At 30.9% G+C, this 102,837-nt stretch carries 98 protein-coding genes, 6 tRNA genes and 9 riboswitches (1 of these 113 cut by a window edge); of the genes, 20 read left to right on the forward strand and 84 right to left on the reverse strand.

Annotation, left to right across the window (positions count from 1 at the left end):
- From ACJDT4_RS08175 to ACJDT4_RS08190, 4 genes are all read right to left on the reverse strand, one after another.
- Positions 1 to 769: the 5' portion of a prephenate dehydrogenase gene (locus ACJDT4_RS08175; RefSeq protein WP_406787070.1), read on the reverse strand. 95 nt of this gene lie to the left of the window's left edge; the window shows 769 of its 864 coding nt (coding positions 1-769); it begins with the start codon at positions 767 to 769; its stop codon lies beyond the left edge, outside the window.
- A gap of 25 nt (positions 770 to 794) precedes the next feature.
- Positions 795 to 1,808 (reverse strand): 3-deoxy-7-phosphoheptulonate synthase, encoded by a 1,014-nt coding sequence (gene aroF / locus ACJDT4_RS08180; RefSeq protein WP_406787071.1) that lies wholly within the window; start codon positions 1,806 to 1,808, stop codon positions 795 to 797.
- A 398-nt stretch (positions 1,809 to 2,206) separates the two neighbouring features.
- Positions 2,207 to 3,001 (reverse strand): response regulator, encoded by a 795-nt coding sequence (locus tag ACJDT4_RS08185; protein WP_406787072.1) that lies wholly within the window; start codon positions 2,999 to 3,001, stop codon positions 2,207 to 2,209.
- A gap of 167 nt (positions 3,002 to 3,168) precedes the next feature.
- On the reverse strand, positions 3,169 to 3,894 hold the full coding sequence (locus ACJDT4_RS08190) for an ATP-binding protein (RefSeq protein WP_406787073.1): 726 nt from the start codon (positions 3,892 to 3,894) through the stop codon (positions 3,169 to 3,171).
- 115 nt (positions 3,895 to 4,009) lie between these two features.
- On the opposite strand from ACJDT4_RS08190, the gene ACJDT4_RS08195 reads away from it, so the two are divergent.
- Positions 4,010 to 4,693 carry a Crp/Fnr family transcriptional regulator gene (locus tag ACJDT4_RS08195; protein WP_406787074.1) on the forward strand — a complete coding sequence of 228 codons (684 nt, stop codon included), beginning with the start codon at positions 4,010 to 4,012 and terminating at the stop codon, positions 4,691 to 4,693.
- A gap of 9 nt (positions 4,694 to 4,702) precedes the next feature.
- Here the strand turns inward: ACJDT4_RS08195 and ACJDT4_RS08200 are convergent, their stop codons facing one another.
- The 3 genes from ACJDT4_RS08200 to trhA form a co-directional block, all read right to left on the reverse strand.
- Entirely contained in the window at positions 4,703 to 6,085 is a 1,383-nt protein-coding gene (locus ACJDT4_RS08200; RefSeq protein WP_406787075.1) for an MATE family efflux transporter, read from the reverse strand.
- Between the two features lie 48 nt (positions 6,086 to 6,133).
- Positions 6,134 to 6,571 (reverse strand): MarR family winged helix-turn-helix transcriptional regulator, encoded by a 438-nt coding sequence (locus tag ACJDT4_RS08205; protein ID WP_406787076.1) that lies wholly within the window; start codon positions 6,569 to 6,571, stop codon positions 6,134 to 6,136.
- A gap of 622 nt (positions 6,572 to 7,193) precedes the next feature.
- On the reverse strand, positions 7,194 to 7,835 hold the full coding sequence (gene trhA, locus ACJDT4_RS08210) for a PAQR family membrane homeostasis protein TrhA (RefSeq protein ID WP_406787077.1): 642 nt from the start codon (positions 7,833 to 7,835) through the stop codon (positions 7,194 to 7,196).
- Positions 7,836 to 8,060: 225 nt separating this feature from the next.
- Between trhA and ACJDT4_RS08215 the strand changes: the two genes are divergently transcribed.
- The 3 genes from ACJDT4_RS08215 to ACJDT4_RS08225 all read left to right on the forward strand — a co-directional run bounded on the left by ACJDT4_RS08215 (position 8,061) and on the right by ACJDT4_RS08225 (position 10,602).
- The gene (locus ACJDT4_RS08215; RefSeq protein WP_406787078.1) at positions 8,061 to 8,636 is read left to right on the forward strand and encodes a DUF1836 domain-containing protein; all 576 of its coding nucleotides are present in this window, start codon (positions 8,061 to 8,063) and stop codon (positions 8,634 to 8,636) included.
- A 69-nt stretch (positions 8,637 to 8,705) separates the two neighbouring features.
- A riboswitch (SAM riboswitch) is annotated at positions 8,706 to 8,812 on the forward strand.
- Positions 8,813 to 8,902: 90 nt separating this feature from the next.
- Positions 8,903 to 9,367: a YbaK/EbsC family protein gene (locus ACJDT4_RS08220; RefSeq protein WP_406787079.1), complete on the forward strand. Its 465-nt coding sequence runs from the start codon at positions 8,903 to 8,905 to the stop codon at positions 9,365 to 9,367.
- A gap of 32 nt (positions 9,368 to 9,399) precedes the next feature.
- Positions 9,400 to 10,602 carry a M20 family metallopeptidase gene (locus ACJDT4_RS08225; protein ID WP_406787080.1) on the forward strand — a complete coding sequence of 401 codons (1,203 nt, stop codon included), beginning with the start codon at positions 9,400 to 9,402 and terminating at the stop codon, positions 10,600 to 10,602.
- Positions 10,603 to 10,905: 303 nt separating this feature from the next.
- Here the strand turns inward: ACJDT4_RS08225 and ACJDT4_RS08230 are convergent, their stop codons facing one another.
- Complete coding sequence (locus ACJDT4_RS08230) at positions 10,906 to 11,277, reverse strand: HIT family protein (RefSeq protein ID WP_406787081.1); 372 nt, start codon at positions 11,275 to 11,277, stop codon at positions 10,906 to 10,908.
- Between the two features lie 19 nt (positions 11,278 to 11,296).
- Positions 11,297 to 11,800 carry a GAF domain-containing protein gene (locus tag ACJDT4_RS08235; protein ID WP_406787082.1) on the reverse strand — a complete coding sequence of 168 codons (504 nt, stop codon included), beginning with the start codon at positions 11,798 to 11,800 and terminating at the stop codon, positions 11,297 to 11,299.
- A gap of 229 nt (positions 11,801 to 12,029) precedes the next feature.
- Between ACJDT4_RS08235 and ACJDT4_RS08240 the strand changes: the two genes are divergently transcribed.
- Positions 12,030 to 13,232, forward strand: coding sequence for a GGDEF domain-containing protein (locus ACJDT4_RS08240; protein WP_406787083.1), 1,203 nt, complete (start codon positions 12,030 to 12,032; stop codon positions 13,230 to 13,232).
- A 273-nt stretch (positions 13,233 to 13,505) separates the two neighbouring features.
- On the opposite strand, the gene ACJDT4_RS08245 is transcribed toward ACJDT4_RS08240, so the two are convergent.
- The 3 genes from ACJDT4_RS08245 to ACJDT4_RS08255 all read right to left on the reverse strand — a co-directional run bounded on the left by ACJDT4_RS08245 (position 13,506) and on the right by ACJDT4_RS08255 (position 15,680).
- Positions 13,506 to 14,684, reverse strand: coding sequence for a class I SAM-dependent methyltransferase (locus ACJDT4_RS08245; protein WP_406787084.1), 1,179 nt, complete (start codon positions 14,682 to 14,684; stop codon positions 13,506 to 13,508).
- A 23-nt stretch (positions 14,685 to 14,707) separates the two neighbouring features.
- The gene (locus ACJDT4_RS08250; RefSeq protein WP_406787085.1) at positions 14,708 to 15,154 is read right to left on the reverse strand and encodes a MarR family transcriptional regulator; all 447 of its coding nucleotides are present in this window, start codon (positions 15,152 to 15,154) and stop codon (positions 14,708 to 14,710) included.
- 94 nt (positions 15,155 to 15,248) lie between these two features.
- Positions 15,249 to 15,680, reverse strand: coding sequence for a PLC family EF-hand domain-containing protein (locus ACJDT4_RS08255; RefSeq protein WP_406787086.1), 432 nt, complete (start codon positions 15,678 to 15,680; stop codon positions 15,249 to 15,251).
- Positions 15,681 to 15,798: 118 nt separating this feature from the next.
- On the opposite strand from ACJDT4_RS08255, the gene ACJDT4_RS08260 reads away from it, so the two are divergent.
- Both ACJDT4_RS08260 and ACJDT4_RS08265 read left to right on the forward strand, forming a co-directional pair.
- Positions 15,799 to 15,999 carry a hypothetical protein gene (locus ACJDT4_RS08260; protein ID WP_406787087.1) on the forward strand — a complete coding sequence of 67 codons (201 nt, stop codon included), beginning with the start codon at positions 15,799 to 15,801 and terminating at the stop codon, positions 15,997 to 15,999.
- Positions 16,000 to 16,023: 24 nt separating this feature from the next.
- Positions 16,024 to 16,323, forward strand: a complete 300-nt coding sequence (locus ACJDT4_RS08265; RefSeq protein ID WP_406787088.1) for a spore coat protein — start codon at positions 16,024 to 16,026, stop codon at positions 16,321 to 16,323.
- A 123-nt stretch (positions 16,324 to 16,446) separates the two neighbouring features.
- Here the strand turns inward: ACJDT4_RS08265 and ACJDT4_RS08270 are convergent, their stop codons facing one another.
- The 17 genes from ACJDT4_RS08270 to nifH form a co-directional block, all read right to left on the reverse strand.
- Positions 16,447 to 16,944, reverse strand: a complete 498-nt coding sequence (locus ACJDT4_RS08270) for a TspO/MBR family protein (RefSeq protein ID WP_406787089.1) — start codon at positions 16,942 to 16,944, stop codon at positions 16,447 to 16,449.
- Between the two features lie 133 nt (positions 16,945 to 17,077).
- Positions 17,078 to 17,818 carry an ABC transporter ATP-binding protein gene (locus tag ACJDT4_RS08275; protein WP_406787090.1) on the reverse strand — a complete coding sequence of 247 codons (741 nt, stop codon included), beginning with the start codon at positions 17,816 to 17,818 and terminating at the stop codon, positions 17,078 to 17,080.
- Positions 17,787 to 18,797, reverse strand: a complete 1,011-nt coding sequence (locus ACJDT4_RS08280; protein WP_406787091.1) for an ABC transporter substrate-binding protein — start codon at positions 18,795 to 18,797, stop codon at positions 17,787 to 17,789. The genes ACJDT4_RS08275 and ACJDT4_RS08280 overlap by 32 nt, the downstream gene beginning before the upstream one ends.
- Before the next feature lie 104 nt (positions 18,798 to 18,901).
- The gene (locus tag ACJDT4_RS08285; protein WP_406787092.1) at positions 18,902 to 19,645 is read right to left on the reverse strand and encodes an ABC transporter permease; all 744 of its coding nucleotides are present in this window, start codon (positions 19,643 to 19,645) and stop codon (positions 18,902 to 18,904) included.
- Entirely contained in the window at positions 19,626 to 19,916 is a 291-nt protein-coding gene (locus ACJDT4_RS08290; protein ID WP_406787093.1) for a thiamine-binding protein, read from the reverse strand. Before ACJDT4_RS08290 ends, ACJDT4_RS08285 begins: the two co-directional genes overlap by 20 nt.
- Positions 19,913 to 20,671, reverse strand: a complete 759-nt coding sequence (locus ACJDT4_RS08295; protein WP_406787094.1) for a TatD family hydrolase — start codon at positions 20,669 to 20,671, stop codon at positions 19,913 to 19,915. Before ACJDT4_RS08295 ends, ACJDT4_RS08290 begins: the two co-directional genes overlap by 4 nt.
- Before the next feature lie 66 nt (positions 20,672 to 20,737).
- Positions 20,738 to 20,843: riboswitch (TPP riboswitch) on the reverse strand.
- Positions 20,844 to 20,930: 87 nt separating this feature from the next.
- Entirely contained in the window at positions 20,931 to 21,731 is an 801-nt protein-coding gene (locus tag ACJDT4_RS08300) for a beta/alpha barrel domain-containing protein (protein WP_406787095.1), read from the reverse strand.
- On the reverse strand, positions 21,721 to 22,797 hold the full coding sequence (locus tag ACJDT4_RS08305) for a homocitrate synthase/isopropylmalate synthase family protein (RefSeq protein WP_406787096.1): 1,077 nt from the start codon (positions 22,795 to 22,797) through the stop codon (positions 21,721 to 21,723). Before ACJDT4_RS08305 ends, ACJDT4_RS08300 begins: the two co-directional genes overlap by 11 nt.
- Positions 22,797 to 23,654, reverse strand: a complete 858-nt coding sequence (locus ACJDT4_RS08310) for an ABC transporter permease (RefSeq protein WP_406787097.1) — start codon at positions 23,652 to 23,654, stop codon at positions 22,797 to 22,799. The genes ACJDT4_RS08305 and ACJDT4_RS08310 overlap by 1 nt, the downstream gene beginning before the upstream one ends.
- A gap of 23 nt (positions 23,655 to 23,677) precedes the next feature.
- Positions 23,678 to 24,514, reverse strand: coding sequence for a molybdate ABC transporter substrate-binding protein (gene modA / locus ACJDT4_RS08315; protein ID WP_406787098.1), 837 nt, complete (start codon positions 24,512 to 24,514; stop codon positions 23,678 to 23,680).
- Complete coding sequence (gene nifB / locus ACJDT4_RS08320) at positions 24,507 to 27,170, reverse strand: nitrogenase cofactor biosynthesis protein NifB (RefSeq protein WP_406787099.1); 2,664 nt, start codon at positions 27,168 to 27,170, stop codon at positions 24,507 to 24,509. The genes modA and nifB overlap by 8 nt, the downstream gene beginning before the upstream one ends.
- Before the next feature lie 20 nt (positions 27,171 to 27,190).
- Positions 27,191 to 28,525 (reverse strand): nitrogenase iron-molybdenum cofactor biosynthesis protein NifE, encoded by a 1,335-nt coding sequence (gene nifE / locus ACJDT4_RS08325; RefSeq protein ID WP_406787100.1) that lies wholly within the window; start codon positions 28,523 to 28,525, stop codon positions 27,191 to 27,193.
- Positions 28,526 to 28,609: 84 nt separating this feature from the next.
- Positions 28,610 to 29,977: a nitrogenase molybdenum-iron protein subunit beta gene (gene nifK, locus ACJDT4_RS08330; RefSeq protein WP_406787101.1), complete on the reverse strand. Its 1,368-nt coding sequence runs from the start codon at positions 29,975 to 29,977 to the stop codon at positions 28,610 to 28,612.
- Positions 29,977 to 31,587: a nitrogenase molybdenum-iron protein alpha chain gene (gene nifD / locus ACJDT4_RS08335; protein WP_406787102.1), complete on the reverse strand. Its 1,611-nt coding sequence runs from the start codon at positions 31,585 to 31,587 to the stop codon at positions 29,977 to 29,979. Before nifD ends, nifK begins: the two co-directional genes overlap by 1 nt.
- A 26-nt stretch (positions 31,588 to 31,613) precedes the next feature.
- Entirely contained in the window at positions 31,614 to 32,000 is a 387-nt protein-coding gene (locus ACJDT4_RS08340; protein WP_406787103.1) for a P-II family nitrogen regulator, read from the reverse strand.
- A 14-nt stretch (positions 32,001 to 32,014) separates the two neighbouring features.
- Positions 32,015 to 32,341, reverse strand: a complete 327-nt coding sequence (locus tag ACJDT4_RS08345) for a P-II family nitrogen regulator (protein WP_406787104.1) — start codon at positions 32,339 to 32,341, stop codon at positions 32,015 to 32,017.
- 136 nt (positions 32,342 to 32,477) lie between these two features.
- Complete coding sequence (gene nifH / locus ACJDT4_RS08350) at positions 32,478 to 33,296, reverse strand: nitrogenase iron protein (protein ID WP_406787105.1); 819 nt, start codon at positions 33,294 to 33,296, stop codon at positions 32,478 to 32,480.
- A 536-nt stretch (positions 33,297 to 33,832) separates the two neighbouring features.
- On the opposite strand from nifH, the gene ACJDT4_RS08355 reads away from it, so the two are divergent.
- A complete protein-coding gene (locus ACJDT4_RS08355) occupies positions 33,833 to 34,789 on the forward strand; it encodes a substrate-binding domain-containing protein (protein WP_406787106.1) in 957 nt (318 codons plus the stop codon).
- A gap of 116 nt (positions 34,790 to 34,905) precedes the next feature.
- On the opposite strand, the gene ACJDT4_RS08360 is transcribed toward ACJDT4_RS08355, so the two are convergent.
- The 14 genes from ACJDT4_RS08360 to ACJDT4_RS08425 all read right to left on the reverse strand — a co-directional run bounded on the left by ACJDT4_RS08360 (position 34,906) and on the right by ACJDT4_RS08425 (position 49,779).
- A complete protein-coding gene (locus tag ACJDT4_RS08360; RefSeq protein ID WP_406787107.1) occupies positions 34,906 to 35,805 on the reverse strand; it encodes a radical SAM protein in 900 nt (299 codons plus the stop codon).
- A gap of 104 nt (positions 35,806 to 35,909) precedes the next feature.
- A complete protein-coding gene (locus tag ACJDT4_RS08365) occupies positions 35,910 to 36,578 on the reverse strand; it encodes a methionine ABC transporter permease (protein ID WP_406787108.1) in 669 nt (222 codons plus the stop codon).
- Entirely contained in the window at positions 36,575 to 37,351 is a 777-nt protein-coding gene (locus tag ACJDT4_RS08370) for a methionine ABC transporter ATP-binding protein (protein ID WP_406787109.1), read from the reverse strand. The genes ACJDT4_RS08365 and ACJDT4_RS08370 overlap by 4 nt, the downstream gene beginning before the upstream one ends.
- Positions 37,352 to 37,410: 59 nt before the next feature.
- Positions 37,411 to 38,229 carry a MetQ/NlpA family ABC transporter substrate-binding protein gene (locus ACJDT4_RS08375; protein WP_406787110.1) on the reverse strand — a complete coding sequence of 273 codons (819 nt, stop codon included), beginning with the start codon at positions 38,227 to 38,229 and terminating at the stop codon, positions 37,411 to 37,413.
- A gap of 36 nt (positions 38,230 to 38,265) precedes the next feature.
- Positions 38,266 to 38,430, reverse strand: coding sequence for a YezD family protein (locus ACJDT4_RS08380; RefSeq protein WP_406787111.1), 165 nt, complete (start codon positions 38,428 to 38,430; stop codon positions 38,266 to 38,268).
- A gap of 413 nt (positions 38,431 to 38,843) precedes the next feature.
- Positions 38,844 to 38,953: riboswitch (SAM riboswitch) on the reverse strand.
- 130 nt (positions 38,954 to 39,083) lie between these two features.
- Positions 39,084 to 39,425 carry a NifB/NifX family molybdenum-iron cluster-binding protein gene (locus tag ACJDT4_RS08385; protein WP_406787112.1) on the reverse strand — a complete coding sequence of 114 codons (342 nt, stop codon included), beginning with the start codon at positions 39,423 to 39,425 and terminating at the stop codon, positions 39,084 to 39,086.
- Positions 39,426 to 39,463: 38 nt separating this feature from the next.
- A complete protein-coding gene (locus ACJDT4_RS08390; RefSeq protein WP_406787113.1) occupies positions 39,464 to 40,768 on the reverse strand; it encodes an O-acetylhomoserine aminocarboxypropyltransferase/cysteine synthase family protein in 1,305 nt (434 codons plus the stop codon).
- A gap of 331 nt (positions 40,769 to 41,099) precedes the next feature.
- Positions 41,100 to 42,416, reverse strand: coding sequence for a nitrogenase component 1 (locus ACJDT4_RS08395; RefSeq protein WP_406787114.1), 1,317 nt, complete (start codon positions 42,414 to 42,416; stop codon positions 41,100 to 41,102).
- Complete coding sequence (locus ACJDT4_RS08400) at positions 42,400 to 43,881, reverse strand: nitrogenase component 1 (protein ID WP_406787115.1); 1,482 nt, start codon at positions 43,879 to 43,881, stop codon at positions 42,400 to 42,402. The genes ACJDT4_RS08395 and ACJDT4_RS08400 overlap by 17 nt, the downstream gene beginning before the upstream one ends.
- Before the next feature lie 257 nt (positions 43,882 to 44,138).
- A riboswitch (SAM riboswitch) is annotated at positions 44,139 to 44,248 on the reverse strand.
- 96 nt (positions 44,249 to 44,344) lie between these two features.
- Complete coding sequence (locus ACJDT4_RS08405; RefSeq protein ID WP_406787116.1) at positions 44,345 to 45,325, reverse strand: ABC transporter ATP-binding protein; 981 nt, start codon at positions 45,323 to 45,325, stop codon at positions 44,345 to 44,347.
- Positions 45,325 to 46,311 (reverse strand): ABC transporter ATP-binding protein, encoded by a 987-nt coding sequence (locus ACJDT4_RS08410; protein WP_406787117.1) that lies wholly within the window; start codon positions 46,309 to 46,311, stop codon positions 45,325 to 45,327. The genes ACJDT4_RS08405 and ACJDT4_RS08410 overlap by 1 nt, the downstream gene beginning before the upstream one ends.
- A 4-nt stretch (positions 46,312 to 46,315) precedes the next feature.
- A complete protein-coding gene (locus tag ACJDT4_RS08415; RefSeq protein WP_406787118.1) occupies positions 46,316 to 47,167 on the reverse strand; it encodes an ABC transporter permease in 852 nt (283 codons plus the stop codon).
- Between the two features lie 5 nt (positions 47,168 to 47,172).
- On the reverse strand, positions 47,173 to 48,123 hold the full coding sequence (locus ACJDT4_RS08420; protein ID WP_406787119.1) for an ABC transporter permease: 951 nt from the start codon (positions 48,121 to 48,123) through the stop codon (positions 47,173 to 47,175).
- Positions 48,124 to 48,213: 90 nt separating this feature from the next.
- A complete protein-coding gene (locus ACJDT4_RS08425; RefSeq protein ID WP_406787120.1) occupies positions 48,214 to 49,779 on the reverse strand; it encodes an ABC transporter substrate-binding protein in 1,566 nt (521 codons plus the stop codon).
- Positions 49,780 to 49,917: 138 nt separating this feature from the next.
- A riboswitch (SAM riboswitch) is annotated at positions 49,918 to 50,023 on the reverse strand.
- A 179-nt stretch (positions 50,024 to 50,202) separates the two neighbouring features.
- Positions 50,203 to 50,304, forward strand: a riboswitch (SAM riboswitch).
- 89 nt (positions 50,305 to 50,393) lie between these two features.
- On the opposite strand from ACJDT4_RS08425, the gene ACJDT4_RS08430 reads away from it, so the two are divergent.
- A complete protein-coding gene (locus ACJDT4_RS08430; RefSeq protein WP_406787121.1) occupies positions 50,394 to 51,545 on the forward strand; it encodes a trans-sulfuration enzyme family protein in 1,152 nt (383 codons plus the stop codon).
- 193 nt (positions 51,546 to 51,738) lie between these two features.
- On the opposite strand, the gene ACJDT4_RS08435 is transcribed toward ACJDT4_RS08430, so the two are convergent.
- The 3 genes from ACJDT4_RS08435 to ACJDT4_RS08445 form a co-directional block, all read right to left on the reverse strand.
- Positions 51,739 to 53,022 carry an O-acetylhomoserine aminocarboxypropyltransferase/cysteine synthase family protein gene (locus ACJDT4_RS08435; protein ID WP_406787122.1) on the reverse strand — a complete coding sequence of 428 codons (1,284 nt, stop codon included), beginning with the start codon at positions 53,020 to 53,022 and terminating at the stop codon, positions 51,739 to 51,741.
- Positions 53,023 to 53,196: 174 nt separating this feature from the next.
- Positions 53,197 to 53,305, reverse strand: a riboswitch (SAM riboswitch).
- 123 nt (positions 53,306 to 53,428) lie between these two features.
- Positions 53,429 to 54,277 (reverse strand): YwqG family protein, encoded by an 849-nt coding sequence (locus tag ACJDT4_RS08440; RefSeq protein WP_406787123.1) that lies wholly within the window; start codon positions 54,275 to 54,277, stop codon positions 53,429 to 53,431.
- A 14-nt stretch (positions 54,278 to 54,291) separates the two neighbouring features.
- Positions 54,292 to 55,182, reverse strand: coding sequence for a D-alanine--D-alanine ligase (locus tag ACJDT4_RS08445; RefSeq protein ID WP_406787124.1), 891 nt, complete (start codon positions 55,180 to 55,182; stop codon positions 54,292 to 54,294).
- Between the two features lie 384 nt (positions 55,183 to 55,566).
- Between ACJDT4_RS08445 and ACJDT4_RS08450 the strand changes: the two genes are divergently transcribed.
- Positions 55,567 to 55,641 (forward strand) — tRNA-Trp (locus tag ACJDT4_RS08450).
- A 123-nt stretch (positions 55,642 to 55,764) separates the two neighbouring features.
- Here ACJDT4_RS08450 and ACJDT4_RS08455 read toward each other — a convergent pair.
- The 3 genes from ACJDT4_RS08455 to ACJDT4_RS08465 form a co-directional block, all read right to left on the reverse strand.
- A complete protein-coding gene (locus tag ACJDT4_RS08455) occupies positions 55,765 to 57,006 on the reverse strand; it encodes a hypothetical protein (RefSeq protein ID WP_406787125.1) in 1,242 nt (413 codons plus the stop codon).
- A gap of 76 nt (positions 57,007 to 57,082) precedes the next feature.
- Positions 57,083 to 58,561: a sensor histidine kinase gene (locus ACJDT4_RS08460; protein WP_406787126.1), complete on the reverse strand. Its 1,479-nt coding sequence runs from the start codon at positions 58,559 to 58,561 to the stop codon at positions 57,083 to 57,085.
- The gene (locus tag ACJDT4_RS08465; RefSeq protein ID WP_406787127.1) at positions 58,539 to 59,243 is read right to left on the reverse strand and encodes a response regulator transcription factor; all 705 of its coding nucleotides are present in this window, start codon (positions 59,241 to 59,243) and stop codon (positions 58,539 to 58,541) included. Before ACJDT4_RS08465 ends, ACJDT4_RS08460 begins: the two co-directional genes overlap by 23 nt.
- 238 nt (positions 59,244 to 59,481) lie before the next feature.
- Between ACJDT4_RS08465 and ACJDT4_RS08470 the strand changes: the two genes are divergently transcribed.
- A tRNA-Trp gene (locus ACJDT4_RS08470) sits at positions 59,482 to 59,557 on the forward strand.
- Positions 59,558 to 59,652: 95 nt separating this feature from the next.
- On the opposite strand, the gene ACJDT4_RS08475 is transcribed toward ACJDT4_RS08470, so the two are convergent.
- Together ACJDT4_RS08475 and ACJDT4_RS08480 are read right to left on the reverse strand one after the other, a co-directional pair.
- Positions 59,653 to 60,141 (reverse strand): DUF6803 family protein, encoded by a 489-nt coding sequence (locus tag ACJDT4_RS08475; protein WP_406787128.1) that lies wholly within the window; start codon positions 60,139 to 60,141, stop codon positions 59,653 to 59,655.
- A gap of 226 nt (positions 60,142 to 60,367) precedes the next feature.
- Positions 60,368 to 61,285, reverse strand: coding sequence for a metal ABC transporter substrate-binding protein (locus ACJDT4_RS08480; RefSeq protein WP_406787129.1), 918 nt, complete (start codon positions 61,283 to 61,285; stop codon positions 60,368 to 60,370).
- 260 nt (positions 61,286 to 61,545) lie between these two features.
- Between ACJDT4_RS08480 and ACJDT4_RS08485 the strand changes: the two genes are divergently transcribed.
- The 4 genes from ACJDT4_RS08485 to rimI all read left to right on the forward strand — a co-directional run bounded on the left by ACJDT4_RS08485 (position 61,546) and on the right by rimI (position 64,462).
- On the forward strand, positions 61,546 to 62,787 hold the full coding sequence (locus ACJDT4_RS08485) for an HD-GYP domain-containing protein (protein WP_406787130.1): 1,242 nt from the start codon (positions 61,546 to 61,548) through the stop codon (positions 62,785 to 62,787).
- A gap of 67 nt (positions 62,788 to 62,854) precedes the next feature.
- On the forward strand, positions 62,855 to 63,313 hold the full coding sequence (tsaE, locus tag ACJDT4_RS08490; protein ID WP_406787131.1) for a tRNA (adenosine(37)-N6)-threonylcarbamoyltransferase complex ATPase subunit type 1 TsaE: 459 nt from the start codon (positions 62,855 to 62,857) through the stop codon (positions 63,311 to 63,313).
- The gene (gene tsaB / locus ACJDT4_RS08495; protein WP_406787132.1) at positions 63,310 to 64,023 is read left to right on the forward strand and encodes a tRNA (adenosine(37)-N6)-threonylcarbamoyltransferase complex dimerization subunit type 1 TsaB; all 714 of its coding nucleotides are present in this window, start codon (positions 63,310 to 63,312) and stop codon (positions 64,021 to 64,023) included. The genes tsaE and tsaB overlap by 4 nt, the downstream gene beginning before the upstream one ends.
- The gene (gene rimI / locus ACJDT4_RS08500) at positions 64,016 to 64,462 is read left to right on the forward strand and encodes a ribosomal protein S18-alanine N-acetyltransferase (protein ID WP_406787133.1); all 447 of its coding nucleotides are present in this window, start codon (positions 64,016 to 64,018) and stop codon (positions 64,460 to 64,462) included. The genes tsaB and rimI overlap by 8 nt, the downstream gene beginning before the upstream one ends.
- 140 nt (positions 64,463 to 64,602) lie before the next feature.
- On the opposite strand, the gene ACJDT4_RS08505 is transcribed toward rimI, so the two are convergent.
- On the reverse strand, positions 64,603 to 65,229 hold the full coding sequence (locus ACJDT4_RS08505) for an ECF transporter S component (RefSeq protein ID WP_406787134.1): 627 nt from the start codon (positions 65,227 to 65,229) through the stop codon (positions 64,603 to 64,605).
- A gap of 88 nt (positions 65,230 to 65,317) precedes the next feature.
- A riboswitch (FMN riboswitch) is annotated at positions 65,318 to 65,434 on the reverse strand.
- 47 nt (positions 65,435 to 65,481) lie between these two features.
- The gene (locus ACJDT4_RS08510; protein WP_406787135.1) at positions 65,482 to 67,638 is read right to left on the reverse strand and encodes a Tex family protein; all 2,157 of its coding nucleotides are present in this window, start codon (positions 67,636 to 67,638) and stop codon (positions 65,482 to 65,484) included.
- A gap of 140 nt (positions 67,639 to 67,778) precedes the next feature.
- On the opposite strand from ACJDT4_RS08510, the gene ACJDT4_RS08515 reads away from it, so the two are divergent.
- On the forward strand, positions 67,779 to 69,137 hold the full coding sequence (locus ACJDT4_RS08515; RefSeq protein ID WP_406787136.1) for a M28 family metallopeptidase: 1,359 nt from the start codon (positions 67,779 to 67,781) through the stop codon (positions 69,135 to 69,137).
- Between the two features lie 69 nt (positions 69,138 to 69,206).
- Here the strand turns inward: ACJDT4_RS08515 and prfB are convergent.
- The 11 genes from prfB to ACJDT4_RS08570 all read right to left on the reverse strand — a co-directional run bounded on the left by prfB (position 69,207) and on the right by ACJDT4_RS08570 (position 80,422).
- Positions 69,207 to 70,317 (reverse strand): peptide chain release factor 2 gene (prfB, locus tag ACJDT4_RS08520; protein ID WP_406787137.1). Its coding sequence is split into 2 segments (ribosomal slippage): positions 69,207 to 70,238 and positions 70,240 to 70,317, totalling 1,110 coding nucleotides; the frame shifts between segments, so codons are not numbered across the junction.
- A 142-nt stretch (positions 70,318 to 70,459) separates the two neighbouring features.
- Complete coding sequence (gene secA / locus ACJDT4_RS08525) at positions 70,460 to 72,970, reverse strand: preprotein translocase subunit SecA (protein ID WP_406787138.1); 2,511 nt, start codon at positions 72,968 to 72,970, stop codon at positions 70,460 to 70,462.
- Between the two features lie 322 nt (positions 72,971 to 73,292).
- Positions 73,293 to 73,823, reverse strand: coding sequence for a ribosome hibernation-promoting factor, HPF/YfiA family (gene hpf, locus ACJDT4_RS08530; RefSeq protein WP_406787139.1), 531 nt, complete (start codon positions 73,821 to 73,823; stop codon positions 73,293 to 73,295).
- 675 nt (positions 73,824 to 74,498) lie between these two features.
- Positions 74,499 to 75,098, reverse strand: a complete 600-nt coding sequence (locus ACJDT4_RS08535; RefSeq protein ID WP_406787140.1) for a ComF family protein — start codon at positions 75,096 to 75,098, stop codon at positions 74,499 to 74,501.
- A 53-nt stretch (positions 75,099 to 75,151) separates the two neighbouring features.
- Positions 75,152 to 76,147 carry a hypothetical protein gene (locus tag ACJDT4_RS08540; protein ID WP_406787141.1) on the reverse strand — a complete coding sequence of 332 codons (996 nt, stop codon included), beginning with the start codon at positions 76,145 to 76,147 and terminating at the stop codon, positions 75,152 to 75,154.
- 24 nt (positions 76,148 to 76,171) lie between these two features.
- On the reverse strand, positions 76,172 to 78,388 hold the full coding sequence (recD2, locus tag ACJDT4_RS08545; protein ID WP_406787142.1) for an SF1B family DNA helicase RecD2: 2,217 nt from the start codon (positions 78,386 to 78,388) through the stop codon (positions 76,172 to 76,174).
- Positions 78,389 to 78,668: 280 nt separating this feature from the next.
- Complete coding sequence (metK, locus tag ACJDT4_RS08550) at positions 78,669 to 79,844, reverse strand: methionine adenosyltransferase (RefSeq protein ID WP_406787143.1); 1,176 nt, start codon at positions 79,842 to 79,844, stop codon at positions 78,669 to 78,671.
- Between the two features lie 66 nt (positions 79,845 to 79,910).
- Positions 79,911 to 80,010, reverse strand: a riboswitch (SAM riboswitch).
- A gap of 65 nt (positions 80,011 to 80,075) precedes the next feature.
- Positions 80,076 to 80,160: transfer RNA gene (locus ACJDT4_RS08555), tRNA-Tyr, on the reverse strand.
- A gap of 5 nt (positions 80,161 to 80,165) precedes the next feature.
- Positions 80,166 to 80,241, reverse strand: a tRNA-Thr gene (locus tag ACJDT4_RS08560).
- 15 nt (positions 80,242 to 80,256) lie between these two features.
- Positions 80,257 to 80,332, reverse strand: a tRNA-Val gene (locus tag ACJDT4_RS08565).
- Positions 80,333 to 80,337: 5 nt separating this feature from the next.
- Positions 80,338 to 80,422 (reverse strand) — tRNA-Tyr (locus ACJDT4_RS08570).
- Positions 80,423 to 80,725: 303 nt separating this feature from the next.
- On the opposite strand from ACJDT4_RS08570, the gene yyaC reads away from it, so the two are divergent.
- Complete coding sequence (yyaC, locus tag ACJDT4_RS08575; RefSeq protein ID WP_406787144.1) at positions 80,726 to 81,283, forward strand: spore protease YyaC; 558 nt, start codon at positions 80,726 to 80,728, stop codon at positions 81,281 to 81,283.
- Positions 81,284 to 81,458: 175 nt separating this feature from the next.
- On the opposite strand, the gene mreB is transcribed toward yyaC, so the two are convergent.
- From mreB to ACJDT4_RS08655, 16 genes are all read right to left on the reverse strand, one after another.
- Complete coding sequence (mreB, locus tag ACJDT4_RS08580; RefSeq protein ID WP_406787145.1) at positions 81,459 to 82,487, reverse strand: rod shape-determining protein; 1,029 nt, start codon at positions 82,485 to 82,487, stop codon at positions 81,459 to 81,461.
- Positions 82,488 to 82,586: 99 nt separating this feature from the next.
- Positions 82,587 to 82,841, reverse strand: coding sequence for a sporulation transcriptional regulator SpoIIID (spoIIID, locus tag ACJDT4_RS08585; RefSeq protein ID WP_053242276.1), 255 nt, complete (start codon positions 82,839 to 82,841; stop codon positions 82,587 to 82,589).
- A gap of 99 nt (positions 82,842 to 82,940) precedes the next feature.
- Entirely contained in the window at positions 82,941 to 83,711 is a 771-nt protein-coding gene (locus tag ACJDT4_RS08590; RefSeq protein ID WP_406787146.1) for a peptidoglycan DD-metalloendopeptidase family protein, read from the reverse strand.
- Between the two features lie 304 nt (positions 83,712 to 84,015).
- Positions 84,016 to 85,038: a stage II sporulation protein D gene (spoIID, locus tag ACJDT4_RS08595; RefSeq protein WP_406787147.1), complete on the reverse strand. Its 1,023-nt coding sequence runs from the start codon at positions 85,036 to 85,038 to the stop codon at positions 84,016 to 84,018.
- 369 nt (positions 85,039 to 85,407) lie between these two features.
- Positions 85,408 to 86,661 carry a UDP-N-acetylglucosamine 1-carboxyvinyltransferase gene (murA, locus tag ACJDT4_RS08600; RefSeq protein WP_406787148.1) on the reverse strand — a complete coding sequence of 418 codons (1,254 nt, stop codon included), beginning with the start codon at positions 86,659 to 86,661 and terminating at the stop codon, positions 85,408 to 85,410.
- A 108-nt stretch (positions 86,662 to 86,769) separates the two neighbouring features.
- On the reverse strand, positions 86,770 to 87,450 hold the full coding sequence (locus tag ACJDT4_RS08605) for a hypothetical protein (protein WP_406787149.1): 681 nt from the start codon (positions 87,448 to 87,450) through the stop codon (positions 86,770 to 86,772).
- A 251-nt stretch (positions 87,451 to 87,701) separates the two neighbouring features.
- Positions 87,702 to 88,109 (reverse strand): F0F1 ATP synthase subunit epsilon, encoded by a 408-nt coding sequence (locus tag ACJDT4_RS08610; protein WP_406787150.1) that lies wholly within the window; start codon positions 88,107 to 88,109, stop codon positions 87,702 to 87,704.
- A gap of 16 nt (positions 88,110 to 88,125) precedes the next feature.
- Positions 88,126 to 89,523, reverse strand: coding sequence for a F0F1 ATP synthase subunit beta (gene atpD / locus ACJDT4_RS08615; protein WP_406787151.1), 1,398 nt, complete (start codon positions 89,521 to 89,523; stop codon positions 88,126 to 88,128).
- Positions 89,524 to 89,535: 12 nt separating this feature from the next.
- Positions 89,536 to 90,387: an ATP synthase F1 subunit gamma gene (gene atpG / locus ACJDT4_RS08620; protein ID WP_406787152.1), complete on the reverse strand. Its 852-nt coding sequence runs from the start codon at positions 90,385 to 90,387 to the stop codon at positions 89,536 to 89,538.
- A gap of 26 nt (positions 90,388 to 90,413) precedes the next feature.
- Positions 90,414 to 91,928 carry a F0F1 ATP synthase subunit alpha gene (gene atpA, locus ACJDT4_RS08625; protein WP_406787153.1) on the reverse strand — a complete coding sequence of 505 codons (1,515 nt, stop codon included), beginning with the start codon at positions 91,926 to 91,928 and terminating at the stop codon, positions 90,414 to 90,416.
- Positions 91,929 to 91,938: 10 nt separating this feature from the next.
- Positions 91,939 to 92,478, reverse strand: a complete 540-nt coding sequence (locus ACJDT4_RS08630; protein ID WP_406787154.1) for a F0F1 ATP synthase subunit delta — start codon at positions 92,476 to 92,478, stop codon at positions 91,939 to 91,941.
- 2 nt (positions 92,479 to 92,480) lie between these two features.
- On the reverse strand, positions 92,481 to 92,960 hold the full coding sequence (locus ACJDT4_RS08635; protein ID WP_406787155.1) for a F0F1 ATP synthase subunit B: 480 nt from the start codon (positions 92,958 to 92,960) through the stop codon (positions 92,481 to 92,483).
- Between the two features lie 48 nt (positions 92,961 to 93,008).
- Positions 93,009 to 93,245, reverse strand: a complete 237-nt coding sequence (gene atpE, locus ACJDT4_RS08640; RefSeq protein WP_406787156.1) for an ATP synthase F0 subunit C — start codon at positions 93,243 to 93,245, stop codon at positions 93,009 to 93,011.
- A gap of 18 nt (positions 93,246 to 93,263) precedes the next feature.
- A complete protein-coding gene (locus ACJDT4_RS08645) occupies positions 93,264 to 93,917 on the reverse strand; it encodes a F0F1 ATP synthase subunit A (protein ID WP_406787157.1) in 654 nt (217 codons plus the stop codon).
- Positions 93,918 to 93,932: 15 nt separating this feature from the next.
- Positions 93,933 to 94,298, reverse strand: coding sequence for an ATP synthase subunit I (locus ACJDT4_RS08650; RefSeq protein ID WP_406787158.1), 366 nt, complete (start codon positions 94,296 to 94,298; stop codon positions 93,933 to 93,935).
- Positions 94,299 to 94,615: 317 nt separating this feature from the next.
- A complete protein-coding gene (locus ACJDT4_RS08655) occupies positions 94,616 to 95,584 on the reverse strand; it encodes a DMT family transporter (protein WP_406787159.1) in 969 nt (322 codons plus the stop codon).
- A 233-nt stretch (positions 95,585 to 95,817) separates the two neighbouring features.
- On the opposite strand from ACJDT4_RS08655, the gene ACJDT4_RS08660 reads away from it, so the two are divergent.
- Positions 95,818 to 96,708, forward strand: coding sequence for a LysR family transcriptional regulator (locus tag ACJDT4_RS08660; protein WP_406787160.1), 891 nt, complete (start codon positions 95,818 to 95,820; stop codon positions 96,706 to 96,708).
- A gap of 24 nt (positions 96,709 to 96,732) precedes the next feature.
- Here the strand turns inward: ACJDT4_RS08660 and ACJDT4_RS08665 are convergent, their stop codons facing one another.
- The 4 genes from ACJDT4_RS08665 to ACJDT4_RS08680 form a co-directional block, all read right to left on the reverse strand.
- The gene (locus ACJDT4_RS08665) at positions 96,733 to 97,911 is read right to left on the reverse strand and encodes an acetyl-CoA C-acetyltransferase (protein WP_406787161.1); all 1,179 of its coding nucleotides are present in this window, start codon (positions 97,909 to 97,911) and stop codon (positions 96,733 to 96,735) included.
- A gap of 120 nt (positions 97,912 to 98,031) precedes the next feature.
- A complete protein-coding gene (gene wecB / locus ACJDT4_RS08670; protein ID WP_406787162.1) occupies positions 98,032 to 99,183 on the reverse strand; it encodes a non-hydrolyzing UDP-N-acetylglucosamine 2-epimerase in 1,152 nt (383 codons plus the stop codon).
- 80 nt (positions 99,184 to 99,263) lie between these two features.
- Positions 99,264 to 100,301, reverse strand: coding sequence for a glycosyltransferase family 4 protein (locus ACJDT4_RS08675; protein ID WP_406787163.1), 1,038 nt, complete (start codon positions 100,299 to 100,301; stop codon positions 99,264 to 99,266).
- A 68-nt stretch (positions 100,302 to 100,369) separates the two neighbouring features.
- On the reverse strand, positions 100,370 to 100,858 hold the full coding sequence (locus tag ACJDT4_RS08680; RefSeq protein WP_406787164.1) for a deoxycytidylate deaminase: 489 nt from the start codon (positions 100,856 to 100,858) through the stop codon (positions 100,370 to 100,372).
- Positions 100,859 to 101,110: 252 nt separating this feature from the next.
- Between ACJDT4_RS08680 and ACJDT4_RS08685 the strand changes: the two genes are divergently transcribed.
- On the forward strand, positions 101,111 to 101,776 hold the full coding sequence (locus ACJDT4_RS08685; protein WP_406787165.1) for a metal ABC transporter ATP-binding protein: 666 nt from the start codon (positions 101,111 to 101,113) through the stop codon (positions 101,774 to 101,776).
- On the forward strand, positions 101,769 to 102,569 hold the full coding sequence (locus ACJDT4_RS08690) for a metal ABC transporter permease (RefSeq protein WP_406787166.1): 801 nt from the start codon (positions 101,769 to 101,771) through the stop codon (positions 102,567 to 102,569). Before ACJDT4_RS08685 ends, ACJDT4_RS08690 begins: the two co-directional genes overlap by 8 nt.
- The last annotated feature ends 268 nt before the right edge of the window (positions 102,570 to 102,837 follow it).

Here is a 102,837-nt window from a genome sequence, read left to right on the forward strand (position 1 = left end):
TACTTTCCTGAAAATCACAAATAGCCTTTAACAAAAATTTTTTGTTGCTCATAAAAAGCTCGCACCAAAGCTCTGGATTTATTTTAGCAACTCTTGATTCATCTTTAAAACTTCCTCCGATGAAATTTTTTATACTTTTATCTACTCCTTTTGAATTCATAAGTGATAAAGCTATTGCATGAGGGAGCTGGCTTGTCACAGCAATTAATTCATCGTGTTTTTCCGGTGTTACAATAGAAATATTTTTAAAGCCAATTTTTCTTATCAAATCCTCCATATAATCTACTGTATGTTTTTTATTTTTTTTAGTTGGTGTTAAAACATAGTTCGCTCCATTAAATATATCTTTAGAAGCATATTCTAATCCACTGGACTCCTTACCTGCCATTGGATGTCCTCCTATAAATTCTGCATTGTGCTCACCTAAAATTTCTTGAATAACATCTATATTGTTCCCTTTTATTCCAAGAACATCTGTAATTATAGCCCCTTTTTTAAAATTTTTCACATTGTTTTTTATTATCTTCACCGCAGCTTGTGGATACACTGCAATAATAACAAGATCCGATTTTTTAATGGGGATATGTGCTGAAAAATCACCATATCCCTCATCTATTATTTTCATATTAGCAGCTTTTTTTAAGGTGTTTTCATTTGTGTCCACGCCCCATATGTGTCCACTATTAATTTCTTTAAATGCCATAGCGTAAGATCCGCCTATAAGTCCCAAACCAATAATGGTTATATCAATATCAAGAATTTTCTGCATTTAATTCACCTTCAACCCCATATTATTAAATTTCTCTATCTTCAACCGCAGCAATAGCTTTAAGTTTTGTCATAAGTGCATCAAACTTCTTAGGCTTTATTGATTGTTGTCCATCGCATAAAGCATGTTCTGGATCATTGTGCACTTCTATTATAAGTCCATCAGCTCCTGCTGCTATTGCTGCCTTTGACATTGGCTCAACCATCCACCACAATCCAGCTGCGTGACTTGGATCAATTATTATTGGCAAATGACTTAATTTTTTTATAGCTGGTATTATACTTAAATCGAGTGTATTTCTAGTATAAGTTTCAAAGGTTCTTATACCTCTTTCACACAAAATTACATTTTCATTTCCACCAGCCATTATATACTCTGCTGACATTAAAAATTCCTCTACTGTAGCACTTAACCCTCTTTTTAAAAGTATTGGTTTTCTTGTTTTTCCAAGTTGCTTTAAAAGTTCGAAGTTTTGCATATTTCTAGCTCCAACTTGAATAATATCAACATCGGAAACAAATCTGTCTATCATATCTGCTGACATTATTTCCGTTACTATAGGAAGACCTGTTTCTTTTCTTGCAAGCTTTAATAAATCAAGTCCTTCTTCTCTTAATCCTTGAAAGCTGTATGGTGAAGTTCTTGGCTTAAATGCACCACCTCTTAAAAATGAAGCTCCGCTTGCCTTTACATTTTTAGCTATTTCAACTATCTGCTCTTCACTTTCAACTGAACATGGTCCTGCTATAACTGGAACTTTATTTCCACCTATTTTTATTCCACATACATCTACTACTGTGTTTTCAGGATGAAAAGCTCTATTTGCCTTTTTGTAAGGCTCCTGCACTCTCATTACTCTATCAACACTTTCATACGCTTGTATTTGTTCTATATTAACATCACTTGTATCACCAAGTAATCCTAAAACCACATAGTCTTTGCCATTCATTACAGTTACCTTACATCCATAGCCTTCTAAAATCCCCTTCATTCTTGCTATTTCATTTTCTTCTACATTGTGCTTTAGTATAACTACCATAAAAGTTAGCCCCTTTCACTTACTATTATTTTTATAAAAAAATAGAGCTCATAATGAGCTCTATATTTTAACAAAAGAATATTTAATATTCATAAAGTATCAATATATATAATTTAACTTGTAAAACCCATTAGAAAGGAAATCTCTTATTTTTTTGTATGATAAAACGCCAGCGCCACTAAAGTAATAATAGCCCAAGCTAAAGTAATAAAAATTTTTAGTTGTATTTGCCTTTCTAAAGTTTTTCATAGGTAATCACTCCAATTAATATTTATAAAAACTACTTTGAGGTAATTATAACACACTTAATATCTATGTCAACAATTAAGACCTGTTTTAATAATATAATTTATTTAAACGATATCTTTTTCTTATTTTATAACAAATCTATAATTTTATTAGTGAGCTGTTGTTATTTCTTTTAGAAGCTTTTTTACTTGTCTGTTTAAAGAATATAATCTTACATTTGCTTTTAGCTTTGCTATAAACAAATTTTCTTCTAATGGTTTTGTAATAAAATCATCAGCACCAACACTCAAAACACTTGATATTGTTTTAGGATTAGTAATAGCCGTAACAGCAATAATAGAAGCGTTTATGTTATTTCTTCTTATAGTCATAATTATGTTCTTACCATATTCATGATTAAGCACTATATCTATAAGATAAATATCATAGTTTTTATTAGCTTTTAAAAGCTCACTTCCTGAATTATAGTAATCTACATTTTTTATATTATACTTATCTAAAATATCTTTATTACGTTTAAGTTCAAAATTACTGTCATCTAAAACTGCAATCCTAGCCTCCTTTAAATCGTTCATATATTGATCTTCTTGAAAAACAACATCAATATGCTTTGATATTTCTTCTAAAAACATATCTTTTGTTATATAGTCAGTGATTCCAAGATTCATTATTCTTTTTTTATCTTTGTCCATTTCATTGCTAGTAACTAAAAATATTGGAATTTCCCTGTGTTCACTCGAGTTTACTTCAGAAACAAATTTCTCTACTGTACCGTCATCTGCAATAAATGACGTTATAATTAAATTAATGTATTCCTTTTGAAGAATTTCTTTTGCTTTTTTAAAACTATCTGTAGCTACATAAAAATATCCCTTTTTATCTAAAACATTTTTGAGCATTTTCCTAAAAAACTCACTTTTTTCAATATGAAGTACCTTATACATAATATGCTCCCCCTAACGATTATTGAAATCCCATTAATTTATTATCGTAATATATACCAACCCAATTTACTTATTTTCCATAAAATCTTAAAACAATTGTAAAGCTTACACCAAAAAGTGGAAGAATATAAAATTCTTCCACCTTAAATATATTGCTCTATTAATATCTATAAGATACTTCCATCAGTTCCTATAATAACTTCATTATATTGAACTATAACACCTGCATCAAGCATAGCTGCTTTTACTGCTGCTACAATTCCTCCACAGCAAGGTACTTCCATTCTAACAACTGTGATGCTCTTAAGATCATTTATCTTAATTATTTCTGCAAGTTTTTCTTTATAATACTCAACATCATCAAGCTTAGGGCATCCAATGAGAGTAATTTTTCCTTTTATAAAATCTTTATGAAAATCTGCATAAGCATAGGCTGTACAATCCGCTGCTACAAGTAAATTTGCATTCTTTAAATATGGAGCTTTTGTGTTAATAAGCTTTAACTGAACTGGCCACTGAGATAATTCAGATTGAACACCATCATTGTAGCTTTTAACTTCTTGTACCTTCTTAGAAACAACCTTTCTTTCTATTTTCTTTGCAGCACTTCCAGGGCATCCACATGGCATTTTGCTTATATTTTCTGCTAATTTCTTTTCCTGCATTCTCTTCTTAACTAACTCATCATCATATGCTTTACTTTCTCTTTCTATTATTGTTATAGCTCCAGTTGGACATTCTGGCAAACAATCTCCAAGTCCATCACAATATTCATCTGATATAAGTTCAGCTTTTCCATCTATAAGTTCTATTGCTCCTTCATGGCATGCATTTACACATAATCCACATCCGTTGCATTTTTCTTTATCTATATTCACTATTTTTCTTTTCATAATCATTCCTCCATAAATTTTCATTGTCTTTATGAATAAATTATATTAAAATATATTAAAAATATCGGTAACATTAGTTACCCTTCTTTTATACTTGCAAAAGAAAGGAATTCATATGGATAATTTAATATTAAGTTCTTTAAAAAAATGTATATTGTTTTCAAAATTTAGCGATACTGAAATCAATGCTTGTATATCTTCAATTGAGTATTCAATTAAAAGCTATTCTAAAAATGAAATGCCAGCTATAGAAGATGATATCTGCTCCAGCATAGGAATTATATTAAATGGAAGTGTAGAAGTTCAAAAAATATATGAGTCAGGAAAAAATTTAACATTAGCAGCATTAGGTTGTGGAAAGATATTTGGAGAAGTAATAATTTTTTCAAATAAAAATACGTATCCATCAACAATAGTGTCTTCTGAAAAAAGTGAAATAATGTTTATACCTAAAGAATCCATACTAAAACTATGTAAAGAAAACTCTATATTTCTTAATAATTTCATGACACTTTTATCAAATAAAATACTTATGCTAAACAAAAAAGTAAAGACAATGTCCTTTCAAACTATAAAGCAAAAACTAGCAAATTACATATTAGAAGAGCATGCTTTACAAAAAAACATGATGATAAAAATGGCTTATTCCAAAAAGCAGCTAGCTGAGCAGCTTGGAATTCCAAGACCATCCTTATCACGTGAATTAATTAATATGAGAAATGATGAGCTAATAGACTTTAATAAAAACTCTATAAAGATTTTAAACATCAAAGGGCTAGAAGAGCTGCTTTGGTCTTAGCTATCACATTTAGCTAACAACCTCATCAAGCTTTGACTCTTTAAGCTCTTTATCATTTGAATTAAGCATTTTGATATTATGCATAACAAAAACCATCGTTAGAGCCCATGCTATAAAATCAGCTATAGGTCCTGATATCCATACACCATCAAGTTTAAAATAACTTGGAAGTATTAATAAAAGCGGAAGTAACACTATTACTTGTCTAGATAAACTCAAAAACATAGATATTTTAGCTTTTCCAATTGCTTGAAAATAATTTGCACATACACACTGACATCCAATAAACGGAAGCATCATTAAAAATATAAATATACCTCTTGCTCCTATATCTATTAACCTTGCATCACTTGTATTAAAAATTTTTATTATTTGAACAGGGAATAAGTGAACTATAGCAAAACCTAAAGTTGCAATTACAGTTCCCGCAGCAACTGCGTATTTTAAAGCCTTCTTTACTCTATCAATATTTTTAGCACCGTAATTGTATCCAATTATAGGCTGTGCTCCTTGATTTATACCAAAAACAGGCATTAATATTAGCATTGCTATACTGTTTATAAGTGAAAATGCTCCTATTGCAAGGTCTCCTCCATATTGAGAAAGACTTTTATTAAAAGTAACAGTAATAAGGCTTCCTGCAAGCTGCATAGCAAAAGGTGACATTCCTATAGCTATTATTTCCTCTATAACTTTTCTGTCCAATTTCATATTTTCTTTCTTTAATTTTAGCAAACTTCTGCCTCTTGTAAAAAATAAAAATATCCACAATGAACAAACTGCTTGAGAAAATATAGTTGCTAATGCCGAACCCCTTACACCTAATTTAAAGCCAAATATTAATATAGGATTTATAGTAAAATTTAACACCGAACCTATAAGCATTGTTATCATTGCCATTTTAGGTTCACCTTCAGATCTCATTAGTGGATTCATTCCAAATCCTAAATTTTGAAGTATTACACCCAAAAGAAGTATAAAAGAGAACTGTTTTGCATAAGGCATTATCTCTGGGCTTGCACCAAATGCCTTAAGTATTGGATTCAAAAAAATAATACCTATAATAGTTATTAAAAGTGAAAATATAATATTTAATGTAAATACATTTCCTACTATCTTTTCTGCGTCTTCTTTCTTCTTCTGTCCAAGCTTTATAGAAACAGCAGCTGCTCCACCTATACCAGTTAACATTCCAAAAGCCATAAAAATATTTGTTATAGGAAAGGTAACAGCAACTCCAGATAGAGCAAGCGATCCAACACCTCTTCCAACAAATATTCTGTCAATAATAACATAAAGCGAATTTACAACCATACCTACTATTGAAGGTATAGAAAATTTAATTAATAGCTTTCCTATACTTTCATATTCTAATTCTTTAGAATTATCCATAAAATTCCTCCTAACTATATTTTTATATCTAATTTTTTAGCTTCCTAACTATTTACCCATAGAATAAAAATTACTATAAGCTTTTTTAAGCCATGATACAAAAATTATTTTTTCATCTTCAGTTAATCCTTTAGAAATAATGCCTTCAAGTTCTTTTACAATATCTGTAGATATTTTTTCAACTTCAATACCCTTATCAGTAAGATAAAGCCTTTTAACTCTAGCATCTTCATTATCTTGGATTCTCGTTATAAACTTTTTATCGCATAGAGTATCCACAAGCCCTGTTACTGATGCTGCTCTCAAATTCAATTTTTCTTGTATTTCTTTTTGAGTAATTCCATCCTTATTCCATAGATTGCATAAAACTGAAATTTGTGATGAAGTTAAATCATACTTTGAAAGCTCCTTGTCATATACGACGTTCATAATTCTAAATACTTTTCTAATCCAATATCCAGGATACTTATCCATATCATGTAACATAAAAGTTAGCCTCCTAACTATTTTCATCTAATTATATTATCACTTTTTGAACATAAATGCAAGCTATATAAATTTAATCAAAAATATAATGCAAACTAAATTAGTAAGTAGCTTATAATTAATGAATATTTTTCTATTTTATCCCCCAAAATGCACTATAAACATGGTTAAACAACAAGAAACAATAGTACTATATATAATTGGTCACAAAAATTTCCACCTAAAATTCCGTAGGTACAAAGGAATTTTTTCCTTGTACTTCCGTGTAGGTGAAGTAAACATCTAGGGCTTGGACGAAGTCCATGTGATTTGAGAACAATAAATTAGTCCTCTTAATAATATCAGTAAAACTTAAATATAAGTTATATTAAAAAATCTCTAATAAATCTTGGTAAAAAAATCGTAAAATACTTAGATATTTCAATTGTCTGAGCATTTTTTCAGCGAGTAAACATGCACGAGGTTTGGGCTAATATATAGATGACTAATACAAGTTAAAGAAGGATAATGGGATTACATCCCAACCCCCGTATATGATCGTTATCCTTCTATACCTCAAGCAAGCACTCGCTTAGAATCACCACTTAGATTTATAGAGATTTTTTAATGCGACGAAGAATTGTTACAGAACATATTTGTATATCATAAAAAAATGAAGCATACTACCTGCTATAACAAACAAATGAAATATCTCATGAAATCCAAAATATCTTGCATTCTTTATAGGCCACTTTAAAGCATATACAATTCCTCCAAGGCTATACACAATCCCACCAGCTACCATAAGTACTATACCTGGCACTGCCATAGATCTGCTTATGGGTGAAAACGCGAACACAATTATCCACCCCATAGCTATATAAAACAGAGTATACAGCCACCTTGGAGCATTAAACCAAAAAGCTTTAAAAAGTATTCCCAAGATTGCTATTGCCCAAATGCCTATAAAAAGCATTTTCCCGGTTTTTCCGCTTAAAGTTATAAGGCACACAGGAGTATATGTTCCCGCTATAAGAACAAATATCATCATATGATCTATTCTTCTAAGTACTGCTGTTAATCTTTTAGAAATATTTATAAGGTGGTATGAAGCACTTGCTGAATACAAGAAAATCAAACTTGCTCCAAATATTATTGAAGAAACTAGGCTTACATTATTACCAGTAATAACAGACTGATGAACCATAAATGTAAGTGCAGCAACAGATAGCAATGCAGCAAATAAATGTGTTAATCCACTAACTGGATCTTTTAATTTTAGCATTATACTTTTCACCTCTTATATTGTATTATGTAGTTTTGAAAACTATGTTATACTATAATAATATGATAAGATGTTTACTGATTTATTTCAACATCTAAATTTTATTTTCTATGTTTATATTTTGCTGCCTAGGCGAATTATATTCGAATATCTAAAAAAATGATAAAAATATATTTATATATTGAAACATAGTAATTAATGCTATATACTGTAGTGGGTGATAATATGAATAACACTATATATGATAAAATTGAAAAATTGGCCTATGAAATAATAAACTATAATGAAATTAAAGATTATGAAATTCCAGATATAGATTTATATATGGATCAGGTAACCTCTTTTATGGATAGTAAACTTTCAGACTTCAAAAGGAATAAGGACGATATAATTTTATCCAAAACAATGATAAATAATTATGTTAAGGACAAAGTGGTACCTTCTCCAAATAAAAAAAAGTATAGTAAAGAGCACATGATGGTTCTTATATGGATTTATCATCTCAAACAAACTCTATCTATAAATGACATTGGGAAACTAATGAACTTTATATATGAAAAGGAAAAGAATAATATAGATTACACAGAGATATATAATATTTTCCTAGAGCTTCAAAAAAAATCATCCAAAAGCTTTAAAATGAACTTAGATGATATGTTCGAAGCAATAAAAAGCAATAGCAAAAACTTTAATGATAATGAAAAGCTTCTTTTGCTAGTGCTTGAACTTATCTTAAATGCAAATCTTCAAAAAAGACTTGCTGAAAAAATTATTGATAATTGCTTTAGTGATTCTAAATAATATTAATATTGACATTTTCTTTACATATGTATAAACTTTAAGTATTAATCGAATATCCACAATTAAATAACCTTATCAAGAGAGATTGAGGGAATGGCCCGATGAAATCTCAGCAACCAATATGCCTCATTTGCATATATGGTGCTAATTCCACAGAATATTCTGAAAGATAAGGAGAAAATTTTATATTTGAATTTTTAATTTAAAAAAATCTTCTTCTTATTATTATGAAGGAGATTTTATTTTTTTTAAGGAAGGTGACTATAATGAGCTTAGAAAGCGTACATAACTTTTTTACTGAAAGAGGATTAAAAGACCCCATTTTTGAACTTAAAGATAGTGGTGCCACTGTTGAACTTGCTGCTAAAACACTTCATATTGAACCTGAACTCGTAGCAAAAACTCTTGCTTTCAAATTAAAGGATAATACCCCTATTCTAATTGTCACCCGCGGCGATGCTAAGGTTGACAACAGAAAATACAGAGAATTTTTTAAAACTAAAGCAAAAATGCTTAATCACGATGAAGTTTATGAAATAACTGGTCATCCTGTTGGTGGTGTCTGTCCTTTTGGTCTCAAAACAACTATGGATATCTACCTTGATATTTTAATAAAGGATTTTGAATATGTATATCCGGCAGCTGGTTCCCAAAATACAGCTTTAAAAATTTCGCCAAATGATATAAAAAATCTAACTAATGCCACCTGGATTGATGTTTGTAAATTATAGCATTATATTTTAACAAAGAAGGAGAATCTTATATGAGTATAAATTTTAAAAATATAAATGCCCTACAGAAACAATTAATAGATGATATCGACCAAAAACAAGACTTTTACATAAGCACAAGTCATGACATCCACGCAAATCCACAAATAGGTAATGAAGAATATTTTGCTTCAAAGCTCCTATCTACTATTTTATCTAAGGAAGGATTTTCACTGGATAAATCACTTTTTGGTCATCCTACATCTTTTATTGGAAGAAAAAAATCATTAAAACCTGGTCCAACAATAGGTTTTCTTGTAGAATATGATGCTCTACCAAAAATAGGTCATGCCTGCGGTCACAACATAATAGGAACCGCAAGTGTAGCTGCTGCCGTTGCCATTTCAAATTTAATTGATGAGATTGGTGGTGAAATAGTAGCTTTTGGAACCCCTGCTGAAGAAGGTGGTATAAACGGAAGTGCAAAGGCAACATTTGTTAAAAATGATGTATTTAAGAATGTGGATGCATGTCTTATAGTTCATCCATGGAATAAAAACTCTGTAACAGGTAAATGTCTTGCTTTAGATCCAATAGATTTCGAATTTTTTGGTAAATCTGCTCATGCTGCCGCTGCACCTGAAGAAGGAATAAACGCTCTAAATGCAGTAATTGAGCTTTTTAATGGAATAAATGCTTTAAGACAGCATTTAACAGATGATATAAAAATCCATGGAATAATAACAAATGGCGGTGATGCTCCAAATATAGTTCCTGAATATGCAAAAGCCAAATTTTTTATTAGGGCCGAAACCAGAAAATCCTGTAATGAAACCACACAAAAGGTAATAAATATTGCTAAAGGTGCCGCTTTAATTACAGGCACAAAATTAAAAACCTCCTTTTTTCAGAATCAAATTGATGATTTTCTAATAAATAGAACTTTTGACATGCTCTTTGCTGAAAATGCAAAATTGATTGGTATAGATATGGATACTTCACTTGGATATGGACTTGGATCTACAGATGCCGGGAACGTAAGCTATGTTACTCCTACAATACAGCCATACTTAAAAATAGGCAATAGCAATTTAGCTCCACATACAATAGAATTTTGTGATGCTGCTATTTCAAAGGAAGGAGATACTGCACTTATAGCTGCTTCAAAAATACTAGCACTTACTGCGTTAACACTAATTACAGATAAAGATAAACTTAATGCTATAAAAAAAGACTTTAAAAATAATGCGAAGTAACAATGCTTCCACAGTGGTGCAAGGAAAAAATTCCTCCGTACCTACGGAATTTTAGGCGTAGATCTTTGCTACCCGTTTTAATACGAAAAATAATTTAACAGCTTTGCCCAAACCTATATTCAGAAGATTTTCCGTAATGAAATGGAAGAAAATCAACCTTCACTGTTTACCGAAGGTTGATTTTTTCACTTTTGACGTGCTATACATCGTCAAAGCTTTCACTATTTGCTGCCTTATGTCAGCAAATTCTTTCGTTATGCGTTAATTCACAGTATTTTTATAATGCATTAATATCATTTATTTTCAGTCATAATTAACTAGCGGAACTTTTAAGTTTCTTATTCCTCCTCTTGGGTTTTCTACATCTCCTCTGTACCTTGGTATTACGTGTACATGAAGGTGCTTAACAGTTTGTCCTGCGGCATACCCAACATTAACCCCTATGTTATAACCTTGTGGATTATATTGTACATCTAGAATTTCTTTAACCTCATGAATAAGATTAAAAATTGCCTTTGCTTCATCTGGTGTTGCTTCAAATAAACTTTCAAAATGTCTTTTACTTATAATTAAAGTATGCCCTTCATTTACAGGATACTTATCAAGTATTGCGAAAGCATATTTATTTTCAGCTATATAATTTTCTTTATCACAATTACAAAAAATACATTCCATATTTAATCTCCTAAACAAACTATTTACTAAGCTTTTCCCAATCTATGTATTTACTAAGTAATTCGATGCATTTTTCTGCATATAACTCTTCTAATTCAGTAAATCTACCAACTTCTTCACTATCTATATCAAGAACTCCATAGACTTTTTCGTTTTTTATTATTGGAATTACAAGTTCTGAATTAGATGCAGCATCACAAGCTATATGCCCTTTAAATTCATGAACATCCTTAATTCTCATAACCTTCTTATCCTTTACTGCTGAACCACATACTCCGCTTCCAATCTTAATTCTAGTGCATGCAGGCATACCTTGAAACGGTCCTAAAACAAGTTCACCATTCTTAATAAAATAAAAACCACACCAATTTACTCTTCCAATAATGGCATTTATAAGTGCAGCTGCATTTGCAATATTCGTTATAATATCTTCTTCATCTTCTACTATAGATTTCAACATACTAAGCATAGTTTCATATTTTTCTTCTGTTTTCATTCCATCAAATACTTTTATATCAAACATTAGCAAAATCCTTCCTAAATTTTATACCAATTATTATAACACAACTTCTTAAACTTAAAAATATAATATATAAAAAGCAATCTATTGAATATAACTAAAAAACATTTGCAATGCCATACTTTATTTTCCAATTTTTTTTGCATCATTCATTTATCTTTTGTGTAATATATGGTATAATTAGGGATATTATTACTGTTACTTTAATACTTTCATAAGTAAGGTGATTAACTTGGTACATGAGTTTACCAAAAAAATATTATCAAATAATTTATATTCTGAAGACGAAGAATTTGCAAAAGAGTTGTTTAAGATAAATTTATTTAGAAATAAAGTAATATGTATTTTTTTTATACTTCTTGAGTTTATTATTTTTTCAATTTATCTTTTAACATCTGGCAAAGCCTTTTGGGGATTTATAAATATGAGCCATATGTATTTTCATATTATCATGTTTTTAGTATCACCACTTTGGCTTATTATATTTAAGAAAGTGGAAACTTCTCATAATATAAGTAAAAAGCTAATAACAATTTTGCAGTTCGCTTTTATAAGCTATGTATTATTTTGGGGTGGTTCTATATCTATAATTGATCAAATATCAACAGGACAAATCACTGTATATTCTGTATCTGTTATGTCCATGGCAGTAATGCCCTACTTAAAACCAAAATGGTCTTTAGGAATATACACGTACGTTCATATATTATTCGTTATTTTCCTATTCCTTTTTCAAAAATCTATGCTGCTACTTTTTGTTAATGTATTTTATTCTTCTATATTCGTAGCCTTATCATGGATAATATCAATAATATTGTTTAATAACAAACTTAACGATTTTAAAAATAGGAAATTAATCCAACAAAAAAATATTGAATTAAGCCAAATGAATAGTGAACTTATGGAGATAAATTCAAACCTTGAAGAATTATCTTGTACAGACTGTTTAACTGGTATTGCTAACAGACGAAAGTTTGAAAGTTTTATTGATTTTGAATGGAGTAAATGTAAAAATAATTTTATGCCTTTATCTGCAATAATGATTGACGTTGACTTCTTTAAGCTCTTTAATGATAATTACGGTCATCAAACTGGCGATTATTGCTTAAAAAAAATTGGTGAAACCCTTTCAACAAGCTTAAATGATAAACATGGAATAGTGGCAAGATATGGTGGTGAAGAGTTTATAATTGTAATTGAAGGTTTAGCTAAAGAATCTGCCCTTATTGAAGCTGAGAAAATCAGAAAAAACATAGAAAATCTAAACATACCTCATGATTTTTCTCCGGTTTCAAATTGCGTAACGATAAGTCTTGGTGTAAGTTCTTTGATACCTTCAGATAATTCTTCCATAAAAACCTTAATAGAAAAAGCAGACATAGCCTTATATAAAGCAAAAAAAAGAAATCGTAATAAAGCTATAATATATGAATAAAAATGTGAAGTAACAATGCTTCGTCGCGTAAATAAAATATATATATTAAAAATGAAGTTGATTTTTCATAGCAATACATAGAAAAATCAACTTCATTTTTTAGATACGTGGTTTTGGCTTCAGCCAATTATCCTTCTAAAACTAAGTGAATCCCTTTTAAAAATTACGCCCAAACCCCTAGTACACAATAATATTAATACTATAGTTTTGTACCTTATTTTACAGAGCAATTTTTTATGGTTCATGAATGAACATGGGCTTACGCCCAAACCCCTAGTCGGTGTACATATATTCTCTAGTCCATGGTATATCGTTAGTTATTCCTTTTGTAAATAGAAATTGATGAATATCTATATTTCCACAGTTAAATGATGCAGCACATGCATTTAAATACAGCCTCCACATTCTTATAAATGTCTCATCCTTCATTTTTTCTATTTCAGGAAGTGCATTTTCAAAGTTTCTTGCCCAATGTTCAAGTGTTCTTCCATAATGTCTCCTAAGGCTTTCTACATCAACAAGATAAAATGAATGTCCTGTTAAACTTTCAATAATTTCTCTAACGGATTGAAGATATCCTCCAGGGAAAATGTATTTATTAATCCAACTATTTGTACCACCTTCTTTTACACCAGTTATGCAGTGCAAAAGAGAAATGCCACCCTTGTTAAGTAGTTTATCAACATCTGTAAAGTATTCATCTATACGTCCCTTACCTACATGCTCTACCATACCAACACTTACAACTCTATCAAAGGTTCTGTTTTTTATTTCCCTATAATCCTCTAAAATAACTTCAACCTTTCCTTCTAATCCTTCTTTTTTTATTCTTTCCTTATCTGCCTCATACTGTTCTTCGCTTAGGGTAACTCCTACAGCATGTACATTGTATTTTTTAGCAGCAGTAGTTATAAGTTCCCCCCAACCACAGCCTATATCTAATAATGTTTGATTCTCTTTTAGGCATAACTTTTTTAATATATGTTCAACTTTATTTTTTTGTGCCTGTTCTAATGAATCATTTTCAGATTTAAAATATCCACAGGAATATGTCATAGTATTATCTAACCAAAGTTTATAAAAATCATTTCCTATATCATAATGATATTTTATATCACTTTTACTTTTCTTTATGCTGTTAGGTATAAATTTTATAAGCTTTTGATATTTATGACCATTACTCATAAAGCTTTCCTTATTATTGTACAATGATTCTATGACTTCTTGAACATCACCATCTATATCAATTTTCTTTGTCATATATCCTTCGCCTAATGTTAGAAATGGATCCTTTATTACATCTCCTTTTGGTATTTCTTCATTAAATAGTATTGTAAATTTGGCTTTTCCATCACCACAATGTTGAACTTCCCCATCCCAATACTTTACATCACATGGATCAAAAAATAAATTTTTAAACAACGCCTTATAAAACATCTTATCTGTATTCATAACTTTCTCCTCTCTAAATCAAATTATTTAATTTTATCAATTAGCTTTCTCATATTATCTAAAGTGTCTTTAAACAATATTAAATCTTCATCGCTGAATCTCCATAATTTTTCTTCAAAAGATTTCATTAAAGCTTCTTTATAAAATTGCATAAACTTTTCGCCTTCATCTGTTAATCTTACGTATATTATCCTTCTATCATTTTCATCATAGACTCTTTTAACCAAATTCATACCCACTAATTTATTAGTCCAACTTGTAACATTTGATTTTGGTGATGAAAGCATCTTTCCAAGTTCAGTTATATTAGTTTTCTTACACTCTTTTACTATATACATTACTTTTATATGAGCCGTAGTTATTCCTTTATCTTTTAAAATTTTATCTCCAACATTTAAAATTATTTTATTAAATACAGGCATAACAGAAAATATATCACCGAACAATTCGCAAATAATCCTTTTATCCATAATTATCCCCTATAAAATATTGTTATAATATATAACTATTATATATTATAACAATACTTATGTAAAAATTCCAGTTCCAAAACTGGAATTTAATTTATTTACTGATTGTATGACCCAAATCATTTACTGCATCTTTAATAGCTGCATTTATTAATTCTTTTTTATTATCATCTATATTAATATTCATTTCCTTTAAAACACTGTAAACAACATTTTCAGCTATTTGTGCCCTTTCATCTTTAGAAATATCTCCTGTATGATAAAGCTCTTCAGCATCTCCTACTGCAATTTTAGCCCATTTCTCTATAGTTTGAAGAACACTTACAGCTTTATTGTCTGGTACTATACTGCTTATAGCATCAATAGTCTTTCCAGAAACATCTACCATATTTCTTATATCTGATAGGGCAGCTTTTATATCTACACCTTTACTTTTAAGATATGGAAATAAAAAAATTATAGTTCCTAAAACTCCACCAACTACGCCAAATAGTATAGAAGTAGCAATAACCCCCTCACTTCCCATATTATCATCTCCTAAAATATATTTTATTTTAAAGTATAAAAAATGTGCATATTAGTGCTTTATAATGAGTAAAATCCTATTTCTAAGTAAATACTAAATAAAGAAAGAGGTGAATTTTATGAGTAGTGCAAAATTAACTCCCTACGAAAATCTTATGATTAAAGAAATATTAAGTAATGAAGTAAACGAACTTAAAAAGTTAACCACTTACATAGAGCTTTGCAAAGATGACAAACTTAATTTCTTTGTAGAAAAACGCATAGATTCTAAAAAGAATAATATTAAAGCAATTCAAAATTTCTTGGGTAAATCAGAATAATTCTTTTAATATGGAGGAAATAAAATGAATTTATTTAATGAATCTGAAAAAAATAGTAATTTAAAACTTGATGATAGGAGTATAACTGTTGATATGCTTAAAGATTCAAAATTTAATATAACAACTCTCTGCAATGCGACCTCTGAGGCAATAAATCCACAATTACGTCAGATTATAGATACTCAATTATCAATGGCTATAAATGAAAGCCATGAACTATGCGACATTGCTATAGGTAAAAACTGGTTTGAAGCTTATGAAGATCCTGAGCAACAGCTAAAGGATGATTTAAATGATTCAAAACGTGTACTTGAATCCGAATAATTTATTCGAAAATAGCAGGTGACAAGTTACATTTACTTTTCTTTGTTATATTCCTAAACATTTTTTAAGCTCATAATTGATAAAAATCCTTCTTAACTTGTCACTACTGTTAACGTACAATTGTTACCTATTTAATATCCATATTGCTCCATTAAGTATACCAGCAAAAGATACCCAAATAATATATGGTATCATCAAATATGCTGCTAATTTATCAATTTTGTAGAACTCAAAGGTTGTAAGTAATATAAAGCCTAATAGAACTAAAAGTTCAATAAATGCAATTCCATATAAATTAAATCTAAAAAATATTATGCTCCACAAAAAGTTTAAAAATAATTGAACAAAATATAAAATTGTACCTTTTTTAATATCCTCTCCCTGTTTACCATGCATCCATATTCTATAAAAAGCTAAAGCCATGAGAAAATATAGTATAGTCCAAACTATGGGAAATATGTAACCTGGTGGTGAAAATGCTGGTCTCTTTATTTTAATATACTGATCATTACCTGCCATTCCTAAAAATCCACTTAATGCACCAATACCAGCAGTTATTAAAATACTAACTATAAGTCTCCAAATACTTTTTTCTCCATTAACTTTAAAAACATTAGACACCCAAATACATCTCCCTTAACTTTATAATATATATATATTGTTTTTAATTTACTTTAATCTATTTTATAAAAAAAATGTATGAATCAAATTTAAAACATTTTGATTCATACATTCCTATATAAAATATTTTGATTTAAAGCAGTTTTACTATTTCTTTTTTATAATTAAGTAATTCAGAAGAAAACAATCGTTTTTCCTTATCTTTTTTATAAAAGTCTAAGTCAATCTTTTTTTTAACAACACCCGGTTTTGAACCAAGGACATATATACTATCAGACAAAAATACAGCTTCCTCAATATCATGAGTAATAAAAAGTATTGTCCTTTCCACTGCTTTTTTCATATCTAAAATCCACTTTTGCAAGTTTTCTCTGGTTATAGAATCTAGAGCACCAAAAGGTTCATCAAGAAGCATTATTTCCTCTGAAGAAAGAAAGGTTCTAAGAAAGCTGGCTCTTTGCTTCATACCTCCAGAAAGCTCATAAGGGTATTTATTCTCATATCCAGAAAGCCCCATTAATTCAATATACTTAGCTGCCTTTTCCCTTGAAGATTTCTTGTTTACTCCTTTTATATCAAGCGGAAGTACCACATTTTCCATAATAGTTTTCCAGGGAAGTAACAAATCCTTTTGCTGCATATACCCTATATCTCCAAGCACCGAAATATTTCCACTGTCTTTATCAATTAACCCTGTTATTATATTAAACAATGTGCTTTTTCCACAGCCACTTGGTCCAAGTATTGAAACAAATTCTCCTCTATTTACATCAATAGAAATATCCTTAAGTATAATGTTACCATCAAAACTTTTTGTTACATTTTTAAGGCTTATAACCTCATTATTTTGGCAAGAATTCGTTTGTGAATGCATCTTTCGAATTTAGCTCCTTTTTAATTAATCCTTTATCCTTTAGGAATTTTGCATATCTATCCCATACTTCTGCCTTTTCTACTCCCCATTTTGGAGCATCTGCAATGTAGTGAGTTGTCATATACTTTTGGCTTTCCACTGCCAACTTTTCATCTATTTCTGGAGCATATGAGCGAAGTATTTTTGCACTTTCTTCTGGATTTTTTATTGCATACTGATATCCTTCTTCAGTAGCTTTTAAGAATTTTTTTACCTTTTCAGGATTTTGTTTTATGATATTATTGTTAGTTATAAGTATTGGTGTATAGTAATCAAGTGCTGGATCTAAATCCTTAACAGCAACATAGTCTAAATCAATGCCCTTAAGCTTTGCTTCAATTCCTGTCCAGCCTTCAAAAATCCATTCAAAATCTATGTTTTTCTTTGTTGCTGCAAAAAAATCATCATTTCCTGCATTTACAATTTTAAGTTTACTAAAGTCTGCTCCATTTTTCTCCATAATTGCTTTTATTACTGCCTGCTCCGATGGTGATCCCCAACCACCATATACTTTTCCTTCGACATCTTTAATGCTTTTTATATTTTTACTTTTAGGAGCTGCAAACCCCGAAGTGTTGTGTTCCATTAAAGTAGCAATTGACTTAACAGGAAGCGGTGAATCACCAGTAAGTGCATAAGTTACATCCTCCTGATAGCTTACGCCAAAGTCTCCCTTTCCAGTAGCTATAAGTGTAGTAACAGCTGTATCTCCTGGCTGCTGAATTTTTACATCTAAGCCCTGCGCTTTATAATATCCTTTTTTCAATGCTACATACATTCCTGTATGATTTGTGTTAGGTGTCCAATCAAGTATCACTGTAGTTTTATCCAGTGCCTTATTTGCACTTTCCTTTGTGCTGCTAGTAGTACTACAACCTGAAAAGATTACTGTGCTCATTACTAAAGCTGTTACCAATGATATTATCTTATTCTTTTTCAATTTGAATCTCTCCCTTATAGTGAAATCAATGAAACTTTTAACTTATGTATTATGAAAAACTGCTTAAGATTCGGTCTTTTCATAATGAATAAGTTAAGTTTCGCTTATTTCCAATGTATTAATCTTTTGCTTATAAAATCTATAATGTATATTATTATTATGCTTATTAAAACTATAACTATAATTGCTGCAAAAACTTTATCAAGCGCATAGGCACTTTTTGCTCTAACCATATAAACGCCTATGCCGCTGTCTCCTCCAAGCCACTCTCCTATAACAGATGCCATTACCATATAGGTTGCAGCTATTTTAAGCCCAGAAAACAAGTTAACCATGGCATATGGAAGTTTTAAATGATAAAAGGTTTGAAGCCTTGATGCTTTCATTGTTCTAAACAAATTAATATAATCTCTATCAACTTTTTCAAAGCCATCTATAAGACTTATTACTATTGGGAAAAAGCAGGTTATTATTACAACTATAATTTTAGGCATTGGTCCAAAACCAAACCATATTATAAACAGCGGTGCAATTGCTATGGTTGGTATTGTTTGAGAAATCACTAAAATTGGATAGAGTGATTTTCTAACAATTTTAAAACTATCCATAAGTACGGCTAGCACAAAGGATAAAATTATTGATATACCAAAACCTACAATTGATTCATATATTGTTACCTTTGTATTATCCATTATAACTTTAAAATCACTTATAAGCGTTTTAACTATGCTTGTGGGTGAAGGAATTATATATGCTGGCACATTTTTTACATCTACAATAACTTGCCAAAGCAGCAAGGCAGCTACCAAAGTAATTATAGGATATAGTTTATTTTTGATATTTGCCAACTTTTTCCTCCATCGTTACCCCTTCAGGTTTGTAATCTATTTTTACAACAGATGCAACTCTTGAGGCTCCTGCTTCAACACATATTGTTTGTGCTTTCTTTACAATTTCCATAAGTTCATCTAAGTCACCTTCCATAGTAGTTTCCATTGGTCCAACTATGTGCTTAACTCCAGTTGATTTTATATATTCTATAACCTTATCAACTACTGGATATATTCTCTCCTCTGGCACTGTTGGAAGTACTTGTAAACTAACATTAACTGTTTTCATATTACTATTCCCTCTTTCATTAATATGGTTTTTAAATTTTTAAAAATTTTATTTTTAATTTCATCATAATTATATTTTTTTATGATTGAAATTTTATTTACTATATTCTTCACTTCATCTGGATAGCCATACTTTCCATTTACCCATTCTAAAGAAGTTGGTCCATCGGTTTCTGTCAAAATTCTATTAGGTGGAAGAAGCTTAACTATTTCCTGTGTAAGCTTTGAATATCCTATATCAACACTTACAGTAAAATAGCAGCCATAATCTATTAATTTTTTTAAAGTTTCTAAATCTCCGCTATACCAATGTATTATAGGTGTTTTAAGTCCATACTTTTTTATATAGTTAAGAATTTCCTCTTCTGCACCTTTAGTATGTATATTTGTAATTTTATTATAGTTTCTAGCCTTTTTTAAAAAGTATTCAAAAACACTCTTCATATGCGGATACTTTTCTTTTTCTTTAATCCAAAAGTAGTCCAGTCCTATTTCTCCAATAATTTTGCATTCTTTTATATATTCATCAAACAAATCTAAATTTTTATAATTATTGTGAGCTTCCCAAGGATGAATTCCAAAGCAAGGTATTATATTTCTATTATCCTTACTAAGCTTTTTAGTAAAATTATAGCTCTGAATATCCATAGAACATCCAAGTGTAACTATGTTATCTACTTTAATAATGTCAAGAGCTTTTTCTAACTTTTCCTTATCCTTAAAAAAATCCAAGTGATTATGTGCATCAACAAACATATTGCACCCCTTCTAATTTTACGCAAAAATAAAGAGCGCTACTTTTAAAATAGCGCTCATGCATTCTACATGTGAATTAAGCTTTCCTTCGTCGGTGTTATCCGCATCAGGTTCAAAGGGTTAAAGTTTTAAAAACTTCTCTCAGCCACAAAGGGCACCCCCAGCACTAAAAAATAAATACTATCTATATGCTAACATTAATTTTGCTATTTGTAAATAAAAAATATACTATTTAAATTACAATCTTAATCAGATTTATTTATCCAATTATCCCCTTTATAACATTTTCCTTATTCTTTAAATCACTAAACTCATTTAAATATACTTTTTCACCAAGTAGCTCATAAATAGTTTTTGCAAACTCTAAAAAGTCACAATTACCAGCTCTTTCACCTATTCCAGTAATAGTACAATCAACATATTTAGCCCCAGCTTTTAACGCTCCTATTGAATTTATTATTGCCATACCAAAATCATTATGAGCATGAACTTCTATTTCTATTGGTACAGCTTCTCTTATTTTGTTTATTTGATGAAATACCCTTCTTGGATACAAAATACCAACAGTATCCGCATATCTAACTCTTTTAACACCAATACTGTAAATCAATCTACAAACTTCTATTAAAAAATTTATATCTGCTCTTGAAGCGTCTTCCAATCCTACAGTTACCTCATATCCTTTACTTACTGCATATTGAACACATTTTTCAACATTTTCAAGAATCCAACTCTTATTTTTTTTCAGCTTATCCTCAATTTGTATATCAGATACCGGAACCGATATATGAATTATATCTACAGAGCAGTCCATAGATTCATTAATATCCTCAATATTCATTCTATTCCAGGAAGATATTTTGCTTTTAAGCCCCAATTTCACTATTTTTCTTATACTTTCTTTTTCATCCCCACCCATAGCTGCTATACCAGCTTCAATTTGAAAAATACCCATATCATCAAGAATTTTCGCAATTTGTACCTTTTCATTTATTCCAAGTGCTATACCAGCTTTTTGTTCACCATCTCTTAATGTTGTATCAACAACTTTAATGCTCATATTTTCCCCCCCATTCTATATGTTTACCAATGGAGCTTTCATACAATTTAATCAACTCATCATCCAAAATATTTCTTCTTAATTTAACACTTTTACTTCGTATTTCTTTTAAAAGGTCATCAACATCAATATTTATAGATTTAATGTTTAATTCCTTTAATTTAGTAATAACTGCTTTCTTTCCAGAGTGCTTTCCAATAAACATTTGCCTTTTTGAACCTATTTCATATGGATTATATGGCTCATAAGTTTTTGCATTCTTCTCTATTCCATCAACATGTATACCAGATTCATATTTAAAGATATCCGCTCCAAGTACAGGTTTCATTGGAAAAATCTCTTGATCTACAAGCTTTTCATACACCTTTTTAATCTCACATAGTAATTTGGAGTCACCAATTACTTCTCCATTTCTTATTACCTTAAGTGCAAGCATAACTTCTTCTGAAGCTGCAAATCCATATTTTTCTCCGTAAAATGCAGTTGTAATAAAATCGGCCCCATCTAAGCAACACTCTATGGCTATTCCTGTTGCAGCAAAATATCGGTTTTTAGGACAAAAATCTATCAGCACAGAAAATTCATTTTTTATCTTTTTTATAAACTTGCTCCAACTATTAAAGTTATATTTTTCAACATTATTAATTCTAATACATGCTATATTAAAATTATTTAAGACCTCATAATTTTCGCTCCAAAAATCATCATTAATTTTTTCAATATTTATCTCTAGTATAATCTTTGAATTATTTATATTTGTTATTAAATCATTTTTCATGTTTTTAGCTAAATCATTCTTTATGATAAGATACCTAAAATTATAATCTTTAATAAAAGTAACATCCTTCTCATCTTCTACTCTATATGCATAGCTAATATTTTTAGGTAGTATATTTACTTGATTAACTGATTTCATATCAATTTCAATAATATCAATGCCAAATGCAGTAAGCAATTGCATAAACTTAAAAATATCTTCCCTTTGGAATTTACTTAATTTTCTTACTATTTCGGGTATAGATCTATCTATTATCATTTTTTTCTTACCATTAACTATAATAGCCACTATTTATCCTCCTTTTCATTCATTCTTACTATAACAAGCATAGAAAATGACAATATATACAATATTGCTGCAAAGGCAGTAGCTGTCTTTATATCACTTTGCATAAGCGTATATATCTCAAGTGGAATAGTCCTTGTTTTATTTAATATGTTACCTGCAAACATAAGAGTTGCTCCAAATTCTCCCATTGATCTAACCCAGGCTAATATAAGTCCAGATATTATAGAATTTTTAAGCATTGGGATTATAACTCTTATGTTTGTCTCAACTTTACCTGCACCAAAAACATAAGTTGCTTCAAAAATCTCATCAGGCACTCTTTTTATGGAATCCCTTAAAACTCTAACATAAAACGCAGATGATACAAAAACCTGTGCAATTACTACTGCTATAGGAGTAAACACTATATCTATATTATATTGTGATAAAAACCTTCCTATAAAACCATTGCTTCCAAAAGTTAATAGCAGCGCAATTCCTGCAACTGCTGGCGGCAGTACAATTGGAATTTCAACTATAATATCAAGTAACTTTGCCATCTTATTATTAGATATATTCGCAATATAAAAAGCTGTGGCAGTACCAAAAAGAAAGGTTATTACAAGAGAAACTAGAGAGGTCACCAAACTTAAGAGTATACAATTAACGTTTTCCGTGTTACATACATTTTTTAATATATTGTATACCCCAGCATATTTCATCAACGATAAAATTGGAAACACAAGTAAAAAAATATAAATCACGGCCATGCAGCACATGGTAGGAAATAATATTCTCTCCATAACAAAATTATTTCTAGTTTCTTTTGCAAACACATTTGTATACTTTCTTCTTAACTTTATACCATCTTCAACCATACCAAACCACCTACCAATAAAACTTATTTTATCGTGAATCCATACTTCTCCAACAGTTTTTTTCCTTTACTAGAAGTAAGATAATTAATAAAGCTCTTAGCTGCTTTTTTATGTTTAGATGAACTTATGACTGCTATAGGATATTCTACCTTTAGCTTAGAAAATTCATCATCTGCTATAACCTGAATTTTATCCTGATTTTTTGTATTTATATCAGTTTTATATACTATTCCTACATCAGCCTCTCCCATGGAAACCTTACTTACAATGTCTTTAACATTTAATTCGCTGCTTTTAATATTTTTTAATATTTTATTGTAGGTATTTTCATCTATAACCTTGTCACTAACAGCCTTACTGATTGCTTTATAAAAGTACGCACCACAGGGTACCGATTTATCTCCAACTACAATTTTCACTCCATCCTTTGCTAAGTCTTTTAATGAGCTAACTTGTATTTTACTGTTTTTGTATTTACCAATTACTAATTGATTTTTTGTAAATATGGTACTACCTTCCACCTTATTATCACTTACTACCTTATCCATATTTTTAGTATCTGCAGATGCAAATACATCAGCAGGTGCTCCCTGTTCAATTAAAGTTACTAACTGTTGACTACCTGCAAAATTAAAAGATGATTTGATATTTTTTTCCTTCTCAAGATCATTTCCTAATTCTGTGAAGGCTTCTGTAAGACTTGCCGCTGCAAGAACAGTTATCTTTTCTTTGGAACTTTTTTTAGTTTTATTAAGTTCTTTAGAACTTACACTAGAACATGCACTTGTAAAGAAAACTATAATAAGCAAGCTAGAAATAAAGCATATTCCTCTTTTTTTTATAAATAAATTTTTAATCATTTATTACACCTTCCCTACTTTCTAATTGAATTTTTTCCACCGCTAATTTCACACCATTATTTATGGGTTCATACATTTCTATAATCCTTATTCCTGCTTTTTCTAACTTTTTTCTTGGTTCTAATCCCACCCTAAGCGCTAAAACAGCATCGCAATCATTAACTGCTTTAATTGTCTTTGAAATTTTATCTTCATGATCATAGCAATTTAATATACCTGTGCAGTACTTCTCAACATTCCTTTTCTCTAGAAATCTAATCTTACCATTGTTATATGTGTAAATATAAAATTCAGCAGCATGACCAAAATGTTGATCTACATTAATTCCTGATCTTGAAGATATGGCAAATTTATAAACTTTACTGCTTGTTTCAATTTCTTTTTCTTTAACTTTCATGTAGGCACTTTGACATTCTCCCCTGCAAGTAATGCCTCTAAAATCTATTGAACAATCTTGAGCTAGAGTTCCAATAGCATCTGCCCTACATTGTCTACAATGATACATTTGTTTTATATAAGCCTCACATTCTTTTCTTTTTTGATCTATCTCCATTTTCGTAACCAAGGGAAGCTTCTCAAACACGCTCCCCTTTACAGGAATCATCTGCATTATGTTAGTCATGTATGCCCCGCAGGCTTTAACCTTTCTTACTACCTCATTAATATGTTGATCATTTATTCCTTTAAGCATTACAATATTAACTTTACAAACTATGCCCTTAGAGCACAAATATTTAAGTCCTGTTATTTGATTATTAAGGAGTATTTCTGCACCTTCTTCGCCTACATATTTATTTCCCAAATAATTTACTTCTCTATATACCTTAGCTCCAATTTTTTTATCAACTGCATTTATAGTAACTGTGACATGCGAGACTCCTAAACTTATTAATTCATCAGCATAAAAGGGAAGCATAAGCCCATTAGTTGATAAACAGAACGTCATTTCCGGGCTTTCTTTCTTGATTAACTTTAAGGTTTTTTTGGTTTCTTCAAAATTTGCAAGTGCATCTCCTGGACCTGCTATACCTAATACTGTTAGATTTTTCATTTTTGATTTTACTAACTTAAACTTTTCTAGAGCCTCAACTGGCGATAACACCTCACTAGTAACACCTGGTCTGCTCTCATTTACACAGTCATATTTTCTGCTGCAGTAGTTACAACTTATATTGCATTTAGGTGCAACTGGTATATGCATTCTTGCAAACTTATGTGCATCATCACTAAAACATGGATGAGTACAAGTTTTGTCTTGTAAGTTTTTATTCTTCTCTAAATTTAATGTAGGAACATAATAATTATCAAAAGCTTTCTTTCTAAAAGTATTTTCTGTTATTTCTAACATTGAATTTGCTATATCATCTATAAACGAAGCTGAACCATTATATCCTGTTATAATTTTTCTTTGAGCTCCTACCCTATCATGAACTGGAAATCCTATTCTTATTATTTTGATTCCAAGCCTTTTTGCCATTCTCCTGCCATCGGAATTTCCAATAAGTAAATTCACATTAAACTTTTTTGCATATTCTTCTATAGTGTCAAAATCCGTATCGTCTAAAATTATTCCAGCTTCTTTTTGACTTTTCATTTCACTCATAAGTTCAGATTTCACTATGCTATTTTTTGCTCCCAATGCAACAAGCTTTATAAGTACACCATTTTCCAGGCAAGTTCTAGCAGCTGCTAATGCAAGTTCCGGCTCACCATATATTATTACTCTCGCTTTTCCAGTATATTTATGATTATCTATCATACCATCTAAATATCTTCCCCTCTGAATCATAAATTCTTTTGGAATTGATATACCACTTACTTCAGATATTAACTTAATAAATTCCTCCGTATTTCTAATGCCTATAGGAATACCGCATTTATACAATGGAACTCCAAAGCTGTCTCTTAAATAAGCTCCAGGAGATTTTTCTTCATCTATTGTCATCCCCATTTCAATAGTTGCTATTGCACCAGACATTCTTTTTATATCCTCTACCTTTGTACCCCCTTTGGGTATTCTCAAATATTTATCGTTATGAGGAGAATCTAGTGTATTCGAAACATCAGGTAAAATAGTGTACTGCATTCCAAATCCATTCAATATTTCCTTTATATTTCTCACATCTCCTGGATTTAAATTAGCACAAATAACATTTATACCTCCAAAGTTTACACATTTTTTAGTACAAAGTTTTTCAACTATTTTTCTTAAAGCCAAATAATATCCCTCAAATTGTGTACCACCATAACCCGGAGTAGGAACTGATATAATTTTTATATCCTTTGCAATCTCTTTTTCTTCTTCACAAAATTCAGATATTATTCTGTTTACATCTTCCCCTATAGTTTCTGCAAGACAAGTTGTCATAACACCTATAGTTGAAGGAGTATACATCTTTATCATATTTTTTAAACCCTTTTTTAAATTTTCAGCTCCACCATATACGGTTCCATTTTCAGTAAGGGCCGAAGATGCTATATCCACAGGTTCATTGTAATGTGTTGCCATATGCCTTCTAATATATGTACTACATCCTTGTGAGCCATGTAATATTATCATATTATTTTCAATTCCTTTGAACGCCATAACTCCACCCATTGGCATACACATTTTGCATGGATTTACATCTATATTAACCATATTTTTATTTGCCATTTCAATCATCTCCCTTACATTTATACATATTTCCAGACAGGGCTATTTACTGTCAAATCTATTTCTTCTGCAAAATTAACTGCTCCCTCAAATCCAGACAAAATATGCTTTCTTTCATGATTATGGTCACAAAATGCAACTCCAAGCTTATATGCAAGAGGCCTTTCCTTAACACCACCTACAAGTATATCTGCGCCTTTTTCAAGCATAAATTTTTCAAGTTCATAAGGATTAGCATCATCCAATATTACAGTTCCTTCCTTAGTTATGTTCTTAATAATTTCATAATCCCTCGGTTTTCCTGTTTGAGTTCCAACCATTACAGTTTCAATGCCAAGTTCATTAAATTGTTTTATTAAAGATATTGCTTTATAGCCACCTCCAACATATATAGCCGCTTTTTTTCCAATAAGCCTTTTTCTATGATATTCAATTGTCTTTTGTATTTTTGCCTTTTCAGCTTCAATAAATTTTTCTGCTTTTTTTATTGTATCTTCATCTCCCAAAATACTTGCAATTTGAAGAAGGGAATTTTCAGTATCGGCTATTCCAAGAAAACTAACTCTAATGTATGGTATGTCGTAAATTTCCTCCATCTTTTTTCCCAGGTATTCCATAGAACCAGCACATTGAACTATATTTAATTTGGCCTCAGGTGCTTTTATAAGCTCATCATATTTGCCATCACCAGTAATTTTAGCTACAACTTCAATACCTATTCTCTTTAAATAGCTTTGGACCACCCAAATTTCTCCTGCTAAATTGAAATCTCCAAGATAATTAATACCATTAATCTTATTTTTACTTTTTTTATTGCCTATAAGCTTTAAAATTGCATTGCAAGCGGCCCTATATCCACTTGCTTTATTTCCAGAAAAGCCAGGTGATTTTACTGGTATAACTCTTAAAGAGTATTTTTCTTCAGCTTTTTTACATACTGCATCTATATCATCTCCAATAATTCCAACAATGCAGGTTGCATAAACAAAAATTACTTTTGGATTAAATTTCTCCACAATTTCATCTATTGCTGCCGTGAGCTTTTTTTCTCCACCAAATATTACATCTGTTTCGCTTAAATCTGTAGAATAGCTATTTCTAAATATCTCAGAACCACTTGTTAAACTTCCTCGTAAATCCCAAGTATAGCTTGCACAGCCAATAGGTCCATGAATTAAATGAAAAGCATCTGTTATAGGATTCAGTACAACCCTTGCACCGCAATAAACACAAGCTCTTTGACTTACTGCACCCGATACACTATTTTCATCACATCTAAGCCTTGAAGACTCATTTTTAGAATTGTAGCAAACAAATTCTTTCCTTTCATCTAAAACCTGTGATTCTACCTCCATAAATATAACCTCCTCCTATATAATAGTGGCAGAGAGTACTTTCAATATCTTTTCAATTAAAAATCCTCTCTACCTTTAAAAACTTTATCTAACTACTTCAAAATCCTCTTCACTACATTCTCTTTCAATTTTATCCAGCATAGCATTACACATTGCTTCTACTAATTTTATAGCACCAGTATATCCAACCATAGGCGTATACTGATGTCCATATCTATCCATTATAGGAAATCCAAAACGGACAAAAGGGATATCCTCCGCTCTAGCTATGAATTTTCCATAGGTATTAGACATAAGCAAATCTACACCTTCATTTTTTATCCATTGATGTATTTCAAAAAAATCACTTTCAGCCTTAACCGTGCACTCCTCCTCAACTTCTGATTCTTTAATCATTCTTTTAACTACATTTTCAAACTCTTGTCCTGGAGTTCCAGTTATTACATACTTAGGTATCATTCCCAAGGCTATTGTAAATTGAGTGAGCGAAATAACTATATCTGGATCACCAACTATTGCCACCTTTTTACCATGAAAATACTGATAGCTATCCAGCATTAAATCAACTAATTGTCCTCTTTCAATTTCAAGCTCTTCTGGTACCTCTTGTCCTGTATATTTAGCTAAAACCATTAAAAGTTCATCCATTGCATCTATTCCAATAGGAGTTTTAAGAGTTTTAAAAGGCACCTTACACTTTTTCTCTAAAGTCTTAGCACCAAGCTCTGATGCATAACTTCCAAAGGCAAAGGTAGTATCTGAATTTCCTGCATCCGTTATATCTTCGATTGTGGCCCCTCCCTTTGGAAACATATTAAACTTTCCAGTATTAGGTGTATCAAATACACCGCTTGTATCTGGAAACATAATATAAGGAATACACATAACATTAAATATCCTCTTCATTTCCTTCATATCTGCTGGACTTACAAAACCAGGTATTATATTAACCTTACCATTCTTGTTTCCAGTGCTTTTAGAAAGATAATGCACCATTCCTTTTACCATGTTTGAAAAACCAGTAACATGAGAGCCTATATAACTTGGTGTATTTGCATGGATAACTATCTTACCTTCTGGTATATCCATCTCTCTTATATAAGTTGGCAAATCATCCCCTATAGTCTCTGAAAGACAGGTTGTATGAATTGCTATAATATCAGGATTATAAAGTGCAAATATATTTTTAACTGCAGTTTTTACATTGGCACCTCCACCAAAAACACTGGCACCTTCTGTAAAAGAGCTTGAGGCTGCCATTGCTGGTTCTTTAAAATGCCTCGAAAGTACTGTTCTATGATAAGAACAACATCCCTGTGAACCATGGCTGTGCGGAAGGCAATTATGGATTCCTAATGCTGCGTACATTGCCCCTACTGGCTGACAGGTTTTCGCTGGATTTATTCTTAGATATTTCCTATCCACTAATTCTTTTGGTGTAACATCTAGCATTACTCTTCACCTCCAACTACTTTTCCTTCTATTAAAGCTTCCTTTTTCCACGGAGGAGTAATATATCTCCAGGCTGGTGTATAAACCCCTGCTGCAAGTTCTCTTGCAAATATTACTGCTCCTTTAAAGCCTGCATATGGTCCAGTATAATCATAGGAATGAAGCTGCCTTGATAAAACTCCCATTTTTTCAATAACATATTTTTCTTTCACTCCTGTTAAAAACATATCTGGATTTAGCTTTTTTATAAAAGTATCCATCTCGTGGTGATTCATATCATCAACTACAATGGTATTTGCGTCCATTTCTTTCATCATGCCACCATAATACTCAATTGGAACACCTTTGCTTCTAAGTTCATCTGCTTTCTCCTTTGGTATTATTACTCTAAATTTTTCTTCATCGGGATGAATTATTAACTCTGGAATGTTCTTGCTATCAGCATCTACCTTTATTGTTGGAATAACTTCTCTTCCTTCATAGTCATCACGATGAGCAAATTCATAACCGGCTAATATAGTTTTAATTCCAAGATCCTTTAAAAGCACCTGATATGTATGTGCTCTAGATCCACCTACAAACAAACAAGCCACCTTACCTTGAAGTTTTTGCTTATAGTATTCCATTTCACCTTCAATTTCTGAAAGTTCTTCAGCTATAACCTCTTCAGTCCTATCATAAATTTCCTTATCATCAAAAAACTTTGCTAAATCTCTTAAAGTATCTATAGTTCCTTGAATTCCTATAAAATTGCATTTAATCCACGGTATGCCATACTTAGTTTCCATCATTTCTGCAATATAATTTATAGATCTATGGCATTGAACTAAATTCACATCTGCCGTATGAGCATTTTGAATTTGCTCATATCCTGCATCTCCTGTTAATGTTGTTACAATGGTATATCCTATCTTTTTTAGGACTCTCTCTATTTCCCAGGCATCTCCGCCTATGTTATACTCTCCTAATATATTTATTGAATATTTCTCATGCTTCCAGGTCCCTGTTCCAATTATTTCTTTCATAACTGTATTATTTGCAATATGATGTCCTGCAGATTGAGTTACTCCTCTGTATCCTTCACAACTAAAGGCAAGAACATTAATTCCATATAATTTTTTAGCTTCCTGAGCTACTGCATTTATATCATCGCCTATAAGGCCAACAGGACATGTAGCATAAATTCCTATAGCCTTAGGATGAAAAATTTCAACAGCTTCTTTTATTGCATTTCTCAGCTTAGTGACTCCTCCAAAAACTATATCGCTTTCTTGCATATCAGTTGAAAAAACATATTCAAAGAAATTTTGTCCACCATCTTCAGCTTTAGCTTTAGATCTTCTTCCTCCCCAAGTGTAAAACGCACATCCAATAGGTCCATGAGTTATGTGTACCATATCTTTTATTGGTCCCATAACAACTCCTTTACAACCTGCATAGCAGCAGCCCCTTGAAGTAATTACTCCTGGAACTGTCCTTACATTTGCATTAATCTCTGGACTTGGATTTTCCTTTGTTTTTATTACAATATGAGTTTTTCTACTTTTATAAGCTTTAGCTGGATATTTTTCAAGGGCAATATCCACAACTTTTTTCATACCATTTTCCATAATGTTAATTTCACCTCTTTTACTATTTATAGAGCCTCTTCTCCCACTTCTCCTGTCCTAATTCTATATACATCAGTTACATCTGACACAAATATCTTTCCATCTCCTGGATTTGATGTTCTATTTACATCAATTATAAGTTCAACAAGTTCCTGAACCTCCTCATCCTTAACCAGTATAGTAAGCATTCTTTTAGGCACAAGCCTGTGCATTTCAGATATATCCTCTACAAACTTTTTATCTTCAACTGCCTTACTTTCAATAGACTCATCATCTATCATTAAAAACCTAACCTTCTTTTTCCCTCTTCCTACTACTTTTCTACAAGTAAATGATGGAAATTTACTCTTTAAAAGAGCAGCTTTTGTAGCATTAATCATATTCATTCTAATAATTGCAGTAACCTCTTTCATACTATTCCTCCTGACTACAGCGATTTTGTGCCAGAGCTGACTGTATATGCTTCAATAACAGGACTTACAAATATTTTTCCATCACCAAATGCTCCCTTTTCACCAGTTTTAGCATTTTTAGCTATTGTCTTTATAACATCATCTTTATCTTCATCATTTATAACCATCATGAGCATCTCTTTAGGTATTTCATCATAATAAATTTCTCCAACCTTTATTCCCCTTTGTTTACCTCTTCCTGCAACTTCGTATTTAGTCACAGCCGGAAATCCAGCATCACACAGTTCTGAAAGTACAGAAGCCACTCTTTCTGGTCTAATAATAGCTTTTACCATTAACATTGTTGAACACCATCCTCTTTTATGTTAAACTATATTGATTAGAGTAAGCACACTCTAATCCTTTTGCGGCGTATCTCTTATTCATTCTGCTAAAAACCAAGAGATGCGCTTACTTTATTTTTATATTTTTTCATAATTACTCCAATAATCCATGCTCCATAAGTATAGCTTCTAATTTTTCCTGCTTCATTGGCTTTGGTATTACAAACATATCATTTCCATCTATCGCTTTAGCTAGTGATCTATATTCATCTGCTTGTTCATCTTGAGGATTAAATTGTATTACTGTTTGTTTGTTTATTTCTGCTTTTTGTACTTCATGACTACGTGGTACAAAATAAATAAGCTGTGTTCCAAGTTCCTTTGCAAAAGCCTCCAGAAGTTCTTTTTCATTTTCAACCTTTCTACTGTTACATATAATACCACCAAGTCTTACTCCACCTGAATTAGCAAATTTACTTATACCTTTTGATATATTATTAGCTGCATACATTGCCATCATTTCACCACTTGCAACTATATATATTTCCTTTGCTTTTCCCTCACGTATTGGCATTGCAAAACCACCGCATACAACATCACCTAAAACATCATAAAAAACATAATCCAAATCATCCTCATAAGCACCTAGTTGTTCAAGCATATTTATAGATGTAATAATACCTCTGCCTGCACATCCAACTCCTGGTTCTGGTCCACCTGACTCAACACATTTAATATTTCCAAATCCAGTTTTCATTATTGTGCTTAAATCTACATCCTCTCCTTCCTCTCTTAAAGTATCAAGAACTGTTTTCTGTGCTAATCCTCCTAAAAGTAATCTTGTTGAATCAGCTTTTGGATCACAACCCACTACCATTACTTTTTTACCCATTTCTGCAAGTCCAGCAGTAAGATTTTGTGTAGTAGTGGATTTACCAATACCACCTTTTCCATAAATAGCTACCTGTCTCATTTAATTTCCTCCCTTTAAAATAAATGTAATTAAATTCAATTAATGTAAATTTAATTATTTATATAATATATCAAGATTGCATTTAAAGTCAATATTTCTTTGATATTTTATCAAATTTTAATGTTTTATATTTAAAAATTATTAACGTTTAAACTTTATATTTAATAATTTGTTATAAATCTCAATATTTTATAGTGAATCATGTAATGCATATTTTATACAATTTATGTTAAGTTATGTAATTACAAAAATTTAATCATGCGTCACTTGTTGTGTTGTTATATCATATTTAAGCTCATTTAACATGTTTTTATTGCTTTACTTAAATCCAAGTTATGTTTTAATGTCTTATACACAAATTTGTATAAATTTTATAAGAACAAAAAAAATATCATTATGTAAACTAAAATATAATAATTCTACAGCAGCAAAATTATCATTATATTACTTATATAGTTGTATTTCTATCAACTTTATAATAAAATTGTATTATATTTTTATATTTTCTAAAATATGTTTAAGGAGGGTTGAATATTATGGAGGATAGAACTTTAACTCCTTTGGACGTGTCAAAAATTCTTCGTATATCCAAAAATACTGTTTATGAATTAATTAAAAGAGGTGAACTAAATTGCTATAGAGTCGGGAAAAAAATCAGAATAGATTTACAAGATATAGAAGACTATAAAGCTAGATATCAAGATAAAAAACAGCCTAATCAGCTAAACGAAGATATTTATTCGTCATTTTCAAACAACCTTTTACCACTTGATGAAGAATATCACAAAAATAATTTTATAATTTGTGGACAAGACATTCTTCTCGATGTATTATCACGTTATCTTCAAGTTCATCCTCAAGGCGTTCGCGCTCTTCGTTCCTATGTTGGAAGCTATAACGGATTACTTTCCCTTTACCTAGATAAAGTGCAAGTTGCAACAGCACATCTTTGGGATGGAGATACTGGAGAATATAATATTCCATTTGTTAGAAGACTTCTTCCTGGGATCCCTACTGTAATAATCCATTTAGCCTATAGAATGCAAGGTTTTTATGTTGCAGCTGGAAATCCAAAAGAAATTAAAAGTTGGGAAGATTTAAAAAGAAAAGATATTATTATGGTTAATCGTGAAAAGGGCTGCGGAACTAGAATTCTTTTAGATGAACATTTGAGACTTCTTAATATCGATGGGAATTCAATAAATGGGTATGATAGAGAATGTCTTTCTCATCTTGCAGTTGCAAGTATTATATCTAGACATGGTGCAGATTTTGCTATAGGAAATGAAAAAACCGGACTTCAAATAAAAAATATTGATTTCATACCACTTCAAAAGGAAAGTTATGATTTGGTACTTAAAAAACAAGATATGGATAAACCAGAATTTAAAGCAATCATAGATATACTTCGCTCAAATTCCTTTAAATTAGAACTCGAGGGAATTGGAAATTACGATTTAGATCACCTAGGAGATATAATAGCAGAGTTATAACCCTTAGATGATCTTGTTATAATAAAGCTACACTTATATTAAAAGTTGTTGTTGAGTTTTCAATTCTACCTTTTCCATAAATAACCGCTTGATATTTCTTTTAACATCTTTTATTTTTAACCATGTGAAAAAGTTTCAAGGTTATTCCTAGTTCCATATAATTCACTAGAAAGATCTTTTTGACCTGGTATTCCACAAGCATCTGCACGACAGTGCTTACAATGCCTAAATACTTCAAGATATTTCTCTGCTTTCGCTCTTGCTGCATCCAATTCAAAACAAGTAGGTGCTGGAACATCTTTAAGCTCATATTGGGGTATTAGGGGAATTATATTATATAAGGTTGCTCCAGCTTCCTTAACCATTTTAGCGGTTTCTTCAATATGCTTCTCATTAATTCCCGGGACAAGTACCGTATTAACTTTTACAACTATACCAAAATCACTTATCTTCTTAATTCCTCTAAGTTGTGCAGCTATTAAAATACTTGCGGCCTCTTCGCCATAATACTTTTTGCCCTCGAGTTCAATATAAGATATTATCTTACTTTGAATTTTAGGATCTACAGCATTTACTGTTACCGTTATAGTACTTACTCCAACCGCGTAAAGTTCAGCTGCATATCTTTCAAGTAAAAGTCCATTAGTACTCAGGCATTTTATAAGTTCTGGATAAGCTTCATTTACTAGCTTAAATGCTTCAATTGCATAACCTGTAGCAAGAGTATCCCCAGGTCCAGCTATACCAACTACAGTTATGTCTGGACAAAGTTCAAGAGCCCTTTTTACTGTTTTAACAGCATCCTTTGGAGCTAATATCCCATTTGCAACTCCTGGTCTATTTTCATCATTATTGTTATAATCCCTTTTGCAAAATTTACACTGAATATTACAAGTTGGACTTACTGGTAAATGAAGTCTTCCAAATTTCATATGAGCTTTTCCCCCCATACAAGGATGTATATTAGATAATTTTGAAAACTTATCATGGTTTTTTATATCATTTATTCCTGGCATAAACTTCCGTCCTTTCTTTATTTAAATCTTACACATGCAAAAAAAGCTTTAGATAAACACTAGTCTATCTAAAGCCTCTGGTTTTCCAGTCAGCATACGTACTATTAACTAAATTTGAATCTCTTTTTAATTATTAATTTTGCAATGATATCACCAATTATTTGTATGACTTGAACTAAAACCACTAGTATAACCACAGTTGTAATCATGTAACTAGTTTCAAACCTTTCATAACCATATCTCAATGCAACACTGCCTAAACCTCCAGCACCTATAGCTCCTGCAAGCGTCGTGCTTCCAATAACAGTTATTATGCACAGGGTATAACTTCTAATCAACGATGGAAGTGCTTCTGGTATAAGAACTCTTGTTATTATAGTAATAGATTTAGTTCCCATTGATATAGCCGCTTCAATTTTACCATGATCAACTTCCTTTATATTATTTTCAACCATTCTTGCTAAAAACGGTGCAAGCCCTATAACAAGAGGAACTATTGCTGCATTTGCACCTATGGTTGTTCCAACAAGAAAACGTGATAATGGAAGCAGCACTACTATTAAAATCATCGTTGGAAAAGATCTTATTATATTTATTACTGTGCCAAAAAGTTTATTAAACCTAGCTGCCTGTAGTATATTCCCCTTTTCTGTAACTACTAATATGACACCCAAAATAGTACCTATTATAAAGGTAAACACGCTAGTTACCAGTGACATATAAATTGTTTCCCCTAAAGCCTGTTTTATAACATCGAACATAACGTCGTTCATACAGCAGTCACCTCTTTTTCCTTACTAATTTGGAGATTATTTGTTATATCAATAAACACCTTTGCTGTATCACTTTGAGGATTTAAGAACACCTCATCTGTTGAACCTTCTTCCATGATTACTCCTCTTTCAATAACCGCAACATTATTGCAGCAATACTTTACAACATCAAGCTCATGAGTAATCAAAACTATAGTAAGGTTAAGTTTTTTATTTATATTTTTAAGTAATTCAAGAATAGAATAAGTTGTCTGCGGATCTAATGCAGAAGTAGCCTCATCACTAAGTAAAACATCTGGATTATTTGCTAGTGCTCTTGCTATACCAACCCTTTGTTTTTGTCCACCACTTAATTGAGCTGGATGAGCCTTTTCTTTGTCTTTTAATTCAACAAGTTCAAGTATTTCGTGTACTCTTTCATTTATCTTGTTTTTAGGATATCCAGCTACTTTAAGCGGAAATGCCACGTTATCAAAAACTGTTTTAGAATCAAACAAATTAAACTGTTGAAATATCATTCCAATTTTTTCTCTTGCTTTTCTAAGCTCTTTTTTATTAAGCTTTGTCATATCCTTATCCCCGATTGTAATAGTACCCTCATCTGGTTTCTCAAGTAAATTCAAGCATCTTACCATAGTTGATTTTCCAGCACCACTAAACCCTATTATTCCAAATATATCTCCTTTTTTTATTTCTAGATTAATGCCTTTTAAAACTTCAACCTTACCATAAGGAGTGTTAAAACTTTTACCTAAATTCTTTATACTTATCATATAAATTTCACCTTACTTTTCATTAAATATTAGACTTTGTTTACTCTATAGGCTTTATATTAAAATGCCGGAACTACAGAGCCTTTGTATTTTTCATTGATAAATTTTCTAACATCTTCAGATTGAAGAGCTTTTACAAGTTTCTTTATAACCTCTTTATTTTCATCACCTTTTCTAACTACAATTATGTTAGCATAAGGTGAATCCTTGTCTTCCCTGAATATTGCACTATTAGGATCTATTTTTGATTGAAGAACAATATTTGTATTTATAACTCCTCCATCTACGTCTCCTAATATTCTAGGAATTTGATAAGCATCAATTTCTTTAAATTTTAAATGTTTAGGATTTTCAGCTATATCATTTATAGTCGCACTTTTACTTGAAATAGTCTTTTTAACTTTAATTAATCCTTGCTTCTGTAAAAGGATTAATACTCTATATTCATTAGAGGCATCATTAGGTATAGCAATTGTGGCTCCATCTTTAAGTTCACTTGTTTTTTTAATCTTTTTAGAATAAAATCCTATTGGTTCTACATGAATGTTTCCTGCTACTGCAAAATTGTATCCTTTTTCACTAGCTACTGAATCCAAATATGGTTTGTGCTGAAAATAATTGGCATCAATTTGCTTATCATTAAGTGCTGGATTTAATTGTGATGAATCATCAAAAACTTCAATTTTTAAATCTATACCTTCTTTTTTTAATTTAGGTTTTACAAAATTTAATATTTCTGCATGTGGCGTTGTCACAGCTCCTATCTTCAAAGTTTTGTTTTCACCCTTATTTTCTGTAGTAGTACTCTTACCACATCCTGTAAAAACTATTGCTGCAAATAAAACTGCTAAAGTTGATTTTATAAATACTTTTTTCATGATATGTCCCCCTTATTTATTAAAAAATTTAAATTTTTATTTAAGTCTTATTTTTTCACTGGTTTCTATTTGTATTACTACCCCATCTTGAATAACTAAAGTTATAGAGCCATACTTTATGTCCTTTAACAATTCTGAAATCTTATCCGTATAATTTTTTATCTCATTATTCTTAATTATACGAATATTCTTATCATTCATAATATTCTACCCCCAATTTATTTATAAATAATGAAGCTGAAAGATTGAACTTTATAATACCAACTTTATCCCTACAAACTTGAAGTTGACTCAAAGTACAACTGACAGAGCACAGAGTGCAGTGAATGTAAATTTACCTTTCGTTTCTCTAAGGTAAATCTTAGAACTTAATAGGCTCAGCTGTGCTGAATACTGTATTTTATGCCATGCACAAGCATTAAATTTTAGATTTTTTCAAAGCATAGCGGAGAAAAATCATCCTTCACTGTACTCTAAGTCAAACCCTAGTTTGCTGGCATAAATTTAGAATCTGCAATTTTCAAGTTATTTATCTATTACGTATTTTCATAAAACAAAAGCCCCCTTCAATACGAAGAGGACTAACTTACTATATTAGCTTAAGTTTAAACATCCTCTTATCTCTCAAAACTTACTTTTGCAGGAATTAACACCATGCATTCAAATGAAAAATGCTGGTTGTTGGGTTTCATCGGGCCAGTCCCTCCGCCTCTCTTGATAAGATTCCAGACAATTTATTTAATTTGTATTCCTACCATTCAGATAGGAATGATGATATAATTTATAGTCTTAATTATATCATTTCTATCTTCTATGTCAATACATTTTTTGAATTATTTTAATTTAACATATTTTCAATTATTTAGCTTACCATAATACTTAACAATCTTATCCAAAGCCACGTCAACTGATTCACAAATACCGTAAGAATCAATGCCATTTTCTTGAAGTACTGCTGCTGCACCGTAACCTATCTTTCCAACCAAAAGTACTCTACAATCTTTAATTTTTTCAATAAGTGGAGCAAATTTATTTTCATGGTACCTGCTGCATTCACATAGTTCTTCATTGACTCTTTTTTCTATAAATTCATAATTATCTCCATCTACTTCATATATTAAAAATTGCAAAGCAGTAGCAAAATGTTCGTCAATATATACACCATCACTGCTTCCTACAGCTATTTTATAGCCCATACTCATATCCCCCTTTCATTTTAAGTTTTCAGCCGCATCTATAAAAATACTTTTCTAAACGCTTGTTCTAAGTCTTCAATTAAGTCATTTTCATCTTCTAAGCCTAATGAAAGTCTAATTGTTTCAGGCGGTATACCAGCTAGCTTTTGCTCCTCTGGTGTAAGCTCACTGTGAGTTGTTTTAGGTGGATTTACTATTAATGATCTTGCATCTCCAATATTGGCTTGATAGCTAAATATTTTAAGAGAATCAATAAATTTATCAATTTGCTCAAGTGTACCATCTATACCGAAGGAAAAGGTAGATCCTGCTCCTTTAGGTAAATATTTATCCTTAAGCTTTTTATATGGACTTTCTTTAGCTGTCGGATACTTAACCCATGCTACTTCTTTCTTTGTTTCAAGATACTTAACTATCTTTTCTGCATTAGAAACCTGTTTTTTTACTCTTTCTGAAAGAGTTTCAATTCCTAACAAAACAAGATATGCATCAAAAGCGCCTAATGTTGCCCCATAATATGCCAAATAATTTGATCGAACTCTAGCTGTAAAAGGGAACTCAGGAAAAACATCTACAAAACTTCTAGGATTTCCACTTGAATCCCTAAGTATATGGTAAGTTTCTAAAAACTGTGGAAATTTGTCGCTTTTAAAATTAAACTTACCACTCTCAACTATGAGCCCAGCAATTACATTTCCATGTCCACTTAGTGCTTTTGTAGCCGAATAAATTACAATGTCTGCACCATACTTAATTGGATTCAAAAGATATGGTGTAGCTAAAGTATTGTCCACAATTAAAGGAATTCCATTTTCATGTGCTATATTAGCTATGGCCTCAATATCAACAAGAATTGCATTAGGATTACTTATACTCTCAACATATATAGCTTTCGTATCAGCTTTAATAGCCTTTCTAAACTGTTCTGGATCTTTGGAATTATTTACTATATCTATCTTGATTCCGTAATTCGGAAACACCTTTTTAAAACCATCAACAGTTCCACCATAAAGTTCCGAAGTAGCTAATATTCTCCCACCCTTTTCTGCTACATTTAACAAAGCGTATGTTATTGCTGCCATTCCAGAACCAACTGCTATTGCTGCCGCTGCATCATGAAGACTCGCTATTCTTTGTTCCAAAACACCAACTGTTGGATTTCCAACTCTAGAATACACATATCCAAATTCGGTAAAACCTATAAGTTTTTTTGCCCTTTCCGTACCTCTAAATTCAAAAGACGTCGTAGCATATATAGGAACAGAAACTGCATTATTATGCTCCTTAGGATTGTATCCTCCTCTTACTTTTAAAGTATCAAATTCATAATTTAAAACAGGCATTGTTTAACCTTCCTTCCCCTTTAATTTTACAAAAAACAAATGCATCACTAAGTATTAAATAAAAATTTAATTAGTTACAAAAATTCATACCTAAAATTCCGTAGGTGCGGAGGAATTTTTTCCTTGTACCACCGTGTGAGCGAAGTAAAAATACTGAAGGAACAGTTTAAAAAAGTTCTAATAAATATCGGTAAAAAAATTGTAAAATACTTAGATATTTCAATCTGTTTGAGCATTTTTTCAGCGAGTTATTGAAATATCTTAGGATTTTATAATTTTTTTACCTTAGATTTATAGAAATTCTTTAATGTGACGAAGCATTTTTACTTCGCTATCTATATGTGTTTAATACAATATTATATATATCTTCAATAGCTCTTAATCCACCATTATAACCTGCATATCCGCAATTTAATACCAACCTATAAGCCACAGGCGGACTTATTATTAAAAGATCAGCACCTATATCCTTTGCTAGGTCCCTTTCCCAACTACTTCCGAGTATCAAAGCTCTATTTTTATGCTCACCTTTTCTTATATCATCCTGTATTTCTCCTCCGTCAACTGAAAACTTGACTTCGGCTGATCTGTATTCAGATATCTTATTAAACTCTTTTATAATTGCACTTTTAAATTCTTCTGGTGTATCTTCAACTACATACTGCTTACCTGGTATTATTCCAAGTTCATTTAAAAGAAATTTTGAAAAGCCTATTGAATAATTTGAATCTAAAATCGTATAAAATTTTCTAGGAAGCCCATATCTAAACTCCAGCATAAAATCTGCAGTTCTCTCAATAAATGAATAAAATTTTTCTTCTTCCTTTTTAATGAAAGCTTCAACCTTATTTTCATCAAGCTCACCAAAATTTCCAACTTCCCTTAAAAACTTTGATGTTTCTACTCCTCCTATAGGAAGATAAGGGAAATGATAGTATGGAGTACCATACTTTTCTTCAAGATGCTTTGCTATTTTAAGTCCAACCCAATTGCTTACCACAATATTAAACTGCGCATTAGGTATAGTTTTCCACTCATCTATTCCATTTGATTCATTTCCAAAAAGAATGTTAACTTTAAGTCCTATTCCTTCAAGTATTCTTTTTATTTCTTCCAAATTTCCATTCCAATATGGATCTTGATATGGTATTGTTGCAAATACATTAACTAATCCCTTTTCAATTTTAATACTTTCATTAAGCTTATCAACATATTGATCTATAATTGCATTTGCAACTAACTCATGGCTTATATAGTTATTACTTTTAAAGCCACCCGTTTCAACTCCTACAATTGGTCTTCCAGCTTTTTGATAATCTGAAACTATAGTTCCTATATCGTCACCTACTATATCTGATGTACAGCCTGTAAGCACTACATAAAGATCAGCATCAATTACTTTAAAGGCTCCATCAATTACACTTCTTAATTTTTGTTCTCCTCCAAATACTATTTCTGATTCACTAGCGTTTGTACATGGAATTGTATTTCCTCCAGCATAGCCTTCTCCCTGTCCTATAAGACTGCTTACCTTTCCGCTGCAGCCAGGACCAGAATGAAGTACTGGAACTGCTCTTTTTATTGCAACTACTGTCTGCTGTGCCCCAAGTGCACAAGAAAATCTAGGTTGTTCAATAATGTTCGACACTTGTACCACCTCCAAGAAAAGTAAATGGGTCCTGTTCAAGCCACCATTTTGTATACGGCATTGTGCTGTGCTTTGCAAGATTAGTTACAAATTCTTTATTATCTATAGTTTCTAAAATTCTTTCTGCATAATTTATTACTCCTTGATAGCCAAAGCCAAATTGCTCATCGCCAATCAATAGTGTTGGTACACCAAGCTTTGCTCCCCAAAGTGTCATTCCACCATGCCTTGCAATCATTATATCTGGTCTTACTCTGTTTAAAATATTAACTAATTCATACGCCTGCTTATTGCAAACATTATAATTTGGAATATCTCCGTAGGTATTTACATCATGTGCAAGTGCATCTGATTTAGGATCACCATTATCGAATACAGTATCATGATGAAATATGGCAGCTCCTTTAACATTTAATCCAAGCTCTCTTAAAAGTGCTATGAGTGCATGACCATGAGCAGCACCAGCTGTAATATATGCTGTCTTATTCGTAAGTTTTTTTCGATATTCTTTAATCTTAGGAAGTAACCTATCATGTTCTTTTGTTATATATTTTTCTATTTCCTCTTTTCTATTAAGCACCCTTCCAAGTTCTCTGAGCCAACTATCTGTACCTGCAATTCCATAAGCTGGTGGAGATTTTATTTCTGGGACGCCATATACTTGCTCTAATGCTGCTCCTAAATATGTTCCAAGTGTAGTACATATTTGTATTGTTGCAGCGGATTCAGATATATTTTCAAGCTCAGCAACCGTTGAAAATGGAACAATATATTTTGCTTCATATCCAAGTTCATGAAGCAAATTATCAAAAATATGACTTCCCCAAAAGTTTATTATATTTATTTTATTGGTCTTTTTCTTTGGGGGTTTCACTATTTTTCTAACAATAGAGTGATATGCTGAATCAAAACCAGATGTCCATATTTTTGATCTAAATCCCTCGCAAAAACATGCAACAATTGGTATCCCAAGTTTCTTTGTCAAATCATCAGTGACACTTTCTATGTCGTCACCAATAATTCCAGATGCACATGAAGTTGTAACAAATATTGCATTGGGTTTAACTTTTTTATATACATAAAGAATAGTTTCTTCTAACTTTTGAGTTGCACCAAAAATTGTATCTTTTTCGGTGAGATTTGTACTAAAATATCTTCCCATTGCCCTTGGAAGCTTCCTTTCCATTTGGCCAACCCTATATACAAAATTAAACCCAAAAGAATCTCCCAAGCATCCTACAGGTGCATGATTAATAATTGCTGCATCCTTTATCATGGAAAGCTGGCAAAACGCATTTCCAGAACTACATCCCATGCATTGGCTAAAGCTTCGTGTGCTATCTTTTAGCTTTCCACATTTTCCAAGTTTTACAAGTTGACTTGCTGTACCATTAAAGCCAGTAATTGAACCAAGACGGTTTTCTCTTATTTCTACAGCTTGAGCATTTAAATTAATTTTACTCATCAAATTTCCTCCCTTTAATTTATGTAAAAAATAAAAGACTATATTTACTCAATTTTAAAAGTAAATATAGTCTCTAGTTTTTCTAGTCAACTATAGATAAGCGTATTAAATTATTGAAATTTATTTGTACTATAATGTCCATAAAACAGCATTTTGGTATAAATAAATTTCAAGTTGCAAGGTTTTTATCTTTATAAAAATAAAAAACCCACTTAAAACATTAAGAGGATTTTTATAATTATATTAGCACAATTATCCTCTTATCTCTCAAAACTTAATTTTGCAGGAATTAACACCATACATTCAAATGAAAAACGCTGGTTGTTGGGTTTCATAGGGCCAGTCCCTCCACCTCTCTTGATAAGATCTAAATATTTTATTCAATTTTGTATTCCTATAACTCAAATAGGAATAATTATTAATTTTAATTATATCATTCTTATATATTATGTCAATACAATTTTTAAAACAAATGACATGCCACCGTATGTCCTTTATCTACTTCTTTCATTTCTGGTTCTTTTTCACTGCATATTGGAGTTGCATATGGACATCTTGTCCTAAATCTACATCCCGTTGGAATATCCATGGGGCTTGGAAGTTCTCCTTCTATTATTTTATTTAAAGCTGCACTTGCCTTTTTAGGATCTGGCACAGGTATAGAAGATAAAAGTGCTTTAGTATATGGATGAAGTGGATTTTTATAAAGATTCCTGCTTTCTGATATCTCAATTATCTTTCCTAAATACATTACTCCAATCCTACTAGATATATGCTTTACCATAGACAGATCATGTGCTACGAAAAGATAAGTGAGTCCCATATCTTTTTGAAAATCTTCAAGCATATTTACAACCTGCGCTTGAATAGATACATCAAGTGCAGAAATTGGCTCATCACATAAAACAAACTCAGGCTCTATAGATAATGCTCTTGCTATTCCTATTCTCTGACGCTGTCCTCCGCTAAATTCATGAGGAAACTTTTCCATATCCGACTTTTTCATTCCAACCCTTTTAAGAAGTTCCTCAATTTTCTCCATTCTTTCAACTCTAGACAAATTTGAATGAATGGCCATAGGCTCATCTATTATTTCTGAAACATTCATATATGGATTAAGTGAAGAATATGGATCTTGAAATATAACCTGCATTCTTTTGTGATATGGCTTAAGTTCTTTTTTACCTAATCTTGCTATATCCCTGCCATCAAAAATCACCTTTCCATCTGTTACGTCATATAACCTTGTAATTGTTCTTCCAAGTGTGGATTTTCCGCAGCCTGATTCGCCAACAAGTCCAAAAGTTTCTCCCTTTTTAATATAAAAACTAACATCATCTACAGCCTTAACATACTTATTTTTATTTATTCCAAAAGCGCCCTTCACAGGAAAGTACTTTTTTAAATTACTAACTTCTATTAGCTTCTTTTCTGTTTCACTCATTATGACTTTTCTCCTTCCTCTACTAAGAAGCATCTTGCTTTTTGAGTTTTCGAAATACTTTTATATTCTGGTATTTCTCTAAAACACTTATCAGTTGCAAAAGAACATCTTTCAGCAAAAGGGCATCCCTTAGGTGGATTTAAAAGTGAAGGTGCTGTTCCTTTAATAGGCTCAAGTCTTTTCTTTTCATCTTCATCAACCTTAGGAATTGAATTCAAGAGCGCTTTTGTATAAGGATGTGCTGGTTTATAAAATATATCTTCTGCTAGTCCTTCTTCCATTACCATTCCTGCATACATAACAATTATTCTACTGCAAAGACTTGCTACAACACCTAAATCATGAGTTATAAGAACAATAGACATATTTTTCTTTTCCTTAAGTTCCTTCAAAAGATTTAGTATTTGAGATTGAATTGTAACATCCAGTGCTGTTGTGGGTTCATCTGCTATTAAAAGTTTTGGTTCAGATGAAAGTGCCATTGCAATTAAAACTCTTTGCCTCATTCCACCACTAAACTCGTGAGGATACTGATTTAGCCTTTTTTCAGCCATTGGTATTCCAACTAAATTTAAGATATCAACAGCCTTTTTTCTTGCTTCTTCTTTAGTAATTTTATTATACCTTAAAATAACCTCTTCAAGATGCTTTCCTATTGTTATCAAAGGATTTAACGCCGTCATAGGATCTTGAAAAATCATTGACATATCATTTCCTTTAATCTTTTGTTTTTCTTTACCAGATAGCTTTAATATATCCTTACCCTCAAAAAATATTTCTCCATTTTCAATCTTTGCATTTTTAGGAACAATCCCTAGTATAGACTTCATTGCAACACTTTTGCCGCTGCCCGATTCACCAACAATACCTAAAATTTCTCCATCGTCAATTTTAAAACTTATTCCTCTAACCGCCTCAATTTTTTCACCTTTGTCGTAAAAACTAGTCTTTAAATCTTTAACCTCGAGTAGTATATTATTTTTCATAGTATCACTTCCTATCTGCTGCAGTCTTAGGTTCTACAAATACTCTCAAAATATCGCCAAGCTTATTGAAAGAATATATAGTCAAAACAATTAATATTCCTGGTAAGATTGCCATATATGGTGCGTTTTGAAGATTACTTTGTGCATTTTGAAGTAAGCTTCCCCAAGATGACATAGGCTGCTGTATTCCTATTCCAAGAAAGCTTAGAGATGATTCTGTCATTATTGCATTTGCAATTCCAGTCGTTGCTGCTACTATTATAGTTGGAAAAACTGAAGGTATAATATGCTTCGTTATTACGCTCATTGAGTTTTCTCCTGTAGATACTGCATATAAGACATATTCCCTTTCTTTAACCGACAAAGTTTCTGCACGAACAAGCCTAGATATCTCCATCCACGTAAAGAATCCAATTACAATTATTATGGTTCGAAAGCCAGGTTTTAGAAAAATGCTGATAACAGTAACTAAAATCATCCAAGGTATTGATGAAATTATATCAACCATCCTCATTAACAAGTTATCTATTTTGCCACCAAAATATCCACTTACAGTTCCTACAAATACACCTATTGAAGTCGAAATAACCATAGCCAAAATTCCAACTAGTAGAGATACTCTTCCTCCATATATAGCTCTTGCAAAGTAATCTCTTCCTAGTTCATCTGTTCCAAAAGGATGTGAAAGAGACGGTGGCTGAAGCATTATACCTACATTTGTCTTATTGGGGTTATATGGATATAAAAATGCAAATATTGATATTAGTGCTACAAGTACAAGAAATATTATTGAAAACAAAGCCACTTTATTGTGCTTAAGTTCTATTTTTACATTTTCTATTCTTCTATTTTTCATTTTTATCACCTCATACTCTTAATCCTAGGATCTATCACAACATAAAGTATGTCAGAAATGAGGTTACCTAGTATAACTAGTGTTGAGGATAAAACCATGACTGCCATAACAACAGGATAGTCTAGTCCTTGAATCGCCTTAATAAAATAAGGTCCAACACCAGGCCAACCAAATACTGTTTCCGTTATAACACCACCTGTTATTAACATAGGAAGGGCCATCCCAAGCTTGGTTATAATAGGAAGAAGTACATTTTTCAAAACATGTTTAAACAATATTTCAAATTTACTTGCTCCAAAGGCCTCCTGCACCATAACATAGTCTTCCGAAAGTTGTCCAATAGTAGATGAACGAACGTATCTTGTATTTTCTGGCATAAACGCGAATGTAAGCACGATAAAAGGCATTATAAAATGTTTCAAAAAGTCAGCTGTAGAATTTATCCCTATAGTATGCATTCCAAGTATAGGTAGGATTCCAAGTTCATATCCAAATATAAATACCAAAATCATTGCAAACCAAAAAGTTGGTATTGATATACCAATAGAGCAAAATCCATCTATTATTTTATCTGCCAGTTTATTTTTATTTAATCCTGCCATTAGTCCTAATATTATTGATAAAATAAGCGCACATATATATGATGGCAATACTAAAATCATTGTAGCTGGTATCCTGGATGCTAAATCATTAAATATGCTTTCATGAGTAACTATTGAATATCCAAACTGACCTGTTAATATTCCTTTAAGCCAATATAAATATTGTATGTATGCAGGCTTATCAAAACCATACTTTATCTTTATTAATTCTATTGTTTTCTTTGACATTTTAGGATTTGTCATTGCATCTACAGCATTATATGGTGCTAACTGAATAAGCGTAAAGCATATTATTGAAATAATTAATAGCAGCGGTACAGCTTGTGCTATTCTTTTAAGAATATACTTTCCCATTTTATATCTCCTTTCATATATAAACCTTAAGGCCAAATCCTTAAAGAATTAAAAACTTTAAGAATTTGACCCTTGAAATTACGGATTTTTTTATTTATAATAAAGCTTTGACATATCTTCAAATGTATACACTGGAACTAATCCTGCCTCTTTAATTCCACCAATTCTATTGTCAATAACAAGAACTCTGTTATTACTTAAAATCGGGTAAAACACCGCATCATCCTGCATTATCTTTTGTATCTGATTATAAATTTCTTTTCTCTTAGTCTCATCTGTTTCAATTCTTCCCTCATTAAAAAGCTTATCTATTTCAGGATTTTTATAATGCATATAGTTTGTTTCACTATTTGATATAAATAATGAATTAAATGTATCTGGATCTATTCCCATTATATATCCACCAAACACTAAATCGAAATCCGTCTGAACCTTTTTCATTTTTTCACTTAAAGCTGTAGAATCCATCCCTAAAAGTTCAACATCGATGCCAACTGCCTTTAATTCCTGCTGTACTATAGCCGCTTGCTTTTGCTGAGCCACATTATTGTTTGTATAAGCTAATTTTAACTTCAATCCTTTTACTCCTGCTTTTTGAAGAAGTTCTTTAGCCTTAGCCAAATTGTAATCGTATTTTTCAGCATCATTAGACTTAAATTTACTTTCATTTGGTAAAAAAGTATATACAGGCTGTGCATATTTTTCTGAAATATACGCTGCATCTATCACTTCTTTTCTATTTAATGCATACAGTATAGCCTTTCTGACATCTTTATTCTGAACTAGTTTAGAACTTAAATTAAAGTCCATATATGCAACTCTGCCTTCGCCATATGGCTTAATATCTAAGTTTTTATTTGATTTTTGTATTTTACTTATATCTGCTGGTTGAACTACAAGAGCATTTAATTCTCCCTTTTGAAGTGCCAACTGAGCAGTATTTGCATCTTCAATTATTCTATATACAACATTCTTAATCTTAGGTTTGCCTAGGAAATAATTATCATTTGCTACAAGCTTTACATATTGTCCTGCCTTATATTCTGCTAACTTATATGGACCAGTTCCAACCGGCTTAGCATTTTTAGAACTTTTTTCTATATTTGCTTCGCCATCATAAATATGCTTAGGCATTATAAATATATCTCCAAGAAGCTCCATTGCTGCTGAACTTATTGCAGGTAGTGTAAATTTAACAGTATAATCATCAACTTTTTCAACCTTAACTGGTTTGCCATCAAATATTAACTGGCTATACGCCCATCCCCCATTTGACTCTTTAAGCATTTGATCATATGTAAACACAACATCATCTGCTGTAAATGGCTTTCCATCACTCCACTTTACATTTTTTCTAAGCTTTGCAGTATAACTTAAATGATCAGCAGAAGGAGTCATGCTTTCAGCTAAGAAATATTGCACTTTATCAGCATTATACATATATAATGGTGAATACAATGCCTTTATTTCTGTAAGTCCATATCTATCACTTGTAGTAATTACATTAACTGAATTTCCTGGATCACCATCAATACCATAAGTAAAGGTATCAGGTTTCGCTTGTGATGTGTTATTGTTACCTGTTCCACAGCCGCTTAATATGGTAGTTGCAACAAGTAGTGCTGAAATAACAGCAGTAACTTTTTTTAATTTCATATGTAGTCCCCCTCTAAAAAACTTTTATATATTTATTAAACATTATATTTCATATCTGTTTAGTATGAATTATTGCATGAAAAATCCTCTTTTTAAAAAGAGGATCTTTATACAAATTTAAATTTATACCATTTTATCCTCTTATCTCTCAAAACTAATTTGCAGGAATTAACACCGTACATTCAAACAAAATGTTGGTTGTTGGGCTTCACAGGGCCAGTCCCTCCGCCTCTCTTGATAAGATTTTAATATTTTATATCAATTCATAGTAATCCGATATGAAATATTGATTTATTTCATGAGTAAATTATATCATGCTTTTTAATTATGTCAATATTATTCTAGTCAAAAATTGTATTGACATAGTTAATATTAAATTATATAATAACTTCAATAAATCATGTTCGACAATTTAATACTAATTTCTTATCGAGAGTGATGGAGGGACTGGCCCAATGAAATCCGGCAGCATCCTTAATTTTAGGAATGTGCTAAATCCTGCAGGATTATCCTGAAAGATAAGATAAGTTTAAAAAACTGTTTTTTATCTTATACGATAGGAAACAGTTTTTTAATACATTTTTCAAATCAGATTAAAAATCGGAGGAAATTTTATGAAATCAGATTGTAGAAACTTTGAGACAAAAGCAGTCCATGGAAGCAGTAATTTTGAAACTAGAACAGGTGCAATAAGCTACCCAATATATCAAAGTGCAACCTTTAGACATGAAGGCTTAAACCACGGCACAGGATATGATTATTCGAGACTTCAGAATCCAACAAGAGAAGAATTAGAAAAAACAGTTGCCTTACTTGAAAATGGCAAGGAATGCTTAGCATATACCTCTGGTATGGCCGCTATATCAGGCCTCTTGACAATTTTCAAAAGTGGAGAGCATTTAATAGTGTCAGATGATTTATATGGAGGAACCTATAGAATATTTGAACAGATATATAAAGACTACGGGATTGAAGTTACTTATACAGATACAACTATCATTGAAAACATAAAAAAAAGCCTTAAAGCAAATACAAAAGCAATCTATCTTGAAACTCCAACAAATCCACTTATGAAAATAGCAGATATAAAAAAAGTTTCAGAAATAACAAAAAAGAACAATCTTTTGCTTATGGTAGATAATACTTTCATGACACCATATTACCAAAAACCGCTTAACCTAGGTGCGGATATTGTTATTCATAGTGGTACAAAATTCCTTGGTGGACATAATGATACTCTATCTGGCTTTATTATTGTGAACGATGAAGATTTAGTCCAAAAACTTAGATTTATTCAAGTTTCTACTGGCGCATCTCTTCCTCCCTTTGACAGCTGGCTTATATTAAGAGGTATAAAAACTCTATCCGTAAGGCTTGATAAGCAGCAGGAAAATGCTATAAAGATAGCAAATTTTCTTAAAACTCAAAACAAAGTAAAAAAAGTGCTTTATCCTGGACTTAAAGAACATACTGGATATGAAATTTTGACCAACCAAGCTACTGGTTTTGGATCCATGATATCTTTTTATGTAGATAGCAAAGCTACCGTTGAGAAGATACTAAAAGAAGTAAAAATAATCATTTTTGCAGAAAGTCTTGGTGGAGTAGAAAGCTTAATAACCTACCCTGATACACAAACCCATGCAGATATGCCTCATGAAGTTAAAGCAAAACTTGGAGTAACAGACAAACTTTTAAGACTTTCAGTAGGAATTGAAAATGTAGATGATTTAATAAGTGACTTAAAAAATGCTTTAAGTGATTAAAAAATATTTTTCAAAAATATAATATAAAAACTCAGGGGCTGTAAATAAACTAATTCTAATTGCAGTCCCTGAGTTTTATATCTTATACATTTTCTAATACAATTTAATATTTTCAAATCATTAATTATATCATCGTCAATGTCAATAAATTTAATTAAAAGTTTATTTAATTTTTTAAAATACTGCTACTTCATCAAGCTTTCTCAAGAGCTTGATTTAAGTCCCAAATTAAATCATCAGCATCTTCAACACCTATTGAAAGTCTTATCATATCTGGAGTAACTCCAGCTGCTTTTTGTTCTTCTGCATTAAGTTCTGCATGTGTTGTACTTGAAGGATGTATTACAAGTGATTTTGCATCTGCAACATTTGCAAGAAGTGAGAATAATTTAACGCTATTTATAAAATTCTTTCCTGCTTCAAGTCCTCCCTTTATTCCAAATGTGAATATAGAACCAGCTCCTTTAGGTAAATACTTCTTAGCAAGTTCTTTATATTGGCTGCTTTCAAGTTCAGGATAATTAACCCATGCAACCTTTGGATGGTTACTTAAGAATTCTACTACCTTCCTTGTATTTTCTACATGTTTTTGAACTCTAAGTGAAAGTGATTCTAAGCCTTGTAAGAAATAAAATGCACTTTGAGGACTAAGTGTTGCTCCTGTATTTCTAAGAAGTTGTACTCTTGCCTTCAATGCAAAAGCAGGTGCTCCTAAATCTGCATATACTAAACCATTATAGCTCTTATCCGGTGTTGTAAAATCAGGAAATTTTCCGCTTGCTCTCCAATCAAATTTACCACCATCAACTATAACTCCTCCTATAGTTGTTCCATGACCTCCTATAAACTTTGTTGCTGAATGTACTACAACATCTGCTCCAAATTCTATTGGTCTTATTAAATATGGTGTTCCAAAAGTATTATCTATTATAAGTGGTATTTTATTTTCATGAGCTATGTTTGCTACTGCTTCTATATCAAGAACATTTATTCTTGGATTTCCTATGGTTTCTCCATATACTGCTTTTGTCTTATCTGTTATTGCTTTTCTTATATTTTCTGGATCATCTGGATCTACAAAAACAACCTTTATTCCAAGTTTCTTTAATGTAACTCCAAATAATTCATAAGTTCCACCATATAATGTACTTGCTGCTACAATTTCGTCTCCTGCACTTGCTACGTTTAAGATTGCATATGTTATTGCTGCAAGTCCTGATGCTGTTGCAAGACCAGCTACTCCACCTTCAAGTGCTGCTATTCTATTTTCAAACACATCTGTTGTTGGATTCATTATTCTTGAATAAACATTTCCTGGTTCTTTTAATTGAAATAAATTTGCTGCATGATCTGCATTTTTAAATACGTATGATGACGTCTGATAAATCGGAACTGCTCTTGCTCCTGTTGCTGGGTCTGGCACCTGTCCTGCATGTACTTGTAATGTTTCAAAACCGAACTTTCTTTCTTCACTCATTTCTAATTTCTCCTTTAATAATTAATTTTGATATTTTGTAATTTTTCAAAAATTCAAATTAATATTTGCACATCTTTCAATTGCTTTTTTGAAGATACATATAAAACTGTATATAAAAAATCCCCTTCTACCATGAAGAGGATTAATTTACTATATACTGTTAGCTTAATTATCCTCTTATCTCTCAAAACTTAATTTGCAGGAATTAACACCATGCATTCAAATGAAAAATGCTGGTTGTTGGGTTTCATCGGGCCAGTCCCTCCACCTCTCTTGATAAGATGCTAAATATTTATTCGATTTTATTTCCTATTAATCAAATAGGAATTATTAACTTGCTTATGTTTAAATTATATCATGTTTTAAACTCATGTCAATATACTTTTTTAAAATATATTTATTATTTTTAACCACATTGCAATATAAGCCACACATTTTCAAAGTTTTTATTTTTAAGATCATCTTCTCTTATATAAAAATATATTTCTCCACAATCACCAAACATAAGCTCAAAATCTCCCTTTGAAACAGTACCTAGCTGAAAAAGTAATTTCCATTCACTTTTATGTGCTTTTATTTCTTCCTGCTCCTCAGGCGTAATATCCAATTTTCCGCCGCAATATATTTTTCTTGAAACCCCTTCACATTCATGAAGCATAGAGCCTTGAATAGAATCGGCATATCCTAAAAGCTTATTTGAAAAATCAGGCGCCATATTACCTTTATATTTAAATTCATCATATATTTCATATCCACTTGAATTATACTCATTGCATATGTCTTCGATTTCTTCATAATCCGGAATATTTTCTTCACTTTCAAAGGTTAATTTTATTGAAGGCAGCTTATATTCTCTAGGCATGTCTTCTGGATAATCAGTTCTAACAAGCTTTGAAATATCTCCATCGTAATAATAAACCCTGGCTGAACCCTTGTCATTTGGGTCAAATCCCCAGGACATAGTTTCAAGTTCATAGAAAAAATAAAGGATTCCCGTGCTTGGAAGTCTATTATCTAAATCATACTTTTTAACTTCTTTACAATTTATTTGAGCAATAAAACTAAGCGGTCTATTTTTTGTAAAATCTTCAAGAGGAACCCTTCCATTAAAATAATACCATTTAAAGCCCTCTGGCAAATCTGGATGCCCACCAACCTTTGATGTTCCAATAGGTAATTTTTCAGTATTTTCTACATCAAAATTTACTTTTATAGAATTTAATTTGATTTTTTTAGCTGCTTCAATATAGTCCACTTTTTTACCACCATTCATAAAGAATATTCAATTATTTTATCTAACAAGACACTGTATTTCATTCCTGCTAATGCTGCACTTTTAGGAAACAACGAATTTGTTGTCATTCCTGGAAGTGTATTTAACTCCAGTACATATGGCATTCCATTACTTACTATAATATCAACTCTAACATATGCCTTGCAATCAAATATCTGCCAGCAGCATTTTGAAACATCTTTTATTTTATTTTCTAATTCGTTTGGAATCTTTGCCAATATTTCTTCAGATTCTCCTTCAGTATATTTGCATTTATAATCAAAAAAATTCCCCTTTGACTTAATTGATAATATAGGTAAAATCTCTCCATTTAGCATGCAAACTGTATATTCATTCCCAGCTATATATTTTTCAACTATAACTTCATCATCATATTTAAAAGCTTCTTTTATATTTTGCTCCAACTCTTGTTTATTTGAAGCCATTGATATGCCTATGCTTGATCCTCCATTATTAGGCTTTACAAACATAGGATACTGAAGTAACTCAATTTTTTCAAAATCAACTTTTTTATTTTTATAAATAACATAGAAAGGCGCTGTATTAATATTTTCTGCCTTTAATATCCTCTTAGTTTGCTTTTTATCCATACATATAGCACTTGTAAGCATATTACAACCAGAATAAGGCATTGAAATGCTATTAAGCAGAGCCTGTATAGTTCCATCTTCTCCAAAAGCACCGTGAAAAGCTAGCAATGCAAAATCTATACCTTTTACTTTTTCAATTACCTCATCCTTTGAATTTATTATAATTGGATAAACTTCATATTTATTTTTATCAAGATTTTTAACAATTTCCTTTCCAGAAAGAATGGATATTTCTCTTTCCGATGATATTCCACCCATAAGCACACCTATTTTCATGTATAACAACTCCCTTAAATACTCTGTTATATAATTATATAATTAATAGTGGCTTAGTATAAGCTCCACAAAACATGTTTTTATATTCTAGTGTGGAACAAAAAAAAGTAGTTGAAAAGAGGGATGTTTCAACTACTTTAGTAAATATCTTTTTTATTATCATTACTTGCCTGTAACTTAATAATAAGCCATTTTTGTTAAAAAAGTATGACTATATTAAGTATATTCTATTAATTATTTTCCAGGGTTAAAATTTAAAGCAATTACATACTAATATCAAATAAATAAGCATAATTAAGAAATCGTGCTTGACTGATTAGGATTTCTATTTTATAATAGTCTTTGTCGGTAATTATTATATATTTAACGATTATTAATACATAAAGGGGTATGGCTCAACGGTAGAGTAGTGGTCTCCAAAACCATTGGTTGTGGGTTCAAATCCTACTGCCCCTGCCAAATATCATTAATGTAGTTTAGCAGTAATATTTTCAAGTGTTTAAAGTAGTTGATAGTTTATCAGCTACTTTTCTTTTTTGTCTGTAATATTTTAAAAAAACTATCCCAATCATCTCCAGCACTTTACTGTATCTTAAGAATGTATTGTTTTCCATCATTAAATATTAAAGATGTTCCATCTTGACTCCACCTTATGTCCTTTATTAAATTTTTACTTTGATAAACTTTCTTCATTTTACCAGTAGATAAATCCAAAATATCTAAGGAAGTGGTAGTATCTTTAATTACATCTTTAATTGGAGTACCCTTTGGTAATGGTATTATAGCTGGAAATGCAATAGTTTTTCCGTCCTTCGAAATATCATATACAGGACCTACAGCACTATTCCTATTAAATTCAGTAGTTTTAGCTTCACCCAACTTAACACCTTCATCATTAAAATAAACAAGTCTTGTAAAATCATCGGTTTTATTCCAATCATCAATTAAAAGCACATTATTTTCCAAAGTATATCCTACAGCGGTTCCTACGGTTCTATATATCTGTTTCATCTCATTTGTTGCTACATTAACAGAGTAGTATGTTGATTTCATGTCTTCACCAGTTGCAGAAGGATCATCAACTTCTACTATAAAATTACCAGAAACATCATTTCCAGAAACTTTAATATTTAAATTACTTGCAGGCCAAGGATGGCTTCCTGCAACAGGAGCTTTAACATTGCCCGTCTTATATATTGTTCCATCTACATTTTCAACATTCCACTTATTTCCTTCATTTGGATAATAAACAAATAATTTATTATTATCTATCCAACTATAATTTGCTTCTTTTGCCTTATACTCTCCCTTAAAATCAGTAATCTTTCCATTAGTTAAATTTAATATTTTTACACTTCTACTAAAAAGCTTGCCAGAATTCAAATCATTTTGCCATTCAGTATTACCTACCTGTGGCATAACTTTTGGTTCAGTATAAAGAACATATTTTTTATCCGGCGAAATCTTAATAGGATCACCAGCATCATTAACATCTTTAAAATCTTTTGTTTTTCCTGTATTTATGTTATACACACTTAAATAATAAACTGGGTATTTAATACCTGGTATGTTAGGATTACTATACTCTGACTTTTTATTTAAGGTCAAAACCTCATTGTCACTTAGCCATTCAACAGCTTCACCACAAGATAAAGCATTAATTTTAAAAGTTGCATCAGTTTTTGCAACCTTTGCTGCTGAATAGCTTAAAAGCGTAACATTCTTTTTAACATTGTTGGCAAATATTTGTTTATAACCAATACCTGCACTTGTACACAAAACAGCAGCTGAAAGCAATCCTATCATTACTTTTTTCTTTACCATAATATTACCTCCTAGTATGTTTTATGATTATTATCATATTCTACTACCTTTACATTAATATCACGATAATGTCATATTAATGTAAACTCATTAATTTAATATCTTGCGGCAATATAATGGTAAACCTTGAACCAACATCTATTTCTGAAGTTACTAACACTCTCCCATTTTGCTTTTCAACCATCTTTTTAACAAATGAAAGTCCAATTCCAGTTCCTCCAGTTTTCCTACTCCTATCGTTTTTAATCCTATAAAAATTTTCAAATATTTTATCTAAATCCTTATCAGAAATACCAATTCCAGTATCAGCCACCTCTATATAAACTTCCTTTTCCCTGTCATATGTACATATGCTTATGCTTCCATTAGGTTTGTTATACTTAATAGCATTATCTATTAAATTAATTAGTATATGCCTAACTCCTTCCTCATCACCTATTATGGTTAAATCCTTAAGGTTAGTGCTATATTCGATATTGTATTTTTTTATCTTTCCAAGCATTCTAGAAGAAATCTGCTCAATTAAAGGTTTTAGCTTAACAGCTTTCTTTTTCACTTCAAAATCATATTTTTCCAAGGACGATAGCTTCAAAACATTATCAACCATATCACAAAGTCTATTACATTCCTTAACTATACTGCTTGAAGCTTCTTTAACAAAATTAGGATCATACTCATACATAAGCATTATATCTGCTGATGCTTTTATTGACGTAAGGGGAGTTTTAAATTCATGAGTAACATTCCCTATAAATTCTTTTTGTTCTTTGCCCATTTTTTCTAGTTTCTCAACAGCTTTGCTTAAATCATCTCTTTGCTTTTTTAAAACAATAATATCATTTTCTATGGTATTACTCATAAATTCTACACCATTACTTAAAGTTCCAAGTTCATCATTTCTACTAAGCTTTTTTATATTTTTAAAATCTCCATTTTGAATATTGGCTACTGAATAAATTATTTTATTTATATCATTTGTAAACGGAACCAAATACAAAATTCCAAAAGCAATTCCAACTACCAATGAAATTAACCCCAATATAATAAATAACATTTTAATATTATTGTAAAAATCATTTGTTTCCTTAACCGAATATCTAAGCCTCAATACTGCAACTATAATGTTATTATATTTAATTGGTGAATAATAGTACAGTTGATTATCATCTTCTTCATATGCTATTTTATTTTGTAAACAGTATCTTATCATTTTCTCATCATCGCTATTTTTATTACTGCTTTCAATTGTATACATTAAATTTCCATTTACATCATAAATACTTGCTGGAATTGAATTCAACCATGGTTTATTAAATAAATCAGCATTATTTAAATGAATTTCCTTTTGATTTTTCATATCTATGTATTTAGAAGAATTTAGTTCATTAGATAAATACTGCTCAAACAAGTTTTTTTGATTTAAAAGTATGCTTTCATTTTTCATCTTCTGATAACTTTTAATTCCCCTAAGAACTAAAAAACTCAAGAGTACTATTACTAGAATTAACAGTGAGGTTATAAATGAAGTTAATTTAACCTTTATTCCTACTTTCATATGGATTCACTCCTTTATACCCTACACCATGAATAGTCATTATTAGCTTTTCATATTTATCGCCTAATTTTTTTCTTATTCTCTGAACATGTGTATCAACAGTTCTCGTACCACCTATGTATTCCATATTCCACACTAAATCAAGTAATTGATCTCTTGTATATACAATATTAATATTGGAAATCAGTAAATACAACAATTCAAATTCTTTTGCCGTAAATTCAAGTTCTTTCCCTCCTATAGTTACAACTCTTTCCCTATAATCAATTTTGAAATCGTCTATTACTATAAAATTATTATTTATTGAAGCTGATGATGTCTTCTTACACCTTCTAGATAGAGATTTTACTCTTGCTATAACTTCCCTAATATCAAAAGGTTTTGTTAAATAGTCATCTGCTCCAAGCTCAAGTCCTAACAATTTATCTACAATATCATTCTTTGCTGTAAGCATTATTATTCCAACATTTTCATCTTCTATTTTTTTACATACATCATATCCACTTATAACTGGAAGCATCAAATCAAGTATAACTATATCAGGTTTAAAAATGCGAAACTTATCCAAAGCTTCTTGTCCATTATATGCTTTTTCAGTTTCATATCCTTCCTTATTTAATGCATATGAAAGCACATTTAAAATACTCTCTTCATCATCTACTAATAATATTTTTTCTTCCATAAATTCACCTCAAATTTATCATTTTATATGCATTATAACTATTAAAAAATCGTATATGCGTCTTTATTTAATTATAACAACTAAAATATATATTTCAACAAATTCTATTTATCACAACTTAAATATAAAATGCTTAAACTACATAAAAGAATTTACAATTTTTCTTAAAATATGCTTGACTGAATCTTTATTCTGGCTTATAATATTTGTTGTTGGTAATTTAACAGTTATTTATTATAGGGGTATAGCTCAATTGGTAGAGTAGCGGTCTCCAAAACCGTTGGTTGTGGGTTCGATTCCTACTGCCCCTGCCAAACTTAAAAAGAAAAAGACTAGATTTTAGATTAATTTATTTCAATCTAAAATCTAGTCTTTTTTATTTAAAAGTTTCAATCATAATTATATTCATCTACATACCTGGCATTGACGACATATTATTAACAATCTTTGGATTTACCATACCAAAAATCATAGCAATATGAGCAACAACTAGGAACCCACCTACAAGAATAAAATGAATTTTCATCTTTTCCTCAAAGGTTTTATGCTTAAATATTATTCCAAGCTCCATCAAAGCGATTGGAAGAAGAAAAACAACTCCACTTAAGTAAAACCCAACAGCAGTTACGTCTACCCAAGTATGCCACCCTCCTGTGGTAGTAAGCGGTATAACAGCATTAAATAATAAATATATAAATATACCTGTAAAGTATATTCCATCAAAAATACCAACATATTTATTTAAGCTTCTTATTCCTCCATTTTTTACTCTGTTAAATATGATGAAAAACTCTGTTATTGTAAGTGTTTCAGCGCATATTACTGGAATAGCCATAAAAATAATCAAATTCCATGGCTGATTATCCGCTAATAGCGACATATAATGTGTCATATTCATAGTTATTAATCCTCCTCTAATTTTTTCTCTTAGATATTAGCATGCCTATATGAAGATTTTATGAAGAGGATAAATTTCTAATGCTTTTGCCACATTTAAAGTAGCAAGCGGCAAAATACTTTCTGGTTCTAAGACCTTTTTCTTTATAAATCCCTTTACTGTTTCATGGAGGTTAGTTATTTTAGCCGCTTCAATACCTATTGTCTCTTTTGTTACAATTATAGTTTTAGTTATTAATTATTTTCTTCATAGAAGCTTCGTTTTTCTTCATCATATCTACTAAGTTTCCATTTTCATAGTAAATATTAAACTTCAAAGTTTTCATTGAATATTTTTTTACAAGTTCAATATTATCATTTAAATCTTTATCATCATCATAAATAAAACACACTTTATTTTGATTGCTTATCTTATCACTTATGTCCTGAACTGGAGTACCCTTAACTTGTGTTTTAACCTTAACACTTTTTAACCCATTATAACTAAAAAAATAATCAAACTTATATTGTGTAGTAACAAATGTGTAATCATCAAAATCTTTAACTACATCTTTAAATTCCTTTTCCATATCCCTTACAGCTTTTACACAGCTTTTGAATTTTTCTTCATAATAATCTCTACTTTTGGGATCCTTTTCTTCAAGTGCATTCCTTATATTTAAAAGAACCGTATTGTAATTATCAAAGTTTCCCCAATAGTAGGGATTTTTATCTATGTTTTCATCGCTTTTTTTATCATCCTTATCAAGAGAATTCATTTTGGTACCTCTTGAAACATCTATTGCACCAATCTTACTTTTATCAAGCTTATTTTGAAAACCTGATACCCAAGGTTCAAAGTCAGCTGAAGTATAAATAAATAAATCATATTTACTTATGTTATTTAAACTATCAGATGTATACTTAAACTGCCTTATATTACTATCATCCTTACTAAACATAAATTGAACATTATCTTTATCTCCAGTTAAGCTTTTAACTATATTGTAAAGATATTTATTTGTAACCATTATATCAAGACTTATTCCTTGAGTTTTACTATTCTTTTCTTTTGGTACATTCACATTAGTCTTAGAATTACTTTTGCATCCAGAAAATGAAATTATGATTGCAAAAGCCATAATATAACATAAAATTTTTTTCATAAATATTCACCTCAAATAAAATCAACAAAAAAACAAAAAGACTTCTAGTCTTGTTTTAATATTGTCTTATTTATATTATATTATATCTGCATATCTAACTCAACATTGAAATAAGTTTCCATTATATTACTGTAATATATTATTATAGATAAGATTAACAATATTTTAATACTATTTTTGCAACAAGTATATTTTGTCGTTTTATAATTATTTTAAATATGATAGAATATTATAGTAGAATTACTTTACGGAGGAAAATTATGAGTATATGTTTTGAAAAAATCATAAGGGCAATATCTTTAGCTTTAGATCTTTCTCAAATAAGTTCTGTTGAAAATTCAACAATAGTTGAGGAAATTTCAAATATACCTTTATCTACACATAAATTTTTAAATCATTCAAAACGTACAACTTACATATCACTAAAGGTAGGTAAAAGACTTAATTTGCCCGAAGAATCCATTAAAAATTTATACATAGCTTCACTGCTTCACGATATAGGCGCAGCTAATTCTTTAAGTAAAAGTCATACATCGTCTACTTTTATTAAGGAACACTGTATATTAGGGGAATCTATAATAAAAAATCTTCCTATTTACAGCGACATATCCAAAATTATATTATATCATCACGAAAATTTTAACGGCAGTGGTCCTCTGCACTTAAAAAATAAGGATATCCCTATTGAAAGTAGAATAATACATATGGCTGATTTAGTAGAACTGCTTTATAAGGATAATATTCCGGCATATAAGCAGCATTCTAAAATTATATCCTGGGTTTCAGAAAATTCCAATACAATATTTGATAAAAATGTGGTAAAAGCCTTTTTATCAATAACTAAAAACGATATTTTTTGGTTTGATTTAGAAAACATTGGTTTTATGGATTTTATACTTGATAATATATCCCCTGAGATCGACACTAATATAGATTTAGACCAATTTGAAAAAATAGCTTACATACTTTCAAAAATAATAGATAATAAGAGCAATTTTACAGCTGAACATTCTAGAGGAATTTCAAAATTGTCTTATCAAGTTTCAAAGTATGTTGGCTACTCTGAAGAAAAATGTATAAAAATGAGAATAGCTGGTCTTCTTCATGATATAGGCAAGCTTGCAATTCCAACTTCTATACTTGACAAAAATGCTTCTCTTACAGATGACGAATTTTCAATTATAAAGTCTCATGTATATTATACAAAAATTATTCTTGAGAGAATAGATGGAATTGATGATATAATTTATTGGGCATCTTCTCATCATGAAAAACTTAATGGAAAGGGCTATCCTATGGGTTTAACTTCAAAAAAAATATCTGAAGAATGTAGGATTCTAGGTGTATGTGATATTTACCAAGCTCTTATAGAAAATAGACCTTATAGAAAAGGATTGTCAAGTAATCAGGCCTTCAACATACTTAATGGTATGGCAGATGATGGCTTTATATGTCCTATAGCGGTGGAACAATTAAAAAGTACTTTAGATAAGATAAGTTAAGGTAGTAGTTTATATTACCTTTTCTTTTTTTCAAATTTGATATAAAATACTTTTAAGAGGTGATAACATGACTTTTCTTATTGATAGTGTTGATAAAACTTTACATTTGGGTGAAAAACTTGGCATGCTTTTAAATGAAGGTGATATAATATGTCTTAATGGTGACCTTGGAGCTGGAAAAACTCATTTTACAAAAGGGATTGCTAAAGGACTTAAAATAGATGAATATATAACTAGCCCGACCTTTAATATTGTAAACGAATATCAAGGCAGGCTTAAGCTGTACCATTTTGATGTTTACAGAGTTAATGATCCCGATGAAATTTACGCTATAGGTTTTGATGAGTACATATTTAGTGACGCTGTAAGTGTAATTGAATGGTCACATTATATTGAAGATTTAATTCCTGAAGAAAGAATAAATGTTACAATAAATAAGCTGCCAGAAAAAGGTGAAAATTACAGACAAATAGTAATAAATTACACAGGAAATAGATATGATTATTTAAAGGAGATTAAATTATGAAGATACTAGGAATCGACTCAGCTACTGAAGCTGCTTCATGCGCTGTAATAGATGATGATAAGCTTTTAGGTGAGATTACTTTCAATTATAAAAAACAACATTCAGTAATAATAATGAACATGATAGATTATCTTTTGAAAAACTTAAAATTGTCCATAGATGATTTGGATGGTTTTGCCGTTTCAAAAGGTCCTGGCTCTTTTACGGGACTTAGAATAGGTATGGCAGTAGTAAAGGGGCTTAGCGAAGGTTCTAAGAAACCTTTTGTAAGCATATCCTCTCTTGATACAATGGCATACAGCCTTGCCTACACCAGCGGTATAATATGTCCTATAATAGACGCTTTAAGAAACAATGTGTATACAGCACTATATACATTCAAAAATAATAATTTCAACAAAATTTCAGACTATATGGCTATTTCAGTAGATGATTTGATAAAAATTTTAAATGATTATAATTTACCAGTAACTTTTATAGGTGATGCTGTACCAAAATTTAAAAAAGTCTTTGAAGAAAGGCTCAATGAAGTTAACTTTTCCCCTAGTCATCTAAATCTTGTAAAAGCTTCAGGCTTATGTGAACTAGGCCTTAACTTAATGCGTGAAGGTAAATTTGATAACCCACTTTCCTCCGCTCCAATTTACTTAAGAAAGTCACAAGCAGAAAGAGAATATGAAAATAGAACTGGAAGGAGTATAGATGAATAATTTAGAAATTTGTGCTTTTGAAAAGAAATATTTAAGAGAAATCCTCTCAATTGAAAATTTAAGCTTTGCTGTCCCTTGGACTAAAGATTCAATGGAAAAAGAACTTACAAACAAGTTCGCACAATACGTTGTAATCAAATTAGATGATGTAGTAGTTGGTTATGGTGGTATGTGGCTTATACTAGATGAAGGTCATATAACTAATATAGCCGTACATCCAGAGTTTCGTGGAATAGGAGCCGGCAAAAAAATCATAGAAGGTCTTATAGACATATGTAAAGAAAAAAATATAAATTCCTTAACCCTTGAAGTTAGAACTTCAAACTACGTAGCTAAAAACTTATATAGAAAATTTGGTTTTGTAGAAGAAGGAATTAGAAAAAATTATTATAACGACAATAACGAAGATGCTATAATAATGTGGAAGCGAAATATATAAGAATAATAGTATCTCGAAATATTAGATAAGTATAAATGGGCATATTTTTTAAATTCTAAGAACTTTCAATATCTCACCATCATTTAATCTCTTGAAAGTTCTAAGTCTTTTTAAAATATGCCCATAACAATTATTAATTTTTATTTAACTACTTTATTATAAACTACTGCATTTTCTTCTATTTCTTTGTGAACTACCGGAGAAATTTTCTTATATACAGCCATTGTAACCACAGAAATAACAGCTCCCTTAATTATATTAAATGGTACTATAGCAAATAGTATAAAGCTCTTAAGATCAGTCACATAAGGATTAACCACATGTGTTGCTGCAACTACTGCTTTTATTGGAAAATGAAGGGCTGTTTCATACATTGGTAAAAGCACAAAATAATTTAGAAGGCACCCTGCCACAGACATTGCAATTGTTCCAAGAGCTAATCCAATTACAGCATTCATCTTTGTTTTTTTATGTTTATAAATTAGACTTGAAATAAGAACCATAGACGATCCTATTAAAAAGTTAGCAGCTTCTCCTACCCCTGCTGTACCTGTCTTGGATAATGCAAGCAAATTTTTTATAAGTTCTATTCCAATTCCTGCAATTGGTCCCATTGCAAATCCACCTATAACTGCTGTAAGATCACTAAAATCTATTTTTAAAAAGTTAGGAAAAATAGGTAGTGGAAACTCAATAAGCATAATTACAAAACCAATTACACCCAATAACGATATTTTGATAAGTTTACTAAGTTTTGAATTTTTCATTTTATATGCCTCCTATTATTTTTTGATATCTTCAGAAATGGCATAATAAAAGCCCTGAACAAGAAGTCAGGGCACATTAAAAACACTATTATTTCTTCTTTCATCCAGACTTTACTGTCGGCTTCGGAGTTTCACCGAATCATGCCATAAAAGGCTCGCGGGCTATACCGCCGGTAGGGAAATTAACCCTGCCCTGAAGAATACCAATATTATATTAACTTTATTATAATTTATTTTATAAATTTAATCAAGCTATTTTTTCATACTTAAGGATATTCTATTTCTTTTTTCATCTACTTCAAGAATTCTAACTTCAACTATATCTCCAACCTTAACAACATCTAGTGGATGCTTTACAAATCTGTCAGAAAGTTGGCTTATATGAACAAGACCATCCTGGTGAACACCTATATCAACAAAAGCACCAAAATCAGCAACATTTCTTACAGTTCCAGTTAGTACCATACCAGGCTTTAATTGTTTTATATCAACAATTCCTGTTTTAAGTACTGGCTTTGGCATTTCTTCTCTTGGATCTCTTCCTGGTTTCTTAACTTCTTTAATTATATCCGAAAGAGTTGGCACTCCAACTTTAAGCTCTTCAGCTAATTTATCTATGCCAACAAGCTTTACCATAGAATCCATATTGGCTAAATTTCCGTTTTTTATATCACTTTCTTCATAGCCAAGCTTACTTAAAAGTCCTTTAGCTGCATCATATGATTCCGGATGAACTGAAGTATTATCAAGTGGCTCTTTACTCTCCGGTACTCTTAAAAATCCAGCACACTGCTCAAAAGCTTTTGGTCCAAGCCTTTTTACTTTTAAAAGTTCCTTTCTACTCTTAAATTTTCCATTTTCTTCTCTGTATTCAACTATATTTTTTGCTATATTAGCATTTATACCAGACACATAGGATAAAAGTGATGGAGTAGCAATGTTAAGATCAACTCCAACGTTATTAACGCAGTCTTCAACTACTCCTTTTAAGGAATCTTCCAGCTTTTTAGGTGCAACATCATGTTGATATTGCCCAACTCCTATAGATTTTGGATCAATCTTAACCAATTCTGCAAGAGGATCTTGTAGTCTTCTTCCTATGGATATTGCTCCTCTTAAGGATACATTTATATCAGGATATTCTTTTGTTCCAAGCTCAGATGCTGAATATACTGATGCTCCTGCTTCCGATACTATTACATAATAAAGTTCTATTCCTCTTTCCTCTTTTACTTCCCTTATAAGCTTTGCTATAACTTCTTCAGATTCTCTGCTAGCAGTTCCATTTCCAAGCGATACCATTCCAACATTGTATTTATAAACCAATCCCTTTAATACCTTTATAGAACCCTCTACATCATTTTGAGGAGCAGTAGCATAAACCGTTGCAGTATCTAAAAGCTTTCCTGTTTCATCAAGCACTGCTATTTTACATCCAGTTCTAAAACCAGGATCATATCCTAAAACTGCCTTTCCTTTGATAGGTGCCTGCATTAAAAGGGCTTTTAAATTAGCTTTAAATATTTCTATAGCTGAGTTTTCGCCTTTCTCTGTAAGTTCTGCTCTTATCTCTCTTTCTATGGATGGATATATTAATCTTTTTAAAGAATCCGCTACACTTTCTTCTATGTATTTGTCTGTCACTTGATTTCCCTTTAGACAATTTAGATTCAAATACTCAATTATTTTTTCATCTTCACAGGCTATCTTAACTGAAAGTATCTTATCTTTTTCTCCTCTATTTATTGCAAGTATTCTATGAGGAGGTATTTTACTTACTGCTTCCTTGAAGTCATAATACATTTCATAAGGTGTTGATTCTTCACTGGATCCTTTTGTTTCAACAATTCCATTTTTAAAAACATACTTTCTAATCCACTTTCTATATTCTGCTTCATCAGATATGCTTTCACTTATTATATCCTCCGCACCTTTTAGAGCTTCATCTACAGATTTAACCTGTTTTTCTTCATTTATAAATCCTTTTGCTAGCTCCTCAATATCTCCTTTGAACTTTCCACTTAATATTTCCTCTGCAAGAGGCTTTAATCCTTTTTCAACAGCTATTGTAGCCCTAGTTCTTTTCTTAGGCTTATATGGCCTATATAAATCCTCAACCTCAGTTATAGTTTCGGCACTAACTATACTTTCTTTTAATTCATCATTAAGTTTACCCTGATCATCTATAGATTTTATAACAGCTTCTTTTCTTTCATCAAGATTTCTTAAATATACAAGTCTTTCAGATAGTCCTCTCAATATTACATCATCAAGTCCACCTGTCTTTTCTTTTCTATATCTCGCTATAAAAGGAACAGTTGCTCCTTCATCAAGCATCTCTATAACACTATTAACCTGCTTTAAATTTATTTTAAATTCTTCTGCCAATCTGCTGCTTATATCTTTCATTAACTACTTTACCTCCAAAAAATTCAAATTATAGACATGATATTATTATAAATAAAAACCCTAAGTATTTCAACTTACTTGTAATATAAGGCTTCACAAATTCATAGAAATATATGGAAAATTAATTTTAAGGAGTTACTATGAAAAAATTAATCATCTGTATTCTTTTTGTAATATCAATAGTTTTATTTGCCTTCAGCTTTCAAAAATATTGCTCTATACATAAATTCGATATAAATGCAATCAAAAAAAATATAGCTTTTCTTTCTAATAACAACTTTAAAGGTCGTTTAGGCGGAAGCTTCGAAAACGATGAAGTTGCTAGTTATATTAGAGATCAATTTAAAGCCTCTAAGCTTACTAGTTATAGCCAAAACTATTATCAAACCTTCAAAGCATATTATCCTAAAAGAATATCTGGAGATCCTTATCTTAAAGTTGTTGATACGCATGGTAATCTAGTGAAAACCTATGCCTATGATAGAGATTTCAAAGAGGATATGCTTAACTTTAAAAGTAACCATGTTGTTTTTTATAATGGCTCAAATATAAAAGCTAATTCCTCATATATTCAAATAAGAGATAAAGGTAATAACTTCATAATTTATGCACCCAAAGACAACAATATAAGCTTTAGAAGTTCCTTTATTGCTGACAGTGACTATTCCTTATGTATAATGGTAACTAAAGACTGTCTCTCACAAATTAGAAATTATTTAAACAATGGCTGCATAATAGATTGCTTTATTCCTTATTCTAACGATACAACAACACTAAAAAATGTTATTGGATATATAAAAGGCAGCGATTCTTCAAAACCTCCAGTTATTATTTCTGCACATTTCGATCATGTGGGCACAGATTTAAACGGAAAGGTCTACAATGGGGCTCTTGATAATGCCTCTGGTACAAGTTTTATACTTGAAATGAGTAAATTTATAAATTCCCTTGGTACCCCTAACAGAGATATAATATTTGTTGCCTTCAATGGAGAAGAATTTGGTCTTAAGGGTTCTGAAGCTTTTGTAAATAAATATTACAAAAAAATAAAATCTGGTGAGGATTATAACTTTGATATGATTGGCAGTCCCTCTTCAATTCCATTGTCAATCATGGGTGGAAAAAAGGATACTGCAAATTCCGCTCCTATTAACTCTATTTCAACACTATGTGCAAAGGAACATGTTAGTTTTAATTATATATTTGAAGATGCCAGTGACCACTCCTCCTTTAGAAATAAAAACATTAAAGCAGTAACCTTTTGCGATGATGATACTTCAAGAATTCACACTCCAGCTGATAAGGCTTCTTACATTAGTTCATCGTCCATAGATAGATGTTTTAAGATAGCCTCTAGAGATATAATAAATAACTCTTATACTTTTAGCTTTTTAATTTTATACAACAAACAGGTTTGTATATTATCTTTATTTGCTATGATAGTACTAACTTTTATATCTCTCCAATATGCAGTCAAAAGTATAAATCAACAAAAATAAATGGCAAATTAAAAACACGAGAAGCCAATCTTAGATCTTCTCGTGTTTTACAACATCATTAATTTTTCATTATGAATTGCTTTCTTGTTTTAAAAAGCCTTTAATAAAATCATCTATTTCTCCATCCATCACTGAATTAACATTACCAGTTTCAACACCTGTTCTATGATCTTTAACCATAGTATAAGGCTGAAAAACATATGATCTTATCTGACTTCCCCAGCCCATATCCTTTAATTCTCCAGTTAAATCCTCTATTTTTTCCTTATGAGCTCTTTCTTTCAATTCAACAAGTTTTGATTTAAGCATAGACATCGCAGTTTCCTTATTGGAATGCTGACTTCTTTCATTCTGGCATTGCACCACTATTCCTGTTGGAAGATGAGTTATTCTGATAGCTGAATCCGTTTTATTTATATGCTGACCACCCGCACCACTGGCTCTATAGGTATCAACTCTTAAATCTTCAGGTCTTATTACAATATCTTGGTTCTCAGTAAGCTCTGGTAAAACTTCTACAGATGCAAAAGATGTCTGCCTTTTTCCATTTGCATTAAAAGGTGATATTCTAACAAGCCTATGTATTCCTTTCTCTGCTTTTAAGTATCCATAAGCATACTCTCCTGTTATCTTCAGTGTGACACTTTTAATTCCTGCTTCATCTCCTGGGAGCATATCAATAACTTCAACTTTAAAGCCTTTAGCTTCTGCCCATCTTGTATACATTCTAAGTAACATTTGTGTCCAATCCTGAGCGTCATTTCCACCAACTCCGGTATGAAGATTTAAAATTGCATTATTTTTATCATATTCACCAGAAAGTAAAATTTCTATTTTAAAGTCCTCGATTTCATTTTTTAAAGCTTTTACTTCATTTAATATTTCTTCTGCTTCTTCCTCATTTTCTTCTTCCCTACACATATCTATTAAGACATTAGTGTCCTCAAGTCTGCTACTTATTGATTTATATCTTTCTATTCTATCTTTTAAAAACTTAAGTTCCTTGCTAACCTCTTGGGATTTTTTCATATCATCCCAAAATCCATCTTCCTGCATATTATGCTCAAGCTCATCTATTTTCTTTTCAGCATGTTCTATGTCAAAGAGAAGCCCTCATTTCATTGACACTATTCATAAGCTCTTTTACAGCTGATGCCGCCTCTTCAAGCTTTATAATCAATTTCATCACCCTTTCAAACTAACTTTATTATAAGACTATATCTTAAATAAGGTTTGGTTTTTACATTTATTTAAGATATAGCCTATTATAAAAACAGAAAAGACTGCCTCATTTTGAAACAGCTCTTTTCTTAAAACACATTTTATGCTTTTCTACCACAGCAATCTTTATATTTTTTGCCTGAACCACAAGGACAAGGATCATTTCTTCCTATTTTCTTTTCTTTTCTTCTAACTGGCTTTTTCACAATATTTTCAGACTCATAGTTAGTTGTAACTTCCTTATTTACTCTTTCTCTTTCAGGTCTTCTTTCTATCTCAACATGGAATAGGTATTTAACAGTTTCTGCTTGAATATTTGCTATCATTTCATCAAACATATCGCTACCTTCCATTTGATATGCCTGAACAGGATCCTGCTGTCTATATGCTCTAAGTCCTATACCTTGTTTTAAATGTTCCATACTATCAATATGATCCATCCACTTAGTATCAACAATTCTAAGAAGTATTACTCTTTCTATTTCTCTCATCTGCTCACTAGAGAATTCTTCTTCTTTCTTTGCATATAAATCTGTTGCTATATTAAGAAGTTTTTCTTTTATTTCATCGTTTGAAAGAACTTTAAGTTCATCTAATGTAACTGCATCTTTAGGAAGATATATATCATAAAGATAATTTAAAAGTTTTTCTATATCCTCTTCTAAATTTTCCTCCAAGCCTGTTATATGAGCATCAACAGAATTTGAAATTAATTCCTTAATCATGTTTTGTATTTGATCTTTCATGTCCTCTCCTTCGAGAACCTCAGATCTTTGTTTATATATAATTTCTCTCTGTTGATTCATTACATCATCATATTGAAGTAAAGTTTTTCTTATATCAAAGTTGTTTCCTTCAACTTTCTTCTGTGCATTTTCTATAGCAGAACTTACCATCTTACTTTCAATAGCTTCATCATCACCAAGACCTAACCTGTCAACCATTCCCTTAAGTTTATCAGATCCAAAAATTCTCATAAGATCATCTTCAAGAGATACATAAAATCTTGAAATTCCGGGATCTCCTTGACGACCAGAACGACCTCTAAGCTGATTATCTATACGTCTAGATTCATGTCTTTCAGTACCTATTATTTTTAGTCCGTCAAGTTCTACAACTCCCTCACCAAGCTTAATATCAGTACCACGACCTGCCATATTAGTTGCAATTGTAACCATACCTTTTTCTCCGGCATGAGATATTATTTCCGCTTCCTGTTCATGGTATTTTGCATTTAATACTTGATGTGGAATTCTCTTTTTCTTAAGTAAATCTGAAAGCAGCTCTGATTTTTCAATACTAACAGTTCCAACTAGAATTGGCTGACCCTTTTTATGAGTTTCAGCTATATCCTCAACTACAGCATCAAATTTTGCTTTTTCAGTTTTATAAATAAGATCTGGTAAATCACTTCTTTTAATTGGTTTATGTGTTGGAATTACCACAACATCAAGACCATATATTTCTCTAAATTCATTTTCTTCTGTAAGTGCTGTACCAGTCATTCCTGAAAGTTTATCATATATTCTAAAGTAATTCTGGAAAGTTATAGTTGCAAGCGTCTTCGATTCTTTTTGAACTTTTACTGCTTCTTTAGCTTCAATTGCTTGATGAAGACCATCACTGTACCTTCTTCCTTCCATAAGTCTTCCAGTAAACTCATCAACTATAATAACTTCTCCGTCTTTAACCATATAATCTTTATCTTTTTTCATAAGTGCATTAGCTTTTAAAGCTTGCGCAACATGGTGCTGTATTTCCATGTTTGAGGGATCTGCATAGTTATCAAGATGAAAATATTTTTCAGCTTTCTCAACTCCGACTTCTGTTAATATAGCGGAATTTGTCTTTTCATCTATAGTAAAATCATCTTCTTTTTTAAGCATTTTAGCAAAATTATCTGCAACTCTATAAAATTCAGTTGATTTCTCACCCTCACCTGAAATTATAAGTGGTGTTCTAGCCTCATCTATAAGTATTGAGTCAACTTCATCTACTATACAGAAATTAAGTTTTCTTTGAACTCTTTCTTCCTTGTATATAACCATGTTATCTCTTAAATAATCGAATCCAAATTCGTTATTTGTACCATATGTTACATCCGCGTTATATGCATCTTGTCTTTGCTGCTGATTCAAATCGTGTACTATTACTCCTGTTGTTAATCCTAAAAATCCATATAGCTCACCCATCTGCTTTGCATCTCTAGTTGCCAAATAGTCATTTACAGTAACTATATGAACACCTTTTCCTGTTAAAGCATTTAAATATGAAGGAAGTGTAGCAACTAATGTTTTTCCTTCACCAGTTTTCATTTCTGAAATTCTTCCTTGATGAAGAACAATTCCTCCTATAAGTTGTTCTCTAAAGTGCTTAAGTCCTAATACTCTTGAAGAAGCTTCTCTAACTACTGCAAAAGACTCAACAAGTATATCATCAAGAGTCTCTCCATTTTCAAGTCTCTTTTTAAATTCAGCAGTTTTAGCCTTAAGATCATCATCACTTAAAGCTTTCATGGTACTATCAAGTTCTTCTATCCGATCAACTATAGGTATGATCCTCTTTACTTCTCTTTCACTATATGTACCAAATATTTTATTAAGCAATCCCATCGCATTCATCCTCACTACAAATATATATTTTATAAACATATAACACATAAGCTATTAAATAGTATACATCAATGTATATTATTCGTATTATACCTTATAGATTATAACATTTAATCTTTAATCATTCAACTTTTAAATATGTAAAATTAAGTATTTTCAAATAAATGTAGTCATATAGATAAACCATTTAAGCTATTAAAATTCATGTACACCACAATGCCCAGAAGACGGCATTTTAATACAAATAAATTTCAAGTTTCAAAGTTGTTTATCTTTAATAAAAAGGGGGCAAATAATTATTTGCCCCCTTTATGTTAATAATTTAAAACTCTGGTTCTATAAGTCCAAAGTTTCCATCTTTTCTTTTATATACAACATTAACTTCATTGGAATCTGCATTTTGAAATACAAAGAAATTATGTCCTAATAACTCCATTTCAAGCACTGCTTCCTCTTCTGACATTGGTTTTATTGCAAATCTTTTAGTTTTTACAATTTCAGGTTCTTCTTCCTTTTCCTTAGAGCTTACATCTGGAATATCTTGAAATCTAAGTGAATCTCCATATTTTCTTCTTTCTAATTTTGTTTTTTGTTTTCTCACTTGTCTTTCAAGTTTATCTGAAACAATATCTATAGAAGCGTACATATCATTATTGGATTCTTCTCCCCTTAGTATAACTCCATTAAATGGTATTGTAACTTCAACGATTTGCCAATTTCTTTGCACGCTTAAAGTTACTTGAGCTTCAACTTCTGGTTTAAAGTATTTTTCCATTTTAGATAGCTTTTTCTCTACATATTGTCTCAAACCACTTGTCACTTCAACATTTCTGCCACTAACTGTTATTTTCATAATTCCAGCCCCTCTCTAACACCAATACAATAATTATTTTGGTTTCTTTATGTAATTATATTTTACTATTTTTAATAAATTAAAACAAGAAAAATATATTAAATTGACTAAATATTATATAAACTTATATCATTCTTACTTAATATCTCATATGATTTTAAACGTTTTCTATAGTATTACATATTATTACAAATATACATGAAAGAATCAATAAACACACCTTTTCATAGAAATAACCTGTACTTGGATAAAATAACTCATTTTTGTTTTTCTCAATATGCAAAATCTATTCTTATAAAAACATCAGAAAAACTAAATATTTAAATAGATAAGTTTATATATAGGAGATGAATTTAGATACAATTGTAGAAGCGGTCCATTTATAACTTTATATAAAGACATCAAATTCTATTTCTAACATGAAATACTATTAAAAAAGCATTTATATAAAAAATATATTAAGCTAGTTGACCTGGTCTTTGACCCCACACTCGCCTGCTGGAACTTTCGCTACCCGGAACTATCCTCTCACTACTAATTCTCTCGTAACTAAACGGCAGGACTTACTTCTAAACCGCACCATGCTCATTAAAACTTTGTTTAATTTACGTGGATCGCTTTGCCTGCGACTAGCATCGACTTTCAACCACAAACCTAACTTAATATATAATAATATTATATACTACTTTTTGCAGCAGTCAATACAATAACGCTTTTTGCTCCATTAGAAATTAAATTCTTTGCACAATAAAATCCAGTAGCACCTGTAGTAAAAACATCATCAACCAAAATAATTTTTCTATTCAATATAGCTTTTTCATTGCAGGCAGTAAAAGCACTTGATAAGTTTTGCCACCTCATTTTGCCATTTAACCCAATCTGGTCACTTGTCTTACTATTCTTTTCTAGATACTCTTTCACCGGCAGCTTTATCCTTTTAGAAAGTTCATTTGCAAGCAGCTTACTTTGATTATATCCTCTTCTTTTTAAGTCACCCTTTTCCATAGGTACAAATGTTATTTCATCAAATTTTATATTGTTTTTCATAATATAATTGTACATAAGATTTCCTAACACCTCTGCACATAGAAAATCTCTTTTGTATTTTAACCTTATAATCATTTCCTTTATGCTTTTTGAATAATACGCCACACTATAAAACTTTATGCATAAGTTTTCTTTCTCTACATAGAATTCGCCTTTACATAAACTTATATTTTTAAAGCACGAACCACATAGTAGTTTTTCATCAAATGCTTCTTCTCCACACAACACACACTTATAATCTGCACTGTAGAGCACACTAAAGAAACAATCCAATAAATATTTTATATAGAAAATAATCCTTCTTCCCATGCTGTTTTATTGAAATTCCTAGTTATATTTTTAGCCTTCTCTATTTCTTTATTTTCCTTATTGGTTATAAATATAGCTTCTCCTTTCCTTTTGTATCCTCCTCTTAACCTTCCACAGAAATATACAAGTGTTTTATAGCTAAATTTATTTTGCTCATAAAAATAAACTGCAACACTTATATTTTGTATATGTTCACAAACTCTTTCAAAATCATTTGTTATAATTATAGCCCCATTAACTTTATTTAATACATTTTTAGAACTATTATCTTTTCTATACAATAAGATTCTTTTATCAATTCCCAATTTTGAATATGTTAAATATCCAAATAAATTTAGCATCATATTTTCATCCGAAATTGGTATTACTACATTGTTCTTTATATTTATAAACCACTTAAGGTATTCAAATGCTACAAATGGCATATCTTTATTTATATTTACTCCTGTAGTTATAATTCTAGGCTCTACTATAGGCAGCATATCATTTCTAGCTGGTATATATATGGTTCTACAATTATCTAACATACTTTCAATTGAATACGCTATCACTCTACAATTATCATTTTTTAAGCTATCTAAAAGCTCTATTATTTCAATTCTACTGTATTGAGATAAGCTTCTTATATCATCATAAATAATCATGTCAAATCTTAAATTTAAATGAAATGCATTTTCATAGTTTGATACAACAACTTTAGTATCTTCATGCAGCTCATTTCCTCTATAATAAGAATATTCCTTAACCTGTGAATTATCCTTTATTAGTTTTAGAATTTCCACATTTCCATCCTTTTCTTCTGTAATGTACAATATCTTGTTACCAACTTTTACATTTTCAATTATTAATTCCAAAAAAACCTCACAGGTATTGTAAGGAGGAGAAACTATATTAAGATATTTTTCTTTTCCAAAATTCCAGTTAAGTATATGCTTCAATATATTTTGGTAACCTTCAATTTTACCCATAAAAACTTTCCTTTCAAATAATAATCAATTTTCTTTTCCATTTATTATTTCAGTTATTCTCCATTCAAGTCCTGAGTATCTAGTAAAACCCTTATTATTGCTTATCATAAATTGAATAGCTTTTTTTTGACCTACAATAACTACAAGCTGTTTAGCCCTTGTAATTGCCGTATATAAAAGATTTCTATTCATAAGAAGAGGAGGACCAACAAAAGATGGCATAATTACAACCGGAAATTCACTTCCCTGGCTTTTATGGATGGTAACAGCATATGCAAGAGACAACTCATCAAGATTAAGTCTTTCATATACAACTTCTCTTTCCTCATCAAACAAAACCACCAAATTATTGTCTTCATCTATATCAGATACAAAACCTATATCGCCGTTAAATACTCCCTCTCCTTCCTTCTCTCCTTCTCCTCCTTTTCTCTTCCATTTAATCATATAGTTATTTTTATTTTGCATAACCTTATCGCCTACTCTAAAGATAATATCTCTATACTTAATTTCCTTTTTAAATTTATCTTTAGGATTTAACACCTGCTGAAGGTTATTATTCATGTTTATAACACCCAAGGTTCCTTTTTTCATTGGAGTTATTATTTGTATATCTCTTATACTATCCCATTTCCTGTTATACTTAGGAAGTCGCTCACAACTCAAACTCAATATAGTATTTAATATAATGTCATGCTTTTCTTCGCTTATAAAATAAAAATCATTATTCTTCTTATTTAATATTGGCATTTCTCCATCATTTATTTTGTGAGCGTTAACTATAATCATGCTTTCCTTAGCCTGCCTAAATATTTCTTTAAGCTTAAATACCTTAACGCAATTACTTTCTATTAAATCGCGTAAAACATTGCCTGGTCCAACTGATGGAAGTTGATCAACATCACCAACTATGATAAGTCTTGTGCCAAGTCCTATAGCCTTTAGCAAGCTATGCATAAGCATTATATCTATCATTGAAGCTTCATCTATTATAACTACATCACACTGCAATATAGATTCCTCTGTTTTTTCAAAAAAATCTTCATCTTCATAGCCAAGTTCTAGCATTCTATGAATAGTTCTAGCCTCACTTCCCGTAGCTTCCGACATCCTTTTTGCAGCTCTCCCGGTTGGTGCAGCCATAAATACCTTCATCGATAACTCTTCAAATATAGACGTTATGCATCTTATTATTGTGGTTTTTCCTGTTCCGGGTCCCCCTGTTATAATCTCAACTCCATTAGTAATTGCCCCTTCTATCGCATCTTTTTGTGATGCTGCAAATTCTATATTGTTTTCTTTTTCAAATTCTTTTATTTTAGAATTTATATCTATTTCAATTTCCTTGTATTTATCATAAGCAAGAGTTATTATTTTTCTTGTAACTCCGAGTTCACTATAATAGTACGGCATTGTATAAACACAATTTTCATTATTTATAATCTCAACTTTTAATTTTTGAGAAAGCGTACATTCATATATTGCTTTTTCAATATCGTCTTTACGAACCTGAAGTATCTTAATAGAATCTCTTATTAAGTCTTCAATTGGCATATATGTATTACCCATTGCACAAAACTCATTTACTACATAAGTTATTCCACTTTGAATTCTAAAAGGAGAATTTGCTTCTATCCCAAGACTTCTAGCAATCTTATCTGCAGTTTTAAATCCAATGCCAGAAATTGTATCGGTAAGTATGTATGGATTTTCTTTTACAACCTCTATGGCTTTTGATTTATATTTTTTATATATTTTTACACACTGATTAGGAGTAACTCCATATGTCTGAAGAAAAATCATAATGTTTCTTATTTCCCTTTGCTGTGAATAGGATTCATATATAAGCTCTATTTTTTTATCTCCTATTCCTTCAATTTCTCTTAATCTATATACATCGTTGTCAAGTATTTCTAGTGTTTTATCTCCAAACTTATTAACTATTTTTTTTGCTGTTACAGGGCCTATTCCAGAAATAACTCCCGATGCTAGATACTTTTCAATTCCAACCAACGAGTTTGGTAAAACTTCATCACATTTTTCCACTTTAAATTGTTGACCAAACTGCGGATGAACAGTCCATTCTCCTGAAACTTTAAGTGATTGTCCTTCCATTATATATGGTATACATCCAGTTATGGTTATTTTTTTAGAATTTTCATCCTCGGTTACTGCAACCACATAACCATTTTCTTCATTTTTAAATACAATTGATTCAACCACGCACTGAAGTTCTTCCATATTAAATCTCCTTACTATAAACAAAATACTTTAGTTAAAAAAAAAGATACAGTTATCGTATCTCTCCTAACAATTATAGCGTTTTTACATAACTTTCTCAATTATATGTAATAATAAAACTACTCAAACGAGCTTCTAACTCATAACTCTTTTCATTATATATTTTACCATTATAAAAAAAACATGCAAACTTTATTTTAAAACACAGGCTGCTTTAAATTTATTATTTTATGCAAAAAAAGACCAATATATATAATACTAGTCTTTTTCGCACTATTTTCTAAAATAATTTTTTTATTTCTTCAACCTTATCTAATTTTTCCCAAGGAACATCAATGTCAGTTCTTCCAAAATGCCCATAAGCTGCCACCTGCTTATATATAGGTCTTCTAAGATCTAAATCTCTTATTATTGCTCCAGGTCTCAAATCAAAAACCTTTTGAACTATTTCAACTATTTTATCATCTGAAACCTTTCCTGTTCCAAAGGTATCAACTTCTATAGAAACAGGTTTTGCAACTCCTATTGCATAAGCAAGTTCAATTTCTAATTTATCTGCCACTCCAGCTGCCACAAGGTTTTTAGCAACCCATCTTGCAGCATACGCAGCTGATCTATCAACTTTAGTAGGATCTTTTCCAGAAAATGCTCCACCACCGTGTCTGCCGTATCCTCCATAAGTATCAACAATTATTTTTCTTCCAGTAAGGCCCGAATCACCTTGAGGTCCTCCAATAACAAATCTTCCTGTAGGATTTATATAATATTTAGTGTCCTTATCAAGAAGTTCCTCTGGTATTACTGGTTTAATAACTTTTTCAATAATATCTTTTTCAATTTGTTCATGAGTTGCATCTGGACCATGCTGTGTAGATACAACTATAGCATCAACTCTTACAGGTTTATTATCATCATATTCAATAGTAACCTGCGTTTTACCATCTGGTCTTAAATAATCTATAGTTTTATCTTTTCTTACTTCAGAAAGCTTCCTTGCAAGTTTATGTGCAAGTGATATTGGCATTGGCATATATTCTGGTGTTTCATTTGTTGCAAAACCAAACATCATTCCTTGATCTCCAGCACCAATTGCGTCTATTTTATCCATTTCACCTTTTTTAGCTTCTAATGCTTCATTAACTCCCATAGCAATATCACTTGATTGCTCATCTATAGATGTAACTACAGCACATGTATCACAGTCAAATCCATACTTAGCTCTTGTATATCCTATCTCTCTTATAGTGTTTCTTACGACACTTGGAATATCAACATAGCAATTAGTTGATATTTCTCCCATTACATTAACAATTCCAGTTGTAACAGTAGTTTCACAAGCAACTCTAGCATTTTTATCTCTTTCAAGAAGTGCATCTAAGACAGCATCTGAAATTTGATCACATATTTTGTCAGGATGTCCTTCTGTTACAGATTCAGACGTAAATAATCTCTTCATTTAATATTCCTCCCTTAAAAAAAATTAAAGTCTCTTCAATAAGAAGAGACTTTTAAATTCAAATCTCTCTTATCTCGCAGAAAACTGCAGGAATTGGCACCTTAATGCAAATGCATCGGTTGCCGGGTTTCATCGGGCCATTTCCCTCCACCTCTCTTGATAAGAGTAACTACAAACTATATTATACACTTTTTAAACATAAAATAAAAGACACTAATGTGTCAAAATAATTGGTGGAGGAAGATGGATTCGAACCATCGAAAGCTGAGCTAACAGATTTACAGTCTGCCCCCTTTGGCCACTCGGGAATTCCTCCACATCTGGTGCTGGCAGAAGGAATTGAACCCTCAACCTACTGATTACAAGTCAGTTGCTCTACCAATTGAGCTATGCCAGCGTATTAAATTTTGTATGGTGGGCACTACAGGGCTCGAACCTGTGACCCTCTGCTTGTAAGGCAGATGCTCTCCCAGCTGAGCTAAGCGCCCATACTTGGTGGAGGAAGATGGATTCGAACCATCGAAAGCTGAGCTAACAGATTTACAGTCTGCCCCCTTTGGCCACTCGGGAATTCCTCCACATTTAATTTATTAAACTTTAATTCTCAGTCGGAAGCTTCTCTCTCGCACCGACAAATAGTAGTATACATTGATAATATAAAAAAATCAATTCTTATTATGTACCAATACTCATAATTATATTAGTATACGTACTTTTTTCTCGTTATTTCTCCCTTTTAAGCACATGAATGTAAACTGATATACGACATAAATATTTAAACTTTCTATAGTTTTGCATAATAATATTTTTTTATTTGCATCTACAATAAAAAATAATATTAATTAAAAATTCCTCATATAGATTATTAGGAGGTGATTTTATTGAACAAAATAAGAACTTTATATAATGCTCCAATGTCTTATTTTAAAATTTCAAACTTCTTGCAAAAATATATAAACGATAATACAATAATTGTATGCATTGGAACAGACAGATGTATTGGAGATTGTCTTGGTCCTATGGTGGGTACAATGCTAAAAGAAAAGTTTTTCCCACTAAATGTATATGGAACAATTTCTGATCCAATACATGCCTTAAATTTAGATAAGAAACTATCAGAAATTAAAAGCAAACATATTGCATCAACAATTATTGGTATAGATGCTTGTTTGGGAGATTCTGAAAATATAGGTGAAATACAAATACGTGATTACGCAATACATCCAGGAAAAGGCGTTGGAAAATCACTTCCCGATGTAGGTGAAGTATCTATAATAGGAATAGTAGATTCATGTGAAAGCAATGAATTATTCACAAATAGAAATATACGCTTAAATTTAATATTTCAAATGTCAAAAACCATAACCCAAGCAATACTTCATTCTTATTATCTTTATGCTAATTTTAACAATGTGACTTCGATTCCAAAACACAATTAATTACATTTTATTTTTTATATTAATCAAGACAACTCTAACTTTTTAAACGACTTCAAATAATAAAATAACCATCCAACGCTATTGACATGGAAGTATTTTTATATAGATTATAAAAAAACAAAATAGAAAGCATATTCTGCTCTCTATTTTGGCTATGTTTAGTTTCACAAATTATTTATCGCTCTATTATAGTTATGTCATCCACTGTTAAATCTAATTTATCTACATAATCAAGGACTTTTCCAGTACCTAAAGCTACACATGATATAGGATCTTCTGCAACATATACAGGTACTCTTGTAACCTCTTCAATAAGCTTATCTAAGCCATTTAAAAGAGCTCCTCCACCTGTCATAGTTATTCCCTTGTCTGATATATCTGCTGCAAGTTCTGGTGGAGTTTTTTCAAGTACTGAATGTGCACAATCTGCTATTGAATTTACAGCTTCTTTAAGCGCTTCTCTCATTTCTTCTGAAGAAACTTCTACGTTTTTAGGAAGTCCTGTTATAAGATCTCTTCCTCTAATTTCCATATTGTCTTCTATTTCCTTCTTGTAAGCAGACCCAATATTTATTTTTAGATCTTCTGCCGTTCTTTCACCAATCATTAACTTGTGTTTTTTTCTTATGTACTTTATAATAGCCTCATCAAACATGTCTCCAGCTACTTTTATTGAACTTCTAACTACCATGCCACCAAGAGAAATTACGGCTATATCTGTTGTACCACCACCTATATCTATTACCATATTACCACTTGCTTTAGTGATATCTAGTCCAGCACCTATTGCTGCTGCTAATGGTTCCTCTATTAAACAAACCTTTTTTGCTCCTGCGTTTACAGCAGCATCCTTTACTGCTCTCTTTTCTACGCCAGTAGCCTCACAAGGAACACATATAACAATTTTAGGTGCAGACATTCTTCTTTTTCCACAAGCTTTTTGTATAAAATGCTTAAGCATCTTCTCTGTTATATCATAATCAGAAATAACTCCATCTCTTAATGGACGTATTGCAACGATACTTCCGGGTGTTCTTCCAATCATCTGCCTCGCTTCTTCGCCAACCGCTAATACCTCGTTTGTATTACGATTTATAGCAACAACAGATGGTTCTTTTAAAGTTATCCCTTTTCCTTTTAAGTATACAAGAACGGTAGCTGTACCTAGATCTATACCCATATCATTTCCTATACTAAAAAACATTCCTCTATTCACTCCATCTCCTACGTTTATTTTTCACTATTTCAATATTATGGAAATACATAAAAGTATCTCCTTTATACTATTATAGTAGGAATGTTTTTAACCTTCAATAGCTTTGTATTTCATTTTAGTAGCTTTGCCACCTCTTATATGTCTCTCTGCTTTATTAAGTTCAAGTACGCCCTTAGCCATTTCAGCTATTTGAGGATTTATTTGAGGTAATCTCTCTGTCATATCCTTGTGTATAGTACTTTTACTTACACCAAATACTTTAGCAGTTTTCCTTATAGTAGCTTTAGATTCGATAATATACTTTGCAACTTCCATAACTCTTTCCTCAATGTAATCTTTCAAAGTTGCTACCTCCTTAACCCTTCTATTTAATAAATATGCGCTTACAATATCATAAATTACTTTTGTAAATTCATTTACAACCTTTTAAAAATCAAATTTTTACTTTGTATTTAAAATTTTTTCTGGGTCAACAGCTAAATATGTTCCATCCTTTTGCTTTTGATCGATTTCAAAATAAACGCAGCTTGTATCTGTAATTAGTTTATTACTATAATTACTGTCTCCTATTTTTCCTAAACTTTGACCCTGTTTAACACTATCATTTGGTTTTACAGCTATGCTTTTTTCATCTAAGTTATCATATATTGTTATATAACCACTGTTATCATTTAAAATAGTGACTTTTCCTCCATCTACAGCTTTAACTACTCCATCCATAGCTGCAGAGACACTCATATCTTTATCTGGTTTAATATATTCACCTTGTACGTTAGTATATTTCCCATTTTTTGAATACCATGTATCATACTTAACAGCTACACTTCCATTTTGAATTGGTTTTACAAAAAGCTTTTTAACAACATTACTAGTAGATGCCGGTACTGAATTTTGTTCAGTCTTTTTAGTTAAATTAGTATTCTTATTAACCTGCTCTGCATTCTCTATATTTTTACTTGCTGCATTATTTTTTTCCTCATCTTTTGATAATTTCATAGAAGTTTTTGAATCTTTATGCGATTTATCCACCTTCTGTTGTGTTTGTCTAACAGATGAAACGCTTCTACTTTTGGGTTTTAAATTAACGTACGCTGCTACTCCTGCAATAATGCATAAACATACAAATAAAGCTATATAAAACCCATCCTTCTTAAATAAGTTAATAAATTTACTTTGATTTTTATTTTGGTTTTTATTCCAATCATTGTTCATTACTAACACCTCCTTTTAGTATTGTGTCCATAACTTAGAAAAAAATACATTTAATATAATTTTTTTTAGATTTTATTGTAAAAAAATTACGAAGTAACAACACTTAGATATATTAATAATCTAAATATTGTTACTTCGTTAAAATTTTAAAGATATATATTTAAAATAATTTTATAATTTAATTAATCTACCTTATTGAAAAATAATAAACCAATTATAACTATAAGCTAAACAAAGCTCAGTTTTATAATCTTAACCTCAACATTTCCCAACCTTAATGTAATTTCAGCATATCTAATCTACATTATTTAAGTTCTTTAATCTCAATTCCTGTATAATAATGCTTAAGTATTTGATCATATTTACACCCACTTTTAGCCATGGCTTCAGCTCCCCATTGACTCATTCCAAGACCATGACCATATCCAGTACAATCAAATTCAAATCCACTAACATTGCACTTTATTTGAAAATTAGTAGAATTAAGGCCCATAATACTCCTAAACTTACTTCCTGATATGGTTGTATTTCCAATCTTTATTGTCTTTACACTTCCAGTCTTATTTCTTTCTAAAACTTCTACAGAATTTCTAACATTAATTAAATTAAGCTTACTTTTAGGAAATATATCATTAACTTTATTTATAAAACTTATATAGCTGATATTAACTTTACTTTTATATTTTCTCACACCTTCTTCTCCGGGACTTGGTACACTTTTTAAATATTGAATATTTTCACCAAGTACTTCTTTGGCATCTTCAGTTTCACCGCTACTTACTGCAAAGTAATACGGTTCCATAACTAACTTATTGTTATACATGAGTACTTGTCCGTTTGTTTCCTTCACAGCTTCATAAACTTTATTCCAATACTCGTCTCTTGATTTTACTGGCCATTTGCTTAGTCTTTCTTCCTTTCCCATGTACACTTGACAATCTATAGAATCTGTAACATCAGCTCCGTGAGCACCTTTATATTTTTGTCCTCCATAGGCACTAATATGTGCTACTGCAAAAGTTCTTGCTGCAACAGCCTGTGCTTTAAGTGCTTCCTTATCAAATTCAATTGGCATTTCAGCACAAACTACACCAACAACATAATCCTCTAAATTTATAGTAATTATTTTATTACTACTAGTAATATATACATCTATATTACCATCCTTCTTATTTTCACTGCTCTTATTTTGCTTATTAAAATCATAGTTTATTTTGGGCAATATATTTAAGTTTAAATTATTCTTGCCCAATCCTATTACAAGTATAGATACAACAAAAATAAATATTAAGCAAAATGTCACGGCAAATATGATCTTTTTTATCATCTTTTCATCCCCCAGCTTGCAAACTTTTATATTAAAAGCAAAAATAACTTTATACTATACTATTTAATATATTAAATAAATATTACTTTGTTTAATTAATAAAACTAGGAACTATGACAATGAATTAATAACATCTCTTTTAATTTATTAGTCCTTATATGTAAAAAATGAAATATTATTAGTTAAAGCTATATATAAAAGAGCATATAAAGATTTGTATAAATAAATCTTTATATGCTCTTTTATATATATATTTAATCTTTAAGCCAAATAAATTATATCTTAAACCTGCCGCCCAAACCCCAGTTTTCAGCAAGTGCCTATATTACGTTATAGAATCACATGGGCTGCCGCCCAAACCCCAGTGGTTTACATTCTTTTTATATCGGCACCTAGATTTTGAAGTTTCTTTTCTATACTTACATAACCTCTATCTACATGATAAATATCAGTTACTTCAGTTTCACCTTCAGCTGCTAGAGCTAATAGAATAAGTGCTGCTCCTGCCCTTAAATCTGTGGCTTTTACACTACATCCAGTAAATTCAGTTCCTCCATGTATAATTGCACTTCTGCCGTCAATTTTGATATTAGCACCCATACGTGTCATTTCAGGAACATGCATAAATCTATTTTCAAAAATTGTTTCTGTTATAACACTAGTACCATCCACACAACACAAAAGTGCCATTATCTGTGGCTGCATATCAGTTGGAAATCCTGGGTATGGCATTGTTTTTATATCAACAGGTTTTAATTTTCTTCTACCATCAACAATTAAACTATTATCGTATTTTTCCATACATACTCCCATTTCTGCGAGTTTAGCTATTATAGGCTTTATATGTTCCTCATTAATGCCATTTATCTTTATTAAGCTTTTACTTATTACGGCCGCAATCATAAAAGTCCCAACCTCGATTCTATCATAGATAGGCCTATAAGTAACACCTTTTAACTTCTTTACGCCTTTAATAGTAATTCTATCTGTTCCAATACCACTTATATTAGCTCCCATCTTATTTAAGAAATTTGATAAATCTGCAACTTCTGGTTCCTCAGCTGCATTTTCTATTATAGTTTCACCTTCTGCTAAAACAGATGCCATTATAATATTTTCCGTGGCACCTACTGATGGAAAATCTAGGTATATCTTACTTCCTAAAAGTTTGCTAGTGCTAGCCTCAACAAATCCATGATCTATATTTATATTTACTCCCAAAGCTTTAAATCCTTTAAGATGTAAATCTACTGGTCTAGTACCTATGTTACACCCTCCTGGAAGTGCCATTTTCACCTTACCAAATCTCGAAATCATTGGACCTGCAATAAAAAATGATCCTCTCATTTTTCTAACAAGTTCACTGTCAATATCTGTGCATTTTACATATGAAGTATCTATTTCAAGTTTATTTTCAAGTAAATCTATATTAATTTTTGCTCCAAGTGTTTTTAATAAATCAGTAATCACAAACACATCTAGAAGCATAGGACAATTCTCTATTACACATTTATCGCCACTCAAAATGGTAGCGGCTATTATAGGTAAAACTGCATTTTTAGCTGAACTTATATTCACCTCACCACTTAGAGTTTCCCCACCCTTTATAATAAATTTACTCATTTTAATCCTCCACTCATAACTTGTTTATAATTCACTGTTCTTAATAAATAATTAATTTAGTCATAATTATTTATCTATTATAATATACATTATATATAAATATTATTTTTAATAATTTATGTTCAAAATCGGTGTGCCAATTATGACATAATTTCCATCATTATACTTACATACAGCGTAATTTAAATCTACCTTTTTGTTATCATCAAATATATAGTCATATTTCCCTGTATAAAGTGTTGTACTTAAAATTTTATTCATCCTTGTAGTCTTTAAGTTTTTAGCTCTCTTTTTAATAAAATAGCTCTTAATATTATTATTTATTATATTAATATTTTTTATTTTGCTCTTAGCTTTTATATAAATATAAGAAACACTTTTATAGTTAATTGGTTTTATAACTTTTCTTTTTAATTCGTTAATAATATTTTTATCGGTAAGCAATTTTACATGTATTAAAATATCATAATTACTGGCTTTTTTTATGCTTTCAATATATCCAGATAATTGTTTATTATTAAACTCCACACAATAGTTTTTTCCGTCATCAATCGTTATTCTTTTATTATTAAATTTCATTACTTCGAGCCAAGTTTTACATTCCTTTTTTCCATTAGTATTTGTATTATACTTAGTATCTACTCCAATTTCTTCAATAGTACTATTAGTCCTTTTTAATGCATTGTTTAAATAATCTTCATTAGTTTCTGCACTTATTTTTACTACATAAGTGTTTGTAATTAGTGCTAATATAAATAAAATTACAACAAAAAATTTTTTATTATCCATTTATTTCCCCCTCTTTCCATTAAGATTATTCACTAATTTTAAAATTTTATTCTAAAAAGAGGGAAAATTAAATTTTAGTAATTATAAATTTACTCTTTATATATTATTAATATATATAAATCATCTGTGAAGTGTGAATGAAAATGTAAGGTTGGTGGACTATTGCAGTTTTTAATTTATGTAAAATTAAAACTAATTATGCCTTTTCAAAAAATAAAAAAACCAGAAAATAAATTTCTGGTTTTTTTTTATTATCTACCTTTAACTTTCATTCTTTCAAGTGCTCTTGATAAAGCTAATTCTGCCCTTTTAACATCAATATTATCGCCTTTAGCATCTCTAAGCCTTTTTTCAGCTCTTTCCTTTGCCTTTTCAGCTCTATTAACGTCAATCTCTTCTGGCCATTCACTAGCATCACACATAAATGTAACCTCTGATGCTCCTACATTTAAAACTCCTGTAGACGTAAAAGCTTTTTTCTCGGTACCATCTGCTTGAATGAACTTAGTTTCTGTTGGCTGCAAAAAAGCAACCATATCTGAGTGATTCGCAAGTATACCTAATCCACCTTCAACAGTTCTTGTGGAAATTTCACTTACTTCTCCAACATAAAAAGTCTTTTGAGGAGTTAGTATGCTCAATTTTATGTTCGTTGCCATACAAAATCACTCCTTTTTAGCTTTCCATCATTTTTTTAGCTTTTTCTCTTACATCTTCAATAGTACCTGCAAGTAAAAATGCAGCCTCTGGAAGATCATCACATTTACCATCAAGAATTTCCTTAAAGCTTCTTATAGTGTCTTTTACAGGTACATATTGGCCTGGTATTCCTGTAAACTGCTCAGCAACACTAAATGCTTGTGAAAGAAATCTTTGAATTCTTCTTGCTCTTCCAACAAGCAATCTATCATCTTCTGAAAGCTCATCAACACCAAGTATTGCAATTATATCTTGAAGTTCTGCATATCTTTCAAGTATGTGCTTAACTTTGTTCGCAATTTCATAGTGTTCTTCTCCAACAATTCTTGGATCAAGTATTCTTGATGATGATTCAAGAGGATCAACTGCTGGATATATTCCAAGTGCAGATATCGATCTTGAAAGAACTGTTGTTGCATCAAGATGTGAGAATGTTGTTGCTGGTGCAGGGTCAGTAAGGTCATCAGCAGGTACATATACAGCCTGAACAGATGTAATTGATCCTTGCTTTGTTGAAGTTATTCTTTCTTGAAGAGCACCCATTTCATTTGAAAGTGTTGGTTGGTAACCAACGGCACTAGGTATTCTTCCAAGTAAAGCTGAAACTTCCGAACCAGCCTGTGTAAATCTAAATATATTATCTATGAATAAAAGTACATCCTGACCTTGATCTCTAAAATATTCAGCCATTGTAAGTCCTGTTAAAGCAACTCTCATTCTTGAACCAGGTGGCTCATTCATTTGACCAAATACAAGAGCAGTTTTATCAATAACTCCAGATTCTTTCATTTCATAATAAAGGTCATTACCTTCTCTTGTTCTTTCCCCAACACCTGTGAATACTGATAATCCACCGTGTTCTTTAGCTATATTATTTATAAGTTCCTGAATAAGAACTGTCTTACCAACACCAGCACCACCGAATAAACCTATCTTTCCACCTCTTTGATATGGAGCAAGTAAATCTATAACCTTAATACCTGTTTCAAACATCTCTGGATGAACTGATTGTTCTTCAAATGTTGGAGCTGGTCTGTGTATTGGATAATATTCATCGGCTTCGACGCTTCCAACCTCATCTATAGGCTGACCTAATACATTAAAAAGACGACCTAAAACAGATTTACCAACTGGTACTGATATTGGCTTACCAGTATTTATTGCTTCCATTCCTCTTTTTAATCCATCGGTACCCTCCATAGATATTGTTCTAACAATATCATCACCTATATGCTGTTCAACTTCAGCAATAAGCTTTTTATCTCCCATATTTATTTCAATTGCATTATAAATATCAGGAAGGTTTTCTGCATCAAATCTAATATCAACGACAGGTCCTATTACCTGAACAATTTTACCTACATGTTCTGGCATCAGTTTCCCTCCTTATTTAAGAGCCTCCGCTCCTCCAACTATTTCTGTAATTTCTTGAGTAATAGCACTTTGTCTGATTCTGTTATACTGAAGATTTAAATTATCAAGCAATTCATTGGCATTCTTAGTTGCACTATCCATAGATGACATTCTAGATGCCTGTTCACTAGCTTTAGAATTTAATAATAAATTAAATACTTGCTGTTCTAAATGCAACTTAATTGCTCGACTAAGTAAAATATCAGAACTAGGTTCAAACTCAGCTATACTCATGCTATTATCTGACTCCTTAGCTTCAAGCGGAAGTATTTTTTTTATTTCAATATCCTGTTTCATGGTAGAAATAAATTTTGTATAAACCATATAAACTTCGCCTACATCACTATTTTCATAAAGCCTTAAAGCATGCTCTGCTATCTCTTTAGCTTCCGCTAATCCTGGCTCATTTGGAATATCAACATATTCAGCAGTAGTTTCATACTTAAGTCTCCTAAAATATGCTCTTCCTTTTTGACCAACTGTTATAAGTAAAGATTTATCCTTTTCTTTAGACATAACCTCATCTGCAGCAGAAACAACGGCTCCATTAAAGCCTCCACAAAGGCCAGAATCTGAAGTTAAAGCTATATAAAGCTTCTTTTCACTCTTGTTTCCAGCAACATATATATTGTCATTATCAGAAGATTTTACGATTTTACTCATAACATCATTAAAAGCTTCATAATACGCTTTATTTCCTTCAAGATTCTGCCTTGATTTTCTTAAATTAGAGGTAGCTATAAGTGACATGGCGTTTGTTATTTTTCTAGTATTAGTGATAGACTTAATTCTTCTCTTTATCTTTATAAGTCCTGCTCCTGCCATACTTCACCTCCCGCATAGGAACTCAATTATTCCTCTGCTATAAATATCTTTTTATATTCCTTTATTGCCTTATCAAGTTCGCTATTTATTTCATCAGTTAATGTTTTCTTTTCAATTATTGATTTTCCTAAATCTCTATAATGAGTATCTATGTATTCAAGAAGTCCTTCTTGGAAAGCCTTAAGCTTAGAAACATCAATATCCATTACATATTCATTAACAACTGCATATAAAATCATAATTTGCTTCTCAACAGGCATTGGTTTATATTGAGGCTGCTTCATTATTTCAGTAAGTCTTTTACCTTTTTCAAGTCTCTTCATAGATTCTTTATCAAGGTCTGAACCAAACTGTGCGAAGGCAGCAAGTTCTTCATACTGTGCAAGTTCAAGTCTAAGTGTTCCTGAAAGCTTTTTCATAGCTTTTATCTGAGCACTACCACCAACTCTTGATACTGATATACCAGAGTTAACAGCTGGTCTCTGACCTGCATAGAAAAGTTCTGCTTCAAGGAATATCTGACCATCTGTTATGGATATAACATTTGTAGGTATATATCCCGAAACATCTCCTGCTTGAGTTTCTATTATAGGAAGTGCTGTTATTGAACCTCCACCAAGTTTCTCTGAAAGCTTTGCAGCTCTTTCAAGAAGTCTTGAATGTAAATAGAAAACATCTCCAGGATAAGCTTCTCTGCCTGGTGGTCTACGAAGAAGTAATGACATTGTTCTATAAGCAACTGCATGCTTAGACAAATCATCATATATAATAAGTACATCTTTTCCTTTAAACATAAAGCTTTCCGCAATAGTTACACCAGCATATGGTGCTAAATATTGCAGCGGTGCTGGATCTGCAGCAGTGGATGATACTATTATACTGTAATCCATAGCTCCCATTTCTTCTAATGTATTAACTATGTTTACCACAGTAGATTGTTTCTGTCCTATAGCAACATAAATACATATTACATCTTTTCCTTTTTGATTAATTATAGTATCAATAGCAATTGCAGTTTTACCTGTCTGTCTATCTCCTATAATAAGTTCTCTTTGTCCTTTTCCAATAGGTATCATTGAGTCTATGGCTAATAATCCTGTTTGAAGTGGTTCATTAACTGATTGTCTATCAATAACTCCTGTAGCTTTTATATCTACTGGCTTTGATTCTTCAGCCTTTATAGGACCTTTACCATCTATTGGCTGTCCCAATGCATTTACAACTCTTCCAAGCATTGCTTCACCAACTGGTACTTCAACAACCTTTCCTGTACTCTTTACAATGTCGCCTTCCTTAATTCCATCTTGTGAACCAAGCAAAACACATCCAACATTATCTTGTTCAAGATTTAGAGCCATACCATATACATTGTTTGGAAACTCAAGAAGTTCGCCAGCCATACAATTATCTAAACCATATACTCTGGCGATACCATCACCTATTTCTATTATAGTACCTGAATCTACAGTTTCTACTTTATCTTCATATCCTTCAATTTGCTTTTTAATTATTGAAGTTATTTCCTCAGGTTTTATGTTCATAGGCTCACCTCTATTTCTCTTCAAGCATTACTTTTTTCATGCTTTCTAATTTGTATTTAATAGTTCCATCAATAACATCATCGCCAACTCTTACATAAACTCCACCTATTATATCTTTATCAATAATTTCTTTTAATATAATAGTTTTGTTATATTTCTTTGAAAGCTTTTCCGCAAGAGTTTTTCTTTCATCATCTGTAAGTGCTATTACAGTTTTAACTTCTGCAATAACCTTATTATTCTTTTCTAAAGAAATTTCTCTTAATTGATTAAGAATCCCTTCTACTTCATGAATTCTCTTTTTTTCTACAAGAAGCAACAGAAAAGAGAGCAGTTCTTTATCTACTTTACCTTTAAAGATATCACTAAACATCTGTTTTTTTACAGAAGTACTCATTTTGGGGTGTTTTATAATCTGCTGAATATCATTATTAGCTTCTATTAGCTTAACAATATCCTCAAAATCAGAAATATATTTATCAACTTTATTGTTTTCTTCACCAACTTCATACAAAGCAAGTGCATATCTTCTATCTAGATATTCATACATAGTTAAATACCTACCTTAGCAACAAAGTCTTCTATAAGTCTTCTGTGTTCAGTTTCATCTAAAGATTTGTTAAGAGCTTTTGAAGATACAAGCATAGCAAGTTCTACGACTTGGGATTTAATTTCATCTTCAGCTTTTTCTTTTTCTCTTTCAGCTTCTTTTTTTGCTCTCTCTAAAATAACCTGTGCTTCATTTGAAGCTCCAGATTTTATTTCTTCTGAAACTTTCTCAGCTTTTACTTTATAATCTTCTACTATAGCTTTTCCTTCTTCTTTTGCATTAGCTAATTTTTTTATGTTTTCCTTTTTTAATTTTTCTGCTTCAATTCTATCAGCTTCTGCCTTATCAATATCACTTTTAATGGCATTAACTCTTGAATCAATTTTATCATTAACAGGATTAAATAGAAAATGTCTTAAAATAAAATACAAAATTATAAAGTTCACTATAGTTATAATAATTCTAACAAAATTTATATCCATTGTGCGTAAAAGCCTCCCTTCAGGCTTATTTTAAAAAATAAATAGTTACTATCTAGCAACAAATGTTAACAATATAGCAATAAGGAATGCATATATAGATGTTGCTTCTGAAAGTGCAGCACCTACTATCATTGTACTCATGATTTTTCCACTTGCTTCTGGCTGTCTTCCAACAGCTTCAACAGCTTTACCAGCAGCATTACCTGTTCCAATACCTCCTCCAAGACATCCTATTGCAGCAAGTCCTGCGCCTAACATTGCCATTGTGTGTGCATCAATACTCATAATTTTTTTCCTCCTTTATTATTCCTCAGCAGTAATTTTTATGTTAATCATAGTTAACATCACAAATACTATCATTTGAAGTCCGCCATCAAACACGTCAAAGAAAGCATGTAGTGGCACTGGTACTACAAATGCGAAATGGCCCATACCTTTATAAACTAAGCCAAGTACTACTCCACCCGCTGTCATATTACCAAAAAGTCGCAGGCAAAGTGATAACGGCGTGGTAAATCTTTCCAATATATTTATTGGAAGTAAAAACGGCATTGGCTTTCCAAAAGCCGTAAAGTATTTAACCAAACCATTTCTTTTAATAGCTGTAGCTTGAATCAAGAAAAAAGTTATAACAGCAAGTCCTGCTGTCACACTTATATCCTCTGTTGGCACAGTAGCTCCTACAAGTCCTGCAAAATTCATTAACAATATAAATATAGCCAGTGTTCCAACAAACGGTATAAATACTTTGTAACTTTCGCCCATATTTTCTTTAACTAGGTTGTTTATAGCTTCTACAACAATTTCAACTGCACTTTGTTTTTTATCAGGCACTTTATTAAGATTCCTGGTAAGCAGCCATGCTATAAGTATAACTAATATCATTATAGCCCACTGAACTCCTATACCAGTCGATATCCCTTTGAAATTGCCAAATAGCGGTTTGATTTCTTCCATTCAATCACTTCCTTCCTATGCATTTTTAACTTTCAATCCATATATAATAATAGATATGTATTGTGCAGTAAACCCAACTATATAGGCTATTATATAAAATTTATTTATTTTGCAGAGTATAATAGCTATTACACATATTATAGCAACCCTTATTATACCCCCAATCAATAAAAAAATCTTATCGCATTTTTTTTTCTTTATATAAACAAAATCAGTTAAAATGGAGTTAGCTGTAAAATTTAAAGCTGCTACTAAAAGTCCTAATAAAGCAATAACAACATAAGAGGATTTTACAACTAAGGAAAAAGCACAAATCAATACTGCTAATATTACATCGCCAATAATAATACTCTTCAACATACTCTTTATATTCGCTTCCACATTATTTCCTCCAATGCTTACAAATAATGATTTAATTATATATCTTTAATTTTTATAAATAAACTTCTATTTTAAGCCTATTTTCTTAATATTTTATGATTATAATAATTTATTAACGATTTCTTTTCTTCCTAATCTCCATAAGTCTTTAATACTCAAAAAAATTCAAATTTGAAATCAAATTTCAAGTTACTGAAAATTATAATATTTACATATTAGCTTTCTAATCTATTCAAATATTTTCTCCCATAATTATATCGTATAATCATAGGAAAACTATACTGTAATAATAAAATTATCTGCTTTTACACATACTTTTATGCAGAAAAGTTGGCCTTATCTCTATCTTCAAAATCAATATTATTCCTCTTACTATTGCATATAAAGGTTATACATGACCCAATAATTATTAATACAATTCCTATTATCATGTTAATAGTAATTGCTTCTCTTAAAATTATCAGTGCTAAAATTGGTGCTAATGCTGGTTTTATATAAAAAACCAATGATGCTGTAGAAGCCGATGTTTCATCCATTGCTAGAAAATAGAAAGTGTATCCAAAACCTGTTACAAAAATACCTATAAATATCAAACTAGGAATTGTCGATAAACTTATTCCTTTAATAATTGGTATGTCAGCAAACATTTTTAATCCCGATTTATTAAGTAATGCTGCTATAAAACTTATTTTAGAAATTGCAATAAGTATAAGCATCTCAATACTGCCTGCTATAAAACTGAATGAACTTAAAGCAATTCCACCATATTCACTGCTCTTGCGTTTACCTACAACCCCATATAAAGCAAAAGTAGCTGCAGATAACAAAGTAAATATTATTCCTTTAGCACTACCACTCATATTAAAAGGATTCATTATAACTACTATTCCAATTATACTTACAATCATAGAAACTATAGTATCTTTATATACTTGTTCCTTTAACATTACGTACGCAAGAGGTATAACAAATACTGGATTACAACTAAATAATATGGCAACCACAGAGGCTTTTGCATTTAATAATGCTAGCTGATATAATACCATACTTATAATCACACAAATAAAACCTGATAAAGCAAAAAATCCAATACTCTTTACATCTACAGAGATTTTTCTTTTCTTTAAATTACTTATTGCAAGAGGTAATAATATAATTCCACCTATGAAAAATCTTATAAACGTAAGTTGTATTGGATTAAATTTTCCGGACACCAATTTAAGCGATATCTCCATAGTACTAAATAAAATAGTTGAAAGTATAATGTACAAATATCCCTTTTTCATTTAAATTCCCCCAATGAATTTTTACATTTAAAAGCCTCCATAAATCCGAAAGTTTTTAAAATATATATTTTTTTATTTAGTATTGATATAATTAAATTATATAAAACACTAAATATAGTTTTACTTTTAAACTAAGAACCAGTTATAATTATAGCAAATTCGCACACTTTAATAAAATACTAAATAGATATAGATTCATATAAAAAAAATATGTTTTTCAGGAGATGTAATCTTTGGATATTAAGCAATTAAAATACTTTCTTGCTATAGCAAAAGAAAAGCAAATTACGGCTGCTGCCAAGAAACTTCATATAGCTCAACCACCATTAAGTACACAATTAAGACTCCTAGAAGAAGAACTAGGAACAAGTCTTTTAGAAAGGGGCAGCCGTAATATAACCCTTACAGATGCGGGAAAGATTCTTTTTACCAGAGCTAATGAAATTATTAATTTAGTTGAAAGTACAAAAAAAGAGATTGATGATTTAAACCATGGATTGAATGGAACTTTAAATATAGGTGCTGTAACTTCTTCTATATCATCTATAATACCTGAGCAACTAAAACTTTTTCACAGCCAATATAAAAGAGTAAACTTTCAAATATGGGATGGTGACACACTTAGAATTACTGAACTTCTAAGAAATAATACAATTGAAATAGGAATTGTTAAGACTCCATTTGATTATGAAAATTATGATTTTATATTAATTCCAAGCAAAATTTCTACAACACCAATGCTTGCAATAACAAATTCATTATTATCATCAAATAAATTATCAATAGATGTAAAAGCTTTAGCAGATAAACCATTAATAGTGCACAGAAGGTACGAAAAAAAAATAACAGTTTATTGTGAGGAACATGGCTTTAAGCCTTCCATTTTTTGCAAAGCAGATGACATAAGATTAATGCTCGCCTTAGCATATGACAATATTGGAGTTGCCATTTTGCCAAAATCAAATTTAGATTCTTTATCAATTGAAAAATTAAGACCACTTGAAATTAATGGCTTATATATGGATACAAGCTTTGCAGTAATATGGCCTAAAAACCATTATCTATCTAATACTGCTAAGCGCTTTATAGAAAGTTTTACACAAAAAAATCCAGAAGAAATTTAATCTTCTGGATTTTTATCTATGTTATTATATTCTCTCAACAACTATTGCTGTTCCTTGTCCACCACCGATGCATAAAGTAGCAAGACCAAGCTTAGCATCTCTCTTTTGCATTGCATGTAACAATGTAACTAGTATTCTAGCGCCTGACGCTCCTACTGGATGTCCTAATGCAATGGCTCCACCATTAACATTTACTTTGCTCATATCAAACTTTAAGTCTTTTGCTACAGCTAAACTTTGAGCTGCAAAAGCTTCATTTGCTTCAATTAAATCTAAATCTTCAACCTTTATATCAGTCTTAGCTAAAGCTGCTTTTGTTGCATAGAATGGTCCATATCCCATTATTGCTGGATCTAATCCTGCTGAACCATATGAAACAATTTTAGCAAGTGGTTTTATTCCTAATTCTTTTGCTTTATCAGCGCTCATTATAACTAAAGCAGCTGCTGCATCATTCAATCCTGAAGCATTTCCAGCTGTTACTGTTCCATCCTTCTTAAATGCAGGTCTTAATTTAGCCATTGCTTCTATTGTACTTCCGAATCTTGGATGCTCATCTGTATCAAATACAACTTCACCTTTTCTAGTTTTTATAGTTACAGGAACTATTTCATCCTTAAATTCTCCATTTTTTATAGCTTTTTCAGCCTTTTGTTGTGATGCAAGAGCAAATTCATCTTGTTCTTGTCTAGTAATTCCCCATTTTTCAGCTATGTTTTCAGCTGTGATTCCCATATGATATTGATTGAAAGCATCCCATAATCCATCAGTTATCATTTCATCTACAAACTGAGTGTTTCCCATTCTTGCTCCCCATCTTGCATTATCTACAAGGTATGGTGCTCTTGACATGTTTTCCATTCCGCCTGCTATTACTATATCAGCATCTCCAGCTTTAATTATCTGTGCTGCAAGGCTAACTGTTCTAAGTCCTGAACCACAAACCTTATTTACTGTAAGTGCTGGTATTTCTACAGGTAAACCAGCTTTTACAGCTGCCTGTCTTGCTGGATTTTGTCCTAATCCTGCTGAAAGTACATTTCCAAAAATAACTTCTCCTATTGTTTCTGGCTTTATTCCAGCTCTTTTAACTGCTTCTTTTATAACTACTGCACCTAAATCTACTGCTGGTACATCCTTAAGGCCTTTTCCATATGAACCTATTGCTGTTCTTACAGCACTAGCTATTACAACTTCTTTCATTCAAAATAACCTCCTAATTTTTTAATCTAAGGTATATCAATTATTTTCAATCTTACAAGTTAATTATAACTATTATTCATTTTTTTATCAATAGATTTTGTTAAAAAAAACACAAACTTTCTATATCATAAATTCATCTGGTCTTTTGTCCGTTAGTCCAAAATGGTATAATATTGCTTCGGCTATTCTTTCTGATGCTTTCCCATCTCCATAAGGATTTATAGCCTTACTCATCTTTTCATATTCCTCTCTAACCCTTATTATTTTATTAGCTTCATCTACAATTCTTTCAATTTCTGTACCAACAAGTTTTACCTTGCCAGCCTCAACTGCTTCAGGTCTTTCAGTAACATCCCTTAATACAAGTACTGGCTTTCCTAAATGAGGTGCCTCCTCTTGAATTCCACCAGAATCAGTCATAACCATGAAGCACTTATTCATAAGATTATGGGTTTCCTTTGTATCAAGAGGTGATAACAAATGAATTCTTTCAATATTATCTAAATGCTTATATACAACATCTCTTACCACTGGATTCAAATGTACCAAATAAACAATTTCAACTTCCTTATTCTCCATTACTATTCTTTTTAGTGCTTCACAAATATTTTCTATTCCAGCTCCCCAATTTTCACGTCTATGAGCTGTTATCATTATAATTTTTCTATTTTTATAATCTAGGTCATTGAGAATTTCATTGCTAAATTTATAACTATCCTCTACTGTGTGTTTCATGGCATCAATGGCAGTATTTCCTGTTATAAAAATATTCTTTTCATTTATTCCTTCCTTTAGCAAATTATTTTTAGATTTTTTAGTAGGAGCAAAATGTAAGTCTGCTATTGCACCTGTTAACTTTCTATTCATCTCTTCTGGAAAAGGAAAGTACTTATCATAAGTTCTAAGTCCAGCTTCAACGTGACCTACACTTATTTTTTGATAAAATGCTGCAAGTGAAGCTGCAAATGTAGTTGTTGTATCACCATGAACAAGTACTATATCAGGCTTTTCTCTTGAAAATATGTATTCCAAGCCTTCAAGTACCCTTGAGGTTATTCCTGTTAACGTTTGTTTATCCTTCATTATATTAAGATCAAAATCAGGTGAAATTTTAAATATATCTAAAACCTGATCAAGCATTTCCCTATGTTGCGCCGTAACGCAAACCTTAGCCTGAAACTCATCCATGCTCTTTAGCTTCTTCACAAGTGGAGCCATCTTAATAGCCTCTGGCCTTGTTCCGAAAATACTTATTACTTTAATCCTACTCATAGAATTATACCTCCATTTATTTATAACTGTCGTGTTTATATTATATCCTATATATTTAATTTTTTTCACAATAATGAACTTTATTCCTTGTGATTAAAAAGACCAAATTTAAAAGCAACTATAACTATAATTAAAATGACTACAGCAAGAACTGTGTATGCTCTAGTATTTGTAAGCTGCATTACTATTACAGACATAAGTCCAAGTACTGCACTTATAAGGTACATTGTTACAACTGCTTGTTTTTGACTAAGTCCCATTGCGAGAAGTCTATGATGTAAATGTCCCTTATCAGCCTGCATTATTGGCTTCCCATTTATTTTTCTCCTTATAATTGCAAAAACAGTATCATATATAGGAAGTCCAAAAGCTAATATAGGAACTGCAATAACAACTGCAGAAGCTGATTTTATAGCTCCTTCTATTGATATAGCTGCAAGTAAAAAACCTATTAACTGCGATCCTACATCCCCCATAAATATAGATGCTGGATTAAAATTATATGGTAAAAAACCAAGAACAGCTCCTGCCAAAATAAGTGACAATACTTGTGCCTCTATTCTACTTTGACCATTTAAAAAAGCAATTAATGCCATAGTACTTGCTGAAATAATTCCTGTTCCCGCAGCTAAGCCATCTAGTCCATCTATAAGATTAAATGCATTTGTTATTCCTACAATCCAAACCAAGGTTGAAATTATACCTAAAAGATATCCAATTTTTATATACGAATTTGAATTACTTACTGGATTAGTTATCATTGATATTTTTATTCCAAAAGCAATCAATGTAGAAGCTGCTGCAATTTGAAAAAATATTTTCTGCCATGGCTTTAAATCAATTAAATCATCTATAAAACCACCAATAACTATTATAAAAGAACCTATTAAAATTCCTTCTTCTGGTCTTGTTATAGGACCATTTTTAAAAATCAAAGCTGTCACAAATCCTAAATATATAGCTAGCCCACCAAGCTTTGGAATCGGCTTTTTATGTACTCGTCTTTCATCTTTTGGTACATCTATTGCATTTATAGCTTTTGCAAGCTTTTTTACAAAAGGCGTACTTACAAAGGAAACAAGTATTGCTATAAAAAATATATAATATGTATTAATCATTATTTTCCTTCCTCATTAAGCTCGATTTTATGACTTGTATATAATTAAATAATCGCCATAAATATACATTAATATTCAGTTTTACCTAACAGAGATTCGTCATTTTGAATCCAATCATTTACCTCTATAATTCTATAATTATCTTTAGAATCTCTTATGATAACTTTACTAATTCCTGAGTTTATTATCATCCTTTTGCACATTGAACATGGCGCAGCATTTTCAACTAAAGTCTTTGAATCAGCATCCTTTCCTACAAGATATAATACTGACCCAATCATATCTTTTCTTGAAGCACTAATTATTGCATTAGCTTCTGAATGAACAGATCTGCATAATTCATAGTGAGTTCCTCTTGGCACATTTAATTTCTTCCTTATACACATTCCAATATCACTACAATTTTTTCTTCCTCTTGGTGAACCACTATATCCACTCGATATTATTTCGTCATTTTTAACTATTATAGCACCATAGTTTCTTCTAAGACATGTACCTCTTTCAAGAACAGTCTCAGCTATGTCTAAGTAGTAATTGTTTTTGTCTCTTCTTTCCATAACCAACTCTCCTAATGCTTTATTCTACTATAATTATAGTGTAAAACCCGAAAAAATGCACATTAATTTTTGTTTTTATGCTTAGATTTTTATAGTTTATATACGATAATCAATTACATTCTATGCTGTTATCAATGATTTGACAGTTACTATATAATCTAAATAAGCATTGTTGCAAAACATTTGCAAAATGATATATAATATATATTGTTTTCAAAGTATGCTGTTTATATTTAGGAGGATTCTCTAATTATGATAGATATCAAAAATCTATGCTTTTCATACACAAAATCTAGTGATTATATTTTAAATAACATAAACATAGAAATAAAAGATGGAACTTACACCTCAATAATTGGTGAAAATGGTTGTGGAAAAAGTACACTTGTTAAACTCATATTAAAACTTTTATCCCCATCATCAGGTACTATAGAAACAAACTCTAAGAGGATAAGCTATGTTCCACAGGTTATGGAAAACTTTAACTTTGGCTTTCCTATAACTGTTTTTGAAATACTAAACTGCCATATGAAGACTTTACATTTAAGGAATTCAAGCATAATAAGTAATTCTCTACGCTCCGTTGGCATGTCTGATTTTAAAAACAGTCTTATTGGTGATTTGTCTGGAGGGCAAAGGCAAAAAATATTTATTGCTAGAGCTCTAATAGGAAATCCAGATACAATAATCATGGATGAACCTTCCACAGGTATTGATACAAAAAGTCAAAATGATATATATACTACGCTTAAGCATTTAAATAGGAATAATAAAGTAACAATAATTTCAGTAGAACACAATTTAAAAGCTGCTTATTCCTGCTCTACGCACATACTCAAATTAGACAGTGGAAATGGCGTTTTACTTAAAACTAGTGATTTCTTACACAGTAATCTGGAGGTTATACAAAATGATTGAAATTTTTCATCTTAGTTTTATACAAAATGCTTTTTTAGCAGCAGTTATGATTTCGGTACTATGTCCTCTTATAGGAGTTTTTCTGGTTCTTAAAAGGCAGTCTATGGTTGGAGATACTTTATCTCACGCATCATTTGCAGGCGTAGCAATTGGTCTTCTTACAAATATAAATCCTCTAATTACAGCCTTCATATTTACTTCACTATGTGCAATTTTGCTTGAGGCCTTAAAGGACTTTTTTAAAGGATATTCTGATCTTATACTTCCAATCGTTTTAACGTTATCAGTTGGAATAGCTATCACACTTACAAGCAGCGGGAAAGCTTCTGGTAATATTGATGCCTTTTTATTTGGAAGTCTTTTAACTGTAGAAAAAATCGATTTATACTTAATACTCATAATAAGTATTATTTCTTTTGCACTTATATTTTTTCTTTACAATCAAATCCTTTATACTGTATTTGATGAAAATGGAGCTAAGCTTTCTGGAGTAAATACAAAACTTTTAAATTATGTATTTGCTTTGCTTGTAGGTTCTGCTATAGCCATTTCAATAAGAATAATAGGTATATTAGTAGTATCATCATTAATTGCCGTTCCTGTGGCTACTGCTATGCAATTAAAAAAGGGATTTAAAACCACTTTGGTAATGTCTATACTTTTTAGCTTTATTGATATAATGGTTGGTTTGATTTCATCATACTATTTAAATTGTGCACCTGGAGGAACAATTGCTTTAGCTTCAGTATTTACTCTTATTTTAGTATTAATATTAAAAAAAGCATCAGATTAATGTTAAATGTTATTTATAAAAACAGTTTCTTTTATTATTTTTTAACTATTTATACTTTAAAAACTTTTTATCAATAATAACATATTTTAAATTTAAAAGTACCCTGTAAAATTATGCACAGCATCTTTTTCTGTGTTCAATCTTACAGGGCACTTTTTAAATTTTTTCGCCTTTTTTATAATAAAAACCTATTCCGGGTTCATGAATCACATGGGCTGCCGCCCAAACCCCATCTTAGCAAGTGCCTATATACATTTTCTTGTCTTTT

The organism is Clostridium neuense, from assembly GCF_045310695.1.
Lineage (GTDB): Bacteria > Bacillota > Clostridia > Clostridiales > Clostridiaceae > Clostridium_S > Clostridium_S neuense.

Bases quoted from the DNA above. Each gene is read 5' to 3' on its own strand.
- aroF (WP_406787071.1), bottom strand. From the start codon at position 1,808: ATGGTAGTTATACTAAAGCACAATGTAGAAGAAAATGAAATAGCAAGA.
- ACJDT4_RS08185 (WP_406787072.1), bottom strand. From the start codon at position 3,001: ATGTATAAGGTACTTCATATTGAAAAAAGTGAGTTTTTTAGGAAAATG.
- ACJDT4_RS08190 (WP_406787073.1), bottom strand. From the start codon at position 3,894: ATGAAAAGAAAAATAGTGAATATAGATAAAGAAAAATGCAACGGATGT.
- ACJDT4_RS08195 (WP_406787074.1), top strand. From the start codon at position 4,010: ATGGATAATTTAATATTAAGTTCTTTAAAAAAATGTATATTGTTTTCA.
- ACJDT4_RS08200 (WP_406787075.1), bottom strand. From the start codon at position 6,085: ATGGATAATTCTAAAGAATTAGAATATGAAAGTATAGGAAAGCTATTA.
- ACJDT4_RS08205 (WP_406787076.1), bottom strand. From the start codon at position 6,571: ATGTTACATGATATGGATAAGTATCCTGGATATTGGATTAGAAAAGTA.
- trhA (WP_406787077.1), bottom strand. From the start codon at position 7,835: ATGCTAAAATTAAAAGATCCAGTTAGTGGATTAACACATTTATTTGCT.
- ACJDT4_RS08215 (WP_406787078.1), top strand. From the start codon at position 8,061: ATGAATAACACTATATATGATAAAATTGAAAAATTGGCCTATGAAATA.
- ACJDT4_RS08220 (WP_406787079.1), top strand. From the start codon at position 8,903: ATGAGCTTAGAAAGCGTACATAACTTTTTTACTGAAAGAGGATTAAAA.
- ACJDT4_RS08225 (WP_406787080.1), top strand. From the start codon at position 9,400: ATGAGTATAAATTTTAAAAATATAAATGCCCTACAGAAACAATTAATA.
- ACJDT4_RS08230 (WP_406787081.1), bottom strand. From the start codon at position 11,277: ATGGAATGTATTTTTTGTAATTGTGATAAAGAAAATTATATAGCTGAA.
- ACJDT4_RS08235 (WP_406787082.1), bottom strand. From the start codon at position 11,800: ATGTTTGATATAAAAGTATTTGATGGAATGAAAACAGAAGAAAAATAT.
- ACJDT4_RS08245 (WP_406787084.1), bottom strand. From the start codon at position 14,684: ATGAATACAGATAAGATGTTTTATAAGGCGTTGTTTAAAAATTTATTT.
- ACJDT4_RS08250 (WP_406787085.1), bottom strand. From the start codon at position 15,154: ATGGATAAAAGGATTATTTGCGAATTGTTCGGTGATATATTTTCTGTT.
- ACJDT4_RS08255 (WP_406787086.1), bottom strand. From the start codon at position 15,680: ATGGGAAGTGAGGGGGTTATTGCTACTTCTATACTATTTGGCGTAGTT.
- ACJDT4_RS08260 (WP_406787087.1), top strand. From the start codon at position 15,799: ATGAGTAGTGCAAAATTAACTCCCTACGAAAATCTTATGATTAAAGAA.
- ACJDT4_RS08265 (WP_406787088.1), top strand. From the start codon at position 16,024: ATGAATTTATTTAATGAATCTGAAAAAAATAGTAATTTAAAACTTGAT.
- ACJDT4_RS08275 (WP_406787090.1), bottom strand. From the start codon at position 17,818: ATGCATTCACAAACGAATTCTTGCCAAAATAATGAGGTTATAAGCCTT.
- ACJDT4_RS08290 (WP_406787093.1), bottom strand. From the start codon at position 19,916: ATGAAAACAGTTAATGTTAGTTTACAAGTACTTCCAACAGTGCCAGAG.
- ACJDT4_RS08295 (WP_406787094.1), bottom strand. From the start codon at position 20,671: ATGTTTGTTGATGCACATAATCACTTGGATTTTTTTAAGGATAAGGAA.
- ACJDT4_RS08300 (WP_406787095.1), bottom strand. From the start codon at position 21,731: ATGAGCATTAAAGTTGTTGATACAACATTAAGAGATGGTGAACAAAAA.
- ACJDT4_RS08310 (WP_406787097.1), bottom strand. From the start codon at position 23,654: ATGGTTGAAGATGGTATAAAGTTAAGAAGAAAGTATACAAATGTGTTT.
- modA (WP_406787098.1), bottom strand. From the start codon at position 24,514: ATGATTAAAAATTTATTTATAAAAAAAAGAGGAATATGCTTTATTTCT.
- nifB (WP_406787099.1), bottom strand. From the start codon at position 27,170: ATGGCAAATAAAAATATGGTTAATATAGATGTAAATCCATGCAAAATG.
- nifE (WP_406787100.1), bottom strand. From the start codon at position 28,525: ATGGAGGTAGAATCACAGGTTTTAGATGAAAGGAAAGAATTTGTTTGC.
- nifK (WP_406787101.1), bottom strand. From the start codon at position 29,977: ATGCTAGATGTTACACCAAAAGAATTAGTGGATAGGAAATATCTAAGA.
- nifD (WP_406787102.1), bottom strand. From the start codon at position 31,587: ATGGAAAATGGTATGAAAAAAGTTGTGGATATTGCCCTTGAAAAATAT.
- ACJDT4_RS08340 (WP_406787103.1), bottom strand. From the start codon at position 32,000: ATGAAAGAGGTTACTGCAATTATTAGAATGAATATGATTAATGCTACA.
- ACJDT4_RS08345 (WP_406787104.1), bottom strand. From the start codon at position 32,341: ATGTTAATGGTAAAAGCTATTATTAGACCAGAAAGAGTGGCTTCTGTA.
- nifH (WP_406787105.1), bottom strand. From the start codon at position 33,296: ATGAGACAGGTAGCTATTTATGGAAAAGGTGGTATTGGTAAATCCACT.
- ACJDT4_RS08355 (WP_406787106.1), top strand. From the start codon at position 33,833: ATGGAGGATAGAACTTTAACTCCTTTGGACGTGTCAAAAATTCTTCGT.
- ACJDT4_RS08360 (WP_406787107.1), bottom strand. From the start codon at position 35,805: ATGCCAGGAATAAATGATATAAAAAACCATGATAAGTTTTCAAAATTA.
- ACJDT4_RS08365 (WP_406787108.1), bottom strand. From the start codon at position 36,578: ATGAACGACGTTATGTTCGATGTTATAAAACAGGCTTTAGGGGAAACA.
- ACJDT4_RS08370 (WP_406787109.1), bottom strand. From the start codon at position 37,351: ATGATAAGTATAAAGAATTTAGGTAAAAGTTTTAACACTCCTTATGGT.
- ACJDT4_RS08375 (WP_406787110.1), bottom strand. From the start codon at position 38,229: ATGAAAAAAGTATTTATAAAATCAACTTTAGCAGTTTTATTTGCAGCA.
- ACJDT4_RS08380 (WP_406787111.1), bottom strand. From the start codon at position 38,430: ATGAATGATAAGAATATTCGTATAATTAAGAATAATGAGATAAAAAAT.
- ACJDT4_RS08385 (WP_406787112.1), bottom strand. From the start codon at position 39,425: ATGGGCTATAAAATAGCTGTAGGAAGCAGTGATGGTGTATATATTGAC.
- ACJDT4_RS08390 (WP_406787113.1), bottom strand. From the start codon at position 40,768: ATGCCTGTTTTAAATTATGAATTTGATACTTTAAAAGTAAGAGGAGGA.
- ACJDT4_RS08400 (WP_406787115.1), bottom strand. From the start codon at position 43,881: ATGAGTAAAATTAATTTAAATGCTCAAGCTGTAGAAATAAGAGAAAAC.
- ACJDT4_RS08405 (WP_406787116.1), bottom strand. From the start codon at position 45,325: ATGAGTGAAACAGAAAAGAAGCTAATAGAAGTTAGTAATTTAAAAAAG.
- ACJDT4_RS08410 (WP_406787117.1), bottom strand. From the start codon at position 46,311: ATGAAAAATAATATACTACTCGAGGTTAAAGATTTAAAGACTAGTTTT.
- ACJDT4_RS08415 (WP_406787118.1), bottom strand. From the start codon at position 47,167: ATGAAAAATAGAAGAATAGAAAATGTAAAAATAGAACTTAAGCACAAT.
- ACJDT4_RS08420 (WP_406787119.1), bottom strand. From the start codon at position 48,123: ATGGGAAAGTATATTCTTAAAAGAATAGCACAAGCTGTACCGCTGCTA.
- ACJDT4_RS08425 (WP_406787120.1), bottom strand. From the start codon at position 49,779: ATGAAATTAAAAAAAGTTACTGCTGTTATTTCAGCACTACTTGTTGCA.
- ACJDT4_RS08430 (WP_406787121.1), top strand. From the start codon at position 50,394: ATGAAATCAGATTGTAGAAACTTTGAGACAAAAGCAGTCCATGGAAGC.
- ACJDT4_RS08435 (WP_406787122.1), bottom strand. From the start codon at position 53,022: ATGAGTGAAGAAAGAAAGTTCGGTTTTGAAACATTACAAGTACATGCA.
- ACJDT4_RS08445 (WP_406787124.1), bottom strand. From the start codon at position 55,182: ATGAAAATAGGTGTGCTTATGGGTGGAATATCATCGGAAAGAGAAATA.
- ACJDT4_RS08455 (WP_406787125.1), bottom strand. From the start codon at position 57,006: ATGGTAAAGAAAAAAGTAATGATAGGATTGCTTTCAGCTGCTGTTTTG.
- ACJDT4_RS08460 (WP_406787126.1), bottom strand. From the start codon at position 58,561: ATGAAAGTAGGAATAAAGGTTAAATTAACTTCATTTATAACCTCACTG.
- ACJDT4_RS08465 (WP_406787127.1), bottom strand. From the start codon at position 59,243: ATGGAAGAAAAAATATTATTAGTAGATGATGAAGAGAGTATTTTAAAT.
- ACJDT4_RS08475 (WP_406787128.1), bottom strand. From the start codon at position 60,141: ATGAATATGACACATTATATGTCGCTATTAGCGGATAATCAGCCATGG.
- ACJDT4_RS08480 (WP_406787129.1), bottom strand. From the start codon at position 61,285: ATGAAAAAAATTTTATGTTATATTATGGCTTTTGCAATCATAATTTCA.
- ACJDT4_RS08485 (WP_406787130.1), top strand. From the start codon at position 61,546: ATGAGTATATGTTTTGAAAAAATCATAAGGGCAATATCTTTAGCTTTA.
- tsaE (WP_406787131.1), top strand. From the start codon at position 62,855: ATGACTTTTCTTATTGATAGTGTTGATAAAACTTTACATTTGGGTGAA.
- tsaB (WP_406787132.1), top strand. From the start codon at position 63,310: ATGAAGATACTAGGAATCGACTCAGCTACTGAAGCTGCTTCATGCGCT.
- rimI (WP_406787133.1), top strand. From the start codon at position 64,016: ATGAATAATTTAGAAATTTGTGCTTTTGAAAAGAAATATTTAAGAGAA.
- ACJDT4_RS08505 (WP_406787134.1), bottom strand. From the start codon at position 65,229: ATGAAAAATTCAAAACTTAGTAAACTTATCAAAATATCGTTATTGGGT.
- ACJDT4_RS08510 (WP_406787135.1), bottom strand. From the start codon at position 67,638: ATGAAAGATATAAGCAGCAGATTGGCAGAAGAATTTAAAATAAATTTA.
- ACJDT4_RS08515 (WP_406787136.1), top strand. From the start codon at position 67,779: ATGAAAAAATTAATCATCTGTATTCTTTTTGTAATATCAATAGTTTTA.
- secA (WP_406787138.1), bottom strand. From the start codon at position 72,970: ATGGGATTGCTTAATAAAATATTTGGTACATATAGTGAAAGAGAAGTA.
- hpf (WP_406787139.1), bottom strand. From the start codon at position 73,823: ATGAAAATAACAGTTAGTGGCAGAAATGTTGAAGTGACAAGTGGTTTG.
- ACJDT4_RS08540 (WP_406787141.1), bottom strand. From the start codon at position 76,147: ATGGGTAAAATTGAAGGTTACCAAAATATATTGAAGCATATACTTAAC.
- recD2 (WP_406787142.1), bottom strand. From the start codon at position 78,388: ATGGAAGAACTTCAGTGCGTGGTTGAATCAATTGTATTTAAAAATGAA.
- metK (WP_406787143.1), bottom strand. From the start codon at position 79,844: ATGAAGAGATTATTTACGTCTGAATCTGTAACAGAAGGACATCCTGAC.
- mreB (WP_406787145.1), bottom strand. From the start codon at position 82,487: ATGTTTTTTAGTATAGGAAATGATATGGGTATAGATCTAGGTACAGCT.
- ACJDT4_RS08590 (WP_406787146.1), bottom strand. From the start codon at position 83,711: ATGAACAATGATTGGAATAAAAACCAAAATAAAAATCAAAGTAAATTT.
- spoIID (WP_406787147.1), bottom strand. From the start codon at position 85,038: ATGATAAAAAAGATCATATTTGCCGTGACATTTTGCTTAATATTTATT.
- murA (WP_406787148.1), bottom strand. From the start codon at position 86,661: ATGAGTAAATTTATTATAAAGGGTGGGGAAACTCTAAGTGGTGAGGTG.
- ACJDT4_RS08605 (WP_406787149.1), bottom strand. From the start codon at position 87,450: ATGGATAATAAAAAATTTTTTGTTGTAATTTTATTTATATTAGCACTA.
- ACJDT4_RS08610 (WP_406787150.1), bottom strand. From the start codon at position 88,109: ATGGCAACGAACATAAAATTGAGCATACTAACTCCTCAAAAGACTTTT.
- atpD (WP_406787151.1), bottom strand. From the start codon at position 89,523: ATGCCAGAACATGTAGGTAAAATTGTTCAGGTAATAGGACCTGTCGTT.
- atpG (WP_406787152.1), bottom strand. From the start codon at position 90,387: ATGGCAGGAGCAGGACTTATAAAGATAAAGAGAAGAATTAAGTCTATC.
- atpA (WP_406787153.1), bottom strand. From the start codon at position 91,928: ATGAACATAAAACCTGAGGAAATAACTTCAATAATTAAAAAGCAAATT.
- ACJDT4_RS08630 (WP_406787154.1), bottom strand. From the start codon at position 92,478: ATGTATGAATATCTAGATAGAAGATATGCACTTGCTTTGTATGAAGTT.
- ACJDT4_RS08635 (WP_406787155.1), bottom strand. From the start codon at position 92,960: ATGGATATAAATTTTGTTAGAATTATTATAACTATAGTGAACTTTATA.
- atpE (WP_406787156.1), bottom strand. From the start codon at position 93,245: ATGAGTATTGATGCACACACAATGGCAATGTTAGGCGCAGGACTTGCT.
- ACJDT4_RS08645 (WP_406787157.1), bottom strand. From the start codon at position 93,917: ATGGAAGAAATCAAACCGCTATTTGGCAATTTCAAAGGGATATCGACT.
- ACJDT4_RS08655 (WP_406787159.1), bottom strand. From the start codon at position 95,584: ATGAAAAAGGGATATTTGTACATTATACTTTCAACTATTTTATTTAGT.
- ACJDT4_RS08665 (WP_406787161.1), bottom strand. From the start codon at position 97,911: ATGAAAGAAGTTGTAATAGCTAGTGCTGTAAGAACAGCAATAGGTTCA.
- wecB (WP_406787162.1), bottom strand. From the start codon at position 99,183: ATGAGTAGGATTAAAGTAATAAGTATTTTCGGAACAAGGCCAGAGGCT.
- ACJDT4_RS08675 (WP_406787163.1), bottom strand. From the start codon at position 100,301: ATGATTAATACATATTATATATTTTTTATAGCAATACTTGTTTCCTTT.
- ACJDT4_RS08680 (WP_406787164.1), bottom strand. From the start codon at position 100,858: ATGGAAAGAAGAGACAAAAACAATTACTACTTAGACATAGCTGAGACT.
- ACJDT4_RS08685 (WP_406787165.1), top strand. From the start codon at position 101,111: ATGATAGATATCAAAAATCTATGCTTTTCATACACAAAATCTAGTGAT.
- ACJDT4_RS08690 (WP_406787166.1), top strand. From the start codon at position 101,769: ATGATTGAAATTTTTCATCTTAGTTTTATACAAAATGCTTTTTTAGCA.